Source organism: Streptomyces sp. NPDC052023 (genome assembly GCF_044548465.1).
GTDB lineage: Bacteria > Actinomycetota > Actinomycetes > Streptomycetales > Streptomycetaceae > Streptomyces.
In genome coordinates, this window is sequence record NZ_JBIUBW010000001.1 from 115063 (window position 1) to 228959 (window position 113897).

The 113897-nt window shown below is 71.8% G+C and carries 106 protein-coding genes, 1 pseudogene and 2 riboswitches (2 of these 109 only partly in view); of the genes and pseudogenes, 35 read left to right on the forward strand and 72 right to left on the reverse strand.

What is annotated here, in order from left to right; all coding sequences use genetic code 11:
• A protein-coding gene (locus ACIHCM_RS00500) for a TIGR03085 family metal-binding protein (protein ID WP_399887246.1) crosses the window boundary here: on the forward strand, positions 1-97 show its final stretch. 539 nt of this gene lie to the left of the window's left edge; the window shows 97 of its 636 coding nt (coding positions 540-636); the start codon falls outside the window, past its left edge; its stop codon occupies positions 95-97.
• 28 nt (positions 98-125) lie between these two features.
• On the opposite strand, the gene hisF is transcribed toward ACIHCM_RS00500, so the two are convergent.
• The 8 genes from hisF to hisD are packed head-to-tail and all read right to left on the reverse strand — an operon-like array spanning position 126 to position 5826.
• Positions 126-881 (reverse strand): imidazole glycerol phosphate synthase subunit HisF, encoded by a 756-nt coding sequence (gene hisF / locus ACIHCM_RS00505; protein WP_399887248.1) that lies wholly within the window; start codon positions 879-881, stop codon positions 126-128.
• The gene (locus tag ACIHCM_RS00510; RefSeq protein WP_399887250.1) at positions 878-1282 is read right to left on the reverse strand and encodes a RidA family protein; all 405 of its coding nucleotides are present in this window, start codon (positions 1280-1282) and stop codon (positions 878-880) included. Before ACIHCM_RS00510 ends, hisF begins: the two co-directional genes overlap by 4 nt.
• Complete coding sequence (gene priA / locus ACIHCM_RS00515; RefSeq protein WP_399887252.1) at positions 1279-2004, reverse strand: bifunctional 1-(5-phosphoribosyl)-5-((5-phosphoribosylamino)methylideneamino)imidazole-4-carboxamide isomerase/phosphoribosylanthranilate isomerase PriA; 726 nt, start codon at positions 2002-2004, stop codon at positions 1279-1281. The genes ACIHCM_RS00510 and priA overlap by 4 nt, the downstream gene beginning before the upstream one ends.
• A gap of 4 nt (positions 2005-2008) precedes the next feature.
• Positions 2009-2656 (reverse strand): imidazole glycerol phosphate synthase subunit HisH, encoded by a 648-nt coding sequence (gene hisH, locus ACIHCM_RS00520; protein ID WP_399887254.1) that lies wholly within the window; start codon positions 2654-2656, stop codon positions 2009-2011.
• Complete coding sequence (locus tag ACIHCM_RS00525; RefSeq protein ID WP_399887256.1) at positions 2647-2811, reverse strand: hypothetical protein; 165 nt, start codon at positions 2809-2811, stop codon at positions 2647-2649. Before ACIHCM_RS00525 ends, hisH begins: the two co-directional genes overlap by 10 nt.
• Entirely contained in the window at positions 2808-3401 is a 594-nt protein-coding gene (gene hisB / locus ACIHCM_RS00530; RefSeq protein ID WP_362992372.1) for an imidazoleglycerol-phosphate dehydratase HisB, read from the reverse strand. Before hisB ends, ACIHCM_RS00525 begins: the two co-directional genes overlap by 4 nt.
• Positions 3398-4504, reverse strand: a complete 1107-nt coding sequence (locus tag ACIHCM_RS00535; RefSeq protein WP_399887258.1) for a histidinol-phosphate transaminase — start codon at positions 4502-4504, stop codon at positions 3398-3400. Before ACIHCM_RS00535 ends, hisB begins: the two co-directional genes overlap by 4 nt.
• Entirely contained in the window at positions 4501-5826 is a 1326-nt protein-coding gene (hisD, locus tag ACIHCM_RS00540) for a histidinol dehydrogenase (RefSeq protein ID WP_399887261.1), read from the reverse strand. The genes ACIHCM_RS00535 and hisD overlap by 4 nt, the downstream gene beginning before the upstream one ends.
• 184 nt (positions 5827-6010) lie before the next feature.
• Here hisD and ACIHCM_RS00545 point away from each other — a divergent pair, with 184 nt between their 5' ends.
• The 3 genes from ACIHCM_RS00545 to ybaK all read left to right on the forward strand — a co-directional run bounded on the left by ACIHCM_RS00545 (position 6011) and on the right by ybaK (position 8967).
• Entirely contained in the window at positions 6011-7591 is a 1581-nt protein-coding gene (locus ACIHCM_RS00545) for an oxidoreductase (protein ID WP_399887263.1), read from the forward strand.
• A gap of 102 nt (positions 7592-7693) precedes the next feature.
• Entirely contained in the window at positions 7694-8434 is a 741-nt protein-coding gene (locus ACIHCM_RS00550) for an LON peptidase substrate-binding domain-containing protein (RefSeq protein ID WP_399887265.1), read from the forward strand.
• Positions 8435-8463: 29 nt separating this feature from the next.
• Complete coding sequence (ybaK, locus tag ACIHCM_RS00555; RefSeq protein ID WP_399887267.1) at positions 8464-8967, forward strand: Cys-tRNA(Pro) deacylase; 504 nt, start codon at positions 8464-8466, stop codon at positions 8965-8967.
• 87 nt (positions 8968-9054) lie between these two features.
• Here the strand turns inward: ybaK and ACIHCM_RS00560 are convergent, their stop codons facing one another.
• The 4 genes from ACIHCM_RS00560 to ACIHCM_RS00575 all read right to left on the reverse strand — a co-directional run bounded on the left by ACIHCM_RS00560 (position 9055) and on the right by ACIHCM_RS00575 (position 13080).
• The gene (locus ACIHCM_RS00560; protein WP_399887269.1) at positions 9055-9747 is read right to left on the reverse strand and encodes an AAA family ATPase; all 693 of its coding nucleotides are present in this window, start codon (positions 9745-9747) and stop codon (positions 9055-9057) included.
• Positions 9748-9781: 34 nt separating this feature from the next.
• The gene (locus ACIHCM_RS00565; protein ID WP_399887271.1) at positions 9782-10603 is read right to left on the reverse strand and encodes an ABC transporter permease; all 822 of its coding nucleotides are present in this window, start codon (positions 10601-10603) and stop codon (positions 9782-9784) included.
• A 97-nt stretch (positions 10604-10700) separates the two neighbouring features.
• Positions 10701-11675 carry an ABC transporter ATP-binding protein gene (locus tag ACIHCM_RS00570; RefSeq protein ID WP_399888658.1) on the reverse strand — a complete coding sequence of 325 codons (975 nt, stop codon included), beginning with the start codon at positions 11673-11675 and terminating at the stop codon, positions 10701-10703.
• 187 nt (positions 11676-11862) lie between these two features.
• Positions 11863-13080, reverse strand: a complete 1218-nt coding sequence (locus ACIHCM_RS00575) for an NYN domain-containing protein (protein WP_399887273.1) — start codon at positions 13078-13080, stop codon at positions 11863-11865.
• 235 nt (positions 13081-13315) lie between these two features.
• On the opposite strand from ACIHCM_RS00575, the gene ACIHCM_RS00580 reads away from it, so the two are divergent.
• On the forward strand, positions 13316-13480 hold the full coding sequence (locus tag ACIHCM_RS00580) for a hypothetical protein (protein ID WP_393107938.1): 165 nt from the start codon (positions 13316-13318) through the stop codon (positions 13478-13480).
• Positions 13481-13572: 92 nt separating this feature from the next.
• Here the strand turns inward: ACIHCM_RS00580 and dnaE are convergent, their stop codons facing one another.
• Positions 13573-17112: a DNA polymerase III subunit alpha gene (dnaE, locus tag ACIHCM_RS00585; protein WP_399887276.1), complete on the reverse strand. Its 3540-nt coding sequence runs from the start codon at positions 17110-17112 to the stop codon at positions 13573-13575.
• A gap of 212 nt (positions 17113-17324) precedes the next feature.
• Between dnaE and ACIHCM_RS00590 the strand changes: the two genes are divergently transcribed.
• The 4 genes from ACIHCM_RS00590 to ACIHCM_RS00605 all read left to right on the forward strand — a co-directional run bounded on the left by ACIHCM_RS00590 (position 17325) and on the right by ACIHCM_RS00605 (position 22121).
• The gene (locus ACIHCM_RS00590) at positions 17325-18677 is read left to right on the forward strand and encodes a DUF2252 domain-containing protein (protein ID WP_399887278.1); all 1353 of its coding nucleotides are present in this window, start codon (positions 17325-17327) and stop codon (positions 18675-18677) included.
• A 101-nt stretch (positions 18678-18778) separates the two neighbouring features.
• A complete protein-coding gene (locus ACIHCM_RS00595) occupies positions 18779-19474 on the forward strand; it encodes a hypothetical protein (protein ID WP_399887280.1) in 696 nt (231 codons plus the stop codon).
• Positions 19475-19579: 105 nt separating this feature from the next.
• Positions 19580-20380, forward strand: a complete 801-nt coding sequence (locus tag ACIHCM_RS00600; RefSeq protein WP_399887282.1) for a DsbA family protein — start codon at positions 19580-19582, stop codon at positions 20378-20380.
• A gap of 136 nt (positions 20381-20516) precedes the next feature.
• Positions 20517-22121 carry an alkaline phosphatase D family protein gene (locus ACIHCM_RS00605; RefSeq protein WP_399887284.1) on the forward strand — a complete coding sequence of 535 codons (1605 nt, stop codon included), beginning with the start codon at positions 20517-20519 and terminating at the stop codon, positions 22119-22121.
• Positions 22122-22137: 16 nt separating this feature from the next.
• Here ACIHCM_RS00605 and ACIHCM_RS00610 read toward each other — a convergent pair whose 3' ends face one another.
• Positions 22138-22707: a dienelactone hydrolase family protein gene (locus ACIHCM_RS00610; RefSeq protein WP_399887286.1), complete on the reverse strand. Its 570-nt coding sequence runs from the start codon at positions 22705-22707 to the stop codon at positions 22138-22140.
• Positions 22708-22814: 107 nt separating this feature from the next.
• On the opposite strand from ACIHCM_RS00610, the gene ACIHCM_RS00615 reads away from it, so the two are divergent.
• Positions 22815-23927 (forward strand): mechanosensitive ion channel family protein, encoded by a 1113-nt coding sequence (locus ACIHCM_RS00615; protein ID WP_399887288.1) that lies wholly within the window; start codon positions 22815-22817, stop codon positions 23925-23927.
• Between the two features lie 59 nt (positions 23928-23986).
• Here the strand turns inward: ACIHCM_RS00615 and ACIHCM_RS00620 are convergent, their stop codons facing one another.
• The 5 genes from ACIHCM_RS00620 to ACIHCM_RS00640 form a co-directional block, all read right to left on the reverse strand.
• Positions 23987-25573, reverse strand: a complete 1587-nt coding sequence (locus ACIHCM_RS00620) for a Na+/H+ antiporter (protein WP_399887290.1) — start codon at positions 25571-25573, stop codon at positions 23987-23989.
• An 82-nt stretch (positions 25574-25655) separates the two neighbouring features.
• On the reverse strand, positions 25656-26123 hold the full coding sequence (locus ACIHCM_RS00625) for a GNAT family N-acetyltransferase (RefSeq protein WP_399887292.1): 468 nt from the start codon (positions 26121-26123) through the stop codon (positions 25656-25658).
• Positions 26120-27064, reverse strand: a complete 945-nt coding sequence (locus ACIHCM_RS00630) for an RluA family pseudouridine synthase (protein WP_399887294.1) — start codon at positions 27062-27064, stop codon at positions 26120-26122. The genes ACIHCM_RS00625 and ACIHCM_RS00630 overlap by 4 nt, the downstream gene beginning before the upstream one ends.
• A gap of 49 nt (positions 27065-27113) precedes the next feature.
• On the reverse strand, positions 27114-27767 hold the full coding sequence (gene lspA / locus ACIHCM_RS00635) for a signal peptidase II (RefSeq protein ID WP_399887296.1): 654 nt from the start codon (positions 27765-27767) through the stop codon (positions 27114-27116).
• 88 nt (positions 27768-27855) lie between these two features.
• Positions 27856-29271: a TraR/DksA family transcriptional regulator gene (locus tag ACIHCM_RS00640; RefSeq protein WP_399887298.1), complete on the reverse strand. Its 1416-nt coding sequence runs from the start codon at positions 29269-29271 to the stop codon at positions 27856-27858.
• Between the two features lie 1133 nt (positions 29272-30404).
• Here ACIHCM_RS00640 and ileS point away from each other — a divergent pair.
• Positions 30405-33548, forward strand: coding sequence for an isoleucine--tRNA ligase (gene ileS, locus ACIHCM_RS00645; protein WP_399887300.1), 3144 nt, complete (start codon positions 30405-30407; stop codon positions 33546-33548).
• 201 nt (positions 33549-33749) lie between these two features.
• Here ileS and ACIHCM_RS00650 read toward each other — a convergent pair whose 3' ends face one another.
• The 16 genes from ACIHCM_RS00650 to rsmH all read right to left on the reverse strand — a co-directional run bounded on the left by ACIHCM_RS00650 (position 33750) and on the right by rsmH (position 51635).
• Positions 33750-34877, reverse strand: coding sequence for a DivIVA domain-containing protein (locus ACIHCM_RS00650; protein WP_399887302.1), 1128 nt, complete (start codon positions 34875-34877; stop codon positions 33750-33752).
• A 53-nt stretch (positions 34878-34930) separates the two neighbouring features.
• On the reverse strand, positions 34931-35215 hold the full coding sequence (locus tag ACIHCM_RS00655; RefSeq protein WP_007448661.1) for a YggT family protein: 285 nt from the start codon (positions 35213-35215) through the stop codon (positions 34931-34933).
• An 80-nt stretch (positions 35216-35295) separates the two neighbouring features.
• Entirely contained in the window at positions 35296-35937 is a 642-nt protein-coding gene (locus ACIHCM_RS00660; RefSeq protein WP_399887304.1) for a cell division protein SepF, read from the reverse strand.
• Between the two features lie 129 nt (positions 35938-36066).
• On the reverse strand, positions 36067-36786 hold the full coding sequence (locus tag ACIHCM_RS00665; protein WP_399887306.1) for a YggS family pyridoxal phosphate-dependent enzyme: 720 nt from the start codon (positions 36784-36786) through the stop codon (positions 36067-36069).
• A 6-nt stretch (positions 36787-36792) separates the two neighbouring features.
• Positions 36793-37524, reverse strand: coding sequence for a peptidoglycan editing factor PgeF (gene pgeF, locus ACIHCM_RS00670; protein WP_399887308.1), 732 nt, complete (start codon positions 37522-37524; stop codon positions 36793-36795).
• Positions 37521-38714: a cell division protein FtsZ gene (gene ftsZ / locus ACIHCM_RS00675; protein ID WP_399887310.1), complete on the reverse strand. Its 1194-nt coding sequence runs from the start codon at positions 38712-38714 to the stop codon at positions 37521-37523. Before ftsZ ends, pgeF begins: the two co-directional genes overlap by 4 nt.
• A 277-nt stretch (positions 38715-38991) precedes the next feature.
• Complete coding sequence (locus tag ACIHCM_RS00680; protein WP_399887313.1) at positions 38992-39786, reverse strand: cell division protein FtsQ/DivIB; 795 nt, start codon at positions 39784-39786, stop codon at positions 38992-38994.
• A gap of 26 nt (positions 39787-39812) precedes the next feature.
• Positions 39813-40910 carry an undecaprenyldiphospho-muramoylpentapeptide beta-N-acetylglucosaminyltransferase gene (gene murG, locus ACIHCM_RS00685; RefSeq protein WP_399887315.1) on the reverse strand — a complete coding sequence of 366 codons (1098 nt, stop codon included), beginning with the start codon at positions 40908-40910 and terminating at the stop codon, positions 39813-39815.
• 6 nt (positions 40911-40916) lie between these two features.
• Complete coding sequence (ftsW, locus tag ACIHCM_RS00690; RefSeq protein WP_399887317.1) at positions 40917-42266, reverse strand: putative lipid II flippase FtsW; 1350 nt, start codon at positions 42264-42266, stop codon at positions 40917-40919.
• 108 nt (positions 42267-42374) lie between these two features.
• A complete protein-coding gene (murD, locus tag ACIHCM_RS00695) occupies positions 42375-43805 on the reverse strand; it encodes a UDP-N-acetylmuramoyl-L-alanine--D-glutamate ligase (protein WP_399887319.1) in 1431 nt (476 codons plus the stop codon).
• Complete coding sequence (gene mraY, locus ACIHCM_RS00700) at positions 43787-44860, reverse strand: phospho-N-acetylmuramoyl-pentapeptide-transferase (protein WP_393107892.1); 1074 nt, start codon at positions 44858-44860, stop codon at positions 43787-43789. The genes murD and mraY overlap by 19 nt, the downstream gene beginning before the upstream one ends.
• On the reverse strand, positions 44857-46287 hold the full coding sequence (gene murF, locus ACIHCM_RS00705) for a UDP-N-acetylmuramoyl-tripeptide--D-alanyl-D-alanine ligase (protein WP_399887322.1): 1431 nt from the start codon (positions 46285-46287) through the stop codon (positions 44857-44859). Before murF ends, mraY begins: the two co-directional genes overlap by 4 nt.
• Positions 46288-46315: 28 nt before the next feature.
• Positions 46316-47836 carry a UDP-N-acetylmuramoyl-L-alanyl-D-glutamate--2,6-diaminopimelate ligase gene (locus ACIHCM_RS00710; RefSeq protein ID WP_399887324.1) on the reverse strand — a complete coding sequence of 507 codons (1521 nt, stop codon included), beginning with the start codon at positions 47834-47836 and terminating at the stop codon, positions 46316-46318.
• Positions 47837-47999: 163 nt separating this feature from the next.
• Positions 48000-49958 carry a peptidoglycan D,D-transpeptidase FtsI family protein gene (locus ACIHCM_RS00715; protein WP_399888661.1) on the reverse strand — a complete coding sequence of 653 codons (1959 nt, stop codon included), beginning with the start codon at positions 49956-49958 and terminating at the stop codon, positions 48000-48002.
• 5 nt (positions 49959-49963) lie between these two features.
• Complete coding sequence (locus tag ACIHCM_RS00720; protein WP_399887326.1) at positions 49964-50599, reverse strand: septum formation initiator family protein; 636 nt, start codon at positions 50597-50599, stop codon at positions 49964-49966.
• 79 nt (positions 50600-50678) lie between these two features.
• Entirely contained in the window at positions 50679-51635 is a 957-nt protein-coding gene (gene rsmH / locus ACIHCM_RS00725) for a 16S rRNA (cytosine(1402)-N(4))-methyltransferase RsmH (RefSeq protein WP_399887328.1), read from the reverse strand.
• A gap of 354 nt (positions 51636-51989) precedes the next feature.
• On the opposite strand from rsmH, the gene ACIHCM_RS00730 reads away from it, so the two are divergent.
• The 4 genes from ACIHCM_RS00730 to ACIHCM_RS00745 all read left to right on the forward strand — a co-directional run bounded on the left by ACIHCM_RS00730 (position 51990) and on the right by ACIHCM_RS00745 (position 57748).
• The gene (locus ACIHCM_RS00730) at positions 51990-52601 is read left to right on the forward strand and encodes a beta-class carbonic anhydrase (RefSeq protein ID WP_399887330.1); all 612 of its coding nucleotides are present in this window, start codon (positions 51990-51992) and stop codon (positions 52599-52601) included.
• A gap of 241 nt (positions 52602-52842) precedes the next feature.
• Complete coding sequence (locus ACIHCM_RS00735; protein ID WP_399887332.1) at positions 52843-53880, forward strand: AAA family ATPase; 1038 nt, start codon at positions 52843-52845, stop codon at positions 53878-53880.
• Complete coding sequence (locus ACIHCM_RS00740; protein WP_399887334.1) at positions 53880-55256, forward strand: DUF58 domain-containing protein; 1377 nt, start codon at positions 53880-53882, stop codon at positions 55254-55256. The genes ACIHCM_RS00735 and ACIHCM_RS00740 overlap by 1 nt, the downstream gene beginning before the upstream one ends.
• The gene (locus ACIHCM_RS00745) at positions 55253-57748 is read left to right on the forward strand and encodes a DUF3488 and DUF4129 domain-containing transglutaminase family protein (protein ID WP_399887336.1); all 2496 of its coding nucleotides are present in this window, start codon (positions 55253-55255) and stop codon (positions 57746-57748) included. The genes ACIHCM_RS00740 and ACIHCM_RS00745 overlap by 4 nt, the downstream gene beginning before the upstream one ends.
• A 173-nt stretch (positions 57749-57921) precedes the next feature.
• Here the strand turns inward: ACIHCM_RS00745 and ACIHCM_RS00750 are convergent, their stop codons facing one another.
• From ACIHCM_RS00750 to ACIHCM_RS00760, 3 genes are all read right to left on the reverse strand, one after another.
• Complete coding sequence (locus ACIHCM_RS00750) at positions 57922-58317, reverse strand: DUF3040 domain-containing protein (protein ID WP_393107874.1); 396 nt, start codon at positions 58315-58317, stop codon at positions 57922-57924.
• A gap of 276 nt (positions 58318-58593) precedes the next feature.
• Positions 58594-59421 carry a methyltransferase gene (locus ACIHCM_RS00755; RefSeq protein WP_399887338.1) on the reverse strand — a complete coding sequence of 276 codons (828 nt, stop codon included), beginning with the start codon at positions 59419-59421 and terminating at the stop codon, positions 58594-58596.
• Between the two features lie 193 nt (positions 59422-59614).
• Entirely contained in the window at positions 59615-60190 is a 576-nt protein-coding gene (locus tag ACIHCM_RS00760; RefSeq protein ID WP_399887341.1) for an SAV_6107 family HEPN domain-containing protein, read from the reverse strand.
• A gap of 195 nt (positions 60191-60385) precedes the next feature.
• Here ACIHCM_RS00760 and ACIHCM_RS00765 point away from each other — a divergent pair, with 195 nt between their 5' ends.
• The 5 genes from ACIHCM_RS00765 to ACIHCM_RS00785 all read left to right on the forward strand — a co-directional run bounded on the left by ACIHCM_RS00765 (position 60386) and on the right by ACIHCM_RS00785 (position 67079).
• Positions 60386-61306, forward strand: coding sequence for an ATP-binding cassette domain-containing protein (locus tag ACIHCM_RS00765; RefSeq protein ID WP_399887343.1), 921 nt, complete (start codon positions 60386-60388; stop codon positions 61304-61306).
• A complete protein-coding gene (locus ACIHCM_RS00770; protein WP_399887345.1) occupies positions 61278-63362 on the forward strand; it encodes a YhgE/Pip family protein in 2085 nt (694 codons plus the stop codon). The genes ACIHCM_RS00765 and ACIHCM_RS00770 overlap by 29 nt, the downstream gene beginning before the upstream one ends.
• A gap of 50 nt (positions 63363-63412) precedes the next feature.
• The gene (locus tag ACIHCM_RS00775) at positions 63413-64042 is read left to right on the forward strand and encodes a TetR/AcrR family transcriptional regulator (RefSeq protein WP_399887347.1); all 630 of its coding nucleotides are present in this window, start codon (positions 63413-63415) and stop codon (positions 64040-64042) included.
• Between the two features lie 473 nt (positions 64043-64515).
• Positions 64516-65130, forward strand: a complete 615-nt coding sequence (locus ACIHCM_RS00780; protein WP_399887349.1) for a DUF4126 domain-containing protein — start codon at positions 64516-64518, stop codon at positions 65128-65130.
• 455 nt (positions 65131-65585) lie between these two features.
• Complete coding sequence (locus tag ACIHCM_RS00785; protein ID WP_399887351.1) at positions 65586-67079, forward strand: phytoene desaturase family protein; 1494 nt, start codon at positions 65586-65588, stop codon at positions 67077-67079.
• A gap of 99 nt (positions 67080-67178) precedes the next feature.
• Here ACIHCM_RS00785 and ACIHCM_RS00790 read toward each other — a convergent pair whose 3' ends face one another.
• The 7 genes and pseudogenes from ACIHCM_RS00790 to ACIHCM_RS00820 form a co-directional block, all read right to left on the reverse strand.
• The gene (locus tag ACIHCM_RS00790) at positions 67179-68123 is read right to left on the reverse strand and encodes a hypothetical protein (protein ID WP_399887353.1); all 945 of its coding nucleotides are present in this window, start codon (positions 68121-68123) and stop codon (positions 67179-67181) included.
• A 56-nt stretch (positions 68124-68179) separates the two neighbouring features.
• Positions 68180-69103, reverse strand: a complete 924-nt coding sequence (gene metF, locus ACIHCM_RS00795) for a methylenetetrahydrofolate reductase [NAD(P)H] (protein ID WP_399887356.1) — start codon at positions 69101-69103, stop codon at positions 68180-68182.
• Between the two features lie 135 nt (positions 69104-69238).
• Positions 69239-69895: a thiamine phosphate synthase gene (thiE, locus tag ACIHCM_RS00800; protein ID WP_399887359.1), complete on the reverse strand. Its 657-nt coding sequence runs from the start codon at positions 69893-69895 to the stop codon at positions 69239-69241.
• 141 nt (positions 69896-70036) lie between these two features.
• Positions 70037-70402, reverse strand: a complete 366-nt coding sequence (locus ACIHCM_RS00805) for an Rv2175c family DNA-binding protein (RefSeq protein WP_004001914.1) — start codon at positions 70400-70402, stop codon at positions 70037-70039.
• Positions 70403-70499: 97 nt separating this feature from the next.
• Positions 70500-70782: pseudogene (locus ACIHCM_RS00810) on the reverse strand (thiamine phosphate synthase); the annotation flags it as partial.
• Between the two features lie 6 nt (positions 70783-70788).
• Positions 70789-72006: an NAD(P)/FAD-dependent oxidoreductase gene (locus ACIHCM_RS00815; RefSeq protein WP_399887361.1), complete on the reverse strand. Its 1218-nt coding sequence runs from the start codon at positions 72004-72006 to the stop codon at positions 70789-70791.
• 79 nt (positions 72007-72085) lie between these two features.
• Entirely contained in the window at positions 72086-72424 is a 339-nt protein-coding gene (locus ACIHCM_RS00820) for a hypothetical protein (RefSeq protein WP_399887363.1), read from the reverse strand.
• A 52-nt stretch (positions 72425-72476) separates the two neighbouring features.
• Positions 72477-72590, forward strand: a riboswitch (TPP riboswitch).
• On the opposite strand from ACIHCM_RS00820, the gene thiO reads away from it, so the two are divergent.
• The 6 genes from thiO to ACIHCM_RS00850 all read left to right on the forward strand — a co-directional run bounded on the left by thiO (position 72587) and on the right by ACIHCM_RS00850 (position 78259).
• Entirely contained in the window at positions 72587-73753 is a 1167-nt protein-coding gene (thiO, locus tag ACIHCM_RS00825) for a glycine oxidase ThiO (protein WP_399887365.1), read from the forward strand. Its footprint overlaps the riboswitch before it by 4 nt.
• Entirely contained in the window at positions 73750-73950 is a 201-nt protein-coding gene (gene thiS / locus ACIHCM_RS00830; protein WP_399887367.1) for a sulfur carrier protein ThiS, read from the forward strand. Before thiO ends, thiS begins: the two co-directional genes overlap by 4 nt.
• Before the next feature lie 3 nt (positions 73951-73953).
• Entirely contained in the window at positions 73954-74751 is a 798-nt protein-coding gene (locus tag ACIHCM_RS00835; RefSeq protein WP_399887369.1) for a thiazole synthase, read from the forward strand.
• 117 nt (positions 74752-74868) lie between these two features.
• Positions 74869-76797 (forward strand): Stk1 family PASTA domain-containing Ser/Thr kinase, encoded by a 1929-nt coding sequence (gene pknB / locus ACIHCM_RS00840; protein WP_399887371.1) that lies wholly within the window; start codon positions 74869-74871, stop codon positions 76795-76797.
• A gap of 34 nt (positions 76798-76831) precedes the next feature.
• A complete protein-coding gene (locus tag ACIHCM_RS00845; protein WP_399887373.1) occupies positions 76832-77707 on the forward strand; it encodes a deoxyribonuclease IV in 876 nt (291 codons plus the stop codon).
• A gap of 75 nt (positions 77708-77782) precedes the next feature.
• Complete coding sequence (locus ACIHCM_RS00850; protein ID WP_399887374.1) at positions 77783-78259, forward strand: DUF4396 domain-containing protein; 477 nt, start codon at positions 77783-77785, stop codon at positions 78257-78259.
• Between the two features lie 15 nt (positions 78260-78274).
• Here ACIHCM_RS00850 and ACIHCM_RS00855 read toward each other — a convergent pair whose 3' ends face one another.
• Positions 78275-78907 (reverse strand): sulfite oxidase-like oxidoreductase, encoded by a 633-nt coding sequence (locus tag ACIHCM_RS00855; RefSeq protein ID WP_399887376.1) that lies wholly within the window; start codon positions 78905-78907, stop codon positions 78275-78277.
• 197 nt (positions 78908-79104) lie between these two features.
• On the opposite strand from ACIHCM_RS00855, the gene bfr reads away from it, so the two are divergent.
• The gene (gene bfr, locus ACIHCM_RS00860; RefSeq protein WP_399887378.1) at positions 79105-79614 is read left to right on the forward strand and encodes a bacterioferritin; all 510 of its coding nucleotides are present in this window, start codon (positions 79105-79107) and stop codon (positions 79612-79614) included.
• 5 nt (positions 79615-79619) lie between these two features.
• On the opposite strand, the gene ACIHCM_RS00865 is transcribed toward bfr, so the two are convergent.
• On the reverse strand, positions 79620-79883 hold the full coding sequence (locus ACIHCM_RS00865) for a bacterioferritin-associated ferredoxin (protein ID WP_399887380.1): 264 nt from the start codon (positions 79881-79883) through the stop codon (positions 79620-79622).
• A 148-nt stretch (positions 79884-80031) separates the two neighbouring features.
• A complete protein-coding gene (locus ACIHCM_RS00870; protein ID WP_399887382.1) occupies positions 80032-81384 on the reverse strand; it encodes a class II 3-deoxy-7-phosphoheptulonate synthase in 1353 nt (450 codons plus the stop codon).
• 96 nt (positions 81385-81480) lie between these two features.
• Here ACIHCM_RS00870 and ACIHCM_RS00875 point away from each other — a divergent pair, with 96 nt between their 5' ends.
• The gene (locus tag ACIHCM_RS00875) at positions 81481-81537 is read left to right on the forward strand and encodes a trp operon leader peptide (RefSeq protein WP_399888663.1); all 57 of its coding nucleotides are present in this window, start codon (positions 81481-81483) and stop codon (positions 81535-81537) included.
• Positions 81538-81638: 101 nt separating this feature from the next.
• Positions 81639-83519: an anthranilate synthase family protein gene (locus ACIHCM_RS00880; RefSeq protein WP_399887384.1), complete on the forward strand. Its 1881-nt coding sequence runs from the start codon at positions 81639-81641 to the stop codon at positions 83517-83519.
• Here the strand turns inward: ACIHCM_RS00880 and ACIHCM_RS00885 are convergent.
• The 5 genes from ACIHCM_RS00885 to ACIHCM_RS00905 form a co-directional block, all read right to left on the reverse strand.
• The gene (locus ACIHCM_RS00885; protein ID WP_399887386.1) at positions 83471-84466 is read right to left on the reverse strand and encodes a 2-hydroxyacid dehydrogenase; all 996 of its coding nucleotides are present in this window, start codon (positions 84464-84466) and stop codon (positions 83471-83473) included. The two genes, ACIHCM_RS00880 and ACIHCM_RS00885, sit on opposite strands and share 49 nt — an antisense overlap.
• Positions 84467-84527: 61 nt before the next feature.
• The gene (locus ACIHCM_RS00890) at positions 84528-85556 is read right to left on the reverse strand and encodes a 6-phosphofructokinase (RefSeq protein ID WP_399887388.1); all 1029 of its coding nucleotides are present in this window, start codon (positions 85554-85556) and stop codon (positions 84528-84530) included.
• A 124-nt stretch (positions 85557-85680) separates the two neighbouring features.
• The gene (locus ACIHCM_RS00895; RefSeq protein ID WP_399887390.1) at positions 85681-86364 is read right to left on the reverse strand and encodes a response regulator; all 684 of its coding nucleotides are present in this window, start codon (positions 86362-86364) and stop codon (positions 85681-85683) included.
• A complete protein-coding gene (gene macS, locus ACIHCM_RS00900) occupies positions 86361-87572 on the reverse strand; it encodes a MacS family sensor histidine kinase (protein ID WP_399887392.1) in 1212 nt (403 codons plus the stop codon). Before macS ends, ACIHCM_RS00895 begins: the two co-directional genes overlap by 4 nt.
• A gap of 22 nt (positions 87573-87594) precedes the next feature.
• Positions 87595-88365, reverse strand: coding sequence for a lysophospholipid acyltransferase family protein (locus ACIHCM_RS00905; RefSeq protein ID WP_399887394.1), 771 nt, complete (start codon positions 88363-88365; stop codon positions 87595-87597).
• A gap of 162 nt (positions 88366-88527) precedes the next feature.
• Here ACIHCM_RS00905 and ACIHCM_RS00910 point away from each other — a divergent pair, with 162 nt between their 5' ends.
• Both ACIHCM_RS00910 and ACIHCM_RS00915 read left to right on the forward strand, forming a co-directional pair.
• Positions 88528-89307 (forward strand): alpha/beta hydrolase, encoded by a 780-nt coding sequence (locus ACIHCM_RS00910; protein ID WP_399887396.1) that lies wholly within the window; start codon positions 88528-88530, stop codon positions 89305-89307.
• On the forward strand, positions 89300-89929 hold the full coding sequence (locus ACIHCM_RS00915) for a hypothetical protein (RefSeq protein ID WP_399887398.1): 630 nt from the start codon (positions 89300-89302) through the stop codon (positions 89927-89929). Before ACIHCM_RS00910 ends, ACIHCM_RS00915 begins: the two co-directional genes overlap by 8 nt.
• Positions 89930-89934: 5 nt before the next feature.
• Here ACIHCM_RS00915 and ACIHCM_RS00920 read toward each other — a convergent pair whose 3' ends face one another.
• From ACIHCM_RS00920 to ACIHCM_RS00945, 6 genes are all read right to left on the reverse strand, one after another.
• Positions 89935-90690: an endonuclease/exonuclease/phosphatase family protein gene (locus ACIHCM_RS00920; protein ID WP_399887400.1), complete on the reverse strand. Its 756-nt coding sequence runs from the start codon at positions 90688-90690 to the stop codon at positions 89935-89937.
• A gap of 203 nt (positions 90691-90893) precedes the next feature.
• Positions 90894-91847 carry an ROK family glucokinase gene (locus ACIHCM_RS00925; protein ID WP_399887402.1) on the reverse strand — a complete coding sequence of 318 codons (954 nt, stop codon included), beginning with the start codon at positions 91845-91847 and terminating at the stop codon, positions 90894-90896.
• Positions 91848-91902: 55 nt separating this feature from the next.
• Positions 91903-92421: a DUF5304 domain-containing protein gene (locus ACIHCM_RS00930; RefSeq protein WP_399887404.1), complete on the reverse strand. Its 519-nt coding sequence runs from the start codon at positions 92419-92421 to the stop codon at positions 91903-91905.
• A 57-nt stretch (positions 92422-92478) separates the two neighbouring features.
• A complete protein-coding gene (locus tag ACIHCM_RS00935) occupies positions 92479-93648 on the reverse strand; it encodes an ArsA family ATPase (protein WP_399887406.1) in 1170 nt (389 codons plus the stop codon).
• A 124-nt stretch (positions 93649-93772) separates the two neighbouring features.
• Entirely contained in the window at positions 93773-94213 is a 441-nt protein-coding gene (locus ACIHCM_RS00940) for an SRPBCC family protein (protein WP_399887408.1), read from the reverse strand.
• A gap of 123 nt (positions 94214-94336) precedes the next feature.
• Complete coding sequence (locus ACIHCM_RS00945) at positions 94337-95092, reverse strand: metallophosphoesterase (protein WP_399888666.1); 756 nt, start codon at positions 95090-95092, stop codon at positions 94337-94339.
• Positions 95093-95471: 379 nt separating this feature from the next.
• Here ACIHCM_RS00945 and ACIHCM_RS00950 point away from each other — a divergent pair, with 379 nt between their 5' ends.
• A complete protein-coding gene (locus ACIHCM_RS00950; RefSeq protein ID WP_399887410.1) occupies positions 95472-97268 on the forward strand; it encodes an AMP-dependent synthetase/ligase in 1797 nt (598 codons plus the stop codon).
• A gap of 63 nt (positions 97269-97331) precedes the next feature.
• On the opposite strand, the gene ACIHCM_RS00955 is transcribed toward ACIHCM_RS00950, so the two are convergent.
• Entirely contained in the window at positions 97332-98474 is a 1143-nt protein-coding gene (locus ACIHCM_RS00955; RefSeq protein ID WP_399887412.1) for a glycosyltransferase family 4 protein, read from the reverse strand.
• A 179-nt stretch (positions 98475-98653) separates the two neighbouring features.
• On the opposite strand from ACIHCM_RS00955, the gene ACIHCM_RS00960 reads away from it, so the two are divergent.
• Positions 98654-99940 carry a glycosyltransferase 87 family protein gene (locus ACIHCM_RS00960; RefSeq protein WP_399887414.1) on the forward strand — a complete coding sequence of 429 codons (1287 nt, stop codon included), beginning with the start codon at positions 98654-98656 and terminating at the stop codon, positions 99938-99940.
• On the opposite strand, the gene ACIHCM_RS00965 is transcribed toward ACIHCM_RS00960, so the two are convergent.
• From ACIHCM_RS00965 to ACIHCM_RS01005, 9 genes are all read right to left on the reverse strand, one after another.
• Positions 99909-100334, reverse strand: a complete 426-nt coding sequence (locus tag ACIHCM_RS00965; RefSeq protein ID WP_393107792.1) for a VOC family protein — start codon at positions 100332-100334, stop codon at positions 99909-99911. The two genes, ACIHCM_RS00960 and ACIHCM_RS00965, sit on opposite strands and share 32 nt — an antisense overlap.
• Before the next feature lie 10 nt (positions 100335-100344).
• A complete protein-coding gene (locus ACIHCM_RS00970; RefSeq protein WP_399888670.1) occupies positions 100345-100719 on the reverse strand; it encodes a helix-turn-helix transcriptional regulator in 375 nt (124 codons plus the stop codon).
• A gap of 107 nt (positions 100720-100826) precedes the next feature.
• Positions 100827-103214: an ATP-binding cassette domain-containing protein gene (locus tag ACIHCM_RS00975; protein WP_399887417.1), complete on the reverse strand. Its 2388-nt coding sequence runs from the start codon at positions 103212-103214 to the stop codon at positions 100827-100829.
• A gap of 133 nt (positions 103215-103347) precedes the next feature.
• A complete protein-coding gene (locus ACIHCM_RS00980) occupies positions 103348-103758 on the reverse strand; it encodes a VOC family protein (RefSeq protein WP_399887419.1) in 411 nt (136 codons plus the stop codon).
• 72 nt (positions 103759-103830) lie between these two features.
• Entirely contained in the window at positions 103831-105003 is a 1173-nt protein-coding gene (locus tag ACIHCM_RS00985; protein WP_399887421.1) for a hypothetical protein, read from the reverse strand.
• 33 nt (positions 105004-105036) lie between these two features.
• Positions 105037-106059, reverse strand: coding sequence for an NlpC/P60 family protein (locus tag ACIHCM_RS00990; protein ID WP_399887423.1), 1023 nt, complete (start codon positions 106057-106059; stop codon positions 105037-105039).
• A gap of 247 nt (positions 106060-106306) precedes the next feature.
• Entirely contained in the window at positions 106307-107341 is a 1035-nt protein-coding gene (locus ACIHCM_RS00995) for an NlpC/P60 family protein (RefSeq protein WP_399887425.1), read from the reverse strand.
• Positions 107342-107581: 240 nt separating this feature from the next.
• Positions 107582-108931 (reverse strand): NYN domain-containing protein, encoded by a 1350-nt coding sequence (locus ACIHCM_RS01000; protein ID WP_399887427.1) that lies wholly within the window; start codon positions 108929-108931, stop codon positions 107582-107584.
• Between the two features lie 35 nt (positions 108932-108966).
• Positions 108967-109206, reverse strand: a complete 240-nt coding sequence (locus tag ACIHCM_RS01005; RefSeq protein ID WP_030679496.1) for a hypothetical protein — start codon at positions 109204-109206, stop codon at positions 108967-108969.
• A 173-nt stretch (positions 109207-109379) separates the two neighbouring features.
• On the opposite strand from ACIHCM_RS01005, the gene ACIHCM_RS01010 reads away from it, so the two are divergent.
• Together ACIHCM_RS01010 and ACIHCM_RS01015 are read left to right on the forward strand one after the other, a co-directional pair.
• Positions 109380-110165, forward strand: coding sequence for a rhomboid family intramembrane serine protease (locus ACIHCM_RS01010; protein WP_399887429.1), 786 nt, complete (start codon positions 109380-109382; stop codon positions 110163-110165).
• Positions 110162-110443, forward strand: a complete 282-nt coding sequence (locus ACIHCM_RS01015; RefSeq protein ID WP_393107777.1) for an Lrp/AsnC family transcriptional regulator — start codon at positions 110162-110164, stop codon at positions 110441-110443. Before ACIHCM_RS01010 ends, ACIHCM_RS01015 begins: the two co-directional genes overlap by 4 nt.
• Before the next feature lie 8 nt (positions 110444-110451).
• Here the strand turns inward: ACIHCM_RS01015 and ACIHCM_RS01020 are convergent, their stop codons facing one another.
• From ACIHCM_RS01020 to ACIHCM_RS01030, 3 genes are all read right to left on the reverse strand, one after another.
• On the reverse strand, positions 110452-111813 hold the full coding sequence (locus ACIHCM_RS01020; protein ID WP_399887432.1) for an aminotransferase class V-fold PLP-dependent enzyme: 1362 nt from the start codon (positions 111811-111813) through the stop codon (positions 110452-110454).
• A gap of 163 nt (positions 111814-111976) precedes the next feature.
• Positions 111977-112093: riboswitch (SAM riboswitch) on the reverse strand.
• 84 nt (positions 112094-112177) lie between these two features.
• Positions 112178-113242, reverse strand: coding sequence for an anthranilate phosphoribosyltransferase (trpD, locus tag ACIHCM_RS01025; protein WP_399887434.1), 1065 nt, complete (start codon positions 113240-113242; stop codon positions 112178-112180).
• Between the two features lie 138 nt (positions 113243-113380).
• Positions 113381-113897 carry the 3' end of a cytochrome bc complex cytochrome b subunit gene (locus ACIHCM_RS01030; RefSeq protein ID WP_399887436.1) on the reverse strand. Its footprint extends 1121 nt past the window's final position, so only the last 517 of its 1638 coding nucleotides appear in the window; the start codon falls outside the window, past its right edge — the gene reads right to left on this strand; the stop codon is at positions 113381-113383.

A 113897-nucleotide genomic window follows, 5' to 3' on the forward strand; every position in this document is an offset into this window, starting at 1 on the left:
GTTCCTCTACGGCCGGCAGAACGCCGCCAAGGTGGACATCGACGGCGACGCGGACGCGATCGCGAAGCTGGAGGAGGGCAGGCAGCTCGGCATCTGAGCCGCTGAACAACCGGCGGCGGCCGGACTCACCGTACGGGGTGGCCCGCCGTCCGCAGCGTCTCCTTCACCTCGCCGATCCGCAGGTCGCCGAAGTGGAACACGGAGGCCGCGAGGACGGCGTCCGCGCCCGCGGTGATGGCCGGCGGGAAGTCGGCCAGCCGGCCCGCGCCACCGGAGGCGATCACCGGCACGGTGACGTGCTTGCGGACCGCGGCGATCATCTCCAGGTCGTAGCCGTCCTTGGTGCCGTCCGCGTCCATCGAGTTGAGCAGGATCTCGCCGGCGCCCAGCTCGGCGGCGCGGTGCGCCCACTCGACGGCGTCGATGCCGGTGCCCTTGCGTCCGCCGTGCGTGGTGACCTCGAAGGAGCCCGACCCGGTGCGGCGGGCGTCGACCGACAGGACCAGCACCTGGCGGCCGAACCGCTCGGCGATCTCGCGGATCAGGTCCGGCCGCGCGATGGCCGCCGTGTTGACGCCCACCTTGTCGGCGCCCGCCCGCAGCAGCCTGTCGACGTCCTCGGCCGTGCGCACGCCGCCGCCGACCGTCAGCGGGATGAACACCTGCTCGGCGGTGCGGCGCACCACGTCGTAGGTGGTCTCCCGGTTGCCGGAGGACGCGGTGATGTCCAGGAACGTCAGCTCGTCGGCGCCCTCGGCGTCGTACACCTTCGCCATCTCGACGGGGTCGCCCGCGTCGCGCAGGTTCTGGAAGTTGACGCCCTTGACGACCCGGCCGTTGTCCACGTCCAGGCAGGGGATGACTCGGACCGCCAGGGTCATGACTGCTCGGCTCCTCTGAATGCCTCTACTTCGACTTCGACCAGGATGCGCGGGTCCACGAATCCCTCCACCACGAGGAGGGTGGACACCGGCCGCACCGATGCGAAGAGTTCCTTGTGGGCGCGGCCCACCTCGTCCACGTCCCGCTGATGCGAGAGGTACATCCGGGTGCGGACCACGGACCCGGCCCCGAGCCCGAACTCGCCGAGCGCCTCGATCGCGCTGGTGAAGGCCACCTTGGCCTGCTCGTACGGGTCGCCCTCGCCGTAGAGCACGCTGCCCTTGAAGGACGTGGTGCCTCCCACCAGCACACGGTCGCCCACCGCGACGGCGCGTGCGAAACCGAAGGGCTCCTCCCAGGGACTTCCGCTCTGCACCCGCCGCACGGCATCGGACGTCATGACGCCACAGCCTCCAGGGCCTCTTCCAGGGTGAACGCCTTGGCGTACAGCGCCTTCCCCACGATGGAGCCCTCGACACCGAGCGGCACGAGCTCGGCGATCGCCCTCAGGTCCTGCAGCGAGGACACGCCGCCGGAGGCCACGACCGGGCGGTCGGTCGCCGCGCAGACGTTCCTGAGCAGTTCCAGGTTGGGGCCCTGAAGCGTGCCGTCCTTGGCGATGTCGGTGACGACGTAGCGCGCGCAGCCCTCCTTGTTGAGGCGCTCCAGCGTCTCGTAGAGGTCGCCGCCGTCCCGGGTCCAGCCGCGTCCGCGCAGCGTCGTGCCGCGGACGTCCAGGCCGACCGCGATCTTGTCGCCGTGCTCGGCGATGACCCTGGCCACCCACTCGGGGGTCTCCAGGGCGGCCGTGCCGAGGTTCACGCGGGTGCAGCCGGTGGCGAGGGCGGCGGCCAGGGTGTCGTCGTCGCGGATGCCGCCGGACAGCTCCACCTTGATGTCCATCGCCTCGGTCACCTCGGCGATCAGCGCGCGGTTGTCGCCGGTGCCGAAGGCGGCGTCCAGGTCGACCAGGTGCAGCCACTCGGCGCCCGCCCGCTGCCAGGCGAGGGCGGCCTCCAGGGGGGAGCCGTACGAGGTCTCCGTGCCGGACTCGCCGTGCACGAGGCGGACGGCCTGGCCGTCACGGACGTCGACGGCGGGGAGGAGTTCGAGCTTGGCCATGTCTCTACAGGGTTCCGATCCAGTTGGTGAGCAGCTGCGCGCCGGCGTCGCCGGACTTCTCGGGGTGGAACTGCGTGGCCCACAGGGCGCCGTTCTCCACGGCGGCCACGAAGGGCTTGCCGTGCGTGGACCAGGTGACGAGCGGCGCGCGCATCGTCGGGTTCGCGGTTTCCAGGGTCCAGTCGTGGACGGCGTAGGAGTGCACGAAATAGAAGCGGGCGTCCGCGTCCAGGCCGGCGAACAGCTCGGAGCCGTCCGGCGCCTCCACGGTGTTCCAGCCCATGTGCGGCACGATCTCGGCCTGCAGCGGCTCGACCGCGCCGGGCCACTCATCGAGGCCCTCGGTCTCGACGCCGTGCTCGATGCCCCGGGCGAACAGGATCTGCATGCCGACGCAGATGCCCATCACGGGGCGCCCGCCGGCCAGCCGCCGGTCGACGATCCAGTCGCCGCGGGCCTCACGCAGGCCGGTCATGCAGGCGGCGAACGCGCCGACGCCGGGCACCAGCAGGCCGTCCGCGTCCATGGCCTTGTCGAAGTCACGGGTTATCTCGACATCGGCGCCCACGCGGGCGAGGGCGCGTTCGGCCGAGCGCACGTTGCCGAATCCGTAGTCGAAGACCACGACGCTCTTGGGGGCGCTCAATTCCACACCTCCAGTCGCAGGACGCCCGCGACCAGGCACATCGCGGCGCCGATGGAGAGCAGCACGATCAGGCCCTTGGGCATCTGCTGCTTGACGAACGAGATGATGCCGCCGACCAGGAAGAGGCCGACGACGATCAGCAGGGTCGACGTGCCGGTCACAGCGCGCCCTTCGTCGAGGGGAGGATGCCGGCCGCGCGCGGGTCGCGCTCGGAGGCGTAGCGCAGGGCCCGGGCCAGCGCCTTGAACTGGCACTCCACGATGTGGTGGGCGTTGCGCCCGTACGGCACGTGGACGTGCAGCGCGATCTGCGCCTGGGCGACGAAGGACTCCAGGATGTGCCGGGTCATCGTCGTGTCGTACTCGCCGATCATCGGCGCCATCTTCTCGGGCTCGGTGTGCACGAGGTAGGGGCGGCCGGAGAGGTCGACGGTGACCTGGGCGAGGGACTCGTCCAGCGGGACCGTGCAGTTGCCGAAGCGGTAGATCCCCACCTTGTCGCCGAGCGCCTGCTTGAAGGCGGCGCCCAGTGCGAGGGCGGTGTCCTCGATGGTGTGGTGCGAGTCGATGTGCAGGTCGCCCTCGGTCTTCACGGTCAGGTCGAACAGACCGTGCCGGCCGAGCTGGTCGAGCATGTGGTCGTAGAAACCGACCCCGGTCGACACGTCGACCTTGCCGGTGCCGTCGAGGTCGATCTCGACGAGGACGGATGTCTCCTTGGTCGTGCGCTGCACGCGTCCCACGCGGCTCATGAACTCTGCTCCTTCTTCAACTCTCGGACCGCGTCGAGGAACGCGTCGTTCTCGTCCGGCGTCCCGGCGGTGACCCGCAGCCACCCCGGTACGCCGTTGTCCCGGACCAGGACGCCCCGGTCGAGGATCTTCCGCCAGGCCTCATGGGCGTCGGCGAACCGGCCGAACTGCACGAAGTTGGCGTCCGACTCGGTGACGTCGTAGCCGATCGCGCGCAGTTCGGCGACCAGCCGGTCCCGCTCGGTCTTCAGCTGCTCGACGTATCCGAGCAGCGTGCCGGTGTGCTCCAGGGCGGCCAGGGCGGTCGCCTGGGTGACCGCCGACAGGTGGTACGGCAACCGTACGAGCTGGACGGCATCGACGACGGCCGGGTCCGCGGCGAGATAGCCCAGGCGCAGGCCGGCCGCGCCGAAGGCCTTCGACATGGTCCGGGAGATCACCAGGTGCGGGCGGCCCGCGAGCAACGGGACCAGCGAGTCGCCGTGGCTGAACTCGACGTAGGCCTCGTCCACGACCACCATGGACGGCTTCGCCGCCTGCGCAGCCTCGTAGAGGGCGACCACCGTCTCACGCGGGGTCGCGTTGCCGGTGGGGTTGTTGGGGGTGGTGATGAAGACGACGTCGGGCCGGTGCTCGGCGATCGCCTTCTCGGCGGCGGCGAGGTCGATCGAGAAGTCGTCGTTGCGGGGACCGGACATCCAGCCGGTGCCCGTGCCGCGCGCGATCAGGCCGTGCATCGAGTACGACGGCTCGAAGCCGATGGCGGTGCGGCCCGGTCCGCCGAAGGTCTGCAGCAGCTGCTGGATGACCTCGTTGGAGCCGTTGGCCGCCCAGACGCCGGCCGGACCGACCTCGTACCCGGAGGTCCTGGTCAGGTACTCGGCGAGCCTGGTGCGCAGCTCGACCGCGTCGCGGTCCGGGTAGCGGTTGAGATTCCGGGCCGCCTCGCGCACCCGCTCGGCGATCCGTTCGACCAGCGGCTCGGGCAGGGGGTAGGGGTTCTCGTTCGTGTTCAGCCGTACGGGGACGTCCAACTGGGGCGCGCCGTAGGGGGACTTGCCGCGCAGCTCGTCCCGTACGGGGAGATCGTCGATGCCAGTCACTTGCTCTCCGGTACCTTCCAACCGAACCGTGCCTTGATCGCCGCGCCGTGCGCCGGCAGGTCCTCCGCCTCCGCCAGCGTCACCACGTGGTGCGCGACCTCGGCCAGCGCGTCCCGCGTGTAGTCGACGATGTGGATGCCGCGCAGGAAGGACTGAACGGACAGGCCCGATGAGTGGCAGGCGCAGCCGCCGGTGGGCAGGACGTGGTTGGACCCGGCCGCGTAGTCGCCCAGCGAGACCGGGGCCCAGGGCCCGATGAAGACCGCGCCGGCGTTGCGGACCCGGTCGGCCACCGCGGCGGCGTCGGCGGTCTGGATCTCCAGGTGCTCGGCGCCGTACGCGTCGACCACCCGCAGGCCCTCCTCGACCCCGTCGACCAGGACGATCGCGGACTGCCTGCCCTTGAGGGCCGGGACGATCCGGTCGTCGATGTGCTTGGTGGCCGCCACCTGCGGCTCCAGCTCCCGCTCCACCGCGTCTGCCAGCTCGGCGGAGTCGGTGACCAGCACCGCCGCCGCCAGCGGGTCGTGCTCGGCCTGGCTGATCAGGTCGGAGGCGACGTGCACCGGGTCGGCGGTGGAGTCGGCGAGGATCGCGATCTCGGTCGGGCCGGCCTCGGCGTCGATGCCGATCTTGCCGGTGAAGTAGCGCTTGGCGGCGGCCACCCAGATGTTGCCGGGGCCGGTGACCATGTTGGCGGGCGGGCAGGACTCGGTGCCGTACGCGAACATCGCCACGGCCGTCGCGCCGCCGGCCGCGTAGACCTCGTCGACGCCGAGCAGGGCGCACGCGGCGAGGATCGTCGGGTGCGGCAGGCCGCCGAACTCGGCCTGCGCGGGCGAGGCGAGGGCGATGGACTCGACGCCGGCCTCCTGCGCGGGCACGACGTTCATGACCACGGACGACGGGTAGACCGAGCGGCCACCGGGCGCGTACAGGCCGACACGATCGACCGGCACCCACTTCTCGGTGACCCGGCCACCGGGTACGACCTGGGTGGTGTGGGTGGAGCGGCGCTGCTCGCGGTGGACGAGGCGGGCGCGCCGGACGGACTCCTCCAGGGCCGCGCGCACGGCCGGGTCGAGCTCCTCCAGCGCGCGGGTGAGGGCCGCAGGGGGGACCCGCACCTGGTCGAGCGTGACGCCGTCGAACTTCTCGGCGAAGTCGATCAGCGCCGCGTCGCCCCGATGATGCACGGCCTCGCAGATCGGACGCACCTTCTCCAGGGCGGCCGTCACGTCGAAGTCGGCTCGGGGCAGCAGGTCGCGCAGGGCGGGACCCTCCGGGAGGGCGTCGCCGCGCAGATCGATTCGGGAGATCACGCACCCAATTCTCGCAGACCCGGACGGGACGCCGTCCGCACGTATCAGTGGCTGATACGAGACCCCGCTCACGCCCCGGTACCGGAACTGGAAGACCGGCTTCACGTCAAGCGTTCGGGCGGTCACCCAGCGGGCATCAACGGCAGGACGGAACCGATGAGCAGCCGGGGAGAAAGGGACCGACGTGACCGAGGGGGCCGGCATCCGGGACGGGGACCTGCCGGACGATCTGACCGCCGCCGAGGCCGGCATGTGGCAGGCCTTCCGCAACGGCAGCGTCTACGACCTGAGCAGCGGCGACGCGGTCGTCGACGATCCGCACGGCGGGCATCCGTGGGGGCCCGGGCGCACCGTGCGGGCGCGCATCGTGTGCTGGCTGCTCCTGGACGGCCCGCCGGCGCTCGCGGGCCGGGTGTCCGCGCTGAAGCTGACCGGCGTGCACATCAGCGGCAGCCTCGACCTGGCGGGCGGCGCGGTGGAGCCGTACGTCGAGCTGCGGAGCTGCCGCTTCGAGCGGGAGATCCTGATGCCGGAGGCCCGGTTCAGGACCGTACGGCTGGTGGGCTGCTCGGCGCCACGGCTGGAGGCGGCCCGGGTGCACACCGAAGGCGATCTTCATCTGCCGCGCTGCAGATTCCCCGGAGGCGTCCGGCTGACCGACGCTCACATCGGCACCGACCTGCTGCTCAACCAGGCCGTCGTGCACCGGGACCGCGCCGGCCGTTCCCTGTCCGCGGACGGGCTCACCGTCGGCCAGGACCTGCAGGCCGAGATGCTGGAGTCGCACGGCGAGCTGAGCCTGCGCAGCGCGAACGTGGGGGTCTCGCTGAGCCTGCGCGGGGCCCGGCTGCGCAACCCGTACACGCGGCACGCGCTGAACGCCCCGCAGCTGACCGTGGGGCGCACCCTGTACCTCTCCCCGGCGGGTGTCGGCGGCCCGCAGCTCGCCGGGCGCACTCCCGCGCGCGGGACCCGGATCCAGCACTTCGAGTGCCAGGGCGGGGTACGCCTCGACGACGGCCGGTTCGGCGACGCGGTCGACCTGGAGGGGGCACGGTTCACCTTCACCGACGACCAGGAACTGTCGCTGCGCCGGGTGCAGGCGCCCGAGCTGCGCTTCCTAGGGGAGCGGCCGCGGCGCGGCAAGGTGGTGCTGTCCGGCGCGCGGACCGTCAACCTGGTCGACCGGGCGAGCAGCTGGCCGGGCGTCGGCAACCTGGCGATGCGCGGCTTCGGCTACGAGAACCTGGTGCCCCAGGGGTCGTTCCCGCTGGCCGAGCGGCTGGCCTGGGTGGCCGCGGCGACCGCCGAGTACCACCCGGAGCCCTACGAGCGGCTCGCCGCGGTACTGCGCGCGAGCGGCGAGGACGAGGACGCGCGCGAGGTGCTGCTGGCCAAGCAGCGGCGCCGTCGCGAGACCCTGCCGCCGACCGGAAAGCTCTGGGGGTACGCGCAGGACCTGACGGTGGCCTACGGGTACCGGCCGGGGCGGGCCGCGGTGTGGATGGCGGTGCTGTGGGCGGCGGGCTCGCTGGCCTTCGCGTCCGCCGGGCGGCCCCGGACCGGCTCCGGCGCGGGCGAGCCGCCCTGGAATCCGGCCCTCTTCGCGCTCGACCTGCTGCTGCCGGTGATCGACCTGGGCCAGATGGGGTTCTGGCGTCTGGACGGCGGCTGGCAGTGGCTCGCCGCCGCGCTGGTCCTGCTCGGCTGGATCCTCGCCACGACGGTGGCGGCGGGAGCCACACGGCTGCTGCGGCGCAACTAGGGCCTGGGAGCGCGCAAGCTGCCCCCGCGCAGGGGCCGGGCGCCGCCCAGGGAGTGGGCGGGGCGGACGGGGACCCTGCGGCGACCATTAGGCTCTTGCGACGTGACCACCGTCCGGCTGCCGCTCTTCCCCCTGAACACGGTGCTGTTCCCGGGGCTCGTGCTCCCCTTGAACGTCTTCGAGGAGCGCTACCGCGCCATGATGCGCACGCTTGTGAAGACCCCCGAGGACGAACCGCGCCGCTTCGCCGTCGTGGCGATCCGCGACGGCCACGAGGTCGCCCCCAGCGCGCCCGGCATGCCCGACCCCACGGCGGTGCCCGAGCGGGGTCCGGCGGCCGGCTTCGGCGCCGATCCGGTCAAGGCCTTCCACGGCGTCGGCTGCGTGGCCGACGCGGCGACGATCCGGGAGCGGGCCGACGGCACCTTCGAGGTGCTGGCGACCGGGACCACCCGGGTGCGGCTGCTCTCGGTGGACACCTCGGGGCCGTTCCTCGTGGGCGAGCTGGAGGAACTGCCCGAGGAACCGGGCGACGAGGCGGGGGCGCTGGCCGAGGGGGTGCTGCGCGCGTTCCGGCAGTACCAGAAGCGGCTGGCGGGAGCGCGGGAGCGGTCGCTGTCGACGGGCGGCGACCTGCCGGACGAGCCGTCGGTGGTGTCGTATCTCGTGGCGGCGGCGATGATGCTGGACACCCCCACCAAGCAGCGGCTGCTCCAGGCGCCGGACACCGCGTCCCGGCTGCGTGACGAACTGAAACTCCTTCGCTCCGAGACGGCCATCATCCGTACGCTGCCGTCACTGCCGGCGTCGGACCTGACGCGGGCACCCACGAGCCTGAACTGACCTCTCGAACAACCTGGGGAACAGCCCGGATGGCGAAGAAGCCCAAGAAGAACCAGCAGTCCGGCGGCACGCCCGCGACGGTGGCGCTGACGGCGGCGGGCGTGGACTTCACGATCCACTCCTACGACCACGACCCGGCCCACCCCTCCTACGGGGAGGAGGCGGCGCAGGCGATGGGCGTCTCACCGGACCGCGTCTTCAAGACGCTCGTGGCGGACGTCGACGGCACCCTGACGGTGGCGGTGGTCCCGGTGGCGGGCACGCTGGACCTGAAGGCGCTGGCGTCGGCGGTGGGCGGCAAGAAGGCGGCGATGGCGGACCCGGCCCTGGCCGAACGCACCACGGGCTACGTCAGGGGCGGCATCTCCCCTCTGGGCCAGCGCAAGAAACTTCCCACCGTCCTGGACGCCACGGCCGCCGGCCACGCCACCATCTGCGTCTCGGCGGGCCGGCGTGGCCTGGAGGTGGAGCTGTCCCCGCAGGATCTGGCCGAGCTCACCGCGGCGACCCTGGCCCCCGTGGGCCGCGCCTGACCCCGGCCGGCCTGACCTCGGCGGCCTGTTCTGCGGCGGCCTGTCCTGCGGCGGCCAAGGAGTCCCGGTCAGGAAGTCCCGCTGAAGCTAGCGGGCCTCCCCGTGCGGCCCGTACCCCACCGGCTCGGGATCCCTGGGCCCGAACAGCGCCGTCAGCCCCAGGTGCACCAGCAGCCCCGAGAACGACCAGGCCAGCAACACTCCCTTCGCACCCAGCTCCAGCGGCGCCGAGAACGTCACCCCCTTGCCCACGTCCTTCGCGCGTGCCAGGACATCCGGCGCGGGCCCGAGCCACACCCCCACCCGCCAGGCGAGAAGCGATCCGAGCAGCCCTCCGAGGCCGAGCGCGACCACGAGCGGCACACCCCCGCCCCGCCGCACCAGGAACACCAGGAAGGCGCTCACCACACCGAACGCCAGCGCGAGCAGAGTGAACGTTCCGTCGACGCCGATCGACTGCTCGCCCTCGGTGTCCTTGAGGTAGACGACCCACGTCCCGCTCACCACGTCACCGACCAGCGGCACCCGCGGCGCCAGCCAGTTCCACAGCACCCCGAGCAGCACCCCGCACAGCGTCAGGGCCACCGTGACGACGCCGGCCTCCCGCACCTCGGTCTTCATCCCGGGACCGTCCTCGTTCGTGCTCCCCGGAGCGCCTCCGTGCCCGCTGCCGTGAGCGACGGTGTGCTCATGCGCGCCCGCCATGTGCCCGGCCGGGGGCCACGCACGGTGCGAGGACTGTTCATGCGGCGGCGGAGGTGGCGTCAACGGTGCTGTCACCCTGACATCGTGCCAGGCCCGTCCGTGGCGCGCGTCACCGGACGGCGGCCCGGCGGTACGCCCAGGTGGCGACCGCCAGCGAGATCACCCCGACCCCGGCGCAGACGGCGAGGTCCGCGGCCACCCGGGCCCAGTCGGGATGCGCCGCGAAGGTCCGCGCGTAGGCCTCCACCCCGTACGTCGACGGCAGCAGATCCCGGGCGAACCGCACGATCTGAGGCATCCGGTCCGGCGGCAGCACGCCCAGCAGCAGCGCCGCCGACATCCCGAGCTGCCCCAGCAGCGTGGCCAGCTCCGGCCGCGGCGCGAGCAGCCCGAGGGCGGCCCCGAGGCCGGCCAGCGCGGCCCCGGCCAGCGGGATCACCACCAGCAGCACCCACAGGTTCGTCAGCGGCAGGCCGAACAGCACACACCCGAAGACGGCGGTCACCAGCGTCCCCGGCACGGTGAAGGACGCGTACGCCCCCGCGGCTCCCAGCACCACCGCGGCGGGCGGGACCGGCAGGGTGGCGTAGTGGTCGAGCCCGCCGGTGGCCCTCAGCTGGCCGAAGTACTGCGCGAGCAGGTTCAGCGCGACGAACGCCACGACCACGATCGAGGACCCGGCGACCACGAACTGCGCCTCGCCTCCGCCGTCCACCACGCCCCGCATCATGATCATGATGCCGACGGACTGGAAGGTCGCCACGAACAGCAGCGGAATCCGCGCCACCCGCGCCCGGGACAGCTGCGCCCGGTACACGGCCGCGAGCGAGGGCCACAGCCGCGCGGGCGGCGCGAGCTCGGCCGCGTCCCGGGCCGCTCCGTCGGCGGCCAGGACACTGCCCGGCAGCACTTCTGCGGGTACGACACTCACGTGGCGCTGCTCCCCTTCCCCGGTGTCACTCCGGCGTTTCCCCCGTTCCGTACGGATGTGGCGGCCCGGCCACTCACGTTCATGCGGCGACTTCGGCTCATGCCTTGACCAGCCCCTGCCGCGCCGCCCCGCCGAGCGCCATGTACACGTCCTCCAGGCTCGGCGTGGTCAGGGTGAAGTCGTCCAGCGCGGCGAAGGCGGCCCCGCCGGTGACCGTCGAGACGACCGCCCGGGCCTCCTCCGGTGCCAGCCGCAGCGTCCAGCGCCGCCCGGACTCCACGACCCGGTCCCGCAGCGCCGCCACCTCGGGCACATCCAGCGGTGCCCGTTCCCGCCACACCAGGTCGACGCGCACCTCCCCGGCGACCCGCTCCTTCAGCCCCGAGGGCGTGTCGCAGGCGATCACGCGTCCCCGCTCCAGCACGGCCACCCGGTCGAGCACGGTCTCGGCCTCGATGACGTTGTGGGTGACCAGCACGACGGTCGTGCCGCGCTCGGCCCGGCGCCGGTCCACGGCCGACCACACGGCCCGCCGCGCCACGGGGTCCATGGCGGCGGTCGGCTCGTCCAGCACCAGCAGCGGCCGCTCCCCGACCAGCGCCGCGGCGACACAGGCCAGCCGCCGCTGTCCACCGGAAAGCTTCTTCAGCGGCCGCCCGGCGATCCCGGAGAGCCCCAGCTCCTCCAGTACGGCGTCCCGCTCGTCCCGCGCCTGCCGGGCTTCCAGTCCGCGCAGCCGCCCGGTCGTCTCGGCGGCGAGCGCCACGGTCAGTTCGTCGAGGGCGGTGGACTCCTGCCCGAGATAGGCGAGGATCCGCGAGGCCCGATCCGGGTGGCGCACGATGTCGTGCCCGAGGATCTCGACGCTGCCCTTGTCGGGCCGCATCAGCCCGGTCAGCTGACGCACGAGGGTGGACTTGCCGGCGCCGTTCGGCCCGAGCAGCCCGAAGATCTCACCCCGGCGCACCTCCAGCCGTACGTCGTCGGTGGCCCGGACCTCGGGAGTCCCGGGTGCCCCGCGCCTGCCCCGTACCGCCGGATAGGTCTTGGTCAGCCCGCGCACCGCACACACGACCCCGCCACTGTCCCGGAAGGCCCCTGCCGCGCGCGTACTCACAAGGGACGAGCCTACGGGGTCCGCACCCCCGGCACGCTCCCGGGTCGGCCTACACCACGAAAACCGCCTCCGCGCATGAATCCACCGCAACGGCACGCGACCGCGGGGGCGCCGGGCGCTGCGGGTCCCCCGCGCGCACCGCTCACTGCTCGGCGGCAGGAGCGGGTTCCGCCGCCGTCCGGACGTCGATCTCCCGCCAGAACCCGGCCCGGATCGCGTACCGGTCGTGCTCGTCGATCTGGTCGTCCTTGTGCGCGAGCAGCCCGAAGCGGGCGGCGTAGCGCAGCAGCTCCCCGTCGATCCGGTGCGGGACACGCGGGTACATCCCGGACAGCTTCTGGAGCTGGTTCTGGTCACCGAGCCGGGACATCCACCGGCGTGCGAACACCTGTCCGACCTCGTACGGGTCCCCGCCGACGGTCGTGATGTCCTCCTCCCGGTCCGCCCAGCGCTGCTCGGCGGTGGTGAGCTGCGCCAGCGTCGGCATCGAGGCGACCTCGGGCGGCTCCGCGGCGACGCCGGGGCGGTCCACCCAGCCCTTGTCCGAGGACCAGCGCAGCGTCGCGGTGGCGGGTTGCGGGGGCTGCGGGCCGTGCGCGCGGAGCGCGGCGAGGTCCTTGGGCGTGGGGACGCCCTTGGGCGCCGGGACCCGCTCATCGGCGCCGTTGCGCGCGGCGGCCGGCGCGGTGCGCGGCGGCTCCTCGACGGGCCGCTCGGAGGCCGGGGCGAGCGTGGAGTCGGGCAGCGGCGCGGACAGGATCGCGGCGATCTCGGGACGGGGCGCGGGCGGCGGCGCGCAGATGCCGCCCAGTTCCTTGGGGCGCACCGCCTTGGTGATCCACGTCCGGTCCAGCACCCGCCGCTCGTCGGCCTCGGCCACCAGGTCCTCGGACTGGTTGTAGTCGCCGTCGGCGGCCTGCACGGCCCACAGGTGCACGGCGACCCCGTGCTCCTTGGCGGCCATCATGCCGGGCAGCAGGTCGCCGTCGCCGGTCACCAGGACGATGTCGGAACAGGCGCGGTTGCGGGCCAGCTCGGTGAGCTCGGCGTGCATCGCGGCGTCGACGCCCTTCTGGTTCCAGCGCCCGTCACTGCGGGTGAGGGCACCCAGGCGGACCGTGACCCGGGGCATCACGCGCAATCTGCGGTGCTCGGGTTGCGGGACGCGGTCGGGGGCGCCGTCGAACCAGTAGATGCGCAGCAGCGGCCGTTCCGTGTCGGACTCGGCGCGTTCGCGCAGCCCCTGGATCAGGGCGGCGTGATCGACGGTGATACGGGACCGTGAGGGCTCCCCGGCGAGGAGGCTCGCGGCGGCCCCCAGCAGATACCCGGCGTCCACCAGGACGACGCAGCGGTCCACGCGACTCACCCTCTTCCCGGGAGGTTTGCTTCGGGCTTCCTTCGAGTCTGCCCGACCACGCGGGGGTTAACGGCCCGAACTCGATCTTCGGCGTGGCGTTTCGGGGATTCGCGCTCCCCTCTCGCGCCGACAACCCCTGTCACACACGGTAATTGTCCGACATGCGATCGTTATCGGCATATGTGAATCTGGTCCCGGCCCTGGCCCCTAGATCCCCCTCAGGAGGCAGATCACCATGGCCAAGAACAAGAACCGTGACCGTAAGCAGCAGCAGACCAGCCGTGCCCCGCGTCAGCAGGAGCAGTCGTCGGCGGAGCCGATGTCGGAGCAGCAGGCCGCGCAGCCTTCGCCGATAGACACGGCCCGCAAGGGCCGGCAGAAGCGCTTCGGCCACAACTGACATCCGCACAGCGGGTCGTGGTCGAACCAGGCACATGACGAGGGGCGCGTCCATCGGCGGACGCGCCCCTCGCTCACATCGGGAAGCCGGTCTCAGCCCGCCAGGCAGGACGGGCCGAGCAGCACCTTCAGATCGCCGAACAACGCCGGGTCGGGCTTCACCCGGTGCCGGTCCAGTCGCAGGACGGTCGTCTTCGTCGGCCCCTGGAGCTTGATCCGCACCTCGCTGTCGCCCTTGTGGTGGGTGAGGATCTCACCGAGCCGGCTGATCATGGGCGGAGTGACCTTCACCGCGGGGATGGTGAGCACCACGGGCGCGTTGGTGCCCGCGTGGGACAGGTCGGGGACCATCAGCTCCATCGCGACCAGCCGCGGCACGTCCTCACGCTTGTCCAGGCGGCCCTTGACGAACACCACGGCGTCCTCGACCAGTTGGGTCGACACCAGCTGGTACGTCGCCGGGAAGAACATGCACTCGATGGAACCGGCGAGGTCCTCGACGGTGGCGATGGCCCAGGCGTTGCCCTGCTTGGTCATCTTGCGCTGGAGGCCCGAGATGATGCCGCCGATGGTGACGACCGCGCCGTCGCCGAAGTCACCGCCGGTGAGCTGCGCGATGCCCGCGTCGGCCTTGTCCGAGAGCACGTGCTCGAGGCCGAAGAGCGGGTGGTCGGAGACGTACAGACCGAGCATCTCGCGCTCCTGGGCGAGCAGATAGGTCTTGTCCCACTCCTCCGGCGCGAACTCCACGTCCAGACCGAAGCCCGGCTCGCTGCTCGCCTCGTCGCCCATGCCGCCGAAGAGGTCGAACTGCCCCTCCGCCTCCTTCCGCTTGACTGCGACCACGTTGTCGATCATCGGTTCGTACTGCGCCGTCAGGCCCTTGCGGGTGTGGCCCATGGTGTCGAACGCGCCCGCCTTGATCAGCGACTCCGTGGTCCGCTTGTTGCACACGACCGCGTCGACCTTGTCGAGGTAGTCGGGGAAGGAGGCGTACTTCCCCTTCGTCTTACGGCACTTGATGATCGACTCGACCACGTTGGTACCGACGTTGCGGACGGCGGACAGGCCGAAGAGGATCACGTCGTCGCCCTGGGCGGCGAAGTTCGACTCGGACTCGTTGACGTTCGGCGGGAGTACCCGGATGCCCATGCGGCGGCACTCGTTGAGATAGACGGCCGACTTGTCCTTGTCGTCCTTGACCGAGGTGAGCAGCGCGGCCATGTACTCGGCGGGGTGGTTCGCCTTGAGGTACGCGGTCCAGTAGGAGACCAGTCCGTACGCCGCCGAGTGCGCCTTGTTGAAGGCGTAGCCGGCGAACGGGACCAGCACGTCCCACAGGGCCTGGATCGCCTCGTCGCTGTATCCGTTCTTGCGGGCACCACCCTGGAAGATGACGAAGTTCTTCTCCAGCTCCTCGGGCTTCTTCTTGCCCATCACCCGGCGGAGGATGTCGGCCTCGCCGAGCGAGTAGCCCGCGATGATCTGGGCGGCCTTCTGCACCTGCTCCTGATAGACGATCAGGCCGTAGGTGACGTCCAGGACCTCCCTGAGGGGCTCTTCGAGCTCCTTGTGGATCGGCGTGATCTCCTGCTGGCCGTTCTTGCGCAGCGCGTAGTTCGTGTGGGAGTTCATGCCCATCGGGCCCGGGCGGTACAGGGCCGAGACGGCGGAGATGTCCTCGAAGTTGTCCGGCTTCATCAGCCGCAGCAGCGAGCGCATCGGGCCGCCGTCGAACTGGAAGACACCGAGGGTGTCGCCGCGCTGCAGCAGCTCGAACGTCGTGGGGTCGTCCAGCGGCAGCGACAGCAGGTCGATGTCGATGCCCTTGTTGGACTTCACCATCTTGACGGCGTCGTCCATGATCGTGAGGTTGCGCAGGCCCAGGAAGTCCATCTTCAGCAGGCCGAGCGACTCGCAGCTCGGGTAGTCCCACTGCGTGATGGTCACGCCGTCGGTGTGCCGCACCCAGACCGGGACGTGGTCGGTGATGGTCTCGCTCGACATGATCACGCCGGCCGCGTGCACACCCATCTGCCGGACCAGGCCCTCGACGCCCTTGGCGGTGTCGATCACCTTCTTGACGTCGGGCTCGTTCTCGTACATCGCCCGGATCTCGCCCGCCTCCGAGTAGCGGGGGTGCTGCGGGTCGGTGATGCCGGAGAGCGGGATGCCCTTGCCGAGAACGTCCGGCGGCATGGCCTTGGTGAGCCGGTCGCCCATCGCGTACGGGTAGCCCAGGACGCGCGCGGAGTCCTTGATGGCGTTCTTCGCCTTGATGGTGCCGTACGTGCCGATCATGGCGACCTTGTCGGCGCCGTACTTCTCCGTCACGTATCTGATCACCTCGACGCGCCTGCGCTCGTCGAAGTCGATGTCGACATCGGGCATCGAGACGCGCTCGGGGTTGAGGAACCGCTCGAAGATCAGGCCGTGCGGGATCGGGTCGAGGTCGGTGATGCCCATGGCGTAGGCGACGATCGAGCCGGCCGCGGAGCCACGGCCGGGTCCGACCGCGATGCCGTTCTTCTTGGCCCACATGATGAAGTCGGCGACCACCAGGAAGTAGCCGGGGAAGCCCATCGAGATGATGACGTCCATCTCGTAGTCGGCCTGCCTCTGGCGGTCCTCGGGGATGCCGCCGGGGAAGCGGCGCTCCATGCCCCGGCGCACCTCCTCCTTGAACCAGGTGACCTCGGTGTAGCCCTCGGGGATGTCGAACTTGGGCATCAGGTCGCGCTTCTCGAACATGCCCGTGGTGTCGACCATCTCGGCCACCAGGAGCGTGTTGGCACAGCCCTCCTGCCAGGCGTCCGAGGAGTCGATGGCGTACATCTCGTCCGTGGACTTCAGGTAGTAGCCGGTGCCGTCGAACTTGAAGCGGTCGGGGTCGGAGAGGTTCTTGCCGGTCTGGATGCACAGCAGCGCGTCGTGGGCGCCGGCCTCGTGCGCGTACGTGTAGTGCGAGTCGTTGGTGACCAGCGGCGGGATGCCGAGCTTCCGGCCGATCTCGAGCAGTCCGTCCCGGACCCGGTGCTCGATCTCGATGCCGTGGTCCATCAGCTCCAGGAAGTACCGGTCCTTGCCGAAGATGTCCTGGTACTCGGCGGCCGCCTTCAGGGCCTCGTCGAACTGGCCGAGGCGCAGCCGGGTCTGCAGCTCGCCGGACGGGCAGCCGGTGGAGGCGACGATCCCCTCCGACCACTGGGAGATGGTCTCCTTGTCCATCCGGGGCCACTTCTGCAGCCAGCCCTCGGCGTAGGCGTCGGAGGAGAGCCGGAAGAGGTTGTGCAGACCGGTGCTGTTCACCGCCCACATCGTCTTGTGGGTGTAACCGCCCGAACCGGAGACGTCGTCCCGCTTCTGGTGCGGCTGGCCCCACTGGATCTTGCGCTTGTTGCGCCGGGACTCGGGGGCGACGTACGCCTCGATACCGATGATCGGCGTGACGCCCGCCTTCTTCGCGCTGTGGAAGAAGTCGTACGCCCCGTGCAGGTTGCCGTGGTCGGACATGGCGATGTGCGTCATGCCCATCTCGTTGCAGGCGTTGAACATGTCCTTGAGCCGCGCGGCACCGTCCAGCAGCGAGTACTGGGTGTGGACGTGCAGGTGCGTGAACGGCGGCTTCGACACGGTTTCGGCCTCCAAGGAAAACGTACGTCGACGGGGGTCCGACGGGCTGCGGACAGTCTGGGGACAGCGTCGAAGTCTATGCCCCGGCTCTGACAACCGACGGGCACTCCCGCGTACCTTCGTCCGTTGGAAGGTGACGGACGCCCGGTGCCACGGGCACGCACCATCCGTCCCACAGGTCACGCACGACCCGCACCAGGAGGCACCCAGCGATGTCGTTCCCGCAGCTCGACGACGAGCACCGCGGTGAGGAGATCCTCGCCGTCTTCGGCACCGCCTTCGGCGAGCTGCTCGCCGCCGACCCGGCCGCGTTCCGCGTGAAGTTCCGGAAGATGGCGGCCTCGGCGTTCGCCTTCTACCGGGGCACGGCGTGCCTCTTCTACCACGACCTCGACGCCGAGAGCGCCGGGCGGGGCGACGGCGGAATATACAGCGGGCCGTTCCTGGACGAGCGCACCTCGCGCGTGTGGATCCACGGCGACCTGCACGCGGAGAACTTCGGCACGTACATGGACTCGAACGGCCGGCTGATCTTCAACGTCAACGACTTCGACGAGGCGTACGTCGGGCCCTTCACCTGGGACCTGAAGCGCTTCGCCGCCTCCATCGCCCTCATCGGCTACGCGAAGGCGCTCAGCGACGAGCAGATCACCGAGCTGGTGACGATCTACGCGTCCGCCTACCGCGAGCGCGTGCGCGCGCTGGCCACCGGCGCCAAGAGCGACGAGGTGCCGCCGTTCACCCTGGACACCGCCGAGGGCCCGCTGCTGGACGCGCTGCGTGTCGCCCGCTCGCTGACCCGGTTCGGGCTGCTGGACTCGATGACCGAGATCCGCGACTTCGAACGCCGGTTCGCCCCGGGCGGCGGCTCCATCGAGCTGGACGCGGCCACCCGCTACAAGGTGCTGGCCGCCTTCGACGGCTATCTGGAGACACTCCCGGAGTCCTCCCTGTCCCGCCCGGACTCCTACCGGGTGAAGGACGTCGTCGGCCGCCGCGGCATCGGCATCGGCTCGGCCGGCCTGCCCTCGTACAACATCCTGCTGGAGGGCAACAGCGACGCCCTGGAGAACGACGTGGTGATCTACGTCAAGCAGGCTCAGACCCCGGCCGTATCCCGGCACATCACGGACCCGGCGATCCGCGAGTACTTCCAGCACGAGGGCCACCGCACGGTGATCTCCCAGCGCGCCCTCCAGGCGCACGCCGACCCGTGGCTCGGCTGGACCGAGCTGGACGGCGCGGGCCAGCTGGTCGCCGAGGTGTCGCCGTACGCCGTCGACCTGGACTGGGGCGACATCGACGACCCGGAGGAGATCGCCGCGGTCGTCGCCGACCTGGGCCGGGCCACGGCCAGCATGCACTCGGCGGCCGACGACGACTCCGGCCACTCCGACCTGGTGCCGTTCTCCACGGAGCGGGCCATCGACGCGGCCCTCGCGGGCGACGAGGGCGGCCTCGCGCCGCTCCTGGCCGACTTCGCGCACACCTACGGCGCACGCGCGCGCGCCGACCACCAGATCTTCGTCGACCTCTTCCGCAACGGCCGGATCCCCGGCCTCTGACCGCACACCGGCCACACCGACCACACCGACCGACCACACCAGGACTTCACAGGGACCCTTTAGGAGTCCCTTACCGGAGTCCGTGACACACTCTCCCCGCTATGGACATATCCGGGACACACCTCAGAGCCGTACGCGCGGCGCTGTTCACGGCGATCGTCGTGACGCTCAGCGCCGCGTCGCACGTGCTGCTGTCCCGGGCCCCCCTGCCACTGGGCACGGTGGCGGCGATCGCCGCCACCGTGTTCGTCCTCGCGTACTCCCTGGCCGGCCGGGAGCGCGGCTTCGGCCGGATCGCCGCGCTGCTGATCCCGCTGGAGCTGGCCGCCGACACGGTGTTCACCGCGGGCCAGCACGCCTGTTACGGACGGGCGGGCGGCCCGGTCGCGGGCCCGCTGCGCTCGGTCGGCCTCGACCTGCTGTGCGGCGGCGGGGAGGTGGGCTCACCACTTGCCCGGATGGCCGGCACCAGCGGCACCGAGCGGGTCGCCTCCGTCCTGGCGCACGCGCACCCGGAGACCGCCTGGCTGCTGCTCGGCGCCCACGTGGGCGTCGGCCTGCTGGCGGCGGCCTGGCTGCGCCGCGGCGAGCGGGCCCTGGCCCAGCTGCTGAGCGCGATGGCCGCGACCACGTTCCGGCCGCTGCTGCTGGCGGCCGCCGCCCGCACGGTACGGCCCGCGGCACCGGCACCCCGGTTCCCCCGCCCCACGCGCCGTTCGGCCCCCGCGCGCGACCTGCTCCTCACCCACTCCCTGGGACGGCGTGGCCCGCCGTGCTCCCTCGCCCTGGCCGCCTGAGCGGTCCGGCGCCGATCGCCGCCTCCGGGCGGCGCCCCGAGCACGATCCACACCCCTCACACGTATCCCGCGTACGACATGTGCGCGTCCCACACGGAGATCACCATGAGCAAGCGGAACAGCCAGGCGGCGAAGACGGCGGCCCGGGAGCGGCTGCGGGCCGAGCGCGAGCGCGAGGCCCAGCGCGCCAAGGTCAGGCGGCAGATCATCGTCGCCTGCTCGGTCGTCGGCGTCCTCGCCGTGGCCGGCGGCATCGGTTACGCCGTCGTCCAGACCAGCCAGCCGGGCAAGTGGGAGGCCGCCGCCGACGCCAAGGTCGTGGCCCCGGCCAACACCTCCGGCAAGAACGGCACCACGGTCCTCGTCGGCGACTCCAAGTCCGACAACGTGGTCCACCTCTACGAGGACCCCCGCTGCCCGGCCTGCGCCTCCTTCGAGCAGACCGTCGGCGAGACCGTCAACAAGGGCATGGAGGACGGCGACTACAAGCTCTCCCTCACCCTCGGCACCTTCCTCGACGGCAACCTCGGCGGCGAGGGCTCCAAGAACGCCCTCAGCGCGCTCGGTGCCGCGCTGAACGTCAGCCCCGAGGCGTTCCTGGACTACAAGGCCGCGCTGTACTCGGCGGAGTACCACCCCGAGGAGACCGGCGACGAGTTCGCGAAGGACGACTACCTGATCAAGGTGGCGGACACGGTGGACGCGCTGAAGAACAACAAGAAGTTCCAGGACGCCGTGGAGAAGGGCACCTACGACGCCTGGGCGATGAAGATGAGCGACTCCTTCGACAACACGAAGGACGTCAAGTCGACGCCGACCATCAAGATCAACGACAAGGTGATCAAGAACCCGGGCTCCGTCGCCGAGTGGGAGAAGGCACTCAAGGACGCGGGCGTCACCAAGTAGCACCCGGTAACACCCCGTCAGGCGGTAACGCCGTACGGAAGCACGAAGAACGAGCGGGCGAACTCTTGCGGGTTCGCCCGCTCTTCGCACACCCGTGCCTTACCGAAAGCGCTACCGATCAGTAATCTGATCGCCCGTGACCAGTCGACACAGACCCACCACGGGCCTCAACTCCCCCGCTCCGCGCCGCCGTACGGTCGTCAAGGCGGCCGCCGCCGGAGCCGTTCTCGCCGCCCCGCTCGCCGGCGCCCTGCCGGCCCTCGCGGCCGCCGCAACCCCCGCCTTCCTGCACGGCGTCGCCTCCGGCGACCCGCTCCCGGACGGCATCCTGCTGTGGACCCGGGTGACGCCCACCGCCGAGGCGACACCCGGCTCCGGACTCGGTCCGGACACCCCGGTCAGCTGGACCGTGGCCACGGACAAGGCGTTCACGAACATCGTCGCCAAGGGCACCACCACCGCGACCGCAGCCTCCGACCACACGGTCAAGGCCGACATCCGCGGTCTCGCACCCGCCACCGACTACTGGTTCCGCTTCTCGGCCGGCGGCACCGACTCCCCCGCCGGGCGCGCCCGCACCGCCCCCGCCACCGACGCGGCGGTCGCGAACCTCCGCTTCGGCGTGGTCTCCTGCGCCAACTGGGAGGCCGGCTACTTCGCCGCCTACCGCCACCTCGCCGTCCGCGGCGACCTGGACGCCTGGCTGCACCTCGGCGACTACATCTACGAGTACCCGGCGGGCGAGTACGGCACCCGGGGCACCTCCGTGCGCTCGCACGCCCCCGCGCACGAGATCACCACCCTCGCCGACTACCGCATACGCCACGGCCGCTACAAGACGGACCCTGACCTCCAGGCGCTGCACGCGGCAGCCCCGGTGGTGGCCATCTGGGACGACCACGAGATCGCCAACGACGCCTGGTCCGGCGGCGCCGAGAACCACACCGAGGGCGCCGAGGGCACCTGGTCGGCCCGCCAGGCCGCCGCCAAGCAGGCGTACTTCGAGTGGATGCCGGTCCGCCCGGCCATCGCCGGCACCACCTACCGCCGGCTGCGCTTCGGCAAGCTCGCCGATCTCTCCCTGCTCGATCTGCGCTCCTTCCGCTCCCAGCAGGTCGCCCTCGGCAACGGCGACGTCGACGACCCGGACCGCACGCTCACCGGGCGCGCCCGCAACTCGGTCATGATCTCGCCGTTCGCCATCGGGTCGCTCTCCGCCGAGCTGCTCAAGCCGCTGGCCAAGCTGCTGGGCCTGCCGCAGGAGGGCCTGGCCGTCAACACCGACCAGTGGGACGGCTACACCGACGACCGCCGCGAGGTCCTCGCCCACCTGCGCGCGAACGCCATCCGCAACACGGTCTTCCTCACCGGCGACATCCACATGGCGTGGGCCAACGACGTGCCGGTGAACGCCGGCACGTACCCGCTCTCGGCGTCCGCCGCCACGGAGTTCGTCGTCACCTCGGTCACGTCCGACAACCTCGACGACCTGGTGAAGGTCCCGGAGGGCACCGTCTCCGCCCTCGCCTCCCCGCTCATCCGCGCCGCCAACCGGCACGTCCACTGGGTCGACACCGACCGCCACGGCTACGGCGTCCTGGACATCACCGCCGAACGCGCGCAGATGGACTACTACGTCCTCGCCGACCGCACCAGGGCCGACTCGAAGGCCTCGTGGAGCCGCTCGTACCGGACGCGCAGCGGCACGCAGAAGGTGGAGCGCACGTACGACCCGGTGTAAGCCGCCGGCAGCCGCGTCAGAGACTGTCGAGGAAGCCGAGCGCCACCCGCCAGGTGGCCTCGGCGGCCTCCTCGTCGTAGTCCGGCAGCTCGGGGTCGGTGTACAGGTGGCCGGCCCCGGCGTACCGGTAGACCTCCACGTCCGCCCCGGCGCGGCGCATCTGGAGATACCAGGCGCTCAGCCAGTCGTCCGTCTCGAACGGATCCGGCTCGGCGACGTGCAGCTGCACCGGCAGGTCGTCCACAAAGACGCCTGGCGCGAGGTCCGACGTGCCGTGGAGCAGGAGCAGCCCGCGCGCCTTCTCGTCGCCCAGCGCGAGGGTCTGCGCGACCGAGGCGCCGAGCGAGAAGCCGGAGTACACCAGTCCGCGCTCCGAACAGGGCGCCGCGGCCAGCACGGCCCGCTTCAGCAGCTCGTCCTTGCCGACCTCCTCCTTGAACGCCATGCCCTCCTCGGCCGTCGCGAACGTGCGCCCCTCGAAGAGGTCCGGCGTCCACACCTCGTGACCGGCCGCGCGCAGCCGGTCCGCCGCGGCGCGCACCGCGGGCGTGAGGCCGTAGGTCGAGTGAAACAGCATGATGTTCATGAGGCCATGGTGCCAGCCGGGTACGACGGCGCCGGTCGGGGGCATTACCCCGATGCGCCAGGAAGTCACATGTTCACTGCCCCCGATGACTGGTTACGTTCGAGGACATGGAGAACCTGCTCCGACCCCTGATAGTCATCGGCGGTTCGGTCGTGCTCGGCCTGCTCATCGGGTGGGCCACCGACCTGCTGCTGCGCAAGGCCGACCAGCGGCACCCGGAGACCCCGCTGTGGGGTCTGCTGCGCCGTGGCCGCATCCCCTTCCAGCTCGTGCTGTGCGCCGCCCTGCTGAGAGGGTCGTACGACGAGACGCAACTGCTGGAGGACCACCGGGTCGGCATCGGTCAGGCGCTCACGCTGGTCCTGATCGGATCGGCGGCCTGGCTGGTGATCCGGATCGCGGCGGCCGTCGTCGAGACCTCGTACTCGCGGTACGCCAACTCCCGTGTCCAGCGCGACCCGGCCCGGGTCCGCCGGGTGCGTACCCAGGTCACCCTGATCTTGCGGGTGGTCGCGGCGATCGTCGGTGTGGTGGCCATCGCGTCGATGCTGCTGACCTTCCCGGCGATGCGCGCGGCGGGCGCCTCACTGCTCGCCTCCGCCGGAATCCTCGGCATCGTCGCCGGTGTGGCGGCGCAGTCCACGCTGAGCAACATGTTCGCGGGACTCCAGATCGCCTTCGGCGACATGGTGCGCATCGGTGACACGGTCGTGGTGGACGGCGAGTGGGGCACCGTGGAGGAGATCACGCTGACCTACCTCACGGTCCGCACCTGGGACGAACGCCGGATCACGATGCCGGTGTCGTACTTCACGTCCAAGCCCTTCGAGAACTGGTCGCGCGGCACCCCGCAGATGACCGGCATCGTCTACTGGCACCTCGACCACACCGCCCCGGTGGCCGCGATGCGCGAGAAGCTCCGCGACATCCTGCGCGAGTGCCCCGCCTGGGACGGCCGCCACTACGGCCTGGACGTCACGGACACCACGCCCAACACCATGGAGGTACGGGCTCTGGTGACGGCGAAGGACGCGGACGACGTCTGGACGGTACGGGTGACGGTCCGCGAGCAGATGATCGCCTGGCTGATCAAGGAACACCAGTACGCCCTCCCCCGCGTCAACACGGCGGACGCCACCCTGCCTCCGGGGCCCAACGGCCACCGCCGCTCCCGGGACGGCCGGCGGGCGGTGGAAGCGCCGAGGCCGGACCGAGGCTGAGAGAGCGCCCGAACGAGTGTGCGTGGGTGGGAGACCGACCCCCACCCACGCACCCACGCTCACCGCAAACTACGCACATCCAGCTGCCGCAACACCCGATCCACCACCTCCGGATCCGCCCCCACCTCACTGCGCGCGGCCAGCACCTCGTGCCGCGCCGCGCTGAGCATCTCCCCCTCGATCCGACGCAACCTCCGCACCCGCCGGGCCCGCTGCTCGTGCCCCTCCCGCCGCTCGTCCTCCCCCAGCTCCGGACTGATCCGCCACCCGATGTCCGACGCCCGCCGCAACATCCGCTCGGACATCTCGTCCGGCAGCTCCTCCACCTCCTCGATCTCCCGCAGCCTCCGCTTCGCCGCCTTGGCGGCCCGCACCGCCAGCGCCCGCTCGAACTCCTGCTCCCGCGCCGTGTCCGCCCGCACCCCGAGCCGCCGCACCAGCCACGGCAGGCTCAGCCCCTGGAGCACCAGCGTCGCCATGATCACCCCGAACGCCACGAACACGATCTCGTTCCGGTTGGGAAAGGGGGCCCCGCTCTCCGTCCGGAGCGGAATCGCCAGCGCCAGCGCCACGGACGCGACCCCCCGCATCCCGGCCCACCACATCACCACGGTCTCGCGCCAGCTCGTCGGGATCTCCTCGTCATAGTCCCGCCGGGCGTGCAACCGCTTGGTGAGCCAGGTGGCCGGCAGCAACCACGCCAGACGCACCAGTACGACCACCCCCACGATCGCCGCCGACCACCCCAGCAGCTCACCCCACCGCCCGGACGCCGTCCGGATCGCGTTGTGCAGCTCCAGCCCGATCAGCCCGAACGCGACCCCGGTGACAAGGGTGTCGACGATGTCCCAGAAGGTGTGCCCGGCAAGCCGTGTCAGCACGTCGTCGGGATCGCTCGCGTACTCGGCGAGGAACAGCGCGGTGGTGAGCACCGCGAGCACCCCGGACCCGTGCAGTTCCTCGGCCAGCACGTAGGAGGCGTACGGCACCAGCAGGGTCAGGCTGATCTGCAGGGTGGCGTCCCCGAGCACGTCCATCAGCTTGTTCGCGCCCCAGCCGAGCGCGAGCCCCACCGCGACCGCGACGACCGCGGACAGCACCAGCTGGCCTCCGGCCTCCCACGGCGAGAACGTCCCGCTCACGGCCGCGGCGATCGCCACGTGGTACAGCACGATGGCCGTGACGTCGTTGAACAGGCCCTCGCCCTCCAGGATCGACACCAGCCGCCGGGGCAGCCCCAACTGCCCCGCGACGGCGGTCGCCGCGACCGGGTCGGGCGGCGCGACCAGCGCCCCGAGCGCCAGGGCGGCGGCGAGCGGCAGCCCCGGCACGATCGCGTGGGCCACGGCCGCCACACACACCATGGTGACGAACACCAGCGCCACGGCCAGCAGGAGGATCGGCCGGACGTTCGCCGTGAACTGCCGCCAGGACGTGCGCCGCACCGCGGCGTAGAGGAGCGGGGGCAGCAGCAGCGGCAGGATCAGATCCGGTGGGATGTCGACGTTCGGCACGAACTCCAGCAGCGCCAGCACGATGCCCAGCAGCGTCATCAGCACGGGCGCCGGCAGCCGCAGCCGGTCCCCGACCGGGACACTCACCACGGCCCCGAGCAACAGCACGAACAACAGGGCCAACTGATCCACGGTCAGCACTCCGGGCTCGGAACGGACGAAACCCCCGTCGAACGGTCACGCCCCGCGTCGCACGGCCGAGCCGTGCCGGACGCTAGAGCGAACGCCGCATGGAACGGTGCGGTATCCCCGCGTCGGGGAACTCCGGGCCGTAGGCCACATACCCCAGCCGCTCGTAGAACCCCAGGGCATGCGTCTGCGCGTGCAGGTCGACGGCAGCGAGTCCCCGCGCGCGTGCGGCGTCCTCGATGGCCCGCACCAGTGCGACACCGACGCCGAGTCCACGGGCCTCCCGCGCCACCGCGAGCCGCCCGAGCGACCCCACCGACGGATCGCCCCCGGTCTTGCCGGCCGCCGCGGCGCCGTACAGCAGCCGCCCTGTCCCGAGCGGCACGCCGTCCTGGCGCACGGCCAGCACATGCAGCGCGCCGGCGTCGTACGCGTCGTACTCCACGTCCTCCGGCACGCCCTGTTCGGCGACGAAGACCTCCTTGCGCACGGCGAAACACGCCTCGCGGTCGGCCGCCTCCTCGGCGACCCGCACGACGTACCCGGGGCTCATCCGTGGGTCTCCTCGCGCACCTTGTCCAACGCGCTCTGCAGGTCGTCGGGGTAGTCGCAGGCGAACTCCACCCACTCACCGTCGCCGGGGTGGTCGAAGCCGAGCCGGACGGCGTGCAGCCACTGCCGCGTCAGTCCGAGCCGCTTGGCGAGCGTCGGGTCGGCGCCGTACGTCAGGTCACCGGCGCAGGGGTGCCGGTGGGCGGCCATGTGGACACGGATCTGGTGGGTGCGGCCCGTCTCCAGCTTCACGTCCAGCAGGGACGCCGCGCGGAAGGCCTCGATCAGGTCGTAGTGCGTGACGGAGGGCTTGCCGTCGGCCGTGACCGCCCATTTGTAGTCGTGGTTGGGGTGACGGCCGATGGGCGCGTCGATGGTGCCGCTGGTCGGGTCGGGGTGGCCCTGGACGAGGGTGTGGTACCGCTTGTCGACCGTGCGCTGCTTGAACTGCCGCTTGAGCGAGGTGTACGCGCGCTCGGACTTGGCGACCACCATCAGACCCGAGGTGCCGACGTCGAGCCGGTGCACGATGCCCTGCCGCTCGGCCGCGCCGGACGTGGAGATCCGGTAACCCGCCGCCGCCAGGCCGCCGATCACCGTCGGACCGGTCCAGCCCGGACTCGGGTGCGCGGCCACGCCGACCGGCTTGACGATGACGACCACGTCCTCGTCGTCGTGCACGATCTCCATGCCCTCGACCGGCTCGGCCACCACCTGCACCGGCGGGGCCGCCTGCGGCATCTCGACCTCCATCCAGGCGCCGCCGCGCACCCGCTCGGACTTGCCGACCGCCGCGCCGTCGACCAGCACCTTGCCCGCCGCGGCGAGCTCCGCGGCCTTGGTACGGGAGAAGCCGAACATGCGGGAGATGGCGGCGTCGACGCGCTCGCCCTCCAGGCCGTCCGGCACGGGCAGGGTACGGATCTCGGGAATCGTGCTCACCCGTCGAGTATGCCGGACGGGTCCGACACCGCTGACCGGAGGCTGTTGATCAGTCCTTGTGAACGGTGCCGTCCGGGTCGAGGCCCTTGAACGAGAGCAGCACGATCAGGATGCCGCCGCACACGATCGCCGAGTCGGCGAGGTTGAAGACGGCGAAGTGCTTGGGCGCGATGAAATCGACGACCGCGCCCTTGAAGACGCCCGGCGAGCGGAAGATCCGGTCGGTGAGGTTGCCGAGCGCACCGCCGAGCAGCAGGCCGAGGGCGATCGCCCAGGGCAGGCTGTACAGCTTGCGGGCGAGCCGGACGATCACCACGATCACCGCCGCCGCGATCACGGTGAAGATCACGGTGAAGGCCTCGCCGAAGCCGAAGGCCGCACCGGCGTTGCGGATCGCCTCGAAACGCAGCCAGTCCCCGATGACCTCGATCGGCTCATGGTGCTCCAGCTTGGCCACCACGATCATCTTGCTGATCAGGTCGAGGGCGTACGCGAACCCGGCGACCGCGAACAGCACGGCGATCCGGCGCCTGCCCCGGGGCCGCTCGGCCTGGGCGTCCCGCTCGTCCGGGCCGGACGGGGTCTGTGCCGGTTCGGCGCCGGACCCTTCCCGCGACGCGGCGTCATCACCGGGCCGCTCCTGCTCGGCCCGCGCCGCGTCCGGGGTGCCCGGCGTACCGATGATGCGCTCCGCCTCTGCCACGTGAGTCCCTCAACCTAGGTGCCTGACTGAGCACGAGGGTACGGCACACCACTGACGGCGCATGCGCTCAGGAGGGGCCCGGACCGGGTCAGTACCGCCGCTCCTGCTTCTGCTTGCACTCGACACACAGAGTGGCCCGGGGGAAGGCCTGCATCCGGGCCTTGCCGATGGGGTTGCCGCAGTTCTCGCACAGACCGTACGTGCCGGCGTCGAGGCGTTGCAGGGCGTGCTCGGTCTGGGTGAGCATCTCGCGGGCGTTGGCGGCGAGGGCCAGCTCGTGCTCGCGCGTGATGTTCTTGGCGCCGGTGTCGGCCTGATCGTCGCCGGCGCCGTCGCCGGAGTCCCGCATCAGGCCCACGAGGGACGACTCGGCGTTGGCGATCTCGGCACGCAGCCGCTCCATCTCCGAGGTCAGCTCGCCGTGGGCCTCCTCGACCTCTTCCGGGGTCCAGGGGTCCTCACCGGGGCGCACAGCGAGGTCGCCCGGCTCCGCGGCAGCGCCCCGCGCCTTGGGAACAGCCGTCTTCGCCGCCGTGGCCTGCCGTGGGGTCTTCTTCGCAACCACCGTCGTGGCTCCCGTCTGCTTCGCGGCCCGCGCCGCGCCCGCCTTCTTGCCCGTACTGCGCCCGCCCGCACCCCGCGAGGCGCGCTCCTCCCCGAGATCCCCGGCGCCGCCACCCTCCCCGGCCGCCACCTTCCCGGTCCCGCCCTCCTTGCCGTGGGCCGCCTCCCGCTTGCCGCCCTCCTCAACCGCCCGCACCGATGCGGCCGCCTTCCCGGTCTTGGCCGGCTCGGCAGGCGCCACCTTCCCGACAGCACCCTCACCGGGGGCACGCTCAGCCGCCGCCTTCCCGGCCGCGGCCTTCTTTCCGGGGGTCGCCTTCTTGGCGGCGCGCCCGTCACCCACCATCTGCTCCGATGCCGCCTCCGTCCTGGCAGCGGCCTTCTTGCCAGGGGCCACCTTCCTGGCCACGGCCTCCTCATCCGCCCCGCGCTCGGCTCCCGCCGCCCTCCTGGCCGCGCCCTTCTTGCCGGGCGCCACCTTCTTCGGAACGGCGTCCTTCACCGGCGCCTTCTTCTTCGCCGCCGCGTCCCTCGGTGCCGCGGTCTTCTTGGCGGCGGCCTTCTTCGCGGCCGTCTTCTTGGCCGCGGCCTTCTTGGTGACAGCCTTCTTCGCAGCCGCTCCCTCCGGGACGGACGCCACCTCGACCACCGCCGACTTGGCCGCCGCAGTCTTCTTCGCCGGCACCTTCTTGGCCGCGGCCTTCTTCGCCGGGCCCTTGCCGGCGGTCCCACCGCCCGCGACCGCTTTCTTCGCCGGGCGCTTCTCGGCGGCGATGCCGTCCGCGACCGCCTTCCTCGCCGGACGCTTCTCGGCGACCGCACCGCCCCCGGCGGCCTTCTTCGCGGAGCGCGCCTCGCCCTCCGCCCCGCCGCCCCCCGCGGCCCCGGCCACCGCGTCCTTCGCAGCGGTCTTCTTGACGGCGGCCTTCTTCGTCCCCACCCGCGCAGCCGGTGCCGCCTCGTCCTCCGACTCCCTGACCGACCCTCCTACGCCTGCCGGCCCCCTGGCGTGCACCCGCCGCCCCGCCGATCCCTCGGCGTGCCCCCGCCCACCCGCAGCCTCCTTTGCAGGCGCGCTCCCGCCCGTCACTCCTCGGGCCGGCCCTTCCCCGCCAGCCGGTCCCCCAGCCGGCACCTTCTCGCCGGCCGACCCCGTGACCACAGCCTTCCTCGCCGTCCGCTTCCCCCCACCCTCGACCCACGACCCAGCCCGCTCCCCAGCCCCGGCACCAGTTCCAGCCCCAGCAGCAGCCCCGGCGGACGCCCCCTTCCCGCCCACCCCCACCGAGGCCGCCGCCCGCACCCGCTTGACACCCTCCACGGCCTTGTCCACCGCGCGCTTCGCGGCCGACGCCACGCCCTGCGTGCTCTTCTTCCCACCCGAACCCTTGGCCGCACCGCCGGACGCGTCCGCCGCGCCGCCGGAAGCGTGCGTGGACCTGCCGGACGCCGACTGCTGTGCGGCGGTCTTTTTCGCCACCATGGCCGCGGCCCCTTCACATATTGTGATCTTGCACGCGAATCGTGCTGGGACGATAAATCGACTCGACGCCCGCGGCAACGGGGCACGCCGCCCGAATCGCCCACCCCGCGACCGCCACGCGCCCGGCATGCATGCGTTGTGCCCAGCTCCCCGCCGGGTAATCCGCCGAGCCGGACATCAGAGGATCCGAAGTCGCATAATTGACCAATCGGGTCAAATTACACCCTGACCGCCGCCCCCGTAAATCCGGTCGGCCAGGGTCCGCCCGGCGCCGTACACTGGGCGGAGCGAAAAGCATGGATGGGGACGAGTAGCGGCGTACGCAGCCCAGAGCGACCCGGGGACGGTGGAAGCCCGGGGGCGAGCGCGACGCGAAGATCACCCCGGAGCCGCCGGAAGAAAGCCCCAGCTCACCAGCCCGGGGCCGGTAGAACCGGCATCGCGCCTCAATGAGGGGGCTCACCGACGCACACCCCGCGCGGCGAGCCAAGGAGGGTGGTACCGCGGGAGCGCGCCGCAGCGGCGTAGGAATGACGTAGCTCTCGTCCCTCCGGACGGAAGGCAGCAAGTCCGCCGGAGGAAGCTCGCAGATGACAACGCCGACGTACCGCCAGGTGCCCGCCCAGGTCGACCTGTCCGCCCTCGAGCACGCCGTGCTCGACTTCTGGCGCGAGCAGAAGATCTTCGCCAAGAGCCTGGAGCAGTCCGAGGGCCGCCCCGAGTGGGTGTTCTACGAAGGGCCCCCCACCGCGAACGGCATGCCGGGCGCCCATCACATCGAGGCCCGCGTCTTCAAGGACGTCTTCCCCCGCTTCCGCACCATGCGCGGCTACCACGTGGCCCGCAAGGCCGGCTGGGACTGCCACGGCCTCCCGGTCGAGCTGGCCGTGGAGAAGGAGCTCGGCTTCAGCGGCAAGAAGGACATCGAGGACTACGGCATCGCCGAGTTCAACGCCAAGTGCCGCGAGTCCGTGCTGCGCCACACCGACGCCTTCTCCGAGCTGACGACCCGCATGGGCTACTGGGTCGACCTCGACGAGGCGTACGTGACCATGGAGCCCGAATACATCGAGTCCGTCTGGTGGTCGCTGAAGGAGATCTTCAAGAAGGGCCTGCTGGTCCAGGACCACCGCGTCGCCCCCTGGTGCCCCCGCTGCGGCACCGGCCTGTCCGACCACGAGCTGGCCCAGGGCTACGAGACGGTCGTCGACCCCTCCGTCTACGTCCGCTTCCCCCTCACCTCCGGCCCCCTCGCCGGCGAGGCCGCGCTCCTGGTGTGGACGACCACCCCGTGGACCCTGGTCTCCAACACGGCCGTCGCCACCCACCCCGAGGTCACCTACGTCGTCGCGACGAACGGCGAGGAGAAGCTCGTCGTCGCCGAACCGCTGGTCGAGAAGGCCCTCGGCGAGGGCTGGGAGGTCACCGGACAGACCTTCACCGGCGCCGAGATGGAGCGCTGGACGTACCAGCGCCCGTTCGAGCTGGTCGAGTTCCCCGAGGGCACGCAGGCCCACTTCGTCGTCAACGCCGACTACGTCACCACCGAGGACGGCACCGGCCTGGTCCACCAGTCCCCCGCCTTCGGTGAGGACGACCTCAAGGTCTGCCGCTCGTACGGCCTGCCGGTGGTGAACCCGGTCCGCCCGGACGGCACCTTCGAGGAGGACCTCCCCCTCGTCGGCGGCGTCTTCTTCAAGAAGGCCGACGAGAAACTCACCGAGGACCTGGGCGAGCGCGGCCTGCTCTTCAGGCACCTGCCCTACGAGCACAGCTACCCGCACTGCTGGCGCTGCCACACCGCGCTGCTCTACTACGCGCAGCCGTCCTGGTACATCCGCACGACGGCCATCAAGGACCGCCTCCTTCAGGAGAACGAGCGGACCAACTGGTACCCGGACACGGTCAAGAACGGCCGCTACGGGGACTGGCTCAACAACAACATCGACTGGGCCCTGTCCCGTAACCGCTACTGGGGCACCCCGCTGCCCATCTGGCGCTGCGAGGACGACCACCTCACGGTCGTCGGCTCCCGCGCCGAGCTCACCGAGCTGACCGGCACCGACCAGTCGGGCCTCGACCCGCACCGCCCGTTCATCGACGACGTCACCTTCGCCTGCCCCGAGTGCGCCAGGACGGCCACGCGCGTGCCGGAGGTCATCGACGCCTGGTACGACTCGGGTTCGATGCCGTTCGCGCAGTGGGGCTACCCGTACAAGAACAAGGAACTCTTCGAGTCCCGCTACCCGGCGCAGTTCATCAGCGAGGCCATCGACCAGACGCGCGGCTGGTTCTACACGCTGATGGCGGTCGGCACGCTGGTCTTCGACAAGTCGTCGTACGAGAACGTCGTCTGCCTCGGCCACATCCTCGCCGAGGACGGCCGCAAGATGTCCAAGCACCTGGGCAACATCCTCCAGCCGATCCCGCTGATGGACCAGCACGGCGCGGACGCGGTCCGCTGGTTCATGGCGGCCGGCGGCTCCCCGTGGGCCGCCCGCCGGGTCGGCCACGGCACCATCCAGGAGGTCGTCCGCAAGACGCTCCTCACCTACTGGAACACGGTCGCCTTCCAGGCCCTGTACGCCCGCACGTCGAACTGGGCCCCCTCCGCGGCCGACCCGGCCCCGGCCGACCGCCCGCTGCTCGACCGCTGGCTGCTGTCCGAACTGCACGCGCTGACCGACCAGGTGACGCAGTCCCTGGAGGCGTACGACACCCAGCGCGCCGGCAAGCTGCTGTCCGCGTTCGTCGACGACCTGTCGAACTGGTACGTGCGCCGCTCCCGGCGCCGCTTCTGGCAGGGCGACAAGGCGGCGCTGCGCACCCTGCACGAGGCCGTCGAGACGGTCACGAAGCTGATGGCCCCGCTGACCCCCTTCATCACCGAGCGGGTCTGGCAGGACCTGATCGTGCCGGTCACGCCCGGAGCGCCGGAGTCGGTGCACCTGTCCTCGTGGCCGGAGGCGGACCTGACCGCCATCGACCCGGAGCTGTCCAAGCAGATGGTGCTGGTGCGCCGCCTGGTGGAGCTGGGGCGTGCCACGCGCGCCGAGTCGGGCGTCAAGACGCGTCAGCCGCTGCGGCGCGCGCTGATCGCCTCGGCCGGCTTCGACACCCTCTCCCCCGAACTGCACACGCAGATCACCGAGGAGCTGAATGTCGAGGCGCTCGCGTCGCTGAGCGAGGTCGGCGGCTCCCTGGTCGACACCACGGCCAAGGCCAACTTCCGCGCGCTGGGCAAGCGGTTCGGCAAGCGCGTCCAGGACGTCGCCAAGGCCGTCGCGAACGCCGACGCGGCCGCGCTCTCCCTCGCCCTGCGCGAGGGCACGGCGTCCGTGGAGGTCGACGGCGAGACGATCACCCTGGCCCCCGACGAGGTCATCATCACGGAGACCCCCCGCGAGGGCTGGTCAGTGGCGTCGGACGCGGGTGCCACGGTCGCCCTCGACCTGGAGATCACGGAGGAGCTGCGCCGCGCGGGCCTCGCCCGTGACGCGATCCGCCTGATCCAGGAGGCCCGCAAGAACAGCGGCCTCGACGTCGCCGACCGCATCGCGCTGCGCTGGACCGCGACCGACCCGGCGACGATCGCCGCGCTCGGCGACCACGCCCCGCTGATCGCCGACGAGGTCCTGGCCACGGACTTCGCCCAGGGCGAGGCGGACGACAGCTATGGTGCGCCGTTCACGGACGAGGCGCTGACGCTGACGTTCCGCCTGCGCAAGGCGTAACCCCGGCCGAAGGCCCGGACCCGCCGAAGAATCTTGGTGGGCCCGGGCCTTCGGCGTTGCGTACACCCATACAACTGCACCCACATCCGAACACACACGGCAAACACCGTGAACACGCGTAGCGAAAGGGCGGGGCCCCGGATCGGAATCCGGGGCCCCGCCCTATGAACGCTGCCGACGTCTACGCCGTACTACCGACCGTCAGTTGTCGTCCTCGTCGATCAGGAACCCACGCATGGGCGAGGGGGCCTGACCCATCGGCGACGGGCCCTGGGGCCGCACCGGAGCCATCGGCTGGGTCATCGCCGGGGACATCTGCTGCTGGCCGCCGTAGGACGGAGCGGCCGGGCTCGGCGCACCACCCATCGACTGGTTGCCACCGTACGACGGGGCACTCGCGCCGGCCGGGGCCATCGAAGGCGCCGGGGACGGCGGGAGGGACGCGGTCGCGGGGGTCCGCGGCGGGGCGAGCGAGTCGTCCGCCTGGGTCTCCAGCTGACGCAGCTGCGACTCCAGGTAGGACTTCAGGCGCGTGCGGTACTCCCGCTCGAAGCCGCGCAGGTCCTCGACCTTGCGCTCCAGCGTGGCGCGGGCGGACTCCAGCGAGCCCATCGCGACGCGGTGCTTCTCCTGGGCGTCCCGCTCCAGCGCGTCGGCCTTGGCGCGGGCGTCCCGCTCCAGACCCTCGGCGCGCGAACGGGCCTCACCGACGATCTTGTTGGCCTCGGAACGGGCCTCCGCGATCGCCTGGTCGGCGGTCTGCTGGGCGAGCGACAGAACGCGCGCGGCGCTGTCGCCACCGGGGCCGCCCTGACCGGGACCGCCCATCGGGCCACCCATAGGACCGCCCATCGGGCCGCCCATCTGCTGCATGGGGGGCTGGCCCATCGGCCCCGGACCCTGGCCCATCGGACCGGGACCCTGCGGGCCACCCTGACCGCCGGGACCGGCGGGCAGCTGCGGGGCACCGCTCGGCAGCTGGGGCGGGCCCCCCATGGGGCCACCCATCTGCTGCTGCGGCGGGCCCGATATGCCGGCGGGCACAGGAGCGCCGGGACCGCGCATGCCCTGCTGCGGCATGCCGGGCTGGGGCATCCCCTGCTGCTGGTCCTGCGCCTCCGGGGGCTTGCGCATGTTCTGCTGGTTCTGGGCGGCGGCGCGGGTGGCCGCGGCCAGCTTGGCGCGCAGGTCCTCGTTCTCGCGGAGCAGACGGGTCAGCTCGGCTTCGACCTCATCGAGGAAGGCATCGACCTCGTCCTCGTCATAGCCTTCTCGGAGGCGGACGGTCGTGAACTGCTTGTTCCGCACGTCCTCGGGGGTCAACGGCATCTCTTCACCTCAACGTAGTCGTCGGCATTCGGCAAGACCGTAGTTCACATCGCTCACAGCCGACTCACGATCGAGATCAGGATGTAGACGATGATCATCAGTACGAAGAAGGACAGGTCGAGCGCCACGCCCCCGAGACGCAGCGGCGGAATGAACCGCCGCAGAAGCTTGAGCGGTGGATCAGTGACAGTGTAGGTGGCCTCCAGAACGACCACCATCGCCTTGCCGGGTTGCCATGAGCGGGCGAACTGGAAGACGTAGTCCATGACCAACCGGAAGATGAGCACGATGAGGAAGCACATCAGCGCGATGTAGACGACATCCAGGACCACGCTCATGACCCTTGCTTCCCTCTCCCCTGATCCATGCTCTGGGTACTGCTCGGTGATGCTTGCACTGCTGTTTCCGGTCGTGCGTCTCAGCTCTGGTTGAAGAACCCGCCCTCTGCGATGCGGGCCTTGTCCTCCGCCGTGACATCGACGTTAGCAGGAGACAACAGGAACACCTTCTGCGTCACCCGCTCGATACTGCCGTGAAGACCAAACACCAAACCCGCCGCAAAGTCGACAAGTCGCTTGGCATCTGTGTCATCCATCTCAGTCAAGTTCATGATCACCGGGGTGCCCTCACGGAAGTGTTCCCCGATGGTACGGGCTTCGTTGTAGGTCCGCGGGTGAAGTGTGGTGATCCGGTACGGCTCTCGTTCCGACACGACTTTGGGCATGATCACCGGTGCGTTCTTCTCCAGGCTTGCGCGTTCTTGTGTGATGGATGCCACGGGCGCGATGCGCGCCGGACGTCCGGATTCCGCGGGAAGCGAAGCGGCGTGGGAGACCGGCTCGCGAGGCGCCGGAGGCTGCACCATCCGTACCGGTTCGTCCCTTTGGGACTGATGTGCACTGTGAGACTGGTGCGACGACTCGTGGCGCCGGTGATCCCGCTCGGGCTCCGGGTCGAGTTCGGGTTCGAAGTCGTCGTCGGGGTCGAAACCCCGGCCGTCGTACCCATCGTCCTCCACGAGGCCGAGGTAGACCGCCATCTTGCGCATCGCGCCGGCCATGCTCTGAGTCCTCCGCTCTGTGGTGGATCGGCTGACGACTGCCAAATGCCCGCGATCCACGAGGTCGTTACGCCCGCCCTGCGACGGCAATGACCATATTTTCTGCTGTGGTCCGACTTCTTGGCGACGTTACCCGAGCCTGGGGCGGACTCCGAGTACCGCGGTGCCGACGCGCACATGTGTCGCTCCGGCGGCCACGGCCTGCTCGAGGTCCGCGCTCATCCCTGCCGAGACCATGGTGGCAGCCGGATGGGTCCGGCGCAGGTCGGTCGACAAATCCATCATCCGCTCGAATGCCGCCGGTTCGCGTCCCGCGAACTCCCCGGTGAGCGGCGCGACGGTCATCAACCCGTCCAGCCGCAATCCCGGTGCCCCGGCCACCACGTCCGCCAACTCCCCGATGCCGCCCGGCGCCACGCCGCCCCGCTCCCCCCGCGCGCTCTCGCCCGCGTCGAGCGCGACCTGGATCAGGCACCCCACCTCACGCCCGGCGCGCACGGCCTCCTTGGAGAGAGCTGTGACAAGCCTGGAACGATCGACGGACTGTACGACATCCGCGTACCCGACCACGGAGCGCACCTTGTTGGTCTGCAACTGGCCGACGAAGTGCCAAGTAAGGGGCAGATCCGAGCATTCCGCGGCCTTGGGCGCCGCGTCCTGGTCACGGTTCTCGGCGACATGACGCACACCCAGCTCCGACAGGATCCGCACATCGGCGGCGGGGTAGGTCTTGGTGACCACGATCAGGGTCACCTCCTCACGCCGCCGCCCGGCGGCCGCGCACGCCGCGGCGATGCGCTCCTCCACCTTCGCCAGATTTCCGGCGAGTTCGTCCTTACGGTCCGTCATGTCCCATCAGTCCAGCCACACATAGCCCGCGAGCCGACCGGTGGTCCGGTCGCGGCGGTACGAGAAGTGATCGCCCGACTCCAGCGTGCACACCGGCGACTGCTGCCGGTCGCGCACCCCGAGCCGGGTGAGCTGGGCGTGCACTCCGGCGGCCACGTCGACCGCCGGCGTGCCCCAGCTCGTCTCGGCGTACGCCGCCGGCTCGACGGCGGCCACCTCGGCGCGCATCGCGTCCGGCACCTCGTAGCACCGGCCGCAGACGGCGGGTCCGGTGCGGGCCACGATCCGCTCCGGCTCGGCACCCAGTTCCATCATCGCGCGTAGCGCGGCGGGGACGACACCGGCGATCATGCCGGGCCGGCCCGCGTGGGCCGCGGCGGCGACCCCGGCGACGGGGTCGGCGAGCAGTACGGGTACGCAGTCGGCGGTGAGAACGGCGAGGGCGAGGCCCCGCCGCCGGGTCACGATCGCGTCGACCGACGGGACAGGTGAGCCGGATTCCCAGGGACCGTCGACCACGGCCACGTCGTCGCCGTGCACCTGGTTCATCCAGACGACCCGCCCGGCGTCCAGCCCGAGCGACTTGGCGGCCAGCTCCCGATTGGTCCGTACCGCGGCGGAGTCGTCCCCGACCGCGCCGCCGAGGTTGAGCTCCTCGTACGGAACGGCGCTCACCCCGCCCCACCGGTCGGTGAAAGCGAAGTGCGCGCCGTTCACGGTGTCGCGCTGTCCTATCACTTCAGGAAGTCCGGTACGTCCAGTTCCTCGGCCGCGCTGTCCGTGTAGGCGCGCGACGGCGGCACCGGCGGCGGCGCCTGGACCTCGCTCACCGGCTCGGGAGCCGGCTCCGGCTCCTCCTTCGGCTTGACGCTGCCGAGGGCGCCGAACGACGGGCGGCTCTCGGTCTGCTGCCGTGCCGGGGCGGGCTCCTCGCGCTTGGCGGAGGCCGAGCCGAGGACGGTGTCCCGGCGTGCGGGGGGCTGGCCCCCGTCGAAGCCGGCGGCGATCACGGTGACCCGGACCTCGTCGCCGAGGGCGTCGTCGATGACCGCGCCGAAGATGATGTTGGCCTCGGGGTGGGCCGCCTCGCTGACCAGCTGGGCGGCCTCGTTGATCTCGAAGAGGCCGAGGTCGGAGCCGCCGGAGATGGAGAGCAGCACGCCCCGGGCGCCGTCGATGGACGCCTCCAGGAGCGGCGAGGAGATCGCCATCTCGGCCGCGGCCACCGCGCGGTCGTCGCCGCGGGCCGAGCCGATGCCCATGAGCGCCGAACCCGCCTCCGACATGACCGACTTGACGTCGGCGAAGTCGAGGTTGATGAGGCCGGGAGTGGTGATGAGGTCGGTGATGCCCTGGACACCGGAGAGGAGGACCTGGTCGGCCGACTTGAAGGCGTCGAGGACCGAGACCTGGCGGTCCGAGATGGACAGCAGCCGGTCGTTCGGGATGACGATGAGGGTGTCGACCTCTTCGCGGAGCTCGGCGATGCCGTCCTCGGCCTGGTTGGCGCGGCGCCGTCCCTCGAAGGTGAACGGGCGCGTGACCACGCCGATGGTGAGGGCGCCCAGCGAGCGGGCGATGTTGGCCACGACGGGCGCGCCGCCGGTGCCGGTGCCACCGCCTTCACCGGCCGTCACGAAGACCATGTCGGCCCCCTTGAGGACCTCCTCGATCTCCTCGCGGTGGTCCTCGGCGGCCTTGCGGCCGACGGCCGGGTTGGCTCCGGCGCCGAGTCCGCGGGTGAGTTCACGGCCGACATCGAGCTTCACGTCGGCGTCGCTCATCAACAGTGCCTGCGCGTCGGTGTTGATGGCGATGAACTCGACACCCTTGAGACCGACCTCGATCATCCGGTTGATGGCATTGACACCACCGCCGCCGACACCGATGACCTTGATGACTGCGAGGTAGTTCTGCGGTGCTGCCACGTCGAAGGCCTCTCGCCTCGAATTACGTGCCGCCGTCCGCGGTGCCCCGCGATCCGACGACTGATGCCGAATGGGACGGTCCGTAACGCCGACCCGAACCCTAACGCTGAAGTTTAGGGTTACCAGTGTGTCTGTTCCCTGGAGTCTTCTGAACAGGACACTAAGTCGACAAGTGGCGCACGTTCAACGAACACGCCGAACCTCCCGTTTTTCTTTTCACCCTATGTGATCAGCCGTAGCGCTGCCCAACCAGGGTGCTGGCCTGCGCCGATGTGCGTCAACTCCCTGATGACGCGGGGGCGATGGGAACGCTGACGTCGAAGTGCCGCGCACCGGAAGCGGCTTTCATGAGAGCGGTGAGGCTACGGGCCTTCGCGCGCCCCTTCTCGCCACTCCCCCACGCAACCGTGCGCCCGCCGGTCAACTCCAGTGAGATGTCGTCGAAGGAACGGACCTTGACGACCCGGGTGTCCTGGGCGACCGCGGCAGGAATGGCTCCGGCGACGCGGACCGCCTCGCGTACCAGACGGAGCTCTCCGAAACGACGGTGGCTGGGCGCGGCCGAACCCGACCGGGACACGGTCAAATCCAGAAGCGGAACGCCTTTCGGCGCTTCGGAAACCGTAGCGAAACGGACACCTTCGTCGTCCACTTCCACAAACTCGGCGCCCTTTTCGACGAGCAGGACCGGGGTCCGCTCGGTCACTTTCAGGCCGACTCCACGCGGCCAGGAGCGGACCACCTCAACCGCGTCAATTCGGGGCAATTTCCGACGCAGTCTTGCCTCAATCCGGTCGGTGTCGACGGAAATCAGCGGGTCCCCGACCGGTACGTCGGCGGCCTCGCGCACCTGCGCGGGCGTCAGGACGTGGGTGCCGGAGACGGTCACACGCTGCACGCGCGTCCATTGCGCGCCGTACAACAGCCAGCCGGCACCGGCGCCGAGGAGAATCAGGACAAGCCCAAGAATGATGATCGTAAGAAGCCTGGGCCGCCTCAACCGCGGGGCGGGGGGCGGGCCGGACTGCTCCTGCTGGCGTGCACCGCGCTCGGCGGTGGTCGGTCCGGCCACGCTCCCTGCCTTCCGTTCAAACGTGCCTAACGGTGTGCACGGTTGGCGGCGATCGCCTCGTACACCATGCCGACGAGGAGTTCGTCGGCGTCCCGGCGGCCGAACTCACCGGCGGCGCGGGACATCTCGTACAGCCGGTGCGGGTCGGCGAGCACGGGCAGCACGTTCTGCTGCACCCACTCCGGGGTGAGTTCCGCGTCGTCGACCAGCAGTCCGCCGCCGGCCTTGACGACCGGCTGCGCGTTCAGCCGCTGTTCGCCGTTGCCGATGGGCAGCGGGACGTAGGCGGCCGGCAGCCCGACGGCGGAGAGTTCGGCGACGGTCATCGCGCCCGCGCGGCAGAGCATCATGTCGGCCGCGGCGTACGCGAGGTCCATCCGGTCCAGGTAACTTACCGGGATGTACGGGGGCATTCCCGGCATCTGGTGGACCTGCGGCAGTTCGTTCTTCGGGCCGACCGCGTGCAGGATCTGGATTCCGGCCTGCTGGAGCCACGGGGCGACCTGCTGGACCACCTCGTTGAGCCGCCGGGCGCCCTGCGAGCCGCCGGAGACCAGCAGCGTGGGCAGATTGGGGTCGAGGCCGAACATCGCGCGGGCCTCGGGACGGACGGCGGCCCGGTCGAGGGTGGCGATGGAACGGCGCAGCGGGATGCCGATGTAGCGGGCGTCGCGCAGCTTGCTGTCGGGCGTGGAGACAGCGACGCGGGCCGCGTACCGGGAACCGATCTTGTTGGCCAGGCCGGGGCGGGCGTTCGCCTCGTGGATCACGATCGGCACGCCGAGCCGCTTGGCGGCCAGATAGCCGGGCAGGGCGACGTAGCCGCCGAAGCCGACCACGGCGTCCGCCTTGGTGCGCTCCAGGATCTGCTCGGCCGCCTTGATCGTGCCGCGCAGCCGTCCCGGGACGGTGATCAGCTCGGGAGTGGGCTTGCGCGGCAGCGGGACGGCGGGGATCAGCGCCAGCTCGTAGCCGCGTTCCGGGACGAGCCGGGTCTCCAGGCCGCGCTCCGTGCCGAGGGCCGTGATCCCCACCGTCGGGTCCTGCCTGCGCAGGGCGTCCGCGAGGGCGAGCGCGGGCTCGATGTGGCCGGCGGTCCCCCCACCAGCGAGTACGACATGCACCGAAATTCACCGCTCTCCGGACGAGCGCGCCGTGGCGCGCCGTCGCATCGTGTTCCATCTCCGGGGTCCTGTGGGACCCCCAGCCCCCCGCTTTCTACCAAAGCGGGGTTGCCGCATCGCAAGCGCCGCCCGCGCAGCGGGCTCGTCGCGCGCGAAGGCGATCAGCAACCCGATGGCGAACATGGTCGGCAGCAGGGCGGATCCCCCGTAGGAGAACAGCGGGAGGGGGACGCCGGCGATCGGCAGCAGGCCGAGCACCGCACCGATGTTGATCACGGCCTGGGCCGTGATCCAGGTGGTCACGCCTCCCGCGGCATACCTGACGAAGGGGTCCTCCGTGCCTCCGGCCACGCGGATACCCGCATAGCCTAGAGCGGCGAAGAGGGCGAGCACCGACAGCGTCCCCGCCAGCCCCAGTTCCTCACCGGTGACGGCGAAGATGAAGTCGGTGTGCGCTTCGGGGAGTTGACCCCATTTTTCCACACTCGCACCGAGCCCGGAACCGAAGAGTCCGCCGGAGGCGAGGGCGTAGATGCCGTGCACGGCCTGCCAGCACGAGCCGTCGGGGCCCATCTCGGTGGCGCCGATGCAGCGGAACCGGTCCAGCCGGTTGGAGCTGCTCTGGATGAGGATCGTGCCGAGCACCGCCGCGACCGCCAGCACACCGACGAACAGCCGGGTTGGGGCGCCCGCCAGCCACAGCAGCCCGAACAGGATCGCCGTGAGGATGATCGCGGTGCCCATGTCGCCGCCGAGCATGATCAGGCCGAGCAGCATGAACGCGACCGGCACCAGCGGCACCAGCATGTGCTTCCACTGCGCGAGCAGGTTCTTGTCCTGCTTGCGGGCGAGCAGGTCCGCGCCCCACAGCACCAGGGCGAGCTTGCCGAACTCGCTGGGCTGGAGCTGGAAGGAGCCCCCGAGGGCGATCCAGTTCTGGTTGCCGTTGACCGCCATCCCTATCCCCGGCACCTGCACCAGGGCCATCAGGAACACGGCGCCGGCGATGATCGGGTAGGCGAGCGCCCGGTGCAGCTTCACCGGCATCCGGGAGGCGACGTACAGCAGCACCGCGCCGATGACGGCGGCCAGCATCTGCTTGCGGAAGAAGTACGACCCGCCGAGCGACATCTGCAGGGCGGTGATCTGGGAGGCCGAGTAGACCATCACCAGGCCCAGCACGGTGATCAGCAGGCTTCCGCCGAGGATGAGGTAGTACGCCGTCAGCGGCCGGTCCCAGGCCTTGCGCACGCGGATGTAGATCCGTACGGCGAGGTTCTCGCGCGGCTGACGGGCGGCGGCGGGGGCGCGGACGGTTCGTCGGACCGGAGGCCCTCCGGTACGGCTGCCGGACATCAGCGGCTCCCACCGGCGGGGAGCCGAAGCCGACCAAACCCGAGCCACATCCGAGTCACCTGTCCCTCCAAGGGTCCCCACAGCACCCGCCGTGGCCGAGACCCGCTCTCAGGCGCCCGCGCCGAGTTCGCGAACCGCCTCCGCGAACGCGTCTCCTCGCTTGTTGTAGTTGGCGAACATGTCCATGGAGGCACACGCGGGTGCCAGCAGCACCGTGTCTCCGGTGACGGCCAGGCGGCGCGCCTCCCGGACAGCCGCGAGCATCGCCCCAGTGTCGGTCCGGTCGAGGTCGACGACGGGTACTTCCGGGGCGTGTCGCGCCAGGGCTTCGCGGATCAGGGCGCGATCGGCGCCGATGAGGACGGCCCCGCGAAGCCGCTTCGCCGACTTGGCGACCAGCTCGTCGAAGGTGGCGCCCTTGGCCAGTCCGCCCGCGATCCACACGATCGAGTCGTACGCCGCCAACGAGGCCTCGGCGGCATGGGTGTTGGTGGCCTTGGAGTCGTCGACGTAGGCCACCCCGTCCACGTCGGCGACGTGGGCGATGCGGTGGGCGTCGGGGGTGAAGGCGCGCAGACCGTCCCGCACGGCGTGGGCGGGCACGCCGTACGCGCGCGCGAGGGCCGCCGCCGCAAGGGCGTTGGCGATGTTGTGCGGGGCCGGCGGGCTCACGTCGGAGACCTCGGCCAGCTCCTGGGCATTCTTGTGCCGGTCCGCGACGAAGGCGCGGTCGACCAGGATGCCGTCCACGACGCCGAGTTGGGACGGCGCCGGGGTGCCCAGGGTGAAGCCGACGGCCCGGCAGCCCTCCTCGACGTCCGCCGCGCGCACCAGGTCCTCGGTGGCCTTGTCGGCCGCGTTGTACACGCAGGCGACGCGATTTCCTTCGTAGACGCGGCCCTTGTCGGCGGCGTAGGCCTCCATGGAGCCGTGCCAGTCGAGGTGGTCGGGGGCGAGGTTCAGCACGGCCGCGGAGTGGGCGCGCAGCGAGGGCGCCCAGTGCAGCTGGTAGCTGGACAGCTCGACGGCGAGGACGTCGTAGGGCTCCTCGCCGAGCACCGCGTCCAGCAGCGAGACCCCGATGTTGCCGACGGCGGCGGTGCGCAGCCCCGCCGCCCGCAGGATCGAGGCGAGCATCTGGACGGTCGTGGTCTTGCCGTTGGTGCCGGTGACCGCCAGCCAGGGGGCCGCGTCCGGGCCCCGCAGCCGCCAGGCCAGTTCGACGTCGCCCCAGACCGGGACGCCGGCCTCGGCCGCCGCCGTGAACAGCGGCTTGTCCGGCTTCCAGCCCGGCGCGGTGACGATCAGCTCGGTGCCCTCGGGCAGGGTCGCGCCGTCGCCGAGACGGACGGTGACGCCGAGCGTCTCAAGCTCCGCGGCCTGGGCCCGGGCGCGCTCGTCGTCGCCGTCGTTGACGACGGTGACGTGCGCGCCGAGGCCGTGCAGGACCTTGGCCGCCGGGACGCCGGAGACGCCGAGCCCGGCGACGGTGACGTGCTTGCCCTTGAGCTCCGAGGAGGTCACTTTTCCGCTGCCCATCCCGCATAGAAGAGGCCTAGTCCGACAATCACACAGATGCCCTGAATGATCCAGAACCGGACCACGACAAGGACTTCGGACCAGCCCTTGAGTTCGAAGTGATGCTGGAGTGGCGCCATCCGGAAGACCCGCTTACCGGTCAGGCGGAACGAGCCGACCTGGATGACCACCGACATGGTGATCAGTACGAACAGGCCGCCGAGGATCGCCAGCAGCAGCTCCGTGCGGGAGCAGATGGCGAGACCGGCGAGCACACCGCCGAGCGCCAGCGAACCGGTGTCACCCATGAAGATCTTGGCCGGGGAGGTGTTCCACCACAGGAAGCCGAGGCAGGAACCCATCAGGGCCGAAGCGACCACCGCGAGATCGAGCGGATCGCGTACCTCGTAGCAGGCGCCCGGGTTGGTCAGGGTCTGCGCGTTGGCGCAGGACTCCTGGAACTGCCAGACGCCGATGAAGGTGTAGGCGCCGAAGACCAGCACGGAGGCGCCGGTGGCGAGGCCGTCGAGGCCGTCGGTGAGGTTCACGCCGTTCGACATCGCGAGGATCATGAACAGCGCCCAGACCACGAACAGCACCGGGCCGATCGTCCAGCCGAAGTCGGTGATGAACGACAGCTTGGTGGAGGCCGGGGTGTTGCCGCGGTTGTCCGCGAACTGCAGGGACAGCACCGCGAAGGCGATGCCGACGATCAGCTGGCCGGCCATCTTCGCCTTGGCCCGCAGACCCAGCGAGCGCCGCTTGACGATCTTGATGTAGTCGTCCAGGAAGCCGACCAGGCCCATGCCCACCATGAGGCCCAGCACCAGCAGACCCGAGAAGGTCGGGGGCTTGCCCGTGATGACCTTGGACAGGAAGTACGCGGCGACCGTGGCCAGGATGAAGGCGATACCACCCATGGTCGGCGTTCCGCGCTTGCTGGCGTGCTCGCGCGGGCCGTCGTCGCGGATGTACTGGCCGTAGCCCTTGCGCGCCAGCAACTTGATCAGCAGCGGCGTGCCGACCAGTGTCAGGAAGAGCCCGATGACACCCGCGAACAGGATCTGATTCATCATCGGGCGGCGACCTCACCCTCGGCGCCGGTCGCGAGCAGCGCCTCGGCGACACTCTCCAGGCCGACCGAACGGGACGCCTTCACGAGGACGACGTCCCCCGGGCGCAACTCGCTGCGCAACAGGTCGACCGCCGCCTGTGCGTCGGACACGTGCACCGACTCCTCACCCCACGAACCCTCGTTATATGCGCCCAGTTGCAGCCAGGCGGCTTCCCTGCCCCCGACCGCGACGAGCTTGCTGACGTTGAGCCGGACGGCGAGCCGCCCGACCGCGTCGTGCTCGGCGAGCGCCTCGTCCCCGAGCTCGGCCATCTTGCCGAGCACCGCCCACGTACGGCCCCCCTTTGCCCGAGAGGCTTCGCCCATCGCCACCAGGGCGCGCAGGGCGGCCCGCATGGACTCGGGGTTCGCGTTGTAGGCGTCGTTGACGACCGTCACGCCGTCCGGGCGCTCGGTGACCTCCATACGCCAGCGGGAGAGGGAGCCTGCCTCGGAGAGCGCGGTGGCGATCTCTTCCGCGGACATGCCCAGCTCATGGGCGACGGCGGCCGCGGCGAGCGCGTTCGACACGTGGTGCTCACCGTACAGGCGCATGGTCACATCACTGCACCCGGAGGGTGTGTGAAGGGTGAAAGAGGGCCGGCCGGAATTCGTCAGGCGCACGTTCTCGGCGCGTACGTCCGCTTCGTCGGCCTCTCCGAAGAGGACCACCTTCGCCTTGGTGCGCGACGCCATGGCGCGTACGAGGGGGTCGTCGGCGTTGAGGATCGCCGCACCGCCGTCCTCCGCCGGCGGCAGCGCCTCGACGAGCTCGCCCTTGGCCTGCGCGATCTGCTCGCGGCCGCCGAACTCACCGATGTGCGCGGTGCCGACGTTGAGCACCAGGCCGATCCGCGGGGGCGTCAGGCCGGTGAGGTACCGGATGTGGCCGATGCCCCGGGCGCCCATCTCCAGCACCAGGAACCGGGTTTCCGCCGTGGCGCTGAGCGCGGTCAGCGGCAGCCCGATCTCGTTGTTGAACGATCCGGGCGTCCACACCGTCGGCGCCTTGCGCTGGAGCACCTGCGCGATCAGGTCCTTGGTGCTGGTCTTGCCCGCGGAGCCGGTGAGCGCCACGAGGGTGGTGCCGAGCTTTCCCACGACGTGCCGGGCGAGGGCGCCGAGCGCCGTCTGGACGTCGTCCACGACGATCGCGGGCACGCCGACGGGGCGCGACGCGAGTACCGCCACCGCGCCTGCCCCGACGACCTGGGCCGCGAAGTCGTGACCGTCCACGCGTTCGCCGACGAAGCAGGCGAACAGGCTGCCGGGCGTGACCTCGCGGGAGTCCCGGACGACCGGTCCGGTCACCTGTGCCGACGGATCCGGTATGTCGTGCGTCTGCCCGCCGACGACTTCTGCGATCTCGGCGAGAGAGAGGGCGATCACAAGTTCATCCCCTGGGTCTTCTGGATTTTCATCCCTGGGTTTTCCGGATTGCTTCGCGCAGTACCTGGCGGTCGTCGAAGGGACGGACCACCCCGGCGATGTCCTGGCCCTGCTCGTGGCCCTTGCCCGCGACCAGCACGGTGTCCCCGGGCTGCGCCCGGCCGACGGCGGCGGCGATGGCGGCGGCCCGGTCCTCGAAGAGCAGCACCTCGCCGCGTTCGTGCGCGGGCACGGTCGCCGCGCCCTGCAGCATGGTGGCGAGGATCGCGAGGGGGTCCTCGGAGCGCGGGTTGTCGGAGGTCAGTACGGCCGTGTCGGCGAGCCGGGCCACGGCCGCGCCCATCGGCTCCCGCTTGGTGGTGTCCCGGTCACCGCCGCAGCCGAGCACGACGTGCACCTGGCCCTTGGTGACCTTGCGCAGCGCCTTGAGGACGGATTCGACCGCGTCCGTCTTGTGGGCGTAGTCGACGACCGCGAGGTAGTCCTGCCCGGCGTCCACGCGCTCCAGGCGGCCCGGTACGCCCGGCACGGCGGCGACGCCGTCGGCGGCGGTCTGCGGGTCGAGCCCGGCGGCCGCGAGGGCGACGATCGCGGCGAGGGTGTTCGCCACGTTGAAGGGGCCCGGCAGCGGCGACCTGGCGCGGATCCGCTCGCCGTCGGGGCCGATCACGGTGAACGGCGAGTCCAGCGGGCCCACCTCGACGTCCTCGGCGCGCCAGTCGGCGTCGGGGTGGCCCTCGGCGGAGTAGGTGACGACCGGGACACCGGCCTCGCGGGCGAGCCTGCGGCCGTACTCGTCGTCGATGTTGACCACGCCGAGCCTGCTGCGTTCCGGCGTGAACAGCTGCGCCTTGGCCCGGAAGTAGTCCTCCATGTCGGAGTGGAACTCCATGTGTTCCGGGCTGAGGTTGGTGAACACGGCGATGTCGAAGACGCAGCCGTCGACCCGGCCGAGGACCAGCGCGTGGCTGGAGACCTCCATGGCGACCGCCTCGACCCCGCGCTCGCGCATCACGGCGAACAGGGCCTGCAGATCGGTGGCTTCCGGAGTGGTGCGCTCGGACTTGATCCGCTCGTCGCCGATCCGGGTCTCGACCGTGCCGATGAGCCCGGCGGAACGGCCGGTGCGCAGACCGCCCTCGACGAGATAGGCGGTGGTGGTCTTGCCTGAGGTGCCCGTGATGCCGATCTGGAGCAGCTCCCGGCCCGGGTGGCCGTAGATCGTCGCCGCCAGCTCACCCATCCGCGCGCGCGGGTCGTCGACGGTGAGCACCGGCAGCCCGGTGGCGGCGGCGCGTTCGGTGCCGGCCGGGTCGGTCAGCACGGCGGCGGCGCCGAGACCGACGGCCTGGGTGACGAAGTCGGCGCCGTGCACGCGGGCGCCGGGCAGGGCGGCGTACAGGTCGCCGGGGCGGACGGCGCGCGAGTCGTGGGTGATCCCCGTGACCGCGGCGGCCTCTTCCGGGGCGGTGACACCCAGCTGATCGGCGAGCTCCGCGAGGGGTGTGGCGGAGACCCGTTCCGGCCTGGGCGGCCCCGGGTAGGTCACGGGAACGTCCTTCTGGGTGGTTTGGGACTGATCAGCGTGTGGCACGGCGGTGAGCGTACCGGGCGTACCCGCTCCGGAGCGAAGTGAGGGGCGGGGACAGCTCTGGTTCCCGGGATCGGGGGTGATCGTTGTCACGGCTGGTTCCTGGGGTGCTCGGTGCTGATCAGGGTTTGAAGGTGACCGGGAGCCTCGCGGGCCCGGCTCCCGTCGGCGGGACCTGGAGGGTCTTCAGGGCGAACTCCATCACCTGCTTGTAGACGGGCCCGCAGATCTGGCCGCCGAAGTAGCTGCCCTTGGTGGCGTTCTGGATGGCGCAGTAGACCGTGACGCGGGGTTTGTCCGCGGGCGCGAATCCGGCGAACGACGAGGTGTAGCCGCGGTACTTGCCGGTGTCCGGATCCACGCGGTTGGCGGTGCCCGTCTTGCCCGCGACCCGGTAGCCGGGGATGCGCGCCTTGGTGCCGGTGCCCTCCTCGTCGTCGACGACCGACTCCAGCATCCGGGCGAGCGTCCTGGCCGTCTTCTCGCTCACGACCCGCGTCCTGTCGGGCTCCGGAGCGGGAGTGAAGCGCCCGTCGGGTCCCTTGGTGCCGCGTACGAGGGTGGGTTCGACCCGCATGCCGCCGTTGGCGATGGTCGAGTACACGGAGGCCGCCTGCATGGCGTTGATGGACACGCCCTGGCCGAAAGGAATCGTGTACTGCTGCGAGGTCGACCACTGCTCCGGCGGCGCGAGGATGCCCTGGGTCTCGCCGGGGAAGCCCAGTCCGGTGTAACCGCCGATGCCGAACGCGCGCAGGTACTTGTGGAGCACCCGGTTGGCCTCGGCCTGCGTCCTGCCGAGCTGGCCGGTGGCCAGGATCGTCCCGATGTTGCTGGACTTGGCGAGTACGCCGTTGAGCGTCAGGTACCAGGTCGGGTGGTCGATGTCGTCCTGGAACAGCCGGTCGCCCCGGTGCAGCCGGTTGGGCACGACCACATGCGTCTGGGGCGTGGCGACGTTCTCCTCCAGCACGGCGGCCATCGACATGACCTTGGCGGTGGAGCCGGGCTCGAAGGCGTCCTGGAGGGCCGCGTTGCCCATGGCCGTCGCGTCGGCCGTGGTCAGGTCGTTGGGGTCGAAGCCGGGCGAGTTGGCCATCGCGAGGATCTCGCCGGTACGGGTGTCCTGCACGATCACGTAGCCCCGGTCCGCCTCGGACTTCTCCACCTGCTCGGCGATGGCGTCCTGCGCGGCCCACTGGATGTCGCGGTCGATGGTCAGCTCGATGTCGGAGCCGGGCACGGCGGGCGTCTCGGTGGAGCCGACGGTCGGCACCTGCAGGCCCCCGGACTGGGCGTAGCGGATCTTGCCGTCCTCGCCGGCCAGCTCGTCGTTCAGCTGTTGCTCGATACCGCCGCCGCCCTTGCCGTCGGCGTTGACCCAGCCCAGTATCCCGGCGGCCAGATCGCCGTTGGGGTACACGCGCTTGCTGCTGGGCTCGGCGAGGACGCCGCCGAGGACGTTGACGGTGCTGCTGTCGGTCTCCGCCTTGGCGGCGAGCGCGGTCCTCAGGTCCTTGATCTGCCTCCAGACCTGCGGGGTCTGCCGCGTGGCGAGCCGGACGTAGCGGAGCTTGCTGTCCTTCGGCCTGAGCTTGCGGACGAGCTCGGCCTGGTCCGTGCCGAGGATCGGCGCGAGAAGTGCCGCCGCCTGCTCGGGCGCGTCGTCGACCTTCAGCTGCTCGCGGGTGAACAGCGTGGGGTCGGCGGTGATGTCGTACGCGTCGACACTGGTCGCCAGGGCCACACCGGTGCGGTCGGTGATCTCGCCGCGCTGGGCCGCGAGGGTGTGCACGACGTAGCGGTTCTGCTGGGCCTTGGCGGCGTAGGCGCTCGCGTCCACGGCCTGCACCTGGAGCAGCCGGACGACGAAGACCAGCATGACGAGGGTCAGCGCGAAGCCGATCAGCCGCAGCCGCGGGCGGGGGCTGCCGAGCCGGATCCCGCGCGCGGCCGCCGGCCGGGGAGGGCCGGGGCGGCGCGAGGGGTGGGCGCCGGGGCCCGGGCGCCGCCGGCCGGCCGAGCGGTCGGGCCGCGCGGGTCCGGGCACGCGGCGGCGCGGCGGTTCCCTGTCGGTCACTTCCGTCACCTGCCGGAGGGTGTGGTCGGGAGGGGGGAGGGCGTGCTGGCGAGCGTGCGGGGGGCGGTGGGGGTGGCCGGGGCAGTGCTCGGACGGGCCGGTGCGGCGGGCGCGGCGGTGCCGGGTGCGGAGAGGGTGGGCACGGAGGCGCTCGGCAGGGAGGCGGTGGGCACGGGCACGGGTGCGGGTGCGGCGGGCGCGGAGCCGGTGGGCACGGAGCCGGTGGGCATCGCCTCGGGGGCGAGGACGAGGGGCCGGCGCGCGGAGGCCGGTTCGGCGGCGACGGGGGACGGGACGCCCTTGACGGTGCCGTCGGGGCCGAGGAAGGCGGGGTCCGAGCCGGGGACCATGCCGAGTTCGCGGGCGCGCCGCTGGAGGGCTCCGGGGGCGGAGTAGCCGTCGATGTCGCGCTGGAGAGCCTGTTCCTCGTCGGTGAGGCTCTTGGTCTCCTCCTGCAGGTCGTCGAGCTGGAACGAGCCCTCGCTGAGCGCGGAGTTCAGCACGAGCAGGCCGATGAGGCCACCCCCGAGGAGCAGCACGACGAGGAGGACGAAGGGCGTCCGGGCGGCCTGTCCGCGTCCGGTCGGCAGCAGCTGCGCGAGGCGCGCGGCCCTGCCCCTGAGTTCGGGTTTCCTGCTCACACACCCTCCCCCGCCGTCCCGGTGCCGGACCCGCTCATGTCGTGAGCCGGGATCCCGGACCCCCGCCCCGTCGGCTGCCTCACTCGACGTCCTCCCTGATCCGCTGGGCCCCGCGCAGGCGCGCCGGGGCCGCGCGGCGGTTCTCCGCGATCTCTTCCTCGGTGGGAAGTTCGGCACCACGGGTGAGCAGCTTGAGCCGGGGCTGGTACTGCTCCGGCACCACCGGCAGCCCGGGCGGCGCGGTGCTGGTGGCACCCGCCGCGAACACCTGCTTGACCAGCCGGTCCTCCAGCGAGTGGTACGACAGCACCGCGATCCGGCCGCCCACGTCCAGCGCCTTGACCGCCGCCGGGATCGCCCGCTCCAGCACCGACAGCTCGCCGTTGACCTCGATACGCAGGGCCTGGAAGGTGCGCTTGGCCGGGTTGCCCCCGGTGCGCTTGGCGGCCTGCGGCAGCGCGTCCCGGATCAGCTCCACGAGCCGCGCGCTGTTGCTGAACGGCTCCTTCTCACGCTCGCGTACGACGGCTGCCACGATCCGCTTGGCCTGCTTCTCCTCGCCGTACGCGCGCAGGATCCGCACCAGCTCACCGGCGGGGTAGGTGTTGAGGACCTCGGCGGCGCTGACACCGGCCGACTGGTCCATGCGCATGTCGAGCGGGGCGTCCTGGGCGTAGGCGAAGCCGCGGTCGGCCTCGTCGAGCTGCATGGAGGAGACCCCGAGGTCGAAGAGGACACCCTGCACGCGCGCGATGCCGAGTCTGTCCAGCACCTCGGGCAGCTCGTCGTACACGGCGTGCACGAGGGCGGCGCGCTCCCCGTACGGCGCGAGCCGCTCACCGGACAGGCGCAGCGCCTCCTTGTCCCGGTCCAGGGCGACGAGGCGGGCCTCGGGGAAGCGGGTGAGGAGCGCCTCGCTGTGGCCGCCGAGGCCGAGCGTGCAGTCGACGACCACGGCACCGGGCCGCTCCAGGGCGGGTGCCAGCAGATCCAGGCACCGCTGGAGCATCACCGGGACGTGTCGACTCTGGCTCAAGGGGCCCTCTCAGATCCGGCGGGCGGTACGCACCGCCGGGTCCCCGCCCGCTCGTGAAGGGGAGGCCTGCCGGCGCCGAAAGCGTCAGCCGGCCGGGAGCGGGTGGAGGCCGAGCCGTACGTACGCGCCGCGCACGTGGGAGATCTCCGGCGGCCACGCCGGAATGTCTGGGAACTCGCTGCAGCGGGGAGAGCCTCGCCTCCCGCTTCGCGTCACTTTAGTCCACCCTCTGTCGCGGTCAATCAACCGGCCTGCGCGTCGCGGCGGCGGTCGCCGATCAACCCGCGATCCGGTGGGATCACTCGTAAGGGCGCATACGCGCCACGCTTGTGGGTTAGCTCACATCAAGGCCCGATGACATTCTTTGTCCCGCCGCACAACAGGACCTGCCTGCCAGTGACCAGTACCGTCATCACCATGACGACTTCTGCATCGGTCCCTGCCGGCTCCGAGGACGCCATGGCCCGCGTCGGCACCGTCACCGACCGCCTTGTCGAGGCCAACGACAAGTACGCGGCCGCCTTCACCGACCCTGGCCTGGGAGCCGCCCCGGTCCTCCAGCTGGCTGTCGTGGCCTGCATGGACGCCCGCCTCGACCTCTACCCCGCGCTCGGCCTCGAGCTGGGCGACTGCCACATCATCCGCAACGCCGGCGGTGTGGTCACCGACGACGTGATCCGCTCGCTCACCATCAGCCAGCGCAAGCTGGGCACGCGCGGCGTCGTCCTCGTCCACCACACCGGCTGCGGCCTGGAGAGCCTCACCGAGGACTTCCGCACCGAACTGGAGGCCGAGGTCGGCCAGCGTCCCGCCTGGGCGGTGGAGTCCTTCACGGACGTCGACCAGGACGTCCGGCAGTCGATGCGGCGGGTGCGCACCTCGCCCTTCCTGCTCCACACCGACGACGTACGCGGCTTCGTGTTCGACGTGCGGACCGGCCTGCTGCGCGAGATCGACCCCGCGTGACCGCCGCCCGGGGCTCTCGTTCTTCGGGATCCCCGGGCACAGGGCAGAACAAATTGCCGTAAGACCCGACATATCGCTGCCAGTTGTCCACAGTCGAGTGACACGAATCGGTAACGGCGGCAAGAATGCGGGTGGTGGCGTCGCGCGGAGTTCAGCACGCGTGGTGTCCGTGTTTCGGGGTGGGCCGGATACGCATCGCAGAGCGTCGGCCCGTAAGCAAGAACGGGCCGAGGAGGGCCGGGTGACGACCTATGACGATCGAGCGAGCCTCACTGATCTGACTGCCACTGCGGATCGGGTCCGCGGTGCGGTGGAGGAAGTGATCGAGGGCAAGCCCGAGGTCGTGCGGCTTTCGCTGACCGTGCTGCTCGCCGAGGGGCATCTTCTGATCGAGGATGTCCCCGGCGTGGGCAAGACGATGCTCGCCAAGACGCTGGCACGGTCCATCGACTGTTCGGTGCGGCGTATCCAGTTCACGCCCGACCTGCTGCCCTCGGACATCACCGGCGTCTCCATCTGGGACCAGCAGCGCCGGGACTTCGAGTTCAAGCCGGGCGCGATCTTCGCCCAGATCGTGATCGGCGACGAGATCAACCGCGCCTCGCCCAAGACTCAGTCCGCGCTGCTGGAGTCGATGGAGGAGCGCCAGGTCACGATCGACGGGCAGACCTACGAGCTGCCCAGCCCCTTCATGGTGGTCGCCACGCAGAACCCGGTCGAGATGGAGGGCACCTATCCGCTCCCCGAGGCCCAGCGCGACCGCTTCATGGCCCGTGTCTCGATCGGCTACCCGAGCGCCGAGGCCGAGCTCCAGATGCTCGACGTGCACGGCGGGGTGAGCCCGCTGGACGACCTCCAGCCGGTGGCGCACGCGCACGACATCGTGAAGCTGATCGAGGCGGTGCGCGGGGTGCACGTCGCCGAGACCGTCCGGCGGTACGCGGTGGACCTGGTCGCCGCCACCCGCACCCACCCCGACCTCAGACTCGGTGCCTCCCCGCGCGCGACGCTGCACCTGCTGCGCGCGGCCAAGGCCTCGGCGGCCCTCGGCGGCCGGGACTACGCCCTGCCGGACGACGTGCAGGCCCTCGCGGTGGCCGTGCTGGCCCACCGCCTGCTGCCCACCGCACAGGCCCAGCTCAACCGCCGCACGGCTGAGCAGGTGGTCCAGGAGATCCTGCAGCGCACACCGGTGCCCTCGACGCCTCAGCAGAACGCTTTCGGCGGCCTGGGCCACGGCGCACAGGCCTACGGCCAGCAGCCGCCCCGGAGGCTGTGATGACCGTTCCGGCGGGCCCCGCGCCCGCCGACGCCGACCGGGGTGACAAAGGCGGCGTGCGCACGGCCCTGGCCGGTCTGACCACCCGCGGCCGCTCCTTCCTGGCCGCCGGAGTGGCCGCCGCGGTCTGCGCCTACGTCCTCGGCCAGAGCGACCTGCTCCGGGTCGGGCTGCTGCTGGCGGCGCTGCCCCTGGTGTGCGCGACGGTGCTGTACCGCACGCGCTACCGGGTGGCGGGCACCCGCAGGCTGTCCCCCGCGCGCGTGCCCGCCGGTGGCGAGTCCCGGGTTCATCTGCGGATGGACAACGTCTCGCGGCTGCCGACCGGCCTGCTGATGCTCCAGGACCGCGTGCCGTACGTGCTCGGCCCCCGTCCCCGCTTCGTGCTCGACCGCGTCGAGCCGGGCGGCCGCCGCGAGGTGTCCTACCGCGTCCGCTCGGACCTGCGCGGCCGGTACCCCCTGGGCCCGCTCCAGTTGCGCCTGACCGACCCGTTCGGGATGTGCGAGCTGACCCGGTCCTTCTCGACGTACGACACCTTGACGGTCATCCCGCGCGTGGAGCCGCTGCCGCCGGTGCGGCTGACCGGCGAGGCGAAGGGGTACGGCGACGGGCGGCTGCGTTCGCTGGCGCTGGCCGGCGAGGACGACGTGATCCCGCGCGGCTACCGCCACGGCGACGACCTGCGCCGGGTGCACTGGCGCTCCACCGCCCGCTACGGCGAGCTGATGGTGCGCCGCGAGGAACAGCCGCAGCGCTCCCGCTGCACGGTGCTGCTCGACACCCGGGGCGTCGCCTTCGCGGGCGCGGGCCCCGACTCGGCCTTCGAGTGGGCCGTGGCGGGCACCGCGTCCGTGCTGGTGCACATGCTCGAACGGGGTTTCTCGGTGCGGCTGCTGACGGACACCGGCAACTCGGTGCCCGGCGAGGGCGCGGACGGCTTCGCGGGAGCGAGCCAGGAGTCGGCGGACGCGGCCGGTCTGATGATGGACACCCTCGCGGTGATCGACCACTCCGACGGCACCGGTCTGTCGCGGGCCTACGACGTACTGCGCGGCGGGCACGAGGGGCTGCTCGTGGCCTTCTTCGGGGACCTCGACGAGGAGCAGGCCGCGGTGGCCGCCCGGATGCGCCAGCGGACCGGAGGCGCGGTCGCCTTCGTCCTGGACAGCGCGGACTGGGTGCGGGAACCGACGGACGTGCCCCGCCCGTTGGACAGGAGGGCGGAGGGGCTGCGGATGCTGCGCGAGGCCGGATGGACGGCCGTGCGCGTGCCGCGGGGCGCCCCGCTGCACGACCTGTGGCGCCAGGCGGAGCGTGAGCGCACCGGCGTCGTGGCGGCGAGCGGCACGGCCGGCGGGGAGGGGCGGTCATGAGCGGGCAGGCGCGGATGGCGCTGTGTGCCACGGCGGCGACGCTGATGGCCTCGTGCGCCCTGCTGCCGCTGGTCGACCAGGTCTCGTGGTTCGTGCAGGCGGCCGTTCTGCTGGCGATCCAGACGGGAGTGGGCGCGGCGGCCCGGCGGGTGCCGCTGGCCCGCCCGCTGACGGTGATCGTGCAGGCCCTGGTCCTGCTGATGCTGCTGACCCTGGTCTTCGCCCCGGAGTACGCGATCGCCGGGGTGATCCCCGGCCCCGACGCCTTCGCGCACTTCGCCGACCTGCTCCGGCAGGGCACCCAGGACGTCGGGCGGTACGCGATCCCGGCCCCGCTGTCCGTCGGCATCAAGCTGATGCTCGTCGGCGGTGTCCTGGTGATCGGGCTGGCGGTCGACGTGCTCGCGGTGACCTTCCGCAGCGCCGCCCCCGCCGGGCTGCCCCTGCTCGCGCTGTACTCGGTCGCCGCGGGGCTGTCCGACGGCGCCGGTGGCTGGGTGTGGTTCCTGATCGCGGCGGCCGGCTATCTGATGCTGCTGCTCGCCGAGGGCCGGGACCGGCTGGCGCAGTGGGGCCGGGTCTTCGGCGGGGCACAGCGCGGCCCGGGCGGGGAGCCGGGCGGCCCGGTGGCGCCGGCGCGCACGGGACGGCGGATCGGCGTCGTCGCGCTGGGCATAGCCCTGGCGGTGCCCCTCGCCCTGCCCACGATGAACGGCGGCCTGCTGGACCCCGCCGGGACGGGCGTCGGCACCGGCAGCGGGAACGGCGGCACGATCTCCGCGGTGAACCCGCTGGTCTCCCTGCGCGACAGCCTGAACGTCGAGGAGGACCGAACGGTCCTCACGATGCGTACGAACACGGGCGACCTCTCCGGCATGTATCTGCGGATCGTGTCCCTGGACGACTTCGACGGCACCACGTGGAAGCCCTCCCGGCGCAACATCGTCGCGGTGCCGGACGAGCTGCCGACGCCCGCCGGCCTGGGCCCGGACATCCGGCGCACCGAGGTCCGCACGCGCATCGCGGCCGCGGACTCCTACGCGCAGGACTGGCTGCCGATGCCCTACCCGCCGAGCGGCGTGAAGATCGACGGCAACTGGCGGTACGAGCCGGTGGGCATGACGCTCGTCGGCGACCACGGCCAGACCACTCGCGGCGCCACCTACGAGGTGACCAGCCTCGCCGTGCAGCCGACCGCCGAGCAGCTGGCCGCGGCGCCCGCGCCGCCCGCCGCCCTCGCGCGCGAGTTCACCCAGGTGCCGGACTCGCTGCCGGGGGTCGTGGAGCGGACGGCCCGTGAGATCACGGCCGAGGCCAGGAATCCGTACGAGCAGGCGGTCGCGCTCCAGGAGTACTTCGCCGTGAACGGCGGGTTCCAGTACGACACCGAGGTGCAGGCAGGCAGCGGCTCCCAGGCCATCGCCCGCTTCCTGCGGGACAAGCGGGGCTTCTGCGTGCACTTCTCCTTCTCGATGGCGTCGATGGCCCGCACGCTCGGCATACCCGCCCGGGTCGCGGTGGGCTTCGCGCCGGGTACGGCGCAGGGCGACGGCACGGTGGCGGTGGGGCTGCGGGACGCGCACGCGTGGCCCGAGCTGTACTTCGAGGGCGTGGGATGGACCCGCTTCGAGCCGACGCCGAACCGGGGGTCGACGCCCTCCTACACCCAGCCCGAGGTGCCCAGCAGCATTCCCGACCTGCCGGAGGCCTCGCGCCCGGCGGACTCGGCCCCGTCGGCCGAGCCGTCCACGAGCGCGAGCTGCTCCGCGCAGGACAGGCGGCTGGAGATGTGCGGCGGCGCGCTGCCGCTGGACCCGGGCTCCTCGGACGACGAAGGCCGCCCCTGGTACGGGACAGCGGGCTGGACTCTGCTGGCCGTCGCGGTGATCGTGCTGCCGCTGCTGCCCATGCTGTGGCGGGTCAGACGGCGGTCGGTGCGGCTGGCCTCGGCCAGGCGAACGGGCTCCGCGCCCCAGGGCGTGCTCGCCCGCGGCAGGGGCGGCGTGGGCAGCGGTGACGGCGTCGAGGTGACCGCCCTCGCCGTGGAGCCGGACGAGCGGCTGGCCGCCGAGGTGGCCGCCGGGCATGTCCTGGCCGTCTGGCGCGAACTGACGGACACCGCCTGGGACTACGGCATCGCGCCGGACGAGGCGCTGACCCCGCGCAAGGCGGCCGCGCGGATCGTGCGCCTCGGGCATCTGGACGACCCGGCGACCAGGTCGGTGCACCGGGTGGCCGGTGCCGTGGAGCAGGTGCTGTTCGCACCCGATCCGCACGCGGAGGCCGGGCTGGCGGACGACGTGCGCCGGCTGCGGCAGGCGCTGCGCTCCCGGGCCGGCTGGCGGACCCGGATCCGTGCGGTCGTGTTGCCGCGCTCGGCCGTCCGCGCGGTGTGGGACCTCAGCGACCGGTGGCTGGCTGTGAAGGGCCGCGTGGCGAGCGGCTGGGCCGCGGCCCTGGCGCGCCGTCCGTTCGGTCAGCAGAGCGGCTGAGCGGCCGGGGCGGCGGGAACAGCGAGGGGGCCGGTGCCTGTGCACCGGCCCCCTCGCCCTGTCCGCGCCGTTCCGGAGGCTTCCCGCCGTGCCCCGGTGACGGCATGCGTGAGGGGTTACCGCCCGGTGGGCGGTAACCCCTCACCTCTGTACCTGGGAGCTGTGGTCGGGAATCAGTGGCCCTGTTGCTCGTCGCGGCGTCGCTGCCAGCGCTGTTCGATGCGGTCCATCATCGAGCGCCGCTGACGTTCCTGACGACCGGCGTGGGGGGCACCCGCGGCCGGCTGCTCGCCCGGCTTGGGGGCCTTGCGCCAACCGGTCACGGCGAGTACCGCGCAGCCCAGCATGACGAGGAAGCCCACCACGCTGAGCCAGACCTGCTTGGCGACCATTCCGGCCATGAGGAGCGCGATACCTACGAGGAAGCCCGCGACCGCCTGGTAGACCCGTCGCCGGGTGTACGTACGCAGCCCGCTTCCCTCAAGCGCTGTCGCGAACTTGGGATCTTCGGCGTACAGCGCTCGCTCCATCTGCTCGAGCATGCGCTGCTCGTGCTCTGAGAGCGGCACGGAGTCCTCCTCATCGTGCAGTCGCCGGGGCGACCCGGGGGGTCCCTTCAGGATAGGCAGGGAATCGCCCCCGTGAAACCCGCCCCTCTACGCCAATTGGCCAACCGGAACCCGCCATGGCCGGACCGGCCCGCTGAGGTTCACATTCCCCGGCGGCCGACCCGTCATGCCGGGCGGTCTCCCTCGATCATACGGCGGGAACGCCCCGATCGGGGGGCCTGTGGCGTACTCCATCCGCACGCAACGCGCTGATCAGCGGCGTCCCACAGCAGCCGCTCAGGCCCCGGCGGACCCTTGGGTCTCGCCGAGCACATGAAGCTGCGTGGCCACCGCGTGGAACGCGGGCAGCTCGGCCGCGGCGGCCTCCAGCTTGAGCAGGGCCTCCATGGCACCGGGCTCGGTGTCCACCAGGACACCGGGCACCAGATCGGCGAAGACCCGGACGCCGTGCACGGCGCCCACGGCCAGGCCGGCGCCTTCGACCAGGCCGGTGAGCTGCTCGGCGGTGAAGCGGCGCGGCATCGGGTCACCCGAGCCCCAGCGTCCGTTCGGGTCGTCGAGTGCCTGCTTGGCCTCCGTGAAGTGGCCCGCGAGGGCACGCGCGAGCACGGCGCCGCCCAGACCGGCGGCGAGCAGGCTGAGGACACCCTCGGGGCGCAGCGCGGCCACCGCGTTGCGGAGGCCCTCGGCCGGGTCGTCCACGTACTCCAGGACGCCGTGGCACAGCACGGCGTCGTACGCGCCGCGCTCGACCACGTCGAACAGGCCGCGGGCGTCGCCCTGCACGCCCTTCACCCGGTCGGCGACGCCGGCCTCGGCGGCGCGGCGCTCGAGGGCGAACAGCGCGTTGGGGCTGGGGTCCACGACGGTGACCCGGTGGCCGAGGCCGGCGACCGGTACGGCGAACTTGCCGCTGCCGCCCCCGGTGTCGAGCACGTCCAGCGACTCGCGGCCCGTGGCCTTGACCCGGCGGTCCAGGGCTTCCTGGAGCACCTCCCACACCACGGCGGTACGGAGTGCGGTGCGCGGACGAGGGGGGTCGGAGCGCAGCGACGCCACTGAAGCGTGGTGGTGGGAGGCGGGCGGGCGCATCGGGTCCGACACGGCAGTTGACTCCTCGGCGCGGCACCGCCCTCGTGCGGGGCGGAGCGAACGGGCTGCCTCACCCGCCCCGGGTGCGGGAGGGAAGGCTTCAGGCGCCTTCCACCCTATTGCCTCCGGCGCGCCGGACGGTCATCGCGACGGCCGCACCTCCCTCTGACCACGAGTGGTTCCGGCATCGGGCACGTGCGGTGCGTCAGCCGGCGTCGGGCATGCCGCGGCCGCGGCCGGCGCCGGGGCCGCGGTTCCGCGCCGCGTCCGTGTCCGGGCGGGGCGGCGGGAGGACCGGCTGGAGCACCAGCATCCGCTCGACGAGGCGGAGGAACATCGCCACGTCACGTATCAGGTCGTCGGCGTCCCGGCGGCTGGCCGCGCCCTGGATGCCCGCCTCGGCCCGGGCGCGGCGCCGGGCCCCCGATGCGAACAGCGCGCTCCACTCGGTGAGCTCTGGCGCGATTTCGGGGAGCACTTCCCAGGCGCTCCTGATCCGGGCCCGGCGCCGGGGGCTGGTCTCCGGGCGGCCCCGCGCGGCCAGCACGGCGGCGGCGGTGCGCAGGGCGGCGAGGTGGGCGAGGGCGTAGCGCTCGTTCGGCGTTTCGAGGGCTGTCGCCTCGTCGAGCCCGGTGCGGGCCTGGGCGAGCAGGTCGAGGGCGGCGGGCGGGGCCGTGGCCCGGCGGAGCACGGGGTGCACGTCGCTCGCCGGGCCGGTCAGTGAGGGGGCAGGGCCGGTGGCGCGGCGCCGGCGGGCGGCGGCTGCGGACGAGTTGGCCATGACGAACCTCCTGTCGTCTGGGTGACGGCACGCCCTCACACGGGGTGCCGTATGTGCCCATCGTGAGGTATGGCACTGACAATCCGTTCTGACCTGGGCTTTTGCTTCGATCGCAGGTTCGGGTTAGCTTTTGCACTGACCAGTCAGTTCAAATAGTTCGATTCGGAAACACCTGGGGGCACTGTGGGGGGACCCGTGACGGGACTCGCCGTCACCGCCCGCGACTTCGGGCTCGAGGGACCTCGCGGCTGGGCCTTCCGCGGCATCACCTTCGCCGCGGAGCCCGGCTCGCTGATCGCGATCGCGGGTCCGTCGGGGTCGGGACGCACGAGCCTGCTGCTCGCGCTCACCGGACGGATGAAGGCGACCGAGGGGACGGCGGAGGTGGGCGACGCACGGCTGCCGAAGCAGATGGCGGCCCTGCGCCAGGTCAGCGCGCTCGCCCACGTCCCCGGCGTCACCGACCTCGACCCGGCGCTGACCGTGGGGGAGCACCTGCGCGAGAGGGCGCTGCTGCAACGCCGGTTCGGGGTCTCGCTGCGGGGTCTGCTGCGGCCGCGTGCCGAGCGCGCGAACGAGGCGCGGCTGCGGATCGACGCCGCCCTGACCGCCGCCGGGCTCGACACGGAGGCCCTGCCCAAGGGCTCCCGGACCGCCGTACGCGACCTGGAGCGGGTGGAGGCGCTGCGGCTGTCCGTCGCGCTGGCGCTCGTCGGGCGCCCGCGGTTGCTCGGGATCGACGACACCGATCTCAAGCTCTCCGACGCCGAGCGGGCCGAGGTGTGGGCGCTGCTCAGGTCGATCGCCGAGGCCGGGACGACGGTCCTCGCGGTGTGCAGCGAGGCCCCCGGGGACGCCGTGGCGCTGTCCACCGGAGGGGCCGGCACCGACATACCGGAGAACTCCGCGGACGACGGCCCGCACGCAGGCGACGACCGGGACGCGGAGCCCGGGGACGCCGGGGGCGGCGCGTCGGGCGACGGGGACGTCGGGGGCGGCGGGGCGTCCGGCGACGAGGACGACGGGGACCACGAGGGCGCAGGCCGGGACGGCCTGAGGGCTCGCGACGAGGTGAAGGAGGGGGCGGATGCGTTCGCCGAGGCTGGCCGCGCTTGAGCTGCGGCGGTTCGGCCGGGGGAAGCTGCCCCGGGCCGCCCTGGTGGCGCTTCTGCTGCTGCCGCTGCTGTACGGCGCGCTGTACCTGTGGTCCTTCTGGGACCCCTACGGCCGCCTGGACCGGCTCCCCGTGGCGCTGGTGAACGACGACAAGGGCGCGACCGCCGGCGGGAAGAAGGTCGAGGCGGGCGACGACATCGTGGCGGGGCTGCGGGACAGCGAGGTCTTCGACTGGCACGAGGTGAGCGCCGAGGACGCGCGCGCGGGCGTCGAGGACGGCACGTACTACCTGTCGCTGACCATGCCGGCCGACTTCAGCGAGCGCATCGCCTCCAGTTCGGGCGACTCCCCCGAGACGGGCGCCCTGCAGGTCCGTACGAACGACGCGAACAACTACATCGTCGGGCAGATATCGCGGACGGTGTTCAGCGAGGTGCGCACGGCGGCGTCCACGAAGGCGTCGCGGTCCTTCCTGGACCGGATCTTCATCTCGTTCTCCGACATCCACGGCGAGACGGTGAAGGCGGCAGGCGGCGCCGACAAGCTCAAAAGCGGCATCGGCACGGCCGAGAAGGGCTCCAAGGACCTCGCCGACGGCCTGAAGGATGCCAAGGACGGCAGCGGCGACCTCTCCTCGGGCCTGACGAAGCTCACCACCGGCGCGGGGGACCTGAAGGACGGTTCGGCACAGGTCGCGGAGGGTACGCAGACGCTCGCCGACCAGGTCAACGGCATCGCGGACAAGCTGGGCCCCTTCCTCCAGGAGAACGAGAAGACCATCGGTGACACGGCGATGCTGGTCGCCGACTCGTCCGCCGCGATCCGGGACAACCTCGACGCGCTGGTGAAGCGGGCCCCGGCCGCCGCCACGGGAGCGCATCTGGCCTCCGACACGCTGAGCGACATCCACAAGAGGCGCTGCGAGACCCCCGTCGTGCCCGACGCCGCCTGCTCCGACCTGGAGAAGGCCATGGACTCGGCGGCCGACGTGGCGACGATCGCGGACGACCTCAACACCGTGATCAGCGGCTACGACGGTGACATGGACGCACTCGACGGCCATCTGGCCACCCTGGAGCAGCAGGCCCGGCAGCTCGCGAAGGACGCGCCGCACCTCTCGGAGGACCTGGACGAGGCCGTCGCGAAGATCAACAAGCTGAACGAGGGTGCCGGAAAGGTCGCCAAGGGCGCCAAGGCACTGCACACGGGACTGGGCACCGCCCGGACGGGCGCTCAAGATCTCGACACAGGTGTCGGCGAGCTCAAGACGGGCGCGGACGACCTCAGCGGGGGCATGTTCAAGCTGGTCGACGGCTCGGTGAAGCTCGCGAACGGGCTCCACGACGGCGCGGAGCAGATCCCCGACTACGACAAGCGGGAGCGCGACGCGCGTACCGAGGTCATGGCGGACCCGGTCCAGCTGGCCTCCAAGTCCCTGTACGAGGCGCCCAATTACGGCACCGGTTTCGCCCCGTACTTCATCCCGCTGTCCCTGTGGGTGGGCGCGATGGTGGCGTACATGCTGATCGCGCCGCTCAACCGGCGGGCGCTGGCCACCGGTGCCTCGGCCTGGCGGATCGCGCTCGCGGGCTGGCTGCCGGTGCTGGCGATCGGCGTGCTCCAGACGGTGGCGCTGATGGCGGTGCTGCACTGGGCGGTCGGCCTGGAGATGGTGCGGGCGGCCGGCACGGTGGGCTTCCTGTTCCTGGTGACGGCGTGCTTCGCGGCGATCGTCCAGTGGCTGAACGCACGCTTCGGGGCCGCCGGGCGGATCCTGGTGCTCGCGCTGCTGATGCTGCAACTGACGTCCGCGGGCGGCACGTACCCCGTGCAGACCAGTCCGGGCTTCTTCAACGCGCTGCACCCGTTCCTGCCGATGAGCTACATCGTCGAGGCGCTTCGGAGGCTCATCACGGGTGGTGGCCTCGGGCCCGTCTGGCACGCGTGCGTGGTGCTCGCCGCGTTCACGGTGGGCGCCCTCGCGCTGACCGCGCTGTCGGCACGCCGCCGCCAGGTGTGGACGCTGGACCGGTTGCACCCGGAGCTGAGCCTGTGACCTCGTCGGCTGCGCCCTACAACGATGCCGTTCCTGTGACAATCAGGGCCATGGAACGCAGCAGCGCCACGTCGGGGGCGAGTACCCGCCGCGAGGCGACCCGGCAGAAGCTCTACGAGGCGGCCGTCACGCTCATCGCGGAGCAGGGCTTCTCCGCGACCACGGTGGACGAGATCGCCGAGCGGGCCGGGGTCGCCAAGGGCACCGTGTACTACAACTTCGCCAGCAAGTCCGTCCTCTTCGAGGAGTTGCTGCGGCACGGCGTGGGCCTGCTCACCGCCTCCCTGCGGGAGGCGGCCGAGCGGACGGCGAAGGAGGGCGGCACCCGGGTGGCCGCCCTGGACGCCATGATCCGGGCCGGGCTCGTCTTCATCGACCGCTATCCGGCGTTCACCCAGCTGTACGTGGCCGAGCTGTGGCGCACCAACCGGGCCTGGCAGTCCACGCTGCTGGTGGTACGCCAGGAGGCGGTGGCCGTCGTGGAGGACGTGCTGCGCGAGGGCATCGAGCACGGCGAGTTCAGCGAGGAGATCGACGTGCCGCTGACGGCGGCGGCGCTGGTCGGCATGGTGCTGGTGGCGGCGCTGGACTGGCAGGCGTTCCAGCCGGAGCGCTCCCTGGACGACGTGCACGCGGCGTTGTCGCGGCTGTTGCAGGGGCGGGTGAGCGGGCGGCCCTAGGTGAGCCCTAGGTGTGCTCTCCGGGCAGGTGGGTGACGCGGGCAGCACAACGCAAACGGAAAGCGCCGGTCCGGATGGTGGCCGCGTCCCCCGCGGGCCACGCCGGACCGGTGCTTCCCTGTGCTCCCCCGTACCCCCGGTGCTCCCCCGTGTTTCCCGTTCCCCCGTTCCCCGTTCCCCGTTCCCTTCCTCTTCCCCCGTCGGGCCCCCGTTCGGTCGTCCCTCCCCCGGGGCTCCCCCGTGCCTCGCTCCCGCCGGCCTCGGCCGGCGGAAGGAGCGGTCCAGGGCCACGCCGTTCCGCCGCCCCGTGCCGGCGGTGCCGGCGCCGGGCCCCTTTCCGTGCCCCCACTCTCTCGTTCCCGCAGGTGGAGCCCCATCCGCGCGCGTACTCATCTCCGTGGATAGGTACGGGTACTCAGCCGTCCGCGTTCGCCCCCAGGACGCGTGGCCGCCCGGTGGTTACGATCGCGTCCGTGTCCGTACTCCCTCTCGTCTTCACCAGCGGCTGGGCCAGCGGCGTCAACGCGTACGCAGTGGTGCTGCTGCTCGGCTTCTTCGGTGCGACGGGGCTGAGCGACGAGGTCCCGGAGACGCTGCAACGACCCGAGGTGCTCATCACGGCGGGCGTGCTGTTCCTCTGCGAGGCGGTCGCGGACAAGATTCCGTACGTCGACTCCGTGTGGGACTCGGTGCACACGCTGATCCGGCCGGCCGCGGGCGCCTGGGTCGGGGCGCTGCTCGCCGGGCAGAGCGCGTCGCTGTCCGACCTGGCGGCGGGCGCCGTCGGGGGTTCGACGGCACTGGCCAGCCATGCGGTCAAGGCCGGGACGCGCATGGCGGTCAACGCGTCGCCCGAGCCCTTCAGCAACGTGATCATCAGCGTCGCCGAGGATCTGGGCGTCGGGGGGCTGGTGACGTTCGCGATCTTCTACCCCGAGGCGGCGGCGATCATCGCGGCGGTTCTGCTGGTCCTGGGCCTGATCACCCTGTACTTCCTCACCTCCCGCATCCACCGCTTCCTGCGCCGCAGAGCCCAACGCCGCGAGGAACGACACCTGGCGAAACGCGGGGCCGGCCCACCGGGGTGAGACCGGGTGCGCCGGGCCGGGGCTGGTGCGCCGGGGTCCGGCCCATGGGCTGCCGAGATACGGCTCGTTCCGCCGTGGTGCGGCACGGAGCCCGACAGGGTACGGCTCGCTTCGCCGCTGTGCCGCGCCCGCCGCCCGTACGGCGGCGATGGCCTTTCCCGCCGAGCTCAGGCTCCGTGTCCCCGAGGTCAGGCTGCCTGCTCGCCGGGATACGGTCCCTCGCCCGGTGCTCCCCGGGATGCGCCCCACGCGGTCACGCTCCGCGCCCGCCGTGACCGGACTCCGCTCGCCGCGACGCGGCGCCGCACTCGCCGGGGCCAGGCCCGCGCCCGCCGCGAAGCGGCGCCGCACCCGCGGAACTGGGCCACGACGCTCGCGTAATACAGCCCACCGAGCGCCCGCTCAGGACCCGCACCGGTCACGGAGTGTCAGTGGGGGCCGATAAAGTCGCAGGCATGGCACGGATTGCGGTGATCGGCGCTGGGATGGGCGCCATGGCGGCTGCCGCGCGGCTGGCCGTGGCGGGCCACCGGGTGACGGTGTACGAGCGTACGGAGACGTACGGCGGAGCGGTGCGGCGCCAGGAGCGGGACGGGTTCGCCTTCGACACCGGTCCCGGGATCCTGTCGTTGCCCGCGGTCTGGCGGGACCTGTTCCTCAAGACCGGCAAGGAGCCGCTGGAGGCGTGCGTCGAGCTGACGCAGGTCGACCCCTCGGCCCGGCACCTCTTCGCCGACGGCACCGAGCTGTCCCTGCCGAACGCCTCGCGCGCCGGCGTCGTCGCCGCTCTCGACGAGGCGCTGGGCTCCGGTGCGGGCGACCGCTGGGGTGACTTCCTGGTGCGGGCCCGCGAGGCCTGGGACCGCACGCGCCGGCCCCTCCTGGAGGAGCCCCTGTGGCCCAACTGGCCGGTGCTTGCCGAGCGCGAGCCCTACCCCTCGGTGCCGCACAAGAAGCTGCTGCGCACCCGCCGCGCCGCCACGCTCGCCGAGGTCGGCGCCTGGGAGCTGCGCGACCCCCGGCTGATCGCCCTGCTGGAGAGCCATGCGCTGGCGTACGGCCTCGACCCGCGGGTCGCACCGGCGAGCGCGGCCGTGCTGCCGTACATGGAGCACGCCTTCGGCGTCTGGTACGTGCGCGGCGGCATCCGGGAGCTGGCGCGCGCGGTGTACGAGCGCTGTCTCGCCCGCCGGGTCGAGTTCGGCTTCGGCGCCGAGGTCGCGAGGATCCTGGACAAGGACGGCCGGGCGGCGGGCGTGGAGCTCGCCGACGGGACGGTGGCGGAGGCGGACTTCGTGGTCGCCGGGGTCGCGCCCGGCGCTCTGCCGGACCTGCCCCCGCGTGCCACCGGCGATGTCCCGCCCCAGCGCGGGCTGCCCAGCCGCCTGACGGTGCTGCTGGCGCTGCGCGGCCCCCGCCCCGCGGGCACACCGCACCGGACGGTGGTGCACACCTCGGACCGGGAGGGCGAGCTGGCCGCCGTCTTCGGCACCGGCACGGCGGATGCCGGTGCCGCGCACCCCACGGTCACCCTCCTGCGCCCCGACGATCCACGGCTGGTCCCGGACCCGGACCACGAGGCGGTCACGCTGACGGCCACCGTCCCGGCCTCGGCCGCGCCGGACAGCACCGCCCACCACACCGAAGCCATGATCAGCGCCGCCGAGCGCGCGATCCCGGACCTCCGCGCCCGGCTCCTCCGGCACGAACCGCACACCCCGGCGGACATCGCCGCGGCGACCGGCGCGGAGGGCGGGGCGATCCCGGCCCCCGCGCTGGCGGCGGCCGGGGGCAGGCTTCTGCACCCCGCCAACAGCACCGCACTGCCAGGCCTGTTCACCGTCGGCGGCTGGTCCCACCCGGGCGGTGGCCTGCCGCACGCGGGGATGTCGGGCGCGCTGGTGTCGGGTCTGATCGTGGAGGGGCCGGACTTCCGCGGTTCCCGGTGAAGGCACGCGAACGTCAATGAGCCCCGCGCGTCCCGGCAAGGACCCGCGGGGCTCACCATGCCCGCCGGCCGCGCACTCGCGGCGTGCGGGCACGCGACGTCAGAAGCGGTACCGCTCGTCGTACCCGTTCTCCTGCTGCACCTGGCCGTCCCCCTGATACGGGTACGGCTGCTCCTGCGGAAGCTCGCCGCCGTACGGGTCATCGGGGTTGCGCTGCTGCGGCACCCACACTCCCCCGGCCGGGGTCTCGCCGCCGTACCCTCCGGTGGCGTACTGGTCCTGGCCGTAGCCCTGCTGGCCGTACTGCTGCTGGTCGTACCCGGTGTCGTACGACCCGCTGTAGGTCTGGGTGCCGATGTACGGGTCGGAGTAGGCGGCGTACTGCTGCTGGCCGGTGGTGTCGTAGCCGTACTGCTGCTGGCCGTAGCCGGAGTAGCCGTCGTAGGCGTATGCCTGGTCGGCGGACTGGGCCGCCGCCGCGTACTGGTCCTGGGTCTGGCCCTGGGTGGCGTACGCGCCGGTGTCGCCGTAGACACCGTAGGAGCCCGTGTCGTCGGGCATCGGCTGCGGCTCGTACACGGAGGTGGTCTCGGCGGCGGTCTCGGCGCCGGGGCGGGCGGGCGTGAAGACGTCGTCGCGCTCGTAGTCGTCCTGGCCGTAACCCGTGCCGTGCTGCCCGTACTTGCCCTCGCCGTCCCCGTACCCGGACGCCTCGAGGTCGGAGACCTCCAGGGCCGGGTCCTGGTGCTCCGGCTCACCCCGGCGGCGCTTGCTGCCGCCCAGGGTGGGACGCCCGGTGACCGCCCAGCCGGCCGCGAAGCCACGGCGGAACGACAGCGTGACGTAGGTCTGCCCGACCGCGAAGGCCGCGGCGCCCAGGCCGATCACGATGACGGACGGGATCAGTACCCCGACCACGACACCGAGGAAGCCGACGAACGCCAGCAGACGCCAGCGAAGCCGCGCCTTGTACTGCAACAGCACCTCGCCGAGCAGCCACAGCGCGACGATGCCGAACGCGATGTAGAGGACCGTCCAGCCCATGTACGCCCCTCTCCCAGTGGCCGTTACGCAGTGTGTCGTATGAGCGTGCGACCGGTCTAGGCCCGCGGGGGGTGGTGCGGGCCCAGGTTCTCGTAGATTTCCAGGGTCGCCGTGGAGTTGTTGAGCGTGATGAAGTGCAGACCCGGCACTCCCTCCGCCAGCAGCCGTGTGCAGAACTCCGTGGCGAACTCGATCCCAATGGAGCGTACAGCGGACGGATTGTCTTTCGCTGTGAGGATCCGCTCTTTCAAGGTGGACGGGATGTGAGCGTTGCTGAGCTGCGGCAGCCGCTCCAGCATCCGCACACTGGTCACGGGCATGATCTCGGGGATGACCGGCGTCTCGCAGCCCGCGGCGGCCACTCGGTCACGCAGCCGAAGGTAGGACTCCGGCTGGAAGAACATCTGTGTGATCGCGTAGTCGGCGCCGGCCCGGCACTTGTCGACGAAGTGCCGGGCGTCCGTGTCCCAGTCCGCGGAGCGCGGGTGCATCTCCGGGAAGGCCGCGACGCCGACGCAGAAGTCACCCGACTCCTTGATGAGGCGGACGAGTTCGGCGGCGTAGGTCAGGCCCTTGGGGTGCGGCACCCACTCGCCCATGGGGTCTCCGGGCGGGTCGCCGCGCAGGGCCAGCATGTTGCGGATGCCGGCGTCGGCGAACTGGCCGATCACATTGCGCAGCTCGCCGATCGAGTGGTCGACGGCGGTGAGGTGGGCGACCGGGGTGAGCGTGGTGTCGGCGACGATCTGCTGCGTCTCCTTGACCGTGCTCGCACGGGTGGAGCCGCCGGCTCCGTACGTCACCGAGACGAAGTCGGGGGCCACCGCCTCCACCCTGCGCAGCGCGTTCCACAGGCTGCGCTCGCCCTTGGCGGTCTTCGGCGCATAGAACTCGAACGAGTACGTCGTCTTGCCGGCGGCGAGCATGTCGCGCACGGTGCGTGCACGATCAGTCCTGGTGGATGCGGTTCCGAGGGCCATACGGGCAGGTTAGCCAGGGGACACCTGTCCCCCAACCGGATGCAGGGAATTTGCCCGGATTGTCGGCTTGTTGTCCACTCCTTGGACACCGTGCGGTCACATCGGGTCACGCGCCCTCCGACGCCGCCGACCCCTTCAGGCGCTCCGCAACCGCTTCGCGAACTCCGACGCCGCCGCGCCCGGATCGTCGGCCTCGGTGATCGCGCGGACGACGACGACCCGGCGGGCGCCCGCGTCCAGGACCTGGTCGAGGTTGCCGAGGTCGATGCCGCCGATGGCGAACCAGGGACGGCCGGTGCCCAGCGCCGCCGTGTGCCGGACCAGGTCGAGGCCGGGGGCGTGGCGGCCGGGCTTGGTGGGGGTGGGCCAGCACGGGCCGGTGCAGAAGTAGTCGACCCCTTCCTGGACCGCTGCCGCCGCGGCCTCGGACGCGGCGTGCGTGGAGCGGCCTATGAGGATGTCGTCGCCGAGGATCGCCCGGGCCGCGGGGACCGGGAGGTCGCCCTGGCCGAGATGGAGGACACCGGCGCCGGCGGCGTGGGCGACGTCCGCGCGGTCGTTGACGGCGAGCAGCTTGCCGTGCCGGGCGCAGGCGTCGGCGAACACCGCGAGGTGCTCGAGCTCCTCGGCGGCTTCCATGCCCTTGTCGCGCAACTGCACGATGTCGACCCCGCCGGCCAGGGCCGCGTCCAGGAATTCGGGCAGGTCCCCCTGGCGCTTACGGGCGTCCGTGCACAGGTAGACACGGGCCTCGGCGAGCCGGGCGCGAGCGGTGGCGGCGGTGTCGGGCATGCGTGGGTCCCCCCGTGGATTCGGTGCCTCTGGATGTGTCTGCCGCCGGCGTACGGGCCGCGCGGGCGCGGTCGGCCCGGGGGCCGGGCCCGCGGGCCCGCGCGGCCGTACACCGGGCGGCTTTCTCGAGTCGGGCTGGGATCAGACGGCGAGTGCCTGGGCCCGCCGCTTCACCTCCGTGCCGCGATTCTCGCTGAGCGCCTGCGCGGGCGTGCCCGGCAGGCTCGGGTCGGGGGTGAAGAGCCACTCCAGCATCTCTTCGTCCGTGAAGCCGTCGTCCCGCAGGAGCGTCAGGGTCCCGGACAGGCCCTTGACGACCTTGTCCCCGTCGATGAAGGCGGCGGGGACGTGCAGCGCGCGGTTCTCACCGCGGCGCACGGCGATGAGCTGGCCCTCCTTGACCAGCTGCCGCACACGCGTCACCTCGACGCCGAGCATCTCGGCGATGTCGGGGAGGGTGAGCCAGGCGGGGACGAGAGCATCGATCTTTGCGTCAATCTCGGTCACGGGAACAAGCCTGCCATCCCCCACTGACAGTCGGAAGTCAGCCCCGCCCACCGACCCCTTTGACCTGCGGTGACGCGTTAGGCCGTGGCCGCCTTCAGCGGGCGCCCGCGTCCAGGACCTGGTCGAGGTTGCCGAGGTCGATGCCCCCGATGGCGAACCAGGGACGGCCGGTGCCCGCGCCGCCCTGTGCCGGACCAGGTCGAGGCCGGGGGCGTGGCGGCCGGGCTCGGCGGGGGTCGGCCGGCACGGGCCGGTGCAGAAAGTAGTCGCCCCCCTCCTGGACCGCTCCACGCACGCAGGATGTCGTCGCCGAGGATCGCCCGGGCCGCGGCGACCGGGAGGTCACCCAGGCCGAGATGGAGGACACCGGCACCGGCGGCGACGCGTCAGGCCGTGGCCGCCTTCAGCGGGCGCGCCGGGTCGGCGAGCAGCTCCGGGCTCATCAGGGTTCCGGCCTCGATGAGCCGCCGGCCCTGCGCCAGGTCCCGGGGGCGGCCCACGGCGAGCAGGGCGACCAGCCGGCCCTCCCGCAGCCAGCACACCGACCAGGCGGGCCCAGCCGGGTCACCGCGCCACACGGTGGCGTCGGCGCACGCGTGGTGCCCGGCGTACTGGACGAAGCGCCCGAACTGCTCGGACCAGAAGTACGGGACCGGGTCGTAGACGGCCGGGGCCTCGCCGATGATGTTCGCCGCGACCGTGCGGGGGCCCTGCAGAGCGTTGTCCCAGTGGTGCACCATCAGGCGCTCGCCGTAGCGCGCCGAGGGGAAGGACGCGCAGTCACCGACGGCGTAGACGTCCGGCGCCGAGGTCCGCAGGTGGTCGTCGGCCAGGACCTCCCCGTGCCGGCCGAGCTCGATGCCGGAGCCGGCGAGCCTGCGCGTGGCGGGCCGGGCGCCGATGCCGACGACGACGGCGCCGGCGGGCACCCGCGATCCGTCGTCCAGGACGACCGCCCCGGGTTCGACCCGCTCCACGCGCGCGTGTGTGCGCAGGACGGCGCCGCTGTCGGCGTACCAGGCGCTCATCGGCGCGGCCACGTCGCCGGGCAGTGCCCCGGCGAGGGGACGGTCCGCGGCCTCCACCACGGTCACCGCGCAGCCCGCCTCCCGGGCGGCGGTGGCGAACTCCGCGCCGATCCAGCCCGCGCCGACGACCACGATGTCGTGCTGCCGGGCGAGCACCGGCCGCAGCCGCTCGGCGTCGTCCAGGGTGCGCAGCAGGTGCACGCCGGGGACGCCCTCGGCGCCGGGCAGGGTGACGGGTTCCGCTCCGGTGGCCAGGACCAGCGCGTCGTACGGCACCGGCCCGGCCTCGGTGTCCAGCTCGTGGTCACCGGGGCGGACACCGGTCATCTCGCGCCCGAGGTGCAGTTCGATGCCGAGCGCCTCGAAGTCGACGTCGAAGGCGGAGTGCTCGGCCGTGCCGAGCAGGACCGCCTTGGACAGCGGCGGCCGGTCGTACGGCTGGTGGGGCTCGGCGCCGATCAGCGTCACCGTGCCGTCGAAGCCCTGTTCCCGCAGGGCGACCGCGGTCTGCACCCCGGCCATGCCCGCGCCCACGACGACCACGCGCCGCGCCTGTGCCCTCGTCTGCTCGCTCACCTGATCACCATAGACACCTGACAGTTTGTCAGTAAGGGGGAGGTCCCCGTGGCCTGGTCCCCGAGCCCCCGGCCCACCGCTAGCCGAGCTGCTCGACCACGCTCGTCCCGCTGCCGGCCTGCGACTCCCACTCCCAGCTCTCGTCCAGCCGGAGCCGCCCGTCCGGCAGTTCCACGACGGCCGACACGCAGTGCCCCGAGGACGTCGTCCCGTCCCGCTTGAGCTGCACGTACCGGAAGTCCAGCCGGTCCCCCTCGCGCGTCCCCACGAGGTACCCGCGGACGACGTCCCCACCCGCGTACTCGGCCCAGACCTCGCCGTCCTTCTCGTGGTACGTGAACCGGGTGCGCGTACCCACCTGGCCCGGGGCCTGGTCGGCGACGGGAGCGAGGACGAGGCCGTCCAGTGAGCGGGGCATGCCAGGAGGCTCCCTTACAGAGGGGCGGAGTCAAGGGCTAGGGTGGCCACCGTAAAGCACTCGCGGGAGCCCGGACGCACCGGGCTGAGAGGGAGGCTGGGCGGCCTCCGACCGTACGAACCTGATCCGGGTCATGCCGGCGAAGGGAGGGGCGCGGTGCCCGTGTCGTCTTCTGCACGTACCTCGGACGTCCTCGTCATCGGGGGCGGAATCATCGGTCTGGTCACGGCCTGGCGTGCCGCACAGCGCGGACTGGCCACCGCCGTGGTGGACCCGGAACCGGGCGGCGGGGCCGCCCAGGTGGCGGCCGGCATGCTGGCCGCCGTCACGGAACTCCACTACGGCGAGCAGACCCTGCTCGGTCTGAACCTCGCGTCGGCCCGCCGCTATCCGGACTTCGCGGCCGAACTCACCGAACTCACCGGTCACGACCTCGGCTACCGCCGCTGCGGCACCCTCGCCGTCGCGCTGGACGCCGACGACCGCGCCCATCTGCGCGAACTGCACGCCCTGCAACGGCACACGGGGCTCGACTCCGAGTGGCTGTCGGGCCGGGACTGCCGCCGCCTGGAGCCGATGCTGGCGCCGGGTGTGCGCGGCGGGCTGCGGGTGGACGGCGACCACCAGATCGACCCGCGGCGTCTCGCGGCGGCGCTCGTGGCCGCGTGTGAGCGGGCGGGCGTCGTCTTCCACCGGGAGTGGGCCGAGCGGCTGCTGGTCGCCCGGGAGCGGGCGACGGGCATCGTCACGCGCGCGGGGGCCGAGCTGGCCGCCGCGCAGGTGGTGCTCGCCGCCGGAAGCCTCAGCGGGCGGCTCGCGGGCGTCCCCGAGGCCGTGCTGCCGCCCGTGCGGCCGGTCAAGGGGCAGGTGCTGCGGCTGACCGTGCCGCCACCCCTCGCGCCGTTCCTGAGCCGCACCGTGCGCGCGGTGGTCCGCGGCAGCCACGTCTACCTGGTGCCGCGCGAGAACGGTGAGCTGGTCGTGGGCGCCACCAGCGAGGAACAGGGCTGGGACACCACGGTCACCGCCGGGGGCGTGTACGAGCTGCTGCGCGACGCGCACGAACTGGTCCCGGGGCTCACCGAGCTGCCGCTGACGGAGACCAGGGCGGGCCTGCGGCCCGGCTCGCCCGACAACGCGCCCCTGCTCGGACCGACCGGGCTGGACGGCCTGCTGCTGGCCACCGGCCACTACCGCAACGGCGTCCTGCTCACTCCGGTGACCGGTGACGCCATGGCGCACGTCCTGACGACCGGTGAACTTCCGGACGAGGCCCGTCCCTTCACGCCGAAGCGCTTCAGCGCCGCACTCACGGAGCAGCCCGCATGATCATCTCCGTCAACGGGGAGCCCCGCCGGATCGCCGACGGAACGGCTCTCGACGCCCTCGTGCACACCCTCACCGCGGCACCCTCCGGAGTGGCCGCCGCCCTCAACGAAACCGTCGTCCCGCGTGCCCAGTGGCCCGCCACACCCCTTTCGGAAGGGGACCGTGTCGAGGTCCTCACCGCCGTCCAAGGAGGCTGACCCATGGCCGACGATCCGTTTGTCCTCGGGGGTACGACCTTCACCTCCCGGCTGATCATGGGCACCGGCGGCGCGCCGAGCCTGGACGTGCTGGAGCGGGCGCTGATCGCCTCCGGGACCGAGCTGACCACCGTCGCGATGCGGCGCGTCAACCCCGGCGTCCACGGCTCCGTGCTGTCGGTGCTGGACAAGCTGGGCATCCGGGTGCTGCCCAACACGGCCGGCTGCTTCACGGCCGGTGAGGCGGTGCTGACCGCCCGCCTCGCGCGTGAGGCGCTGGGCACCGACATGGTCAAGCTGGAGGTCATCGCCGACGAGCGCACCCTGCTGCCCGACCCGATCGAGCTGCTGGACGCCGCGGAGACACTGGTGGACGACGGCTTCACGGTGCTGCCGTACACCAACGACGACCCCGTCCTCGCCCGCAAGCTCCAGGACGTGGGCTGCGCCGCGATCATGCCGCTCGGGTCGCCGATCGGCTCCGGCCTCGGCATCCGCAATCCGCACAACTTCCAGCTGATCGTCGAGCACGCGCGCGTGCCGGTGATCCTGGACGCGGGAGCGGGTACGGCGTCGGACGCGGCGTTCGCGATGGAGCTGGGGTGCGCGGCTGTGATGCTCGCCTCAGCTGTGACCCGGGCGCAGGAGCCGGTGCTGATGGCCACCGCCATGCGCGGCGCCGTGGAGGCGGGGCGGCTGGCCCGGCGGGCGGGGCGTATCCCGAGGCGCCATTTCGCGGAGGCCTCGTCGCCGGTGGCGGGCATGGCCGCGCTGGACCCGGAGCGGCCCGCCTTCCAGTGACCCGGTACGGCGCCGGGGGCACAGGTGGGTAAGACACGTCACAGGTCGGCTGCAGTACCGCCCCGATGGTCCGGGAACCGGCCGGAGGTGTCGGTGACGGCTCGTACACTCGCCTGCGTGGACACGACCCTTCAAGACCCTCTGGTCGGGCAACTGCTCGACGGCCGTTACCGCGTCGACGCGCGGATCGCGGTCGGCGGGATGGCCACGGTCTACCGGGCCGTGGACACCCGCCTCGACCGCGTCCTCGCGCTCAAGGTGATGCATCCGACCCTGGCCGTGGACGGCTCGTTCGTCGAGCGCTTCATCCGCGAGGCCAAGTCGGTGGCCCGGCTCGCCCACCCCAACGTCGTCCAGGTGTTCGACCAGGGGGCGGACGGGTCGTACGTCTACCTGGCCATGGAGTACGTCTCCGGCTGCACCCTGCGGGACGTGCTGCGCGAGCGCGGGGCGCTGCAGCCGCGGGCCGCGCTGGACATCCTGGAGCCGGTCCTTGCCGCGCTGGGCGCCGCCCACCGTGCGGGGTTCGTGCACCGGGACATGAAGCCGGAGAACGTCCTGATAGGGGACGACGGCAGGGTCAAGGTGGCCGACTTCGGGCTGGTCCGGGCCGTGGACACGGTCACCCACACCACCGGGTCGGTCCTGGGCACCGTCTCCTATCTCGCCCCGGAGCAGATCGAGCACGGCAGCGCCGATCCCCGCGTCGACGTGTACGCGTGCGGTGTGGTGCTCTACGAGATGCTGACCGGCGGCAAGCCGCACACGGGGGACTCCCCCGCCCAGGTGCTCTACCGGCATGTGCACGAGGACGTCCCGCCGCCCTCGGCCGCCGTGCCCGGCCTCGCGTACGAGCTGGACGAGCTGGTCGCCGCGGCGACCGCCCGAATGCCGGAGGTCCGCCCCTACGACGCCGTGGCGCTGCTCGCGCTGGCCCGTGAGGCGCGCGGCGCGCTCGGTGCCGAGCAGCTGGACGCGGTGCCCCCGCAGGCGGTCGCCGCGGAGCACGACAACGCCGACGACCGGACGAGCGTGATCCCGCGCGCGCTGACCGCACTGCGCCGGCTGCCCGTGAACGAGGACGACGACGAGTCCCGCTACAACCGGACCAGCCGTCTGGAGTCGCCGCCCCTCGACGACACCCCGCGCCGCCGGACCCGGCCGCGGCGCACGCTCGCCACGCTCGTCGCCTCGGTGCTGCTCGCGCTGGGCCTCGGTACGGGCGTCTGGTACATCAACTCCGGCCAGTTCACCGAGGTGCCGCCGCTGCTGGCGAAGACCGAGGCGCAGGCCGAGGACCGGCTCGCGGACGCCGGGCTGGAGGTCGGGCAGGTCAAGCACGCCTACAGCGACACGGTGCGGCGTGGCACGATCATCAGCACCGACCCGGCGCCGGGCGCCCGGATCCGGCACAACGACTCCGTGACGCTCACCGTCTCCGACGGTCCCGAGACGGTGAAGGTGCCGGACGTCGCGGGCCACCGGCTGGACAAGGCGCGCAGCGTGCTCAAGGACAGCGGGCTGGAACCGGGCATGGTGACCCGGGAGTTCAGCGAGGATGTCCCGCGCGGCTCCGTGATCGGCACGAACCCGGCGACGGACACGACGACCCGTGCCGGCACGGCGATCGCGCTCACCGTCAGCAAGGGCGCCCCCGTGGACGTCCCGGACGTCACCGGCAGCGACCTGGGCGAGGCCAGGGAGCAGCTCCAGGAGGCGGGCCTGAAGGTGCGGGTCGCCGCCGAGCGGATCAACTCGGAGCACGAGGCCGGACAGGTCGCCCGGCAGAACCCGCGACCCGACGGCGAGGCAGCCGAGGGCGACACGGTGACGCTGACCCTTTCCAAGGGCCCGGAGATGATCGAGGTTCCGGACGTGGTGGGCGACAGCGTGGACGAGGCCAGGCAGAAGCTCCAGGGCGCCGGTTTCGAGGTCGAGGAGGACCGCGGACTGCTCGGTCTGTTCGGCGACACCGTGCGCCGGCAGTCCGTCCCGGGCGGTGAGACCGCGCCCAAGGGGTCGACGATCACCCTTCAGATCCGCTGACGGGGCACCGGGGGGCGCGTGACACCCTGAACGGGTGAAGAGTCTGCACCCCGGCCCCTCCCGCAACCCTGTCGGCGGTCACGTCCCCGTCGCCGGCGGCCTGTACTCCGTGGGCCTCACCTACGCCCACGACCTCAAGGCCGAGACCGTGCAGGTCTTCGTCGCCAACCCGCGTGGCTGGGCCACGCCGGCCGGTGACCCGCGCCAGGACGAGGCGTTCCGCACGGCGTGCGCCGAGGAGTCGATCCCGGTGTATGTGCACGCGCCCTATCTGATCAACTTCGGCTCGCACACGGAGGCCACCGCCGAGCGGTCGGTGGAGTCGCTGCGGCACTCGCTGCGGCGCGGGCGGGCGATCGGCGCGCTCGGCGTGGTCGTGCACACGGGCAGCGCGACGGGCGGGCGGGAGCGTTCGGTGGCCCTGAAGCAGGTACGGGAGTACCTGCTGCCGCTGCTCGACGAGCTGACCGACGACGACCCGTACGTGCTGCTGGAGTCCACGGCGGGCCAGGGCGCCTCGCTGTGCTCACGCACCTGGGACTTCGGGCCCTACTTCGAGGCCCTGGACGCCCATCCGAAGCTGGGCGTCTGTCTCGACACCTGCCACGTCTTCGCCGCCGGGCACGACCTGACCGGCCCGGACGGAATGCGCCAGACGCTGGACCTGCTGGTCGGCACGGTCGGCGAGGGCCGGCTGAAGCTGATCCACGCCAACGACTCCAAGGACCTCGCCGGCGCCCACAAGGACCGGCACGAGAACATCGGCGCCGGCCACATCGGCGAGGGCCCCTTCCGCGCCCTGATGACCCACCCCGCCACCGAGGGTGTGCCGCTGATCATCGAGACACCCGGTGGCAAGCAGGGGCACGCGGCCGATGTGGCGCTACTGAAGAGGCTCCGGGACTCCTGAAGACGTTGGTGAATACCCCCAGGGGGTATATGGTTGCCGCCGATGCGGGAACCACACCTGACATTGGGGTCACGTATGCAGCACGAACACGCGCGGCACGCACCAGCACCCTCCCCGGCAGGCTGGCCCTTGGCCGTCCAGGCCACCCTGCACTGCCTCACCGGCTGCGCCATCGGCGAGGTGCTCGGCATGGTCATCGGCACCGCGCTCGGCTGGGGCGACGTACCGACCCTGGTCCTGGCGGTCGTGCTGGCCTTCTTCTTCGGATACGCCCTCACCTTGCGCGGAGTGCTCAGGGCGGGCGTGGGCCTGCGGGCCGGCGTCCGGGTGGCGCTGGCCGCGGACACGCTCTCCATCGCCGTGATGGAGCTGGTCGACAACGGCGTGATCGCGTGCTGGCCGGGCGCGATGGACGCGGGGCTGGACACCGCGCTCTTCTGGGTCGTCCTGGCGATCGCCCTCGCGGTCGCCTTCGTGGTCACGGTCCCGGTCAACAAGTGGATGATCGGCCGGGGCAAGGGGCACGCGGTGGTGCACCAGTACCACCACTGACCGCGCCCGGCAGGGTCAGAGCTCGGGGCCGTCCCCGGGCTCCTCCTGGTACGAGTAGCGCTGCTCCTGCCAGGGATCGCCGATGTTGTGGTAGCCGCGTTCCTCCCAGAAGCCGCGACGGTCGGCGGTCATGTACTCCACGCCGCGCACCCACTTCGGGCCCTTCCAGGCGTACAGGTGCGGGACGATCAGGCGCAGGGGGAAGCCGTGTTCGGCGGTGAGCAGCTCGCCGTCCTTGTGGGTGGCGAAGATGGCGCGCTCGGAGGCGAAGTCCGACAGCCGCAGGTTGGAGCTGAAGCCGTACTCCGCCCACACCATCACATGGGTGACATTCGATGCGGGCGGCGCGAGGTCGAGGATGGTCCGGGCGGGGATGCCGCCCCACTCCGCGCCCAGCATGCTGAACTTGGTGACGCAGTGCAGGTCTGCCATCACGGTGGTGTACGGCAGGGCCGTGAACTCCTCGTGGGCCCAGCAGCGCTTCTCCCCGTCGGCGGTGGCGCCGAAGACCCTGAACTCCCAGCGCTCGGGGCGGAACTTGGGCACCGGACCGTAGTGCGTGACCGGCCAGCCGCGCTGCACTCGCTGCCCCGGCGGAAGCTCGAACGATGCCGCTGCTCCAGATTCGCGCTCCACCGGGTGACCCATGCCTCCATCCTGACAGACGGTGGACGGTACACAGGACCACCCCCGTTCAGGACGGGACAATCGGGACAAGTCGTTCAAGATTTACCAAGCATGCACTTACTTACTAAGTACGCACTTACTGGACGATCTTCGACACCCGGTGCAATCATGCGGCGCAACCTCCCGTTTCGACTCCCCGCCGTGGAAGGAGCCCCCTCATGCAGGGCGACCCCGAGGTGCTCGAACTGCTCAACGAGCAGCTGACCGCCGAGCTGACCGCGATCAACCAGTACTTCCTGCACTCCAAGCTGCAGGACCACAAGGGGTGGACGAAGCTCGCCAAGTACACCCGGGACGAGTCGTTCGACGAGATGCGGCACGCGGAGGTGCTCACGGAGCGCATCCTGCTGCTGGACGGCCTGCCCAACTACCAGCGGCTCTTCCACGTCCGCGTCGGTCAGACCGTGACCGAGATGTTCCAGGCGGACCGGGAGGTCGAGGTGGAGGCCATCGACCGGCTGCGGCGCGGCGTGGAGATCATGCGCGCCAAGGCCGACATCACGTCGGCGAACATCTTCGAGGCGATCCTCGCGGACGAGGAGCACCACATCGACTACCTGGACACACAGCTCGAACTGATCGACAAGCTCGGTGAGTCGCTCTATCTGTCGACGCTGATCGAGCAGAGCCAGCCGGACTCCAAGGAGTCGGGCAGCTACGGCGGCTGAGACGCTCAGGCGGCCTCGGCGGCCACCTGCGCGGCGGCGGCCGGCTGTGCCACGTCAGCCAGGGGCGAATTGCCCTGTTCCGCCAGTTCCCGGCGCGGGCAGCTGCCGCGGCCGAGGAGAGCCTGGATACGGCGCACACAGCCGCCGCAGTCCGTGCCCGCCTTGCAGGCGGAGGCTATCTGGCGAGGGGTGCAGGCGCCGTTCTCCGCGTGCTGCTGAACCTGCTGCTCGGTGATCCCGAAGCAACTGCAGACGTACACGCGGTTCACCTCCCGCCGGGTTCGATTCGTGGTGCCGTCCCCGTTGATCGGTGAGGCTAACCTAACCTTACCCGGCGGATCCGGGCCGCAAAAGTGGAGGGGCGCGGATCATTTGTGATCCGCGCCCCACTGCGTGCGCCGCCGGCGGCGCGTGCCACTACTGGTCCCGGTACATCTCCGCGACCAGGAATGCCAGGTCGAGCGACTGGCTGCGGTTCAGCCGGGGGTCGCAGGCCGTCTCGTAGCGCTGGTGCAGGTCATCGACGAAGATCTCGTCGCCGCCGCCCACGCACTCGGTGACGTCGTCACCGGTGAGCTCCACGTGGATGCCGCCCGGGTGGGTGCCGAGCGCCTTGTGCACCTCGAAGAAGCCCTTGACCTCGTCGAGCACGTCGTCGAAGCGGCGGGTCTTGTGGCCGGAGGCCGCCTCGAAGGTGTTGCCGTGCATCGGGTCGGTCACCCAGGCCACGATGGCGCCCGAGGCGGTGACCTTCTCCACCAGCTCCGGCAGCTTGTCCCGGACCTTGTCGGCGCCCATCCGCACGACGAACGTCAGCCGGCCCGGCTCGCGGTCCGGGTCGAGGCGGTCGATGTACTGGAGCGCCTCCTCGGCCGTGGTCGTCGGGCCGAGCTTGACGCCGATCGGGTTGCGGATCCTCGAGGCGAACTCGACGTGCGCGTGGTCCAGCTGCCGGGTGCGCTCACCGATCCACACCATGTGCGCCGAGACGTCGTACAGCTGCCCGGTGCGCGAGTCGACGCGGGTGAGCGCGGACTCGTAGTCGAGCAGCAGCGCCTCGTGCGAGGAGAAGAACTCGACGGTCTTGAACTCCTCGGGGTCGGCCCCGCAGGCGTGCATGAAGTTCAGCGCGTTGTCGATCTCGCGGGCGAGCTGCTCGTAGCGCTGGCCGGACGGGGACGACTTCACGAAGTCCTGGTTCCAGGCGTGCACCTGGCGCAGGTCGGCGTAGCCGCCGGTGGTGAAGGCGCGCACCAGGTTCAGCGTGGAGGCGGACGCGTGGTACATCCGCTTCAGCCGCTCCGGGTCCGGGACGCGGGCCGCCTCGGTGAAGTCGAAGCCGTTGACGGAGTCGCCCCGGTAGGTCGGGAGCGTCACGCCGTCGCGGGTCTCGGTCGGCTTGGAGCGCGGCTTGGAGTACTGGCCGGCGATCCGGCCCACCTTCACCACGGGCACGGACGCGGCGTACGTGAGCACGGCGCCCATCTGGAGCAGGGTCTTGAGCTTGTTGCGGATCTGGTCCGCGGAGACGGCGTCGAAGGCCTCGGCGCAGTCGCCGCCCTGGAGGAGGAACGCCTCTCCCTTGGCGACGGCCGCCATCCGGGCGCGCAGCTGATCGCACTCGCCCGCGAAGACGAGCGGCGGATACGACTCGAGGTCCGCGATCACTGCGCGCAGAGCCTCGGTGTCGGGGTACTCGGGCTGCTGCGCCGCGGGCAGGTCTCGCCAGGTGTTGCCAGCGCTCGCGCTGGTCTTAGCGTTCACGGTCACAACTCAACACTACGGGGTGCCGTGCGACCGTCCTGCCCGCCGCCCAGGAAGTGAGACACGGGTGACGCTCCGTGGACATGGGGTAGGGTGCGGCACATGCACGCGCACTCGATCCAGAACTGGTGGTGGACCGCTTCCTCGGCGGCCCGCTGACTGCGCGTACGAAAGACTTCGCGAAGGCCGCCCGAGGGGCGGCCTTCGGCGTTTCCCGGAGCCCGTTCCTCGAACCCGATCATGAAGACGGAAGAGGAACCATGGACCTGGCACAGCTCGCGCACGGCGACCGCCCCTTCGCCCTGCTCCGCCGCCGCGCCCCGGGCCACGACCACGACACCGTGGAAGTGCTGCTCGGCCCGGTGCGCGCGTACGACCGTCTCGCGGACCTCCCCGGCGAGAGCCTCGCGCTCGTCCCCTACCGCCAGATCCGCGAGCGCGGCTTCGACGTCCGCGACGACGGCACCCCGCTGCTGGCGCTCGTCCCCGAGGAGTCGTACGCCGTCCCGCTCGCCGAGGCGCTGCGGCGGCTGCCCGCCCACGAGGTACGCGTCGAGGGCGCCGGCTTCGACGTCGGGGACGAGGAGTACGCCGGGATCGTCGGGCGGGTGCTGCGGGAGGAGATCGGGCGGGGCGAGGGGGCCAACTTCGTCATCCGGCGGACGTACGAGGGTGGGATCGAGGGGTTCGGCCGGGCCGACGCGCTCGCGCTGTTCCGTCGGCTGCTGGTCGGGGAGCGCGGCGCGTACTGGACGTTCCTGGTGCACACCGGCGACCGGACACTCCTCGGGGCCAGCCCCGAGGTGCATGTGCGGATGTCCGGCGGGACGGTCGTCATGAACCCGATCAGCGGCACCTACCGCTACCCCGCCGAAGGGCCGACGCCGGAGCACCTGCTCGGGTTCCTGGCCGACGGCAAGGAGATCGAGGAGCTGTCGATGGTCGTCGACGAGGAGCTCAAGATGATGTGCGCCGTGGGCGACAGGGGCGGGGTCGTCGTCGGGCCGCGGCTGAAGGAGATGGCGCACCTGGCGCACACCGAGTACGAGCTGCGCGGCCGGTCCTCGCTCGATGTGCGGGAGGTGCTGAAGGAGACCATGTTCGCCGCGACCGTCACCGGCTCACCGGTGCAGAACGCCTGCCGGGTCATCGAGCGGCACGAGGCCGGCGGGCGGGGGTACTACGGCGGGGCGCTCGCCCTGCTCGGCCGGGACTCCGGCGGCGCGCAGACCCTGGACTCCCCCATCCTCATCCGCACCGCCGACATCGACGCGGCCGGGCGGCTGCGGGTGCCGGTGGGCGCCACGCTGGTGCGCGGCTCGGACCCCGCGGGCGAGGTCGCGGAGACGCACGCCAAGGCGGCGGGGGTGCTGGCGGCGCTGGGCGTGCTGGAACAGCGGCCGCGCGAGGAGGCCGTACGGCCCGTGCTGGCCGACGACCCCCGGGTGCGGGCCGCGCTGGACGGGCGCCGGGCGCACCTCGCGCCGTTCTGGCTGCGGATGCAGGAGCGGACGGAGGAACTCGCCGGGCACGCCCTGGTCGTCGACGGCGAGGACACCTTCACCGTGATGCTCGCGCATCTGCTGCGGTCCTCGGGCCTGACCGTCACCGTACGCCGCTACGACGAGCCCGGACTGCGTGCGGCGGTGCGCGCGCACGAGGGGCCGCTCGTCATCGGGCCCGGCCCCGGTGACCCGTCCGACCTGGGCGATCCGAAGATGCGGTTCCTGCGGGAGCTGACCGCCGAGGTGATCCGGGAGCACCGGCACGGGGTGCTGGGCGTCTGCCTGGGCCACGAGCTGATCGCGGTGGAACTCGGGCTGGACGTCGTACGCAAGGAGGTCCCGTACCAGGGGGCGCAGACGACCATCGACCTGTTCGGGCGGGCGGAGACCGTCGGCTTCTACAACAGCTTCGTGGCGCGCTGCGACGACGAGACGGCGGCCGGGCTGGCCGCGCGCGGGATCGAGGTCAGCCGGAGCGCGTCCGGTGAGGTGCATGCCCTGCGGGGAGCCGGCTTCGCCGGCGTGCAGTTCCACCCGGAGTCGGTGCTGACCCTGAACGGGGCCGGCGTGGTGCGGGAACTGGCCGGTCAGCTGCGGGGCACCAGCACGTTCTCCGAGCGGCGGCCGGCCGTGTAGTCGAGGACGTTCCTCACCGTGGCGTCGACGATCTGGCCGACGGCGTCCACCGTGTAGTACGCCTGGTGCGAGGTGACCAGGACGTTCGGGAAGGTGACGAGGCGGGCCAGGGTGTCGTCCTCGACGGCCTGCAGGGACTTGTCGAGGAAGAACAGCCCGGCCTCCGCCTCGTACACGTCGAGGCCGACGCCCGTGAAGCGGCCCGCGCGCAGCTCGTGGACGAGGGCGGCGGTGTCGACCAGGCCGCCTCGGCTGGAGTTGATCAGGATCGCGTCGTCCCTCATCGACTTCAGGGCGTCCCCGTCGATGAGGTGTGTGGTCTCCGGCATCAGCGGCACGTGCAGGGTGACCAGGTCGGACTCGGCGAGCAGTTGCTCCTTGGGGACGTAGGCCATGCCGAGCTGCATGCAGTCGGGGTTCTCCGCGATGTCCCAGCCGAGCAGCCGCATGCCGAAGCCGTGCGCGATCCGGGCGAACGCCTCGCCGATCTTGCCGGTGCCGAGGACGCCGGCGGTGCGGCCGTGCATGTCGCGGCCCATCAGGCCGTCGAGGCGGAAGTCGAAGTCGCGGGTGCGGGCGGAGGCGCGGACGATACGGCGGTTGACGGCCATGGCGAGGGCCCAGGCGAACTCGGCGACCGCGTACGGCGAGTAGGACGACACCCGCGCCACCGTCATGCCGAGCCGCTGGGCGACGTCGAGGTCGATGTTGTTGAAGCCGGTCGAGCGCTGGGCGACCATCCGGGTGCCGCCGGCCGCGAGGGTGGACAGGACCGGCGCGCCGAGGTCGGCGTTGACGCTGGTGGAGATGATCTCGTGGCCGGCGGCGATGGGGGCGGTGTCCTCGGTGAGGAAGACGTCCAGGCAGTGGATGTCGTGGTGGCCCTGGAAGGCCCGTTCGATCAGGGGCTTCTCGTCGGCCTGCACACCGAAGGCCAGGATCTCCACGGCTCCTCCCGTTCCGCTGGGGTATGGGCCGAATATACGGCCCATACCCGAGGGCCGCCGGTCAGCCGAAGAACACCCCGACCTCCTCGTACAGCGTCAGGTCGACGGTCTTCAGGCGGGCCGTCGCGTCGGCGATCGGGACCCGGACGATGCCGGTTCCCCGCAGGGCGACCATGGAGCCGAAGTCACCGTCGCGGACGCAGTCGATGGCGTGCAGTCCGAAGCGGGTGGCGAGCCAGCGGTCGAAGGCGCTCGGTGTGCCGCCCCGCTGGACGTGCCCGAGGACCGTCGTGCGGGCCTCCTTGCCGGTCCGCCGCTCGATCTCCTTGGCCAGCCACTCGCCGACCCCCGACAGCCGGACATGCCCGAAGGAGTCGAGGGACTCGTCCTTGAGGACCATGTCGCCGTCCCTGGGCATGGCTCCCTCCGCGACGACGACGATCGGCGCGTAGGACGCCTTGAAGCGGGACGTCACCCAGGCGCACACCTGGTCGACGTCGAAGCGCTGCTCGGGGATGAGGATGACGTTGGCGCCGCCCGCCAGCCCGGAGTGGAGGGCGATCCAGCCGGTGTGCCGGCCCATCACCTCGACCACCAGGACGCGCATATGGGATTCGGCGGTGGTGTGCAGGCGGTCGATCGCCTCGGTCGCGATGCCGACGGCGGTGTCGAATCCGAAGGTGTAGTCGGTGGCGGACAGGTCGTTGTCTATCGTCTTCGGGACGCCGACGCAGGGCACCCCGTAGTCGTCGGACAAGCGTGCGGCGACGCCCAGGGTGTCCTCGCCGCCGATCACGATGAGCGCGTCGACCTCCTGCTTGGCGAGGTTCTCCTTGATCCGGGCGACACCGTTCTCGTGCTGGAACGGGTTGGTGCGCGAGGAGCCGAGGATCGTGCCGCCGCGGGGCAGGATGCCCCGCACGGCCGGGATGTCGAGGCGCATCAGATCACCGTCGAGCGGACCGCGCCAGCCGTCCCGGAAGCCGACGAAGTCGTAGCCGTACTCCTGCACGCCCTTGCGGACGATGCCCCGGATGACGGCGTTGAGCCCGGGGCAGTCGCCGCCTCCGGTCAGTACTCCGACCCGCATGGAATTGTCCCTTCGCCGCGGTTGCCGTGTGCCGTACGAGCACGCTAATGGTGACTCAGGTCACTACGGCATGGCCCGTAAGGGCAATTCCGGTGAGTCGGCGCCAGGTTGGTCCGGCCCGGGGCTACTCCTCGTCGAGGCCGCGCTCTATCGCGTACCTGACCAGCTCCACCCGGTTGTGCAACTGGAGCTTGCCGAGGGTGTTCTGGACGTGGTTCTGGACCGTGCGGTGGGAGATGACCAGCCGCTCGGCGATCTGCTTGTAGCTGAGCCCCTTGGCCACCAGCCGCAGCACCTCGGTCTCGCGGTCGGTCAGCCGGGGCGCCTTGGGCTCGTCGGCGTCCGTCGCGGCACCGGGCGCCGGGTCGGAGGCGAGGCGCCGGTACTCGCCGAGCACCAGCCCCGCCAGGCCCGGCGTGAAGACCGGGTCCCCGGCCGCCGTACGGCGCACGGCGTCCAGCAGTTCCTCGGTGGACGCGGACTTCAGCAGATAGCCGGTCGCGCCGGACTTCACGGCCTCCAGCACGTCGGCGTGCTCACCGCTGGCCGACAGCACCAGGACGCGCAAGCCCGGGTTGTGGGCGACGAGTTCCTTGCAGACCTGGACGCCTGGCTTGGCGGGCAGGTTGAGGTCCAGGACGAGGACGTCCGGAGCCGCCGCCTTGGCACGGCGTACCGCCTGGTCCCCGTCGCCCGCGGTGGCGACCACTTCCAGGCCGGCCCCGGCCAGGTCACGGGCGACCGCGTCGCGCCACATGGGGTGGTCGTCGACCACCATCACCTTGATCGGCCCCTGCTGTGCGCTCATCGCTGCCCCCGTGCCATCTGCTTCGGTACCTTCAGCTCTACTTCCGTGCCCTGCCCGGGCGTTGAGATCAGCTCGGCCGTACCACCGAGGTCGCGCAGCCGGCCGCGGATCGACAGTGCCACGCCGAGCCGCCCCTCGCCCTCCGCCTGCGCGAGGCGGCCCTCGGGGATGCCGGGGCCGTCGTCGCGGACGGTCACGATCACCGCGTCGGGCTCGTCCTCGACCAGGATCCAGGCCCGGGCGTCCGCGCCGGCGTGCTCGCGGACGTTGTCCAGGGCCGCCGACACGGCGGCGGCCAGCTCCCGGGCGGCGAGCGGCGGCAGCCGGACCGGCGCGCCGGGCTCGGCGAGGCCGACCCGGGCGGCCGCGAACGGGGCGAGCAGCGCCCGCAGATCGACGGGGCCGTCGTCGTCCGGTTCCTCGACGGTGCGTACGACCGCCCCCTCGGCGGCGTCCTCGGACACCCGGGAGACGGGGACCAGTCCGCCGGAGACCAGCGTGCGCAGGGCCACCTCCTGCTCACCGGCGAGCCGCCCCAGCTCGGCCGCCTCGCCGCCGATGACCGCGCCGCGCCGCTGCACCATCGCCAGCACCTGGAGCACGCTGTCGTGGATGTCCCGGGCGAGCCGCTCCCGCTCCCGGGTCGCGGCCTCGATCTCCAGGGCGCGGGCGAGGGTGCGCTCGGAGGCGCGGGCGACCTCGACGACGTACCCGATGGCGATGGAGGCGATCCAGACCAGCAGCACCATGTGGACGGTGTCACGGGTCGGCACCCCGGAGCGGTGGACCAGGTTGGCGGCGGCGACCAGCGTGGAGGCGAAGGCCGCCCAGCGCCAGCCGCCCTTGATGGCGAAGGCCAGTACGGCGCCCGCGGTCCATATCGACGGCAGGGTCGGGGCGCCGGCCTCGATCCGCTCGGGCGACTCGGCGACCCGGGTGAGGAGGATGCCTGTCAGGGCGACGGTGAGGTCGGCGGCGAGGAAGCGCTTGGTGCAGCTCGCGGCGCCCGCGACCCTCGGCAGGGTGGTCAGCGTCCACACGGCGAGGACGACGTAGTAGGCGAGGGCCACCCGGGGGTGCGCGATCTCGTCGTAGGCACTGGCGAAGAGCCCGATCGCGTACATCATCGTCAGCACGCGGTAGCCGGTGAGCGCCCGCCACAGCGGCTGCTCGACCGACATCCTCATGACTCGCTCGCGCGCGGCCACGCACCCACCCCCCGTTCGGCCGTCACCCCTGGTCGGCCTGGTCCTTTTCCTTCTGCGCCTGTTCCTTCTCGGCCTGCGCGAGCGCGGCCCTGGCCGCCTTGGCCGCTTCCTTCTCCGCCTTCGCCGCGTCCGCGATCTGCCGCTTGGCGGCGGTCGCGTACATGTCGACGTACTCCTGGCCGGAGAGCTTCATGATTTCGTACATGACCTCGTCGGTCACCGCGCGGAGCACGAAACGGTCGTGCTCCATGCCCTGGTAGCGGCTGAAGTCCAGCGGCTTGCCGATCCGGATGCCGGGCCGCATCAGCTTCGGCAGGACCTTGCCGGGCGGCTGGATCTTCTCCGTGTCGATCATCGCGACCGGGATGACGGGCGCGCCGGTGGCGAGCGCCACGCGCGCGAGGCCGCCGGGCTTGCCGCGGTACAGCCGGCCGTCGGGCGAGCGGGTGCCCTCCGGGTAGATGCCGAACAGCTCACCGCTCTCGACGACCTCTATACCGCTCTTGATCGCGGCCTCGCCCGCGCCGCGGGCCCCGGAGCGGTCCACCGGGAGCTGGCCCACTCCCTTGAAGAAGGCGGCGGTCAGGCGGCCCTTGACGCCGGGGGTGGTGAAGTACTCGGCCTTCGCGATGAAGGTGACCTTCCGGTCGAGCACCGCGGGCAGGAAGAACGAGTCGGAGAAGGACAGGTGGTTGCTCGCCAGGATGGCGGGGCCCTCGGCGGGGACGTTCTCCAGGCCCTCCACCCAGGGCCGGAAGACGAGCTTCAGCGGTCCCCCGATGGAAACCTTCATCGCGCCGTACAACAACCGAGTGCCTCCTGTGTCTGTCGATGAGACCTTAACCCGGCGGCCCGGCAAAGACTCCGACGGCCCTGGTCGGTGTCAGTGCGGTCGCGTACGGTGAAGCGACCTGAACTCTTCTCACGTCCCACTCACATGAACAGGAGACCGAAGGTGCCGGTCCTTCCTGGAGCCGAGCCGTACCGCCATGACGGCGGAGAAGTCGGCGTGCTGCTCTGCCACGGCTTCACCGGTTCCCCCCAGTCACTGCGCCCCTGGGCGGAGTACCTCGCCGGTCACGGCCTTTCCGTCACGCTTCCGCTGCTGCCCGGGCACGGCACGCGATGGGAGGACATGGAGCTCACCGGCTGGCAGGACTGGTACGCCGAGGTGGACCGCGAGCTGCGTGCCCTCAGCCGCCGGTGCGCCCAGGTGTTCGTGTTCGGCCTGTCGATGGGCGGCGCCCTGGCGCTGCGGCTCGCGGCCCGGCACGGGGACGCGGTCAGCGGCGTCGTGGTCGTCAACCCGGCGAACAAGGTGCACGGGCTGTCGGCGTACGCCCTGCCGGTCGCCCGCCACGTCGTGCGCTCGACGAAGGGGATCACCAGCGACATCGCCCGGCCCGGCGTGGTGGAGGTCGGCTACGACCGGGTCCCGCTGCACGCCGCGCACTCCCTGCGGACCTTCTTCCGGGTGGTCGACGGCGAGCTGCCGCAGGTCACCCAGCCGCTGCTGCTTCTGCACAGCCCCCAGGACCATGTCGTGCCACCGGCCGACTCGGCACGGATCCTGAGCCGGGTGTCCTCCACGGACGTGCGGGAGACCCTCCTGGAACAGAGCTACCACGTCGCGACGTTGGATTACGACGCGGACCGGATCTTCGAGGAGAGCCTCGCGTTCATCGGCCGGCTCGCACCCAGTGTCGGCAAGGAAGGGACGGCCGCAGGTGGCTGAGCACGACTCCGAGCGCGAGGACCGCGAGGAGCGGGAGGATCGGGAGGGCCGCGCCGGGGACCGGGGCGAGCCCGGTGAGCAGCAGGTGCCGTTCGACGAGGACGCCGCGTGGGCGGCGATCATCGCCGGGTTCGGGGAGGAGCCGCCGGACCCGCCCGGCGCCAAGCCCTTCAAGTCGATCGAGGATCTGGCGCTGCTGGAGGCCGAGCCGAACGACAGCGGGGGCGAGCCTGCCGAGCGGGAGGCGGAGCCGAAGAACAAGACGCCGGAGCCGCTCGGCAGCTCGGTGACCTTCGCACCGGGTGTGGGCGGCGGGCCCCGGGACTACACGACGCCCGAGCCGTCCGAGGACGACTTCACCGAGGACGACGAGGGCCACTTCGTACCGCCGGAGCCGCCGCCGCTGCCCGCCGCCGACGCCGCGGCCAAGTTCGCCTGGCTGGGGGTGATCGGCGGGCCGGTGCTGCTTCTGCTGGCGGTAATACTCGGCTGGGACATGACCTGGTGGCTGACCACCCTCGGCATCGGTGGCTTCCTGGGCGGATTCGCGACGCTGGTGATGCGGATGCGGACGGGCGAGGAGGACGACGAAGACGATCCGGGGCGGGGCGCGGTGGTCTGACCCGCCTACGCCGACGGAATTCTGAGGGCGGCCAGGACCGGAAGGTGGTCCGTGGCCGCCCTCAGGTCCCTCTCCGTCACGCCGGGGTGACCGTGCGGCACCCCGCAGCCGAGGACCTCGATCCCCTTGGTCGCGAAGATCGCGTCGATGCGCTGGTGGGGGTCGGCCGGGGTGGAGGTGTACTCGCCGCCCCAGGGTGCGGTCGCCCAGCAGTCCTGGAGTCCGTCGGCCAGCAGCCGGAAGGTGCGTCCGGCCGGGCGTTCGTTGAGGTCGCCGCCCGCGATCACATGCTCGGCGCCCAGCCCGGCGAGCTGGTCGAGAAGCATGCGGCCCTGCTCGTACCGCTCCTCCTTGCGGAGCGACAGATGGCAGCTCAGCACCCCCAGGCGGGCGTGGCCGAAGCGGACCACCGCGGTCGCGAAGCCACGCCGGTGCAGTCCGGGGGTGAGCGGCAGCAGCACGTCCTCGGTGCGCTCCACGGTGGCCCGCAGCGAGCACAGCAGCGCGGGCCCCGCGGCGGTGGCCCCGCCCGAGAGGATCATCTGGCCGGACGCGGCAGCGAGGCGGGCCAGCTTCTTGCGCCAGCGGAAGAAGCGGGGGGCCTCCTGGAGCAGGACCAGGTCGGGATCACAGGCGCTGATCACGCGGGCGAGTGCGGCGGTGTCGTCGCGCATCGAGCGGATGTTGTAGGAGAGGACGCGAAGGGTGACGGAACCATCGTCCTCGGTGCGGGAGTTGGGGAGCGGCGAGGAGGTTGCCATGCAGGTCAATGTAGTCGGGACCGGGGTTTCGGCGCCTGACGACCCGGGGCGCGGGGTCCGTGTGCGACCGCCGGTGGTGTGCGGCCTGCCGCGCCACGCGGCGGAGCCGCGTGTGCGTACGGCCCCGCGCCCCTGAAGGCGTACGAGCACCGTCTGTCCCTCCATGCCGCCCGCGCCGCTCGAGGCGCACGCGCAGAGGCGGGCTACATGATCGGGTCGGGCTCCCGGGCGAGGTCGGCGGCGCCGACCAGACCGGCCTTGTTGCCCAGCTGGGCGGCGATCACATCGGCGACCGGGCGCCAGTTGCCGCCCACGAGCCAGCGCTTGTACGACTTGCGGATCGGGTCCAGGACCAGCTCGCCCTCGTCGGAGAGGCCGCCGCCGACGATGAACGCGGACGGGTCGAAGAGCGAGGCGAGGTCGGCCAGACCGGCACCGGCCCAGCGGGCGAGCTCGCGGTAGGAGTCGACGGCGACCGGGTCGCCCTGGCGGGCGGCCATCGAGATGTGCTTGCCCTCGATGCCGTCGGGGGTGCCGTCCCCGAGCCCGAGCAGCAGCTCGGCGTTCTCGGGGGTGGCGTTGGCGCGCTGCTTGGCGTACCGCACGAGGGCGCGGCCGGAGGCGTACTGCTCCCAGCAGCCCTGCGAGCCGCAGCCGCACAGCAGGCCGTCCGGCACCATCCGGATGTGGCCGAACTCCGCGGCCACGCCGAAGTGGCCGCGGCGCAGCTTGTTGCCGATGATGATGCCGCCGCCGAGGCCGGTGCCGAGCGTGATGCAGATGACGTTGCGGTGGCCCTTGCCCGCGCCGAACTTGTACTCGCCCCAGGCGGCGGCGTTGGCGTCGTTCTCCACCACGACGGGCAGGCCTGTGCGTGCCTCGACCTTCTCCTCGAGCGGTTCGTTGCGCCAGTCGATGTTGGGCGCGAAGTAGACCGTCGAGCGCTGCCGGTTGACGTATCCGGCGGCGCCGATGCCCACGCCGACGATCTCGTGCCCCGCGCGCGCGCCCTCCACCGCGGAGGCGATGGCGTCCACGATGCCCTCGGGCGTGCCCGGGGTCGGCACCTTGTGGGTCGAGAGGATGTTGCCTTCCTCGTCTACCACGCCGGCCGCGATCTTCGTGCCGCCGATGTCGACGCCGATGGTGAGTCCCATGAATCCCTCAGTTTCGGTCGAGCCCCGCTACGGCCAACCGTACCCGAGCAGAAGGTCAGTCCAAGTCGATGCGCTGGCCCGGTCCCGTGCCCTCGCCGGGGTCGCGGGGGGACTCGTCGAGGTCCTTGAGCTCGTCGGTGGCGCTGCCGGCGTCCGGGCCGGCCGTCCAGCGGCGCTCCTGGGCCTGGACCGCGGAGCGGTACGCGGCGAGCAGTTCGTGACCCGCCGCGGCGAGGTGGTCGAAGACGTCCGGATTGCGCTCGATCACGGGTTCCACGGCGGCCCTGGCCTGCTGCACGACCTGCTGCACCATCTGCTGGGCGGCAGGCCCGCCCACCGCGCCCAGCAGGGGCGCCTGAAGTCCGGACAGCTTGTCGGCGACAGTGTCGACGAGCCGGCGCAGCTCCTCGGCGGCCGAGCCGGGCGGCGGCCCGTGCCGGTCCCGTCGGCGGGCCTTCTCGGCCTCGAGGTCCTCGGCGCACGCGGTCGCCCACGCGTCGGCGTCACCCGTGGGGCGCACCTCGTCGGCCGGCTGCTCCTGAGCGGCGTCGGGGAGGGGGCGCTCTTCGCTCATGGCGGGCTCCTGACTACGTCTTGTCCCTACGACGTTACCCGAACGGGCGCAGCGGTTTCACGGCGTCCGCGGCCACAGCTCCGGGTCCGGCGTGAACCGGATGCGCAGCTCGTCCTCGCGCAGGCCGGCCCCCGCGACGGTGCAGCGGCGCAGGGCGGACGGCAGCGGCAGCACGCGGCGGAACCCCTCGGCGGTCACGACGACTTCGTCGCCGCGCCGGACAAGGTCGAGGTTCTCGCGAACGGCGCCGGGGAGCGGGAGATGCCAGACGAGCACGCCGTCCTCGGCGAGCCGGTCCTCGACGGCCCACTCGACCCTGGCGGGAGCCTTCCCGGCCACGGGTACGGCGAGGGCGGTGAGGTCGTCGGTGCCGCGCGGGTCGTGCCCGAGGTGGGGGACGGGGTGCAGGTGGTGGGCGGTGCGCCAGTCGTCGAGGGCCTTGCGCTGCTGGGCGAGCGGCCCGGCGAGCCAGCCCTCGCCCGCGTCCTCGGGGAGCACCCGGTTGGCGATCAGCGCGTCCGGGCGCAGGCCGCGCAGGGCCAGCCCGAGCACGGCGGTGCGGACGGCGTCGCCGCCGGCCGGGGAGGGCTCGGCGACCAGCCGTACCGTCGTGCCCCGGTCGGCCAGGACGGCTTCGACGGCGGCGAGTTCGAGGTCCCGGCGGGCCGCCGTCTCGTACAGCCACTCCGCGGGCATCGGCACGCCCGCCAGCCTGCCGAGGACGGGGCGCAGGGCGCGGGCGGCCTGCCGCTCCGGCGGGAGCAGGCGGCGCAGATAGCGGCGGAGTTCCTCGGGGAGGGAGAGCAGGGCGAGGGCCTGCGGGGTGGGCGGCAGGTCGACGACGAGCAGCTCATGCGCGTCGGTGAGGGCGGCTTCGCGCAGGGCGCGCAAGACCGCGAGCTCCTCGGCGCCGGGCAGCGGGGTGAACTCCTCGGGGTCGAGCGGAGCGGCACCGAGGAGGTCGAGAACGCCGGACGCGCGCTGCTGGAGCCGGGCGAGGTCGTCGCGGAAGCCGGCGGCGGGGTCGGGCCGCCAGGCGGTGAGGCCGGGCGCGACCTCGACGGGGGCCGGGCCGGTCGCGGTCCCCAGCGCGGCCCCGAGGCTGTCGCCGCGGTCGGTGCCGAGGACGAGGGTGCGGACGCCCTCACGGGCGGCGGCGAGCGCGGTGGCCGCGGCGATGGTAGTACGGCCGCTGCCGCCGGGCCCGGTGATCAGGATGGTGCGCATGACGGTGAACCGTACCGGGCGTGGGCGGCACCGCCGCCGTGGCCGGCGGCGTGGTGGGAAAGCTGCTCACCGGCCGGCGGCGTGGCGGGGAGGCTACTCGCCGGCCGGCGGCGTGGCGGGGAGGCTACTCGCCGGACTCCACGCGCTTCTTCAGGCCGGCCAGCGCGCGGTCGATGATCACCTTCTCCGCCTTGCGCTTGATCATCCCCAGCATCGGGATCTTGACGTCCACCGTCAGCTGGTAGGTGACCTCGGTGCCGCCCGGCCCGGCGGGCTTCAGCAGGTACGAACCGTCCAGGGCACGCAGCATCTGGGACTTCACCAGCGTCCAGGAGACCTCGTGCTCCCCGGTCCAGGTGTAGGCCAGCGTCTGGTCGTCCTTGATCGCGCCGGCGTCCATGACCAGCCGGACCTGCTCGGCGCGGCCCCGGCCGTCGGTCTTCAGGACCTCGGCCTCCTTCACCTCACCGGTCCAGTCCGGGTAGCGCGCGAAGTCGGCGATCACCGCCATGACGTCGGCCGGAGCCGCCTCGATCTCGATGCTCGAGCTGGTGTGTTCCGCCATCGCCGTGGCTCCTCCGAATGCGGTCCGGCAAGAGGTGGTCGTGCGCACGTGTGTGCAGCGTGAAGGCTACCGCGCGGCGCACCCCCCGCCGTCACCGCTACCTGCGGATACCGGCCGCCGGACTCACCACCGCAGCACCCACGGCCGGCCGGTGCCCGCGAAGTGCCCCACGTTCACGCACTCGGTGGCCCCGATCCGCATCCGGTCCGCGAGCGGCTGGTGGACGTGCCCGAAGAGGGAGTAGCGGGGCCGCGTGCGGCGGATGGCGTCGAGCAGCGCCCGGCTCCCCCGCTCGAAGCGCCGCGCCACCGTGTCGTAGACCAGCTCCGGCACCTCCGGCGGGATGTGCGTGCACAGCACGTCGACCTCGCCGACCGCCTCGATCTTCGCCGCGTACTCCTCGTCGCTGATCTCGTACGGCGTGCGCATGGGTGTGCGCAGCCCGCCGCCCACGAAGCCGAAGACCCGGCCGCCGATCTCCACGCGCTCACCGTCCAGGACCGTCGTGCCCGGACCGGCGTACTCCGGCCACAGTGTCGGTATATCGACATTGCCGTAGGTGGCGTACGTCGGCGTCGGGAACGCGGCGAACATCTCGGCGTACTGCTTGCGCACCGCCCGCTCGATCACCGCCGCCCGGTCCTCCCCCACCCCGGCCCACAACCGCGCGCCCAGCGCACGCGCCTCCTCGAAACGGCGGGCGGTGCGCAGTGCCACGAGACGGTCGGCGTTCTCCACGCCGAACAGGTCGGGGAAGATGCCGCGGGAGTGGTCGGCGTAGTCGAGGAAGAGGACGAGGTCCCCGAGGCAGACGAGCGCGTCCGCGCCGTCCCCGGCCCGCGCCAGGTCACGCGCGTTGCCGTGCACGTCGCTGACCACGTGGATACGCGTCCCGCGGTCGCCGGCTGGTGTGGGTGCCATGGCGATCAAGGGTAAGCGTGTGCGGCAAACGTGAACAGTGGCGGCCGGACCTGCGATTACTCGCCAGTCGGGAAGCCCGTCGACTACATTGCGCGCAGGAGCACCGACAGGAACATCGTTGACGCACCAACTGTGTGACGCAGCGAACATCTCGACGGCCCCCCTGTCCGAGACGCCATACCGACGGGTAACGTCCGGGCAGTCCATTCGTGCTCAGGTTTTCAGCCAGCGGGATCCACCGGCTCCCGCCGGATCCTGAGCACCCTGCCCGAGCCTTGGACCGGACCGTCGCATCACACAACGTCGTGGCGCCGGCGCCCTATGAGGAGCAGCAGTCTTGCGCGAGTTCAGCCTTCCGGCTTTGTACGAGGTCCCCTCGGACGGCAACCTGACGGACATCGTCCGCAGGAACGCCGCGCAGCATCCGGACGTCGCCGTGATCGCCCGCAAGGTGGGCAACGCCTGGCAGGACGTGACGGCCGTCGCCTTTCTCGACGAGGTCCGGGCCGCCGCCAAGGGCCTGATCGCCTCCGGCGTGCAGCCGGGCGACCGGGTCGGGCTGATGTCCCGCACCCGCTACGAGTGGACACTGCTGGACTTCGCGATCTGGAGCGCGGGCGCGGTCACCGTGCCGGTCTACGAGACCAGCTCGCCGGAGCAGGTGCAGTGGATCCTCAGCGACTCGGGCGCGACCGCCTGCGTCGTCGAGACGGCCGGGCACACGGCCGCCCTGGAGTCGGTGCGCGACGGGCTGCCCGAGCTCAAGCACGTCTGGCAGATCGAGGGCGGCGGCATCGACGAACTGGGCCGCCTGGGCCACGACGTCAGTGACGCGGCGGTCGAGGAGCGCAGCTCACTGGCGAAGGCCGACGACCCCGCGACGATCGTGTACACCTCCGGCACCACCGGCCGCCCCAAGGGCTGTGTCCTCACCCACCGCAGCTTCTTCGCGGAGTGCGGCAACGTCGTCGAACGCCTGCGCCCCCTGTTCCGCACCGGCGAGTGCAGTGTGCTGCTCTTCCTGCCGCTCGCACACGTGTTCGGCCGCATGGTGCAGATCGCCCCGATGGTGGCGCCGATCAAGCTGGGCTGCGTCCCGGACATCAAGAACCTCACCGACGAACTGGCCGCGTTCCGGCCGACGTTGATCCTCGGGGTGCCGCGCGTCTTCGAGAAGGTCTACAACTCGGCCCGCGCCAAGGCCCAGGCGGACGGCAAGGGCAAGATCTTCGACAAGGCCGCCGACACCGCCATCGCCTACAGCAAGGCCCTGGACACCCCCTCGGGCCCCACGATGGGCCTGCGGATCAAGCACAAGGTCTTCGACAAGCTCGTCTACGGCAAGCTGCGCGCGGTCCTCGGCGGCCGTGGCGAGTACGCCATCTCCGGCGGCGCCCCGCTCGGCGAGCGCCTCGGCCACTTCTTCCGCGGCATCGGCTTCACGGTCCTGGAGGGCTACGGCCTGACCGAGTCCTGTGCCGCCACCGCCTTCAACCCCTGGGACCGGCAGAAGATCGGCACGGTCGGCCAGCCGCTCCCGGGCTCGGTGGTGCGGATCGCGGACGACGGTGAGGTACTCCTGCACGGCGAGCACCTGTTCAAGGAGTACTGGAACAACCCGGGCGCCACCGAGGAGGCCCTCGCCGACGGCTGGTTCCACACCGGCGACATCGGCACCCTCGACGAGGACGGGTATCTCAGGATCACCGGCCGCAAGAAGGAGATCCTCGTCACCGCGGGCGGCAAGAACGTGGCGCCGGCCGTGATCGAGGACCGCATCCGGGCGCACGCGCTGATCGCGGAGTGCATGGTGGTCGGCGACGCGCGGCCGTTCGTGGGCGCGCTGATCACCCTCGACGAGGAGTTCCTGGGCCGCTGGGCGGCCGAGCACGGCAAGCCTGCCGGCTCCACCGCCGCCTCCCTGCGCGAGGACCCCGACCTGCTGGCGGCGATCCAGTCCGCCGTCGACGACGGCAACGCGGCGGTGTCCAAGGCGGAGTCGGTGCGCAGCTTCCGCATCCTGGACTCGCAGTTCACCGAGGACTCCGGTCACCTCACGCCCTCGCTGAAGCTGAAGCGGAACGTGGTGGCGAAGGACTTCGCGAGCGAGATCGAGGCGATCTACCAGAAGTAGCGGGTGTGTGACGCACCCTCAGGGCGCGGGTGCCCGGTCGCCGGGACCCGCGCCGTGCCATGTCTAGAGCAGTTCCTTCAAGCGCTCGGCGAGCAGGTCCCAGCGCCACTTCTCCTCGACCCACGCGCGCCCCCGCTCCCCCATCCGGCGGCGCAGTCCGGCGTCGCCGAGGAGCGTGACGATCCGGTCGGCGGTGTCCTCCACCGAGCCACCGCGCACGACCCACCCCGTCTCCCCGTCGAGCACGGCGTCGGGAGCGCCCCCGGAGTCCCCGGCGACGACCGGGAGCCCGGTCGCGGACGCCTCCAGGTAGACGATGCCGAGCCCCTCGACATCGAGCCCGCCGCGCCGGGTGCGGCACGGCATCGCGAAGACGTCACCGGCGCCGTAGTGGGCGGGCAGCTCCGACCAGGGCACGGATCCGGTGAAGACGACGGAGTCCTCGACGCGGGTCTCCCGCGCCAGCTTGCGCAGCTCTCCCTCGTAGGGGCCGCCGCCGACGATCAGCAGCACGGTGTCCGGCTCGTCGGCCAGGATGCGCGGCATGGCGAGGATCAGCGTGTCCTGCCCCTTGCGCGGCACCAGCCGGGAGACGCACACGACGACGGGCCGGTCGGTGAGCCCGAGCCGGGCCCGCACCCGGTCGCCCCCGGAGCCGGGGTGGAAGGTCTTCTCGTCGACGCCGGGCGGCAGCTGGGTCATCCGCGCGGCCGCGTCAGGGGTGAGCGCCCCCGCGATCCGTGAGCGGGTGTACTCGCCGAGATAGGTGAGGGTGTCGGTGGAGTCGCCGATCCGGCGCAACAGCTGCCGGGCGGCGGGCAGTTGGGCCCAACCGGCCTCGTGCCCGTGGGTGGTGGCGACCAGCCGCTCGGCACCCGCCCGGCGCAGCGCCGGCGCCATCAGCCCGAGCGGTGCCGCGGCACCGAACCACACCGACGTGCACCCGTGCGCGCGCAGCAGCGCGACGGCCTGCCGGGTCGCGGCGGGCGTCGGCAGCAGCATCGTCGTCCGGTCGCGTACGACGGTGAAGGGCTGCTCGGCGTCGAAGGCGGCGGTGGCCTCGACGCCCTCCCGGCTCCGCTTCCAGGTCGAGGCGTAGACGACGAACCGGTGGGGATCCAGCCGGAGCGCCATGTTGTGCAAAAACGCCTGGATGCCGCCGGGTCTGGGCGGGAAGTCGTTCGTCACGATCAAGGTCTTGCGCATCAGCGCCGACCCTACCGAACGTACACTCGCGGCTCGGCACGGCCGCGCTGCACCGCTCGCGTGCGGGCGGCCGGGGGATCATGGCCCCGTCGGCCGGTGACAGCGGCGGGCCGGCGCGCCGGAGGCCGCAGCGAGACGAACGAGGGGCGCAGGTGGACAGGACGTTCGCGACGCGATCCGTGACGGGACCCCTCGCGCTCTGGGTACCGACCCGGCTGCTGCTTCTCCTCCTCGTCCTCAAGGCGTACGTCTTTCCCGGCCCGGACGTCACGAGCGACGTCTGGGTGATCTACCAGGGCTGGTACGAGGTGCTGCGCACCGGGACGTTCCCGCTGGACGACGTCACCTGGCAGTACCCGCCCGCCGCCGCCCTCGCCATCCTCGCCCCTGCCGCGCTGTTCTTCCTCGACTACGCGCACGCGTTCTTCGCCCTCGTCCTCCTGGCCGACCTGGCGGTGCTCGCCCTGCTGCTGAGGGCGGGCCGGCGGGCCGGCCGGACGGTACGCGGCGCCTGGCTGTGGACGGTGGGCGTCCCGCTGCTCGGGCCGACGGTGTACGCGCGCTACGACGTGATGGTCACGGCCGTCGCGGTGGCAGCGCTGCTCGCGGGTGCCCGCCACCCCCGGCTCATGGGGGTGCTCGCCGGCCTCGGGGCGATGCTGAAGGTGTGGCCGGTGCTGCTGCTGATCGGTGCCGTGCGGCGCCGGGCGTGGGCCGCGGCGGCGCTGACCGCGGGGGCGCTGGCCGCGCTGTTCGCCCTGGCCATGCCGGGCGCCTTCGCGTTCCTGACCTTCCAGCGGGACCGGGGCACCGAGGTGGAGTCGCTCGGAGCACTGGTCTTCCAGGTGGCGCGGCACCACGGCTGGGAGGGGCAGGTGCTGCTCAACTACGGCTCGGTGGAGTTCCTCGGCCCGTACGTCGACCTGGTGAGCACCGGTGCCCTGGTGCTGACCGGGATCGCCTTCGGCTGGCTGCTGCGGTGGCGGCTGGCGGCCGCGCGGTCGCTGCCGCGGACACCGGCGGACGCCGCCTTCGTGGCCGTGCTGATGTTCACGACCACGAGCAGGGTGATCAGCCCGCAGTACATGGTGTGGCTGGTCGGGCTCGCGGCCGTCTGCCTGTGCTTCCGCGGGTCGGGGATGCGCGTGCCGGCCGCCCTGGTGCTCGCGGCGTCCTTCGTGACGACGCTGGAGTTCCCGCTGTGGTTCTCGCACGTCGTCGCGGGCGACCTCCTCGGCGTCACCCTCCTGTTCGTCCGCAACGGCCTGCTGGTGCTGGCCGCCCTCGTCGCGGCCCGCGAGCTGTGGCGCTCGACGGTGTCCCGGCGGCGGGAACCCTTCGCCGCACGGCACACCGGCGTCGAGCGGCGGGCCGGCCGGACGGCGGGTCCCCTGGACGCGGAGGGCGGATCCCTCGGCGGCGCCCGGGGCGCGCTCAGTTCCCGGGCTTCCCGAGAGGCTGGTTGAAGCGCAGCAGGTTGCCGGCCGGGTCGCGGAAGGCGCAGTCGCGGACGCCGTAGGGCTGGTCCATCGGCTCCTGGAGCACCTCCGCGCCCGCGGCGCTGATGCGCTCGAAGGTGGCGTCGCAGTCCTCCGTCGTGAAGATGACGCCCCGCAGCAGGCCCTTGGCCATCAGCTCCGCCAGCGCCTGTTTGTCGGCCGGCGAGGTGCTCGGGTCGGCGGCGGGCGGTTCCAGTACGAGGCTCATGTCCGGCTGCGCGGGCGACCCGACGGTCACCCAGCGCATGCCCTCGAAACCGACGTCGGCGCGCACCTCCAGGCCGAGCACGTCGCGGTAGAAGGCGATCGCCTTGTCGTGGTCGTCGACGGCGATGAAGCAGGTGGAAAGCGTGAGATCCATGCGGTCGAGGCTACGGCCGATCGACGCGGCCGGCTTCTCCGTTCCTGACCGGCCGGGTGTAGATCTTGGCGATGCAGGCCGGGATGGCGGCGCCGTCGTCATGGGCGCGGGCGCGGTAACCGCTCGGTGTCTCCCCGACGAGCTCCGTGAAGCGCGAGCTGAACGACCCGAGCGACGTACAGCCGACCGCGAAGCACACCTCGGTCACCGTGAGGTCACCGCGCCGCAGCAGCGCCTTGGCGCGTTCGATGCGGCGGGTCATGAGATAGCTGTACGGCGTCTCGCCGTAGGCGGCGCGGAAGCTGCGGGAGAAGTGCCCCGGTGACATCAGGGCCTCACGCGCCAGCGCCGGGACGTCGAGCGGCTCGGCGTAGTCGCGGTCCATCCGGTCGCGGGCCCGCCGCAGCCGGACGAGGTCGTCGAGTTCCTGCCGTTTCACCCGAGGAGTCTCCCACGGCGGCCCCCCGTGCGTGGGGCCGCCGTGGGAAGGGGTCAGCTGCCGACGTAGGCCGCGAGGTGCTCACCGGTGAGGGTGGAGCGGGCGGCCACCAGTTCGGCCGGCGTGCCCTCGAAGACGATCTTGCCGCCGTCGTGGCCGGCGCCGGGGCCGAGGTCGATGATCCAGTCGGCGTGCGCCATGACCGCCTGGTGGTGCTCGATGACGACGACCGACTTCCCGGACTCCACGAGCCGGTCGAGCAGGCCGAGCAGCTGCTCGACGTCGGCGAGGTGCAGGCCCGTGGTGGGCTCGTCGAGGACGTACACGCCGCCCTTGTCGGCCATGTGCGTGGCCAGCTTCAGCCGCTGGCGCTCGCCGCCGGACAGCGTGGTGAGCGGCTGGCCGAGGGTGAGGTAGCCCAGTCCGACGTCCGCGAGCCGGTCGAGGATCTTGTGGGCGGCGGGCGTGGCCGCCTCGCCGGAGCCGAAGAACTCCTCGGCCTCCGCCACCGGCATCGCGAGCACCTCGCTGATGTCGCGCCCGCCGAGCTTGTACTCCAGCACCTCCGCCTGGAACCGCTTGCCGTCGCAGTCCTCGCAAGGGGTGGCCACACCGGCCATCATCGCCAGGTCGGTGTAGATGACACCGGCGCCGTTGCAGGTCGGGCAGGCGCCCTCGGAGTTGGCGCTGAACAGGGCCGGCTTGACGCCGTTGGCCTTGGCGAACGCCTTGCGGATCGGGTCCAGCAGTCCGGTGTACGTCGCCGGGTTGCTGCGCCGGGAGCCGCGGATGGGGCTCTGGTCGACCGAGACCACGCCCTCGCGGGCCGGGATCGAGCCGTGGATCAGCGAGCTCTTGCCGGATCCGGCGACACCGGTGACGACGCACAGCACCCCGAGCGGGATGTCGACGTCCACCTCCCGCAGGTTGTTCGCCGTGGCGCCGCGGATCTCCAGCGTGCCCTTCGGTGTCCGCACGGACTCCTTCAGGGACGCCCGGTCGTCGAGGTGGCGGCCGGTGACGGTGCCACTGGCCCGCAGGCCCTCGATGGTGCCCTCGAAGCAGACGGTGCCGCCCGCCGTACCGGCCCCGGGGCCGAGGTCGACCACGTGGTCGGCGATCGCGATGGCCTCCGGCTTGTGCTCCACCACGAGCACCGTGTTGCCCTTGTCCCGCAGCCGCAGCAGCAGGTCGTTCATGCGCTGGATGTCATGCGGGTGCAGCCCGACGGTGGGCTCGTCGAAGACGTAGGTGACGTCGGTGAGCGAGGAGCCGAGGTGGCGGATCATCTTGACGCGCTGTGCCTCACCGCCGGACAGCGAGCCGGACGGCCGGTTCAGCGAGAGGTAGCCGAGGCCGATCTCCACGAACGAGTCGAGGGTCTGCTGGAGAGCGGTCAGCAGCGGGGCCACCGAGGGCTCGTCGAGCGCGCGGACCCACTCGGCCAGGTCGCGGATCTCCATGGCACAGGCGTCGGCGATGCTGATCTGGTTGATCTTCGACGAGCGGGCACCCTCGCTGAGCCGGGTGCCGTCGCACTCGGGGCAGACGGTGAAGGTGACGGCCCGCTCCACGAACGCCCGGATGTGCGGCTGCATCGCCTCCTTGTCCTTGGACAGGAAGGACTTCTGGATCTTGGGGATCAGGCCCTCGTAGGTGAGGTTGACGCCGTTGACCTTCACCTTGGTCGGCTCGCCGTAGAGGAAGGCCTGCATCTCCTTCTTGGTGAACCTGCTGATCGGCTTGTCCGGGTCCAGGAAGCCGGACTGGGCGTACAGGCCCACGGTCCAGACGTTGTCGGACTTCCAGCCGGGAATGGTGAAGGCGCCCTCGGAGATCGACTTGGAGTCGTCGTAGAGCTGGGTGAGGTCGATGTCGGAGACCGTGCCGCGGCCCTCACAGCGGGTGCACATACCGCCGGTGCGCTCGAAGGTCGCCTTCTCGGCCTTGGTCTTGGCGCCGCGCTGCACGGTGATCGCACCGCTCGCCCGGACCGAGGCCGTGTTGAAGGAGTACGCGCTGGGCGGACCGATGTGCGGCTCGCCGAGGCGGCTGAAGAGGATCCGCAGCATGGCGTTGGCGTCGGTGGCGGTGCCGACGGTGGAGCGCGGGTCCGCGCCCATCCGCTGCTGGTCGACGCTGATCACGGTGGTCAGCCCGTCGAGCACGTCGACCTCGGGCCGCGCCAGCGTCGGCATGAAGCCCTGCACGAAGGCGCTGTACGTCTCGTTGATCAGCCGCTGCGACTCGGCGGCGATGGTGTCGAACACCAGCGAGCTCTTGCCCGAGCCGGACACGCCGGTGAACACCGTCAGCCTGCGCTTGGGGATCTCGATGCTGACGTCCCTGAGGTTGTTCTCGCGCGCGCCGTGCACGCGGATCATGTCGTGACTGTCGGCGGCGTGCGGCGCAGGCGACTGCGTGTTCTGTCGTGTGGGCATGCTCGTGTCTCCTCTGTCGGGGCGGGGGCCGCCGTCGCGGGCTCCGCCGGCGTCGCCTGGCCCGATCCAACCAGCTTCGGTCATCGTGTGGGACGGTGCTTCGCCGGCCCGGACGTCCGCCCAGGTCGGCGGCTCAGCCACGTTCCTGGATCCGGATCAGGTTGCCCGCGGGATCGCGGACGGCGCAGTCCCGCAAGCCGTCCGGCTGCTCGGCGGGCTCCTGGACGATCTCGGCGTCACGCGAGCGCAGCCGCGCGAAGACGGCGTCGAGGTCGGGCGCGGCGAGCAGGATCCCGGCGTAGGTGCCCTTGGCCATCATCTCGACGATGGTGCGCTGTTCGTCCTCGGTGACGCCGGGGCCGGCGACCGGCGGCTCCAGCACCAGGGACGTGCCGGGCTGCCCGACCGGACCGACCGTGATCCAGCGCATCCCCTCGTGCCCGACGTCGCCACGGACCTCGAAGCCGAGCGCGTCCCGGTAGAAGGCCAGGGAGGCGTCAGGATCGGCGTGCGGGAGAAAGCTCGCGCGAAGGGATATCTCCATGCCCGTCACGCTAGACGTGCCCCACCCGCCACGGCTTCTCGATTCCTGACCGGTCCCGAAACCCGCTCCGCCTCAGGCGAGCTCGGCGCGCAGATACTCCCGCCACAGGCGCGTGAACTCCCGCGGTGAGGTGCCCAGGACGTCCGTCATGGCGGTGTCCGGGCCGTTGGCCCCGGCGGCCCGGTAGAACTCGCCGAGCCGTCCCTCGCCCCACTGCTGCGCGATCAGCCGGCAGGCCAGCCAGCCGCCCTCGTAGGCCTCGGCCAGTGCGGTCGCGTCGCCGGAGAAGCCGAAGGCGGCGTCGTCCGGCAGTGCGGACGGAACGTTCCCGGCGGCCACCGCGCGCGCCAGCTCCGGCGCGGCCTCGGCCGGGGCACGGCCGCTGTCGCGGTAGCCGACCCAGTCGGCGTACCCCTCGGACAGCCACAGCGGGGTGCGGGTGCCGGTGTGGGCGCGGGTGGCGACATGGGTGGTCTCGTGGGTGAGGACCACCTGCTTGCCGTCGGCCCCCAGGGCACCGTACGCCTCGGGGTTGACGATGATCCGGTCGGCGGGCGCCCGTGGCGCTCCCGTCTCGCCGGTCGTCACGGCCGCGATCCCCCGGTACGAGGAGGCGGGCGAGGCGAGGAGCGCGGCCATCGCCTCCAGCGACTCCGGTACGAGCACGACGACGCGACCGCTCCACTCCGTGCCCCACGCCCGTGACACCGCGGGGACGGCCCGGTCGCCCAGGTCCGCGTAGGCCCTCAGCGTCTGCTGCGACTGCCCGGCCCCGAGCACCAGGGTGTGCGCGCCCCGGACGACGGTCACCGCCCCCCGGTCCCACAGCTGCTCGGGGTACTGCGGCGCGGGCCGGTCGGAGGTGACGGACCACCGGCCGTCCGCGCCCCGGGTCAGTTCCACGGTGCGCCTGGCCGTCACGGGCGCCTTGTCGAAGCCGTCGATGCGGTACCGCAGTTCGGCGTCGGCGGTGGCCCGGCCGGCGGTGCGATGCAGCCCCGTGACCCGGTACGACCAGTCCGCCAGCGGCAGCGCCCGCACCGCGGCGAACCCGGCCGCCGACCCGGTCCGCCGGTATCCGCCCTCGTCACGGCCGAGGACCGCGGCCGCCCGCCGGTCGAGCAGCCGCTGCACCTCGTCCCGGGCGGTGTCGGCCACGGGCCCGCCGCCGCAGCCGACCAGGGCGACGAGGAGCAGACAGAGCGCCACCACCGAGGAACCCGACGCCCGCCTTCGACCAGCCACGTCCCCGATCGTACGGGGACCGGCGCCGCCCGGTCAGACCCTGGTGACCCCCGAGACCGGCATCATGCCGACGGGGTCGTAGCGCACCGGCGCGCCCGGGTAGGGGGCGTGGACGACCTGGCCGTCGCCCATGTACATGGCCACGTGGCTGGCGTCGGACCGATAGGTGATCAGGTCGCCGGGCCGGGCCTCGGAGAGCGACACCTGGCGCCCGGCCGCACGCTGGCCCTGCGAGGTGCGCGGCAGCGCGATCCCGGCCTGGGCGTACGACCACTGCATCAGGCCGGAGCAGTCGAAGCCGGTCGGGCCCGCCGCGCCCCAGACGTACGGCCTGCCGAGCGCGGCGCGGGCGGCGGCGACCGCGGCGGCGGCACGGCCCGAGGCAGGCGTGTCCTCCCCGAGTCCGGGCATGCCGGAGCGGCCGGAGCGGGAGGCCCGGTCGTAGGCGGCGCGCTCCCCGTCCGGGAGGGCGTTCAGCAGCGCGCGGGCCTTGGCGAGCTTCTGCTCGACGGTGCGCTTGTGGGAGGCGACGGCCTTGCGGCTCTTCTCCAGTTCGCCGAGCTTCCCGGCGGCCTCGGCGCGCTCCTGGGCGAGTTCGCGCATGGCCTCCTGGAGGTCCCTCAGCTGCCCGGCATGGTGCAGGCTGATCCGGTCGAGGGCGGCGGCCTTGTCGAGGTAGTCGTCCGGGTCGTCGGAGAACAGCAGCGCCAGGGAGGGGTCGAGGCCGCCGGAGCGGTACTGGGCGCCGGCCAGCGAACCGAGCGCGTCCCGCATGGAGTTGATGCGCTCCTGCTGGCGGGCGGTCCGGTCCTGCGCCCGGTGTACCTGTCCGCGCAGCGCGTCGGCGCGCTCGTCGGCCTTGTTGTAGGCCTCGGTGGCCTTCTCTGCCTCCGCGTAGAGGCGGTCGACCTCGGCGCGGGTGTCGTCGTGCGGAACGGCCTGCGCCGGTACGGCGCCGACAGCGGCCGCGGCGGCGGACAGCACGCCGACGGCGAGACGGGCCACGCAGGCGCCCCGGTCGAACCCGGACGGTGCAAGGCGGCGATGGGACCCCACGGGAAGCCGCGCTCCTTCCACTGGCGGACAGGAAAATCCCCCGGCCCCGGGCGGCGGCCCGGTCGTGGGGGAAACGCGGCAGACAGTAGCCCCGCCGTGGGGCACCGGCCAAAGACCTCGGCGGGCACACAACGTGACACCCCGCCGCTGACGCAGGTCATCGGCGGGGTGTGGGGTCACAGCCCGTTCCCGTAATTCGCCCGAACGGGCGGCACGGTGTCCTGATCTTGAAGCGGCCTTACGGCCCTCAGATCCGGACGCCGAACTGGTACGGCATGTTGTTGATCGACTCGTAGCGGACGACCGTGCCGGAGCGCGGGGCGTGCAGCACCTGGCCGTTGCCCGCGTAGAAGCCGACGTGGTGCAGGTCGCCGTAGAAGATCACCAGGTCGCCGACCTGGAGGTCGCTCTGCGAGTAGATCCGGGTGCCGGCGTTGGCCTGCGCCTGCGAGGTGCGCGGGATCTGGATGCCGGCCTGGGCGAAGGCCCAGGAGGTGAGGCCCGAGCAGTCGAACGAGGACGGGCCGGAGGCGCCGTAGACGTAGGGCGAGCCGATCTTGCTCTGCGCCGCGCCGTAGGCCGAGGACGCGCGGCCCGTGGCGGGGGCGCTGGAGCCGCCGAGGGCGGTGCGCTCGCTGGCGCGGCTGGCGCGCTCCTCCTCGGCCGCCAGGGCCGCCTTCTCGGCGGCGGTGAGGGAGTTGAGCAGCTTCTGCGCCTCGGCGAGCTTGCCCTGCACCTGGCTCTTCTTCTTGCCCAGCTCGGTGCGGGTGGCGGCGAGGTCCTTGAGCTTGTCCGAGGCCTCGGCACGGTCCTGCGCGAGTTCGCGCTGCTTCTCCTGGATCTTCTTCAGCGCGTCGACCTGCTGGGCGCTCAACTGGTCGAGCGTGGAGGCCTTGTCGAGGTAGTCGTCCGGATCGGCCGAGAGGAACAGCTGCAGGGAGGGGTCGATGCCGCCCGAGCGGTACTGGGCGCTGGCCATCGAACCCAGGCCGTCGCGCAGCTCGTTGACCTCTTCCTGGCCCCGGGCGACGTTGTCCTGGATGGTGGAGATCTCCTTCTGGAGCTTCTCCTGCTTCTCCTTGGCGCCGTTGTACTTCTCGGTGGCCTGCTCGGCCTCCTCGTAGAGCTTGTCGACCTTGGCCTTGACCTCGTCCTTGCTCGGCTTCTCGCTCGGCGCGGCGTTGGCGGCCTGCGAGCTGAGGGCGACGGCAGCGGCGGCTGCGGTGGTCAGCACGGTCACACGGGTGCGACTCGGCTGCTTGGGTCGACGATGGGACGCCACGGGGGCAATCTCCTTCTTGTGAGTGATCACCCGATCGGAGGTTCGAAGCCAGACCCTAGTGACCCAGCTGTGATCAGATCAAATCCTCACATGAAAAATCTCGGTGACCGAGCGCATCCTTTACCTACAACTCACGTGTAGTGATGCGTGTTGACGCTACGTTGCGTGACGGTCCCGTCAATTCGGGCATTCCCGGGGCATATTGCGCGGTTGGTGTTCAGGTTGCGCAAGGGGCGCGCGTCAACTGCGCGAGAGCCGCTTCAGGAGCACCGCGGAGGCCACCGGCCGCGCCCCGGCACGCGCCACCCCGTCCGCCACCTCACGGTCGGTCGAGACGACGATGACCGGCCGCCCGGGCGGCTCGGCCCGCACCAGCCGGCGGATCAACTCGTCGGCGGTGACACCCGGCTTGGAGAACAGCACCCGCACGCCGCGCGGCGGCGCCAGCAGCACCGGCGCGGCCAGCTCGGCGCCGTCGAAGACGCAGGTCACCTCGGCGCCGGACTGCGCGGCGAGCTGCGAGAGCTGCCCGAGGAGCCGCAGCCGCTGCTTCTCCAGGGGCATTTGGGGATAGCCGGTCTTGGTGACGTTGTAGCCGTCGACGACCAGATGGGCCTGCGGCAGCGCGAGGAGCTGGTCGAGGATGGCGGGGTCGTTCTCGGACAACGCCCGTGCGGCGATGTCCTTCGGGGTCATTCGTCCCGGTTCGACCGCGTCCACGGTCTCCGCCGGGCGTACGGACACCGGCGGCAGCGCCAGTTCCCGGCGCAGGCCCTGCGCCGCGTCCAGCACGGTGTCGAGCAGCAGCCGCACCCGCATGTCCTCGACGCTGCGCCCCTCGCGAGCGGCCCGCCGGGTCGCCTCCAGGGCGGCCTCGACCTCCCCCAGCCGCGCCTTCAGCCGCCGCGTCTCGCTCTCGGCGGCGGACACCTGGGTGTGCCCCTCGGCGCGTACGGCCTCCATCTCGCTGTGCACCTTGCGCAGCGCCGCCTCACCGCGCTTGACGTCGCTGAGTGCGGCGCGCAGCTTGCGGTGAAGCGATTCGGCTTCCTTGCGCGCCCCCTCCAGTTCGGCGCGCAGCCGCTCGGTCTCGGTGCGGGTGTGGTCGCGGGCGGCGGCGAGTTCGGCACGCAGCCGCTCCAGTTCGGCGCGGTTCTCCTCGTCGGCCCGCTCGGCGTCGGCCCGCTGGGCCTCCTCGCCGGCTGCGGCGACCAGCTTGACCCAGCCGACGGGGCGCAGCACATAGGCGGCGGCCGCCACGTCCAGCGGGTCGGCGGCCGGCGGCGGCGATCCGGAGGCGAGGGCACCGGCCAGCTCGGGCTGGGTCTCGCGGAACTTCTCGCCGATACGCTGCCGGAACAGCGGGTCGGTCTCCAGCGCCGCGGCCATCGCGTTACCGGCGAACTTGGCCCGGCGATTCGGGGCGAAACGGGCGTACTGCCGTAGCTGTGCGGGCAGTTCGGCCATGGTCAGCCCGCCGAAGCCGTCGGAGACGATCTGCACGACCTTCCGGCGCACCCCTTCGGGCAGGGGGCGGTCGAGCACCTCAGCGGCGCCGTCGCCCGGCCCCCCGCCTGCGGTCTCCACCATCCGTCACCCCATTACCCCTGCGGGGCCGCTCCCTGTCAGGAGCCGGCGCCCGGCCTGTCCACCAGTTCCACCTGATCCACGGCGTTGCACCACCGGCACCGCACCGACTCGATGGTCTCACTGACCACCTCGCGTTCCTCGACCTTCGGCTCACCGGCGAGGTCGAGATGGACGTACTCGACGACCTTCGAGGAGCGCGTCACGTCGAAGCGCGTCAGATTGCCGCAGAGGGTGCAGCGCCACCGCGTGGTGTCCGTCGGCAGGGGAACCGTCATCGTGGCTGTTCGCTTTCCTTCTAGTTTCGGTGATGCGTAGCTTCCGTGATGCGCCAGTTTCCCTGGAGCTTGTGGCTCGTAACCCTACGGCCTGGCGGGTCCTCGACGCCCGCCCCTCCCGGGCGGCGAGGCGGTCTGTGCGGTTGCGTCCGCTTACGTCATGCTCTGTGTTCATGATCAGCTTCTGGAGCACGCTGGGCCGCCGGGCGGGCCGCCCCCGGCAGGCGCCGGTGATGTACGCACTGATCGCCCTGTGCTGCCTGATCTTCCTGATCGGCCCCGCCTCGGGCCTCAATCCGGTGTACGGCCTCGGCGACGACCTGCTCGCCGCGCAGCGGGAGTACTTCCGCCACTGGGGGGTGGTGCCCGCAGAACTGTTCGAGGGTTCCCCCCGGGCCGTCCTCACCCCGGCGACGGGCCTCTTCGTGCACGGCAACTGGGTGCATCTGCTCGGCAACATGCTCTTCCTCTACGTCTTCGGCGTGATGACCGAGGAGCGGATGGGCCGCATCGAGTTCACCCTCTTCTATCTCTGCTGCGGCTACCTCGCGCTGCTGGGGTACGCGGTGGCAAACGCCGACTCCGAGCAGTCCCTGGTGGGCGCGTCGGGGGCGATCTCGGCGGTGCTCGGTGCCTTTCTGTTCCTCTTCCCCCGGGCCCGGGTGACCAGCCTCCTGCCGTTCCTGTTCTTCCTGCCGCTGCGGTTCCCGGCCTGGGTGGTGCTGCCCTTCTGGGTGGCCCTGCAATGGCTGGCGGCGGGCCGGGCGTCCAGCGGGCCGGGGGTGGCCTATCTGGCCCACCTGGTCGGTTTCGGCCTGGGCTTCGCTTACGCGTGGGCGCGATTCGGGAGAAGGAGGGGCACCGGGCGCGGCCTGGGCACGACGGTGGTGGGCGACGGGCGGGCGACTAGAGTGAAGCCCGCCCCAGCTCCGGCCCCCGAGGGAGAGAACCAGCCGTGATCACCGCGATCGTCCTCATCAAGACCAGCGTGGACCGGATCCCCGAGATCGCCGAGCAGATCGCCGCGCTGGACTCCGTCAGCGAGGTCTTCTCCGTCACCGGCACCTACGACCTGATCGCCATGGTCCGGGTGAAGCAGCACGAGAACCTCGCCGACGTCATTCCCGGCAGCATCAGCAAGATCCCCGGCGTGGAGGCCACGGACACCCACGTGGCGTTCCGGACGTACTCCCAGCACGACCTGGAGGCGGCGTTCGCGATCGGCCTGGACAACTAGGCGCTTGATCACACGGCGGGGACACACCGCCCGTCCACCGTGCGGTAGTTCCACTTCGCACCGTCGCGGACCAGTTCCCGCACCGCCCCGACGAACCGCTCGACATGCTCGTCCGGCGTCCCCGCCCCGAAGCTCACCCGGATGGCGTTGAGCGACTTCTCGCCGGGAGCCGCCTCGGGGGCGCCGCACTCGCCCTGCGTCTGCGGATCGCTGCCGAGCAGGGTACGCACCAGCGGGTGGGCGCAGAAGAGCCCGTCCCGGACGCCGATGCCGTACTCGGCGGACAGGGCGGCGGCGAAGTGCGAGCTGTTCCAGCCGTCGACGACGAAGGAGACCACGCCGACGCGGGGGGCGTCGTCGCCGAACAGCGACAGGATCCGGACCTCGGGAACCCCGGCGAGGCCGTCGCGGACCTTCTGGATCAGGTACTGCTCCCGGGCGACGAGGGCGTCGTGGCCGGCCTCGGTGAGCGCCTTGCAGGCCGACGCGACGGCGTAGGCGCCGATGACGTTCGGGGAGCCCGCCTCGTGCCGGGCGGCGCTGTCGTGCCACTCGACGTCGACCCCGCCGTCGGCCCGCCGGGCGACCTGGCGGCTGGCCCCGCCGCCCGCGAGGTACGGCTCGGCCTCGCGCAGCCAGTCGGCACGGCCGGCGAGGACACCGGCGCCGAACGGGGCGTACAGCTTGTGCCCGGAGAAGGCGACCCAGTCGACGTCCAGGTCCCGGACCGACACCGGGTGGTGCGGGGCCAGCTGGGCGGCGTCCAGCACGATCCGGGCGCCGTGCGCGTGCGCGGCCGCGGCCAGCTCCGGCACGGGCCACAGCTCGCCGGTGACGTTGGACGCGCCGGTGACACAGACCAGGGCCGGACCGTGCGGGTCACGGCCGGCCAGCGCGCGCTCCAGGGTCGTCACGGCCTGCTGCGGGGTGCGCGGGGCGTCGAGGTAGGTGACCTGGGCGTCCCGCCAGGGCAGCAGGGAGGCGTGGTGCTCGGTCTCGAAGACGAAGACCTGACAGCCGGCGGGCAGAGCGGTGGCGAGCAGGTTGAGCGAGTCGGTGGTGGACCGGGTGAAGACCACCTGGTCGTCGTCGCGGCAGCCGAGGAAGTCGGCGACGGTCCTGCGGGCGTTCTCGAAAAGGTCGGTGGAGAGCTGGGAGAGGTAGCCGGCACCCCGGTGGACGCTGCCGTAGTAGGGCGCGTACGCCGCCACATCGTCCCAGACGCGCTGGAGGGCGGGGGCGCTGGCCGCGTAGTCGAGAGCGGCGTAGGTGACTTCGCCACCGGTGACGAGGGGGACGGTGACGTCCCGCCCCAGAACGGGCAGCGGGGCACAGACGGACTGGTCGGCGGCAGCGGTGAAGACGGACATGGGTGTACTCCCGTGAGGCAGGCGGAGATCACCGCGCGAGCGGCACGCTCGAGCGCGGTGACGAAGAGAAAAGGGGATGCGGAGGCGGGGCTCTGCGGCCCTAGCGCATTCGCTTGCTCACGGAAGGCTCCCTCGAACGACCAGGACCCCTGGTGACGCGAGGGGTCCGCGCTTGTCGCGGGCCTTGCTGCCTGCGACCTGGTCTTCACCCGGGGCACCCCGCCACGGACGGAGGGTTGCCGGACAGCCGGCCGGGGCCTTTCAGCTGTCGCTCATGACCTGGTGCAGCATCTTGCCACATGATCTTCGGCTCGCAAGGCGCGGTCCAGAATCCGGACCGCGCCCCGCGTCACCTCCTGCGGCGTCAGGCGTTGCTCGCCGCCACCCAGCGGTCGAGCACCCGCTTGGCCGCGCCCGAGTCGATCGCCTCCGCGGCCTTCGCCGCCCCGGCGCGGATCTGCTCGGCCAGCGGCCCGTCGCCCGGCGCCAGCGCCACCAGCGCGGCCGCCGCGTTCAGCAGCACCGCGTCCCGGACGGGACCCGGCTCGCCGTCCAGCAGGCGCCGGGCGACCTCGGCGTTGTAGGAGGCGTCCGCACCGCGCAGCGCCTCCACCGGCACCAGGTCGATGCCGGCCTCGCGCGGGTCGAAGGTCTCCTCGGTCACCTTGCCGTCGCGGACCACCCAGACCCGGGACGTCGACGTGGTCGTCAGCTCGTCGAGGCCGTCGTCGCCGCGGAAGACCAGCGAGGAGTTGCCGCGCTCGGCGAAGACACCGGCGACGATCGGAGCCATCCTGAGGTCCGCGACTCCCACCGCCTGCGCCTTGACCTTCGCCGGGTTCGTCAGCGGGCCCAGGAAGTTGAACGTCGTCCGGATGCCCAACTGCCCGCGCGCCGCCGCCACATGACGCAGCGCCGGGTGGAACTTCACCGCGAAGCAGAAGGTGATCCCCGCCTCCTCGGCGACCTCGGCGACCCGCCCGGGCGTCAGCTGCAGGTTGACGCCCAGCTTCTCCAGCACGTCGGACGCCCCGGAGGCGGAGGAGGCCGCCCGGTTGCCGTGCTTGACGACCTTCGCGCCCGTGCCGGCGACGACGATCGCGGACATGGTGGAGATGTTCACCGTCTTCGCGCCGTCGCCGCCGGTCCCGACGATGTCGACCGTCTCCCCCGGCACCTCGATGACGTTCGCGTGCTCGTACATCGTCCGCACGAGCCCGCTGATCTCCTCGACGGTCTCGCCCTTGGCCCGCAGCGCCACCGCGAACCCGGCGATCTGCGCGTCCGTGGCCTCGCCCCGCATGATCAGGTCCATCGCCCAGGCGGTGTCGTCCGCGCTGAGGTCACGGCCGTCCAGCAGGCCGTTCAGCAGGGCGGGCCAGGAGCGGCCCGCCGCGGTGTCGCCTCCAGCGGGGGTCACAGCGCTCATCAGCCGCTCCTGGGTCCAGTCCCGTAGCACGGAACACGTGTCTCGAACTAGGTCCACCCTATCCAGCCCCGGGGACGGCGCAGGGCCCCGTCCGAACACCGGACGGGGCCCTGCGCCGTGGCGTGGCGAGTGCAGCGATCAGTGGTGGCCGTGGCCGCTCGTGATCTCCTTGTACTCGTCGACGGTCGGCTTGGGGATCTGGGCGTCCTCACCGTAGTAGGCGTTGCTGAGCTTGGCGCGCAGCTTCTCGGAGCCCGTGATCTTGCGCTCGACACCGTTCTCGTCGACCGCCGGGCCGATCGCGGCCGGCTCGTACTGTTCGTGTGCCGTGAGCGTGTACAGGGCCTCCTGGCTGAGCGGCTCGTGGACCTCGATGAACTCACCGTGCGGCAGGCGCTTGATGGTGCCGGTCTCCCGGCCGTGCAGCACCTTGTCCTTGTCCCGGCGCTGGAGGCCGAGGCAGATCCGCTTGGTCACGACGAACGCGATGACCGGTCCGGCGAAGAAGCCGATCCGGACGAACCAGGTGACCGCGTTGATCGACAGATCGAAGTGGGTCGCGACGATGTCGTTGCCACCACCGATCAACATGATCATGTAGGCGGTGACCCAGGCGACACCGAAGGCGGTACGGGTCGGGGCGTTGCGCGGCCGG

What these genes read in the sequence shown, in the direction of transcription:
- ACIHCM_RS00655 (WP_007448661.1), bottom strand. Translation starts at nt 35,215, where the DNA reads ATGAGCGTGGTCCTGGATGTCGTCTACATCGCGCTGATGTGCTTCCTC.
- bfr (WP_399887378.1), top strand. Translation starts at nt 79,105, where the DNA reads ATGCAGGGCGACCCCGAGGTGCTCGAACTGCTCAACGAGCAGCTGACC.
- ACIHCM_RS01000 (WP_399887427.1), bottom strand. Translation starts at nt 108,931, where the DNA reads ATGGTGGAGACCGCAGGCGGGGGGCCGGGCGACGGCGCCGCTGAGGTG.
- ACIHCM_RS00580 (WP_393107938.1), top strand. Translation starts at nt 13,316, where the DNA reads ATGGCCAAGAACAAGAACCGTGACCGTAAGCAGCAGCAGACCAGCCGT.
- ACIHCM_RS00890 (WP_399887388.1), bottom strand. Translation starts at nt 85,556, where the DNA reads ATGCGGGTCGGAGTACTGACCGGAGGCGGCGACTGCCCCGGGCTCAAC.
- ileS (WP_399887300.1), top strand. Translation starts at nt 30,405, where the DNA reads ATGACAACGCCGACGTACCGCCAGGTGCCCGCCCAGGTCGACCTGTCC.
- murD (WP_399887319.1), bottom strand. Translation starts at nt 43,805, where the DNA reads ATGGGCAGCGGAAAAGTGACCTCCTCGGAGCTCAAGGGCAAGCACGTC.
- ACIHCM_RS01020 (WP_399887432.1), bottom strand. Translation starts at nt 111,813, where the DNA reads ATGTCCGTCTTCACCGCTGCCGCCGACCAGTCCGTCTGTGCCCCGCTG.
- ACIHCM_RS00595 (WP_399887280.1), top strand. Translation starts at nt 18,779, where the DNA reads ATGGACATATCCGGGACACACCTCAGAGCCGTACGCGCGGCGCTGTTC.
- ybaK (WP_399887267.1), top strand. Translation starts at nt 8,464, where the DNA reads ATGGCGAAGAAGCCCAAGAAGAACCAGCAGTCCGGCGGCACGCCCGCG.
- mraY (WP_393107892.1), bottom strand. Translation starts at nt 44,860, where the DNA reads ATGATGAATCAGATCCTGTTCGCGGGTGTCATCGGGCTCTTCCTGACA.
- ACIHCM_RS00770 (WP_399887345.1), top strand. Translation starts at nt 61,278, where the DNA reads ATGCGTTCGCCGAGGCTGGCCGCGCTTGAGCTGCGGCGGTTCGGCCGG.
- hisB (WP_362992372.1), bottom strand. Translation starts at nt 3,401, where the DNA reads ATGAGCCGCGTGGGACGCGTGCAGCGCACGACCAAGGAGACATCCGTC.
- ACIHCM_RS00665 (WP_399887306.1), bottom strand. Translation starts at nt 36,786, where the DNA reads ATGACGGACCGTAAGGACGAACTCGCCGGAAATCTGGCGAAGGTGGAG.
- ACIHCM_RS00850 (WP_399887374.1), top strand. Translation starts at nt 77,783, where the DNA reads ATGCAGCACGAACACGCGCGGCACGCACCAGCACCCTCCCCGGCAGGC.
- ACIHCM_RS00650 (WP_399887302.1), bottom strand. Translation starts at nt 34,877, where the DNA reads ATGCCGTTGACCCCCGAGGACGTGCGGAACAAGCAGTTCACGACCGTC.
- thiE (WP_399887359.1), bottom strand. Translation starts at nt 69,895, where the DNA reads ATGCCCGACACCGCCGCCACCGCTCGCGCCCGGCTCGCCGAGGCCCGT.
- ACIHCM_RS00935 (WP_399887406.1), bottom strand. Translation starts at nt 93,648, where the DNA reads ATGCGCACCATCCTGATCACCGGGCCCGGCGGCAGCGGCCGTACTACC.
- thiS (WP_399887367.1), top strand. Translation starts at nt 73,750, where the DNA reads ATGATCATCTCCGTCAACGGGGAGCCCCGCCGGATCGCCGACGGAACG.
- ACIHCM_RS01010 (WP_399887429.1), top strand. Translation starts at nt 109,380, where the DNA reads ATGATCAGCTTCTGGAGCACGCTGGGCCGCCGGGCGGGCCGCCCCCGG.
- ACIHCM_RS00975 (WP_399887417.1), bottom strand. Translation starts at nt 103,214, where the DNA reads ATGCCCACACGACAGAACACGCAGTCGCCTGCGCCGCACGCCGCCGAC.
- metF (WP_399887356.1), bottom strand. Translation starts at nt 69,103, where the DNA reads ATGGCCCTCGGAACCGCATCCACCAGGACTGATCGTGCACGCACCGTG.
- ACIHCM_RS00940 (WP_399887408.1), bottom strand. Translation starts at nt 94,213, where the DNA reads ATGGCGGAACACACCAGCTCGAGCATCGAGATCGAGGCGGCTCCGGCC.
- ACIHCM_RS00615 (WP_399887288.1), top strand. Translation starts at nt 22,815, where the DNA reads ATGGAGAACCTGCTCCGACCCCTGATAGTCATCGGCGGTTCGGTCGTG.
- ACIHCM_RS00955 (WP_399887412.1), bottom strand. Translation starts at nt 98,474, where the DNA reads ATGCGCAAGACCTTGATCGTGACGAACGACTTCCCGCCCAGACCCGGC.
- ACIHCM_RS00925 (WP_399887402.1), bottom strand. Translation starts at nt 91,847, where the DNA reads ATGGGACTCACCATCGGCGTCGACATCGGCGGCACGAAGATCGCGGCC.
- ACIHCM_RS00610 (WP_399887286.1), bottom strand. Translation starts at nt 22,707, where the DNA reads ATGAACATCATGCTGTTTCACTCGACCTACGGCCTCACGCCCGCGGTG.
- ACIHCM_RS00510 (WP_399887250.1), bottom strand. Translation starts at nt 1,282, where the DNA reads ATGACGTCCGATGCCGTGCGGCGGGTGCAGAGCGGAAGTCCCTGGGAG.
- ACIHCM_RS00835 (WP_399887369.1), top strand. Translation starts at nt 73,954, where the DNA reads ATGGCCGACGATCCGTTTGTCCTCGGGGGTACGACCTTCACCTCCCGG.
- ACIHCM_RS00660 (WP_399887304.1), bottom strand. Translation starts at nt 35,937, where the DNA reads ATGGCCGGCGCGATGCGCAAGATGGCGGTCTACCTCGGCCTCGTGGAG.
- ACIHCM_RS00740 (WP_399887334.1), top strand. Translation starts at nt 53,880, where the DNA reads ATGACCGTTCCGGCGGGCCCCGCGCCCGCCGACGCCGACCGGGGTGAC.
- ACIHCM_RS00980 (WP_399887419.1), bottom strand. Translation starts at nt 103,758, where the DNA reads ATGGAGATATCCCTTCGCGCGAGCTTTCTCCCGCACGCCGATCCTGAC.
- ACIHCM_RS00760 (WP_399887341.1), bottom strand. Translation starts at nt 60,190, where the DNA reads ATGGCCAACTCGTCCGCAGCCGCCGCCCGCCGGCGCCGCGCCACCGGC.
- trpD (WP_399887434.1), bottom strand. Translation starts at nt 113,242, where the DNA reads ATGAGCGCTGTGACCCCCGCTGGAGGCGACACCGCGGCGGGCCGCTCC.
- ACIHCM_RS00790 (WP_399887353.1), bottom strand. Translation starts at nt 68,123, where the DNA reads ATGGGCTGGACGGTCCTCTACATCGCGTTCGGCATCGTCGCGCTGTGG.
- hisF (WP_399887248.1), bottom strand. Translation starts at nt 881, where the DNA reads ATGACCCTGGCGGTCCGAGTCATCCCCTGCCTGGACGTGGACAACGGC.
- ACIHCM_RS00625 (WP_399887292.1), bottom strand. Translation starts at nt 26,123, where the DNA reads ATGAGCCCCGGGTACGTCGTGCGGGTCGCCGAGGAGGCGGCCGACCGC.
- ACIHCM_RS00600 (WP_399887282.1), top strand. Translation starts at nt 19,580, where the DNA reads ATGAGCAAGCGGAACAGCCAGGCGGCGAAGACGGCGGCCCGGGAGCGG.
- ACIHCM_RS00930 (WP_399887404.1), bottom strand. Translation starts at nt 92,421, where the DNA reads ATGAGCGAAGAGCGCCCCCTCCCCGACGCCGCTCAGGAGCAGCCGGCC.
- ACIHCM_RS01005 (WP_030679496.1), bottom strand. Translation starts at nt 109,206, where the DNA reads ATGACGGTTCCCCTGCCGACGGACACCACGCGGTGGCGCTGCACCCTC.
- ACIHCM_RS00965 (WP_393107792.1), bottom strand. Translation starts at nt 100,334, where the DNA reads ATGGATCTCACGCTTTCCACCTGCTTCATCGCCGTCGACGACCACGAC.
- ftsW (WP_399887317.1), bottom strand. Translation starts at nt 42,266, where the DNA reads ATGTCCGGCAGCCGTACCGGAGGGCCTCCGGTCCGACGAACCGTCCGC.
- ACIHCM_RS00895 (WP_399887390.1), bottom strand. Translation starts at nt 86,364, where the DNA reads ATGAGCGCACAGCAGGGGCCGATCAAGGTGATGGTGGTCGACGACCAC.
- ACIHCM_RS00820 (WP_399887363.1), bottom strand. Translation starts at nt 72,424, where the DNA reads ATGCCCCGCTCACTGGACGGCCTCGTCCTCGCTCCCGTCGCCGACCAG.
- ACIHCM_RS00970 (WP_399888670.1), bottom strand. Translation starts at nt 100,719, where the DNA reads ATGGACCGCGACTACGCCGAGCCGCTCGACGTCCCGGCGCTGGCGCGT.
- ACIHCM_RS00920 (WP_399887400.1), bottom strand. Translation starts at nt 90,690, where the DNA reads ATGGCAACCTCCTCGCCGCTCCCCAACTCCCGCACCGAGGACGATGGT.
- priA (WP_399887252.1), bottom strand. Translation starts at nt 2,004, where the DNA reads ATGGCCAAGCTCGAACTCCTCCCCGCCGTCGACGTCCGTGACGGCCAG.
- ACIHCM_RS00880 (WP_399887384.1), top strand. Translation starts at nt 81,639, where the DNA reads ATGGACCTGGCACAGCTCGCGCACGGCGACCGCCCCTTCGCCCTGCTC.
- ACIHCM_RS00745 (WP_399887336.1), top strand. Translation starts at nt 55,253, where the DNA reads ATGAGCGGGCAGGCGCGGATGGCGCTGTGTGCCACGGCGGCGACGCTG.
- ACIHCM_RS00775 (WP_399887347.1), top strand. Translation starts at nt 63,413, where the DNA reads ATGGAACGCAGCAGCGCCACGTCGGGGGCGAGTACCCGCCGCGAGGCG.
- ACIHCM_RS00855 (WP_399887376.1), bottom strand. Translation starts at nt 78,907, where the DNA reads ATGGGTCACCCGGTGGAGCGCGAATCTGGAGCAGCGGCATCGTTCGAG.
- ACIHCM_RS00590 (WP_399887278.1), top strand. Translation starts at nt 17,325, where the DNA reads ATGTCGTTCCCGCAGCTCGACGACGAGCACCGCGGTGAGGAGATCCTC.
- ACIHCM_RS00730 (WP_399887330.1), top strand. Translation starts at nt 51,990, where the DNA reads ATGACATTCTTTGTCCCGCCGCACAACAGGACCTGCCTGCCAGTGACC.
- ACIHCM_RS00785 (WP_399887351.1), top strand. Translation starts at nt 65,586, where the DNA reads ATGGCACGGATTGCGGTGATCGGCGCTGGGATGGGCGCCATGGCGGCT.
- ACIHCM_RS00905 (WP_399887394.1), bottom strand. Translation starts at nt 88,365, where the DNA reads ATGAAGGTTTCCATCGGGGGACCGCTGAAGCTCGTCTTCCGGCCCTGG.